Origin of the sequence: Deinococcus sp. AB2017081 (genome assembly GCF_034440735.1) — a bacterium.
Classification (GTDB): domain Bacteria; phylum Deinococcota; class Deinococci; order Deinococcales; family Deinococcaceae; genus Deinococcus; species Deinococcus rufus.
This window is the reverse complement of sequence record NZ_CP140098.1, coordinates 2,956,218-3,068,683: the sequence shown is the minus strand read 5'-3', so window position 1 is coordinate 3,068,683 and position 112,466 is coordinate 2,956,218. Positions and strand designations below refer to the sequence as shown.

General features: G+C 68.0%; 110 protein-coding genes and 2 tRNA genes (2 of these 112 cut by a window edge). 64 read left to right on the top strand and 48 right to left on the bottom strand.

All coding sequences use genetic code 11. From position 1 onward, the window contains the following. The 6 genes from U2P90_RS14935 to rplT form a co-directional block, all read left to right on the top strand. Window positions 1-754 carry the 3' portion of an alpha/beta fold hydrolase gene (locus tag U2P90_RS14935; RefSeq protein ID WP_322472762.1) on the top strand. Its footprint begins 83 nt before the window's first position, so only the last 754 of its 837 coding nucleotides appear in the window; its start codon lies off the left edge, out of view; the stop codon is at window positions 752-754. Window positions 755-857: 103 nt separating this feature from the next. Further along, on the top strand, window positions 858-2,786 hold the full coding sequence (locus U2P90_RS14930; protein WP_322472761.1) for an alpha-amylase family protein: 1,929 nt from the start codon (window positions 858-860) through the stop codon (window positions 2,784-2,786). Continuing rightward, entirely contained in the window at window positions 2,783-2,968 is a 186-nt protein-coding gene (locus tag U2P90_RS14925; RefSeq protein WP_295814683.1) for a hypothetical protein, read from the top strand. Before U2P90_RS14930 ends, U2P90_RS14925 begins: the two co-directional genes overlap by 4 nt. 205 nt (window positions 2,969-3,173) lie before the next feature. After that, window positions 3,174-3,989: a GNAT family N-acetyltransferase gene (locus U2P90_RS14920; RefSeq protein WP_322472760.1), complete on the top strand. Its 816-nt coding sequence runs from the start codon at window positions 3,174-3,176 to the stop codon at window positions 3,987-3,989. A gap of 138 nt (window positions 3,990-4,127) precedes the next feature. Beyond that, a complete protein-coding gene (gene rpmI / locus U2P90_RS14915) occupies window positions 4,128-4,328 on the top strand; it encodes a 50S ribosomal protein L35 (protein ID WP_184112681.1) in 201 nt (66 codons plus the stop codon). A gap of 5 nt (window positions 4,329-4,333) precedes the next feature. Continuing rightward, window positions 4,334-4,687, top strand: a complete 354-nt coding sequence (gene rplT, locus U2P90_RS14910; protein WP_295814672.1) for a 50S ribosomal protein L20 — start codon at window positions 4,334-4,336, stop codon at window positions 4,685-4,687. 72 nt (window positions 4,688-4,759) lie between these two features. Here rplT and U2P90_RS14905 read toward each other — a convergent pair whose 3' ends face one another. Continuing rightward, window positions 4,760-5,452: a GntR family transcriptional regulator gene (locus U2P90_RS14905; protein WP_295814669.1), complete on the bottom strand. Its 693-nt coding sequence runs from the start codon at window positions 5,450-5,452 to the stop codon at window positions 4,760-4,762. Between the two features lie 129 nt (window positions 5,453-5,581). Next, window positions 5,582-6,598, bottom strand: coding sequence for a GTP 3',8-cyclase MoaA (moaA, locus tag U2P90_RS14900; RefSeq protein WP_380101893.1), 1,017 nt, complete (start codon window positions 6,596-6,598; stop codon window positions 5,582-5,584). 531 nt (window positions 6,599-7,129) lie between these two features. Between moaA and U2P90_RS14895 the strand changes: the two genes are divergently transcribed. The 19 genes from U2P90_RS14895 (at window position 7,130) to U2P90_RS14805 (ending at window position 28,075) form a co-directional block, all read left to right on the top strand. Then, window positions 7,130-7,429, top strand: a complete 300-nt coding sequence (locus U2P90_RS14895) for a DUF485 domain-containing protein (RefSeq protein ID WP_322472758.1) — start codon at window positions 7,130-7,132, stop codon at window positions 7,427-7,429. Further along, entirely contained in the window at window positions 7,426-9,021 is a 1,596-nt protein-coding gene (locus tag U2P90_RS14890) for a cation acetate symporter (protein WP_322472757.1), read from the top strand. Before U2P90_RS14895 ends, U2P90_RS14890 begins: the two co-directional genes overlap by 4 nt. Window positions 9,022-9,220: 199 nt before the next feature. Then, window positions 9,221-11,170, top strand: coding sequence for an acetate--CoA ligase (gene acs / locus U2P90_RS14885; protein WP_322472756.1), 1,950 nt, complete (start codon window positions 9,221-9,223; stop codon window positions 11,168-11,170). A 498-nt stretch (window positions 11,171-11,668) separates the two neighbouring features. Beyond that, the gene (locus U2P90_RS14880) at window positions 11,669-12,910 is read left to right on the top strand and encodes a delta-60 repeat domain-containing protein (protein ID WP_322472755.1); all 1,242 of its coding nucleotides are present in this window, start codon (window positions 11,669-11,671) and stop codon (window positions 12,908-12,910) included. A 656-nt stretch (window positions 12,911-13,566) separates the two neighbouring features. After that, entirely contained in the window at window positions 13,567-14,010 is a 444-nt protein-coding gene (locus U2P90_RS14875) for a hypothetical protein (RefSeq protein WP_322472754.1), read from the top strand. A gap of 112 nt (window positions 14,011-14,122) precedes the next feature. After that, window positions 14,123-14,329, top strand: a complete 207-nt coding sequence (locus U2P90_RS14870; protein ID WP_322472753.1) for a helix-turn-helix domain-containing protein — start codon at window positions 14,123-14,125, stop codon at window positions 14,327-14,329. Further along, entirely contained in the window at window positions 14,326-17,514 is a 3,189-nt protein-coding gene (locus U2P90_RS14865) for a hypothetical protein (protein WP_322472752.1), read from the top strand. The genes U2P90_RS14870 and U2P90_RS14865 overlap by 4 nt, the downstream gene beginning before the upstream one ends. Further along, window positions 17,511-17,960, top strand: a complete 450-nt coding sequence (locus U2P90_RS14860; RefSeq protein WP_322472751.1) for a hypothetical protein — start codon at window positions 17,511-17,513, stop codon at window positions 17,958-17,960. The genes U2P90_RS14865 and U2P90_RS14860 overlap by 4 nt, the downstream gene beginning before the upstream one ends. A gap of 360 nt (window positions 17,961-18,320) precedes the next feature. Continuing rightward, entirely contained in the window at window positions 18,321-19,652 is a 1,332-nt protein-coding gene (locus U2P90_RS14855) for a S8/S53 family peptidase (protein ID WP_322472750.1), read from the top strand. Window positions 19,653-19,844: 192 nt separating this feature from the next. Further along, entirely contained in the window at window positions 19,845-20,420 is a 576-nt protein-coding gene (locus U2P90_RS14850; protein ID WP_322472749.1) for a hypothetical protein, read from the top strand. Window positions 20,421-20,473: 53 nt separating this feature from the next. After that, complete coding sequence (locus U2P90_RS14845) at window positions 20,474-21,061, top strand: hypothetical protein (protein WP_322472748.1); 588 nt, start codon at window positions 20,474-20,476, stop codon at window positions 21,059-21,061. Between the two features lie 173 nt (window positions 21,062-21,234). After that, complete coding sequence (locus tag U2P90_RS14840; protein ID WP_322472747.1) at window positions 21,235-21,675, top strand: hypothetical protein; 441 nt, start codon at window positions 21,235-21,237, stop codon at window positions 21,673-21,675. Beyond that, a complete protein-coding gene (locus U2P90_RS14835; protein ID WP_322472746.1) occupies window positions 21,672-22,799 on the top strand; it encodes a zinc ribbon domain-containing protein in 1,128 nt (375 codons plus the stop codon). Before U2P90_RS14840 ends, U2P90_RS14835 begins: the two co-directional genes overlap by 4 nt. Window positions 22,800-22,887: 88 nt before the next feature. Next, on the top strand, window positions 22,888-23,718 hold the full coding sequence (locus U2P90_RS14830) for a hypothetical protein (RefSeq protein WP_322472745.1): 831 nt from the start codon (window positions 22,888-22,890) through the stop codon (window positions 23,716-23,718). Further along, window positions 23,718-24,203: a hypothetical protein gene (locus U2P90_RS14825; RefSeq protein ID WP_322472744.1), complete on the top strand. Its 486-nt coding sequence runs from the start codon at window positions 23,718-23,720 to the stop codon at window positions 24,201-24,203. The genes U2P90_RS14830 and U2P90_RS14825 overlap by 1 nt, the downstream gene beginning before the upstream one ends. A gap of 50 nt (window positions 24,204-24,253) precedes the next feature. Beyond that, on the top strand, window positions 24,254-24,904 hold the full coding sequence (locus U2P90_RS14820; protein WP_322472743.1) for a hypothetical protein: 651 nt from the start codon (window positions 24,254-24,256) through the stop codon (window positions 24,902-24,904). Then, a complete protein-coding gene (locus tag U2P90_RS14815) occupies window positions 24,904-26,298 on the top strand; it encodes a hypothetical protein (protein WP_322472742.1) in 1,395 nt (464 codons plus the stop codon). Before U2P90_RS14820 ends, U2P90_RS14815 begins: the two co-directional genes overlap by 1 nt. A 20-nt stretch (window positions 26,299-26,318) precedes the next feature. Next, window positions 26,319-27,545: a helix-turn-helix domain-containing protein gene (locus tag U2P90_RS14810; protein WP_322472741.1), complete on the top strand. Its 1,227-nt coding sequence runs from the start codon at window positions 26,319-26,321 to the stop codon at window positions 27,543-27,545. Beyond that, complete coding sequence (locus tag U2P90_RS14805) at window positions 27,542-28,075, top strand: hypothetical protein (RefSeq protein WP_322472740.1); 534 nt, start codon at window positions 27,542-27,544, stop codon at window positions 28,073-28,075. Before U2P90_RS14810 ends, U2P90_RS14805 begins: the two co-directional genes overlap by 4 nt. Window positions 28,076-28,194: 119 nt before the next feature. On the opposite strand, the gene U2P90_RS14800 is transcribed toward U2P90_RS14805, so the two are convergent. The 10 genes from U2P90_RS14800 to U2P90_RS14755 form a co-directional block, all read right to left on the bottom strand. Further along, complete coding sequence (locus U2P90_RS14800; RefSeq protein WP_322472739.1) at window positions 28,195-28,794, bottom strand: hypothetical protein; 600 nt, start codon at window positions 28,792-28,794, stop codon at window positions 28,195-28,197. A 7-nt stretch (window positions 28,795-28,801) separates the two neighbouring features. Continuing rightward, window positions 28,802-29,473: a hypothetical protein gene (locus U2P90_RS14795; protein WP_322472738.1), complete on the bottom strand. Its 672-nt coding sequence runs from the start codon at window positions 29,471-29,473 to the stop codon at window positions 28,802-28,804. Between the two features lie 49 nt (window positions 29,474-29,522). After that, entirely contained in the window at window positions 29,523-30,251 is a 729-nt protein-coding gene (locus U2P90_RS14790; protein WP_322472737.1) for a M48 family metallopeptidase, read from the bottom strand. Beyond that, complete coding sequence (locus U2P90_RS14785) at window positions 30,248-33,451, bottom strand: type I restriction endonuclease subunit R (protein WP_322472736.1); 3,204 nt, start codon at window positions 33,449-33,451, stop codon at window positions 30,248-30,250. The genes U2P90_RS14790 and U2P90_RS14785 overlap by 4 nt, the downstream gene beginning before the upstream one ends. Beyond that, complete coding sequence (locus U2P90_RS14780; protein WP_322472735.1) at window positions 33,448-34,110, bottom strand: hypothetical protein; 663 nt, start codon at window positions 34,108-34,110, stop codon at window positions 33,448-33,450. Before U2P90_RS14780 ends, U2P90_RS14785 begins: the two co-directional genes overlap by 4 nt. A 204-nt stretch (window positions 34,111-34,314) precedes the next feature. Next, window positions 34,315-35,148 carry a restriction endonuclease gene (locus U2P90_RS14775; protein WP_322472734.1) on the bottom strand — a complete coding sequence of 278 codons (834 nt, stop codon included), beginning with the start codon at window positions 35,146-35,148 and terminating at the stop codon, window positions 34,315-34,317. Next, complete coding sequence (locus U2P90_RS14770) at window positions 35,148-36,365, bottom strand: restriction endonuclease subunit S (protein WP_322472733.1); 1,218 nt, start codon at window positions 36,363-36,365, stop codon at window positions 35,148-35,150. Before U2P90_RS14770 ends, U2P90_RS14775 begins: the two co-directional genes overlap by 1 nt. Window positions 36,366-36,433: 68 nt before the next feature. Continuing rightward, entirely contained in the window at window positions 36,434-37,948 is a 1,515-nt protein-coding gene (locus tag U2P90_RS14765) for a type I restriction-modification system subunit M (protein WP_322472732.1), read from the bottom strand. Between the two features lie 21 nt (window positions 37,949-37,969). Beyond that, window positions 37,970-39,340: an HsdM family class I SAM-dependent methyltransferase gene (locus U2P90_RS14760; protein WP_322472731.1), complete on the bottom strand. Its 1,371-nt coding sequence runs from the start codon at window positions 39,338-39,340 to the stop codon at window positions 37,970-37,972. 1 nt (window position 39,341) lies between these two features. Then, window positions 39,342-39,932 carry a hypothetical protein gene (locus U2P90_RS14755; RefSeq protein WP_322472730.1) on the bottom strand — a complete coding sequence of 197 codons (591 nt, stop codon included), beginning with the start codon at window positions 39,930-39,932 and terminating at the stop codon, window positions 39,342-39,344. A 119-nt stretch (window positions 39,933-40,051) separates the two neighbouring features. Between U2P90_RS14755 and U2P90_RS14750 the strand changes: the two genes are divergently transcribed. The 4 genes from U2P90_RS14750 (at window position 40,052) to U2P90_RS14735 (ending at window position 43,502) form a co-directional block, all read left to right on the top strand. Beyond that, entirely contained in the window at window positions 40,052-40,285 is a 234-nt protein-coding gene (locus U2P90_RS14750) for a hypothetical protein (protein ID WP_322472729.1), read from the top strand. A gap of 13 nt (window positions 40,286-40,298) precedes the next feature. Beyond that, on the top strand, window positions 40,299-40,544 hold the full coding sequence (locus U2P90_RS14745) for a helix-turn-helix domain-containing protein (protein WP_322472728.1): 246 nt from the start codon (window positions 40,299-40,301) through the stop codon (window positions 40,542-40,544). A 177-nt stretch (window positions 40,545-40,721) separates the two neighbouring features. Then, window positions 40,722-42,053 carry a hypothetical protein gene (locus U2P90_RS14740; protein ID WP_322472727.1) on the top strand — a complete coding sequence of 444 codons (1,332 nt, stop codon included), beginning with the start codon at window positions 40,722-40,724 and terminating at the stop codon, window positions 42,051-42,053. A gap of 204 nt (window positions 42,054-42,257) precedes the next feature. Then, window positions 42,258-43,502 carry a tyrosine-type recombinase/integrase gene (locus tag U2P90_RS14735; protein WP_322472726.1) on the top strand — a complete coding sequence of 415 codons (1,245 nt, stop codon included), beginning with the start codon at window positions 42,258-42,260 and terminating at the stop codon, window positions 43,500-43,502. A 107-nt stretch (window positions 43,503-43,609) separates the two neighbouring features. Here U2P90_RS14735 and U2P90_RS14730 read toward each other — a convergent pair. After that, window positions 43,610-43,684: transfer RNA gene (locus U2P90_RS14730), tRNA-Val, on the bottom strand. Window positions 43,685-43,710: 26 nt separating this feature from the next. Beyond that, window positions 43,711-43,786: transfer RNA gene (locus tag U2P90_RS14725), tRNA-Ile, on the bottom strand. 109 nt (window positions 43,787-43,895) lie between these two features. On the opposite strand from U2P90_RS14725, the gene U2P90_RS14720 reads away from it, so the two are divergent. The 3 genes from U2P90_RS14720 to U2P90_RS14710 are packed head-to-tail and all read left to right on the top strand — an operon-like array spanning window position 43,896 to window position 46,848. Beyond that, complete coding sequence (locus tag U2P90_RS14720; protein ID WP_322472725.1) at window positions 43,896-45,254, top strand: glycogen synthase; 1,359 nt, start codon at window positions 43,896-43,898, stop codon at window positions 45,252-45,254. Beyond that, entirely contained in the window at window positions 45,247-46,086 is an 840-nt protein-coding gene (locus U2P90_RS14715) for a hypothetical protein (RefSeq protein ID WP_322472724.1), read from the top strand. Before U2P90_RS14720 ends, U2P90_RS14715 begins: the two co-directional genes overlap by 8 nt. Window positions 46,087-46,116: 30 nt before the next feature. Next, window positions 46,117-46,848 (top strand): RNA methyltransferase, encoded by a 732-nt coding sequence (locus tag U2P90_RS14710; RefSeq protein ID WP_295814651.1) that lies wholly within the window; start codon window positions 46,117-46,119, stop codon window positions 46,846-46,848. A 43-nt stretch (window positions 46,849-46,891) separates the two neighbouring features. Here U2P90_RS14710 and U2P90_RS14705 read toward each other — a convergent pair whose 3' ends face one another. Beyond that, complete coding sequence (locus U2P90_RS14705) at window positions 46,892-50,383, bottom strand: MSCRAMM family protein (RefSeq protein WP_322472723.1); 3,492 nt, start codon at window positions 50,381-50,383, stop codon at window positions 46,892-46,894. Window positions 50,384-50,791: 408 nt separating this feature from the next. On the opposite strand from U2P90_RS14705, the gene U2P90_RS14700 reads away from it, so the two are divergent. Continuing rightward, window positions 50,792-52,519 carry a GAF domain-containing sensor histidine kinase gene (locus tag U2P90_RS14700; RefSeq protein ID WP_295814643.1) on the top strand — a complete coding sequence of 576 codons (1,728 nt, stop codon included), beginning with the start codon at window positions 50,792-50,794 and terminating at the stop codon, window positions 52,517-52,519. Between the two features lie 23 nt (window positions 52,520-52,542). Here the strand turns inward: U2P90_RS14700 and apaG are convergent, their stop codons facing one another. Next, window positions 52,543-52,941 (bottom strand): Co2+/Mg2+ efflux protein ApaG, encoded by a 399-nt coding sequence (gene apaG, locus U2P90_RS14695; RefSeq protein WP_295814641.1) that lies wholly within the window; start codon window positions 52,939-52,941, stop codon window positions 52,543-52,545. Window positions 52,942-52,967: 26 nt separating this feature from the next. On the opposite strand from apaG, the gene U2P90_RS14690 reads away from it, so the two are divergent. Beyond that, complete coding sequence (locus U2P90_RS14690; protein WP_380101862.1) at window positions 52,968-54,047, top strand: M20/M25/M40 family metallo-hydrolase; 1,080 nt, start codon at window positions 52,968-52,970, stop codon at window positions 54,045-54,047. 3 nt (window positions 54,048-54,050) lie between these two features. On the opposite strand, the gene dusA is transcribed toward U2P90_RS14690, so the two are convergent. The 12 genes from dusA to U2P90_RS14630 all read right to left on the bottom strand — a co-directional run bounded on the left by dusA (window position 54,051) and on the right by U2P90_RS14630 (window position 65,988). After that, a complete protein-coding gene (gene dusA / locus U2P90_RS14685; RefSeq protein ID WP_322472721.1) occupies window positions 54,051-55,073 on the bottom strand; it encodes a tRNA dihydrouridine(20/20a) synthase DusA in 1,023 nt (340 codons plus the stop codon). 60 nt (window positions 55,074-55,133) lie between these two features. Next, window positions 55,134-55,367: a hypothetical protein gene (locus tag U2P90_RS14680; RefSeq protein WP_322472720.1), complete on the bottom strand. Its 234-nt coding sequence runs from the start codon at window positions 55,365-55,367 to the stop codon at window positions 55,134-55,136. 185 nt (window positions 55,368-55,552) lie between these two features. After that, window positions 55,553-56,614, bottom strand: a complete 1,062-nt coding sequence (locus tag U2P90_RS14675; RefSeq protein ID WP_322472719.1) for an SDR family oxidoreductase — start codon at window positions 56,612-56,614, stop codon at window positions 55,553-55,555. A 293-nt stretch (window positions 56,615-56,907) separates the two neighbouring features. Continuing rightward, window positions 56,908-58,692, bottom strand: a complete 1,785-nt coding sequence (locus U2P90_RS14670; protein ID WP_322472718.1) for a hypothetical protein — start codon at window positions 58,690-58,692, stop codon at window positions 56,908-56,910. Between the two features lie 253 nt (window positions 58,693-58,945). Next, a complete protein-coding gene (locus U2P90_RS14665; RefSeq protein WP_322472717.1) occupies window positions 58,946-59,908 on the bottom strand; it encodes an RluA family pseudouridine synthase in 963 nt (320 codons plus the stop codon). Then, window positions 59,905-60,384: a DUF6194 family protein gene (locus U2P90_RS14660; RefSeq protein WP_322472716.1), complete on the bottom strand. Its 480-nt coding sequence runs from the start codon at window positions 60,382-60,384 to the stop codon at window positions 59,905-59,907. Before U2P90_RS14660 ends, U2P90_RS14665 begins: the two co-directional genes overlap by 4 nt. Before the next feature lie 125 nt (window positions 60,385-60,509). Then, entirely contained in the window at window positions 60,510-60,989 is a 480-nt protein-coding gene (locus tag U2P90_RS14655; protein ID WP_322472715.1) for a shikimate kinase, read from the bottom strand. Then, window positions 60,986-62,785: an ATP-binding protein gene (locus U2P90_RS14650; protein WP_322474710.1), complete on the bottom strand. Its 1,800-nt coding sequence runs from the start codon at window positions 62,783-62,785 to the stop codon at window positions 60,986-60,988. The genes U2P90_RS14655 and U2P90_RS14650 overlap by 4 nt, the downstream gene beginning before the upstream one ends. Window positions 62,786-62,891: 106 nt before the next feature. Continuing rightward, window positions 62,892-63,956 (bottom strand): DNA double-strand break repair nuclease NurA, encoded by a 1,065-nt coding sequence (locus U2P90_RS14645; protein WP_322472714.1) that lies wholly within the window; start codon window positions 63,954-63,956, stop codon window positions 62,892-62,894. A 92-nt stretch (window positions 63,957-64,048) separates the two neighbouring features. After that, a complete protein-coding gene (locus U2P90_RS14640; protein WP_295814614.1) occupies window positions 64,049-64,681 on the bottom strand; it encodes a Crp/Fnr family transcriptional regulator in 633 nt (210 codons plus the stop codon). A gap of 144 nt (window positions 64,682-64,825) precedes the next feature. Further along, window positions 64,826-65,740 carry a histone deacetylase gene (locus tag U2P90_RS14635; protein ID WP_295814612.1) on the bottom strand — a complete coding sequence of 305 codons (915 nt, stop codon included), beginning with the start codon at window positions 65,738-65,740 and terminating at the stop codon, window positions 64,826-64,828. Window positions 65,741-65,811: 71 nt separating this feature from the next. Next, complete coding sequence (locus tag U2P90_RS14630; protein WP_295814608.1) at window positions 65,812-65,988, bottom strand: hypothetical protein; 177 nt, start codon at window positions 65,986-65,988, stop codon at window positions 65,812-65,814. A 128-nt stretch (window positions 65,989-66,116) separates the two neighbouring features. On the opposite strand from U2P90_RS14630, the gene purB reads away from it, so the two are divergent. Then, a complete protein-coding gene (gene purB, locus U2P90_RS14625; protein WP_322472713.1) occupies window positions 66,117-67,424 on the top strand; it encodes an adenylosuccinate lyase in 1,308 nt (435 codons plus the stop codon). Between the two features lie 69 nt (window positions 67,425-67,493). Here the strand turns inward: purB and U2P90_RS14620 are convergent, their stop codons facing one another. Continuing rightward, window positions 67,494-67,898 carry a hypothetical protein gene (locus U2P90_RS14620; RefSeq protein WP_322472712.1) on the bottom strand — a complete coding sequence of 135 codons (405 nt, stop codon included), beginning with the start codon at window positions 67,896-67,898 and terminating at the stop codon, window positions 67,494-67,496. Between the two features lie 67 nt (window positions 67,899-67,965). On the opposite strand from U2P90_RS14620, the gene U2P90_RS14615 reads away from it, so the two are divergent. From U2P90_RS14615 to U2P90_RS14590, 6 genes are all read left to right on the top strand, one after another. Further along, window positions 67,966-68,334: a phage holin family protein gene (locus U2P90_RS14615; protein ID WP_322472711.1), complete on the top strand. Its 369-nt coding sequence runs from the start codon at window positions 67,966-67,968 to the stop codon at window positions 68,332-68,334. A 110-nt stretch (window positions 68,335-68,444) separates the two neighbouring features. Then, window positions 68,445-69,245 carry a pantoate--beta-alanine ligase gene (gene panC / locus U2P90_RS14610; protein WP_380101891.1) on the top strand — a complete coding sequence of 267 codons (801 nt, stop codon included), beginning with the start codon at window positions 68,445-68,447 and terminating at the stop codon, window positions 69,243-69,245. Then, window positions 69,242-70,318, top strand: a complete 1,077-nt coding sequence (locus U2P90_RS14605) for a type IV pilus twitching motility protein PilT (protein WP_295814598.1) — start codon at window positions 69,242-69,244, stop codon at window positions 70,316-70,318. The genes panC and U2P90_RS14605 overlap by 4 nt, the downstream gene beginning before the upstream one ends. A 197-nt stretch (window positions 70,319-70,515) precedes the next feature. Beyond that, a complete protein-coding gene (locus tag U2P90_RS14600) occupies window positions 70,516-71,688 on the top strand; it encodes an ABC transporter ATP-binding protein (RefSeq protein ID WP_322472710.1) in 1,173 nt (390 codons plus the stop codon). A 140-nt stretch (window positions 71,689-71,828) separates the two neighbouring features. Further along, the gene (locus tag U2P90_RS14595) at window positions 71,829-72,584 is read left to right on the top strand and encodes an ABC transporter substrate-binding protein (RefSeq protein WP_322472709.1); all 756 of its coding nucleotides are present in this window, start codon (window positions 71,829-71,831) and stop codon (window positions 72,582-72,584) included. A gap of 144 nt (window positions 72,585-72,728) precedes the next feature. Next, window positions 72,729-73,517 carry an amino acid ABC transporter permease gene (locus U2P90_RS14590; RefSeq protein ID WP_322472708.1) on the top strand — a complete coding sequence of 263 codons (789 nt, stop codon included), beginning with the start codon at window positions 72,729-72,731 and terminating at the stop codon, window positions 73,515-73,517. Between the two features lie 7 nt (window positions 73,518-73,524). Here U2P90_RS14590 and U2P90_RS14585 read toward each other — a convergent pair whose 3' ends face one another. Beyond that, window positions 73,525-74,205, bottom strand: a complete 681-nt coding sequence (locus U2P90_RS14585; protein ID WP_295823280.1) for a hypothetical protein — start codon at window positions 74,203-74,205, stop codon at window positions 73,525-73,527. 139 nt (window positions 74,206-74,344) lie between these two features. On the opposite strand from U2P90_RS14585, the gene malQ reads away from it, so the two are divergent. Further along, window positions 74,345-75,856, top strand: a complete 1,512-nt coding sequence (gene malQ / locus U2P90_RS14580; protein WP_322472707.1) for a 4-alpha-glucanotransferase — start codon at window positions 74,345-74,347, stop codon at window positions 75,854-75,856. 82 nt (window positions 75,857-75,938) lie between these two features. After that, a complete protein-coding gene (locus U2P90_RS14575) occupies window positions 75,939-76,511 on the top strand; it encodes a cob(I)yrinic acid a,c-diamide adenosyltransferase (RefSeq protein WP_322472706.1) in 573 nt (190 codons plus the stop codon). A 189-nt stretch (window positions 76,512-76,700) separates the two neighbouring features. On the opposite strand, the gene U2P90_RS14570 is transcribed toward U2P90_RS14575, so the two are convergent. From U2P90_RS14570 to U2P90_RS14560, 3 genes are read right to left on the bottom strand one after another with little or no spacing between them, the layout of a single operon-like run. Next, window positions 76,701-77,867, bottom strand: a complete 1,167-nt coding sequence (locus U2P90_RS14570) for a glutathionylspermidine synthase family protein (RefSeq protein ID WP_322472705.1) — start codon at window positions 77,865-77,867, stop codon at window positions 76,701-76,703. Beyond that, window positions 77,864-78,241: a hypothetical protein gene (locus U2P90_RS14565; protein WP_322472704.1), complete on the bottom strand. Its 378-nt coding sequence runs from the start codon at window positions 78,239-78,241 to the stop codon at window positions 77,864-77,866. Before U2P90_RS14565 ends, U2P90_RS14570 begins: the two co-directional genes overlap by 4 nt. 43 nt (window positions 78,242-78,284) lie before the next feature. Next, window positions 78,285-79,763, bottom strand: a complete 1,479-nt coding sequence (locus U2P90_RS14560) for a PLP-dependent aminotransferase family protein (protein WP_322472703.1) — start codon at window positions 79,761-79,763, stop codon at window positions 78,285-78,287. Window positions 79,764-79,780: 17 nt separating this feature from the next. On the opposite strand from U2P90_RS14560, the gene U2P90_RS14555 reads away from it, so the two are divergent. The 5 genes from U2P90_RS14555 to U2P90_RS14535 all read left to right on the top strand — a co-directional run bounded on the left by U2P90_RS14555 (window position 79,781) and on the right by U2P90_RS14535 (window position 84,915). Continuing rightward, window positions 79,781-80,245: a GNAT family N-acetyltransferase gene (locus U2P90_RS14555; RefSeq protein ID WP_322472702.1), complete on the top strand. Its 465-nt coding sequence runs from the start codon at window positions 79,781-79,783 to the stop codon at window positions 80,243-80,245. Then, window positions 80,242-81,117, top strand: coding sequence for a DMT family transporter (locus U2P90_RS14550; protein ID WP_322472701.1), 876 nt, complete (start codon window positions 80,242-80,244; stop codon window positions 81,115-81,117). The genes U2P90_RS14555 and U2P90_RS14550 overlap by 4 nt, the downstream gene beginning before the upstream one ends. A gap of 114 nt (window positions 81,118-81,231) precedes the next feature. Continuing rightward, on the top strand, window positions 81,232-82,491 hold the full coding sequence (locus tag U2P90_RS14545; protein WP_322472700.1) for an aspartate aminotransferase family protein: 1,260 nt from the start codon (window positions 81,232-81,234) through the stop codon (window positions 82,489-82,491). 139 nt (window positions 82,492-82,630) lie between these two features. After that, window positions 82,631-84,328 carry a VanW family protein gene (locus U2P90_RS14540; protein ID WP_322472699.1) on the top strand — a complete coding sequence of 566 codons (1,698 nt, stop codon included), beginning with the start codon at window positions 82,631-82,633 and terminating at the stop codon, window positions 84,326-84,328. A 77-nt stretch (window positions 84,329-84,405) separates the two neighbouring features. Continuing rightward, window positions 84,406-84,915, top strand: coding sequence for a hypothetical protein (locus tag U2P90_RS14535; RefSeq protein WP_322472698.1), 510 nt, complete (start codon window positions 84,406-84,408; stop codon window positions 84,913-84,915). 16 nt (window positions 84,916-84,931) lie between these two features. On the opposite strand, the gene U2P90_RS14530 is transcribed toward U2P90_RS14535, so the two are convergent. After that, entirely contained in the window at window positions 84,932-85,447 is a 516-nt protein-coding gene (locus U2P90_RS14530; RefSeq protein ID WP_322472697.1) for an HD domain-containing protein, read from the bottom strand. Between the two features lie 108 nt (window positions 85,448-85,555). Here U2P90_RS14530 and glpX point away from each other — a divergent pair, with 108 nt between their 5' ends. Next, window positions 85,556-86,560, top strand: coding sequence for a class II fructose-bisphosphatase (gene glpX / locus U2P90_RS14525; protein ID WP_322472696.1), 1,005 nt, complete (start codon window positions 85,556-85,558; stop codon window positions 86,558-86,560). Window positions 86,561-86,596: 36 nt separating this feature from the next. Next, entirely contained in the window at window positions 86,597-87,325 is a 729-nt protein-coding gene (locus U2P90_RS14520; protein WP_322472695.1) for an SDR family oxidoreductase, read from the top strand. 72 nt (window positions 87,326-87,397) lie between these two features. Here U2P90_RS14520 and U2P90_RS14515 read toward each other — a convergent pair whose 3' ends face one another. From U2P90_RS14515 to U2P90_RS14500, 4 genes are all read right to left on the bottom strand, one after another. Next, window positions 87,398-88,327: a ferritin-like domain-containing protein gene (locus tag U2P90_RS14515; protein WP_322472694.1), complete on the bottom strand. Its 930-nt coding sequence runs from the start codon at window positions 88,325-88,327 to the stop codon at window positions 87,398-87,400. Window positions 88,328-88,736: 409 nt separating this feature from the next. Beyond that, the gene (locus U2P90_RS14510; RefSeq protein ID WP_322472693.1) at window positions 88,737-89,453 is read right to left on the bottom strand and encodes an anti-sigma factor domain-containing protein; all 717 of its coding nucleotides are present in this window, start codon (window positions 89,451-89,453) and stop codon (window positions 88,737-88,739) included. After that, window positions 89,440-90,006 carry an RNA polymerase sigma factor gene (locus U2P90_RS14505; RefSeq protein WP_295819480.1) on the bottom strand — a complete coding sequence of 189 codons (567 nt, stop codon included), beginning with the start codon at window positions 90,004-90,006 and terminating at the stop codon, window positions 89,440-89,442. The genes U2P90_RS14510 and U2P90_RS14505 overlap by 14 nt, the downstream gene beginning before the upstream one ends. 128 nt (window positions 90,007-90,134) lie before the next feature. Then, complete coding sequence (locus tag U2P90_RS14500) at window positions 90,135-90,377, bottom strand: twin-arginine translocase TatA/TatE family subunit (RefSeq protein WP_295819482.1); 243 nt, start codon at window positions 90,375-90,377, stop codon at window positions 90,135-90,137. A 380-nt stretch (window positions 90,378-90,757) separates the two neighbouring features. On the opposite strand from U2P90_RS14500, the gene U2P90_RS14495 reads away from it, so the two are divergent. After that, a complete protein-coding gene (locus U2P90_RS14495; RefSeq protein ID WP_295819485.1) occupies window positions 90,758-91,006 on the top strand; it encodes a twin-arginine translocase TatA/TatE family subunit in 249 nt (82 codons plus the stop codon). An 8-nt stretch (window positions 91,007-91,014) separates the two neighbouring features. Continuing rightward, window positions 91,015-91,803 (top strand): twin-arginine translocase subunit TatC, encoded by a 789-nt coding sequence (tatC, locus tag U2P90_RS14490; RefSeq protein ID WP_295819488.1) that lies wholly within the window; start codon window positions 91,015-91,017, stop codon window positions 91,801-91,803. Window positions 91,804-91,971: 168 nt separating this feature from the next. Here the strand turns inward: tatC and U2P90_RS14485 are convergent, their stop codons facing one another. Together U2P90_RS14485 and U2P90_RS14480 are read right to left on the bottom strand one after the other, a co-directional pair. After that, complete coding sequence (locus U2P90_RS14485) at window positions 91,972-92,415, bottom strand: hypothetical protein (RefSeq protein ID WP_322472692.1); 444 nt, start codon at window positions 92,413-92,415, stop codon at window positions 91,972-91,974. A gap of 75 nt (window positions 92,416-92,490) precedes the next feature. Then, window positions 92,491-94,425: a hypothetical protein gene (locus tag U2P90_RS14480; protein WP_295819493.1), complete on the bottom strand. Its 1,935-nt coding sequence runs from the start codon at window positions 94,423-94,425 to the stop codon at window positions 92,491-92,493. Between the two features lie 61 nt (window positions 94,426-94,486). On the opposite strand from U2P90_RS14480, the gene alr reads away from it, so the two are divergent. Then, entirely contained in the window at window positions 94,487-95,590 is a 1,104-nt protein-coding gene (gene alr / locus U2P90_RS14475; protein ID WP_322472691.1) for an alanine racemase, read from the top strand. Between the two features lie 121 nt (window positions 95,591-95,711). Here the strand turns inward: alr and U2P90_RS14470 are convergent, their stop codons facing one another. The 3 genes from U2P90_RS14470 to U2P90_RS14460 form a co-directional block, all read right to left on the bottom strand. Further along, window positions 95,712-96,293: a YcjF family protein gene (locus U2P90_RS14470; RefSeq protein ID WP_295819499.1), complete on the bottom strand. Its 582-nt coding sequence runs from the start codon at window positions 96,291-96,293 to the stop codon at window positions 95,712-95,714. A 278-nt stretch (window positions 96,294-96,571) separates the two neighbouring features. Next, window positions 96,572-98,044 carry a cysteine--tRNA ligase gene (cysS, locus tag U2P90_RS14465; RefSeq protein ID WP_322472690.1) on the bottom strand — a complete coding sequence of 491 codons (1,473 nt, stop codon included), beginning with the start codon at window positions 98,042-98,044 and terminating at the stop codon, window positions 96,572-96,574. Between the two features lie 142 nt (window positions 98,045-98,186). Then, complete coding sequence (locus tag U2P90_RS14460) at window positions 98,187-99,137, bottom strand: LysR family transcriptional regulator (RefSeq protein ID WP_322472689.1); 951 nt, start codon at window positions 99,135-99,137, stop codon at window positions 98,187-98,189. Between the two features lie 127 nt (window positions 99,138-99,264). Between U2P90_RS14460 and U2P90_RS14455 the strand changes: the two genes are divergently transcribed. Then, window positions 99,265-99,558 carry a hypothetical protein gene (locus tag U2P90_RS14455; RefSeq protein ID WP_322472688.1) on the top strand — a complete coding sequence of 98 codons (294 nt, stop codon included), beginning with the start codon at window positions 99,265-99,267 and terminating at the stop codon, window positions 99,556-99,558. A 121-nt stretch (window positions 99,559-99,679) separates the two neighbouring features. Here the strand turns inward: U2P90_RS14455 and U2P90_RS14450 are convergent, their stop codons facing one another. From U2P90_RS14450 to U2P90_RS14440, 3 genes are read right to left on the bottom strand one after another with little or no spacing between them, the layout of a single operon-like run. Beyond that, window positions 99,680-100,333 carry an HD-GYP domain-containing protein gene (locus U2P90_RS14450; protein ID WP_295814760.1) on the bottom strand — a complete coding sequence of 218 codons (654 nt, stop codon included), beginning with the start codon at window positions 100,331-100,333 and terminating at the stop codon, window positions 99,680-99,682. 2 nt (window positions 100,334-100,335) lie between these two features. After that, entirely contained in the window at window positions 100,336-100,533 is a 198-nt protein-coding gene (locus U2P90_RS14445) for a hypothetical protein (protein ID WP_295814765.1), read from the bottom strand. A 16-nt stretch (window positions 100,534-100,549) separates the two neighbouring features. Beyond that, complete coding sequence (locus tag U2P90_RS14440; RefSeq protein WP_322472687.1) at window positions 100,550-100,684, bottom strand: hypothetical protein; 135 nt, start codon at window positions 100,682-100,684, stop codon at window positions 100,550-100,552. Window positions 100,685-101,661: 977 nt separating this feature from the next. Here U2P90_RS14440 and U2P90_RS14435 point away from each other — a divergent pair. Next, window positions 101,662-102,618 (top strand): AfsR/SARP family transcriptional regulator, encoded by a 957-nt coding sequence (locus tag U2P90_RS14435; RefSeq protein ID WP_322472686.1) that lies wholly within the window; start codon window positions 101,662-101,664, stop codon window positions 102,616-102,618. Window positions 102,619-102,655: 37 nt separating this feature from the next. Here U2P90_RS14435 and U2P90_RS14430 read toward each other — a convergent pair whose 3' ends face one another. Further along, the gene (locus tag U2P90_RS14430; protein WP_322472685.1) at window positions 102,656-103,495 is read right to left on the bottom strand and encodes a metallophosphoesterase; all 840 of its coding nucleotides are present in this window, start codon (window positions 103,493-103,495) and stop codon (window positions 102,656-102,658) included. After that, the gene (hspR, locus tag U2P90_RS14425; protein WP_295814771.1) at window positions 103,492-104,196 is read right to left on the bottom strand and encodes a heat shock protein transcriptional repressor HspR, fused homodimer type; all 705 of its coding nucleotides are present in this window, start codon (window positions 104,194-104,196) and stop codon (window positions 103,492-103,494) included. The genes U2P90_RS14430 and hspR overlap by 4 nt, the downstream gene beginning before the upstream one ends. Before the next feature lie 125 nt (window positions 104,197-104,321). Here hspR and U2P90_RS14420 point away from each other — a divergent pair, with 125 nt between their 5' ends. From U2P90_RS14420 to U2P90_RS14380, 9 genes are all read left to right on the top strand, one after another. After that, window positions 104,322-105,695: a dipeptidase gene (locus tag U2P90_RS14420; RefSeq protein WP_322472684.1), complete on the top strand. Its 1,374-nt coding sequence runs from the start codon at window positions 104,322-104,324 to the stop codon at window positions 105,693-105,695. Further along, complete coding sequence (locus tag U2P90_RS14415; protein ID WP_322472683.1) at window positions 105,692-106,282, top strand: phosphoribosylglycinamide formyltransferase; 591 nt, start codon at window positions 105,692-105,694, stop codon at window positions 106,280-106,282. The genes U2P90_RS14420 and U2P90_RS14415 overlap by 4 nt, the downstream gene beginning before the upstream one ends. Further along, the gene (locus U2P90_RS14410) at window positions 106,279-106,854 is read left to right on the top strand and encodes a DUF402 domain-containing protein (protein ID WP_322472682.1); all 576 of its coding nucleotides are present in this window, start codon (window positions 106,279-106,281) and stop codon (window positions 106,852-106,854) included. The genes U2P90_RS14415 and U2P90_RS14410 overlap by 4 nt, the downstream gene beginning before the upstream one ends. A 113-nt stretch (window positions 106,855-106,967) precedes the next feature. Further along, window positions 106,968-107,480, top strand: a complete 513-nt coding sequence (locus tag U2P90_RS14405; protein WP_322472681.1) for a DUF4442 domain-containing protein — start codon at window positions 106,968-106,970, stop codon at window positions 107,478-107,480. A gap of 35 nt (window positions 107,481-107,515) precedes the next feature. Further along, a complete protein-coding gene (mce, locus tag U2P90_RS14400; protein ID WP_322472680.1) occupies window positions 107,516-107,950 on the top strand; it encodes a methylmalonyl-CoA epimerase in 435 nt (144 codons plus the stop codon). Then, a complete protein-coding gene (locus tag U2P90_RS14395) occupies window positions 107,947-108,321 on the top strand; it encodes a hypothetical protein (protein WP_322472679.1) in 375 nt (124 codons plus the stop codon). The genes mce and U2P90_RS14395 overlap by 4 nt, the downstream gene beginning before the upstream one ends. 10 nt (window positions 108,322-108,331) lie before the next feature. Beyond that, window positions 108,332-109,285, top strand: coding sequence for an AAA family ATPase (locus U2P90_RS14390; protein ID WP_295814793.1), 954 nt, complete (start codon window positions 108,332-108,334; stop codon window positions 109,283-109,285). 8 nt (window positions 109,286-109,293) lie between these two features. Continuing rightward, window positions 109,294-112,203, top strand: coding sequence for a transglutaminaseTgpA domain-containing protein (locus tag U2P90_RS14385; RefSeq protein WP_322472678.1), 2,910 nt, complete (start codon window positions 109,294-109,296; stop codon window positions 112,201-112,203). A gap of 55 nt (window positions 112,204-112,258) precedes the next feature. Then, window positions 112,259-112,466 carry the 5' portion of a hypothetical protein gene (locus U2P90_RS14380; RefSeq protein WP_322472677.1) on the top strand. It continues 287 nt past the right edge of the window, so only the first 208 of its 495 coding nucleotides appear in the window; the start codon lies at window positions 112,259-112,261; its stop codon lies beyond the right edge, outside the window.

The window sequence follows — 112,466 nt, the reverse complement described above, 5'->3', positions numbered from 1 at the left end:
CCTGATCCACGGCTGGCCCCTGTCGGGCCGGATGTGGGAGGCGCAGATCGACGCGCTGCGCCACGCCGGGTATCAGGTCGTCGCCTACGACCGCCGGGGCTTCGGCCAGTCGGGCAAGACAGCGACCGGGTATGACTACGACACCTTCGCGAGCGACCTGAAGGATCTGCTGGACACCCTGAACCTCGACGACGTGACCCTCGTGGGCTTCTCCATGGGCGGTGGCGAGGTGGCCCGCTACGCCGGCCTGTACGGCAACCAGCGTGTCCGCAGCGCCATGCTGGTGGCCTCGGTGGCCCCGTATCTCCTCAAGACCGCCGACAACCCGGATGGCGGCCTGACCGAGGCAGATGTCGAGGGCATGGTGCAGCAGGTCGCGCAGAACCGCCCACAGTTCCTGGCCGGGTTCACGAAGAAGTTCCTGAACTGGGACACACACGCCGCGACGCTCGGCGACGAGTTCCTCGACTTTGCGGCCTCGCTGTATCTGCAGGCCTCGCCGGTCGCCACGCAGGAGTGCGTCCGGGCCTTCGGCATGACCGACTTCCGTCAGGATCTGGCGAAGCTGACGGTGCCGACCCTGGTCGTGCACGGCGATCAGGATCAGATCGTGCCGCTCGAGGCCAGCGGGGCGCGGGTGCCGCAGTACCAGCCGCAGGCGCAGCTGCATGTCATGACCGGTGCGCCGCACGGCCTGAATGCCACGCACGCCCAGGAGTTCAACCAGCTGCTGCTGGACTTCGTCAAGCGCTGAGTTCACGCGTCCGTGGGCGGCCAACCGGCGTGCCCGGCGGGCCGCCCACCCGTGTCCGGTCAGGATTGGAACCCCTTCCAGTATCCGCCGTATGCTGGGAGTCATGCTGAATTCAGAGCTGGGCGCAACGCTCCGTCTGGCCTTCGACGACGACCGCGACGCCGACACCTTTCTGCTGCGCCTCGACCGCTACGGCCCTGAACTGGTCGCCAGCCTGCGGGCCGTGTACGGCGAGCGCACCGACGGGCTGCTGGATACCCTGATTCCCGTCCTGCTGCACGCCTTCCACACCCGACCTGCCGACCTGAGACGGCTCGACGAGGCGCGGCTGCTGCGCCCGGACTGGCTGCAGGGGCCGGATGTGGTCGGCTATGTGGCGTATACCGACCGGTTCGCCGGCACCCTGAAGGGCGTGGGCGAGCATCTGGACTATCTGTCGGGCCTGGGTGTGACCTACCTGCACCTGATGCCCCTCCTGAAGCCCCGCGACGGCGAGAACGACGGTGGCTACGCGGTGCAGGACTACCGCGCCGTGCGGCCCGACCTGGGCACCATGGACGACCTGTCCACCCTGGCCCGCGATCTGCGCGCGCGCGGCATCAGTCTGGTGCTGGATCTGGTGCTCAACCACGTGGCGCAGGAGCACGAGTGGGCCGTCAGGGCCCGCGCCGGCGACCCCGCGTACCGCGACTACTTCTACCTGTACCCGGACCGTATCCAGCCCGACGCCTTCGAGCAGACGCTCCCCGAGGTCTTCCCGGACTTCGCGCCCGGCAACTTCACGTGGAACGAGGACGCGCAGGGCTGGGTGTGGACGACCTTCAACACCTACCAGTGGGACGTGAACTGGGGCAATCCGGCGGTCTTCCGCGAGTTCGTGGACATCATCCTGCACCTCGCCAACCGGGGGGTGGAGGTCTTCCGGCTGGACGCCATCGCGTTCATCTGGAAGCGTCTGGGCACGGACAGCCAGAACCAGCCCGAGGTGCATCACCTGACCCGCGCCCTGCGGGCGTGTGCGCGGATCGTGGCCCCTGCCGTGGCCTTCAAGGCCGAGGCCATCGTGGCCCCCGCCGACCTGATCCACTACCTGGGTACCGGCGACCACCACGGCCGCGTGAGCGACATGGCGTACCACAACAGCCTCATGGTGCAGCTCTGGAGTGCGCTGGCCTCGCGCGACGTGCGCCTGATGACGGCGGCGCTGCGGGCCTTCCCGCCCAAACCGACGAACACGACCTGGGGCCTGTACGTCCGCTGCCACGACGACATCGGCTGGGCCATCAGCGACGCCGACGCCGCGCGGGTGGGACTGGACGGCGCCGGGCACCGGCACTTTCTCAGCGACTTCTACAGCGGCGAGCATCCCGGCTCCTTCGCACGGGGCCTGGTGTTCCAGTACAACCCGCAGACCGGCGACCGGCGCATCAGCGGCAGCGCGGCCTCCCTGGCAGGGCTGGAAGCCGGACTGGAGGCCGGGAGCGACCTGTGGATCGAGCACGCGGTGCAGCGGCTCCTGCTGTCGCATGCCGTCATCCTGGGCTTCGGCGGCGTGCCCCTGCTGTACATGGGCGACGAAGTGGCTGAACTGAACGACTACACCTTCGAGACCACCCCCGAGCACGCCCTGGACAACCGCTGGGTTCACCGGCCCCGCATGGACTGGGAACGGGCCGGCCGCGTGAGCGCCGATCCCTCGACCCCGGCCGCGCAGGTGAACGCGGGCCTGCGTCACCTGATCCATGTCCGCAAGTCCATGCCACAACTCCATGCCAGTGTGGAATCGGTGGTGCTGGACAGTCCCGATCCCTGTGTCCTGCTGCTGCGCCGTGACCACCCGTCCGGGCGCGTCCTGGGCGTCTACAACTTCAGCGAGCACCGGATCCAGTTCCCGGCCTACGCCCTGCGCGACGTGGTGGGCGAATTCGCGCTCGATCACCTGAGCGGCAGCGGCTTCAGCCTGTACCGCCCGACCATCACCCTGGAACCCTTCCGGGCGCTGTGGCTCACGCCCACGCAGCTTGATCTATGAGCCGTCCGAAGCGCTCCTACGTGCCCACCGAGGCCCTGTTCGATGCCGCCAGACGGGCCGCCGACCGGCTGGGTCACCTGTCCCGCGACCCGGATGTGCGACGCGAGGCTGGCAACGTCGCGCAGGCAGTCGGGAAACTTCTCGACGCCATCAGGAAGGCCGGTCAGACGCCGAAACAGTAGGGGCATGAGGCGTGGAGCGGGTAGGTCAAGTGGCCTACCCGCTCCATCTGCGTCCCGGACGGCCCCGCGACCTCGGTACAGTCAGCACATTCCCGGAGGTGCCCCATGAACCAACCCGACCAGTCCTGCGCCCGGCCCGTCGCCTGCTCCACGGTCACCGCCTGCTGAACCCGCCTCGGTGACCGGCCCACCCGAGGTCACCCCCTTGAACAGCGTCACGATCCTGCCCGCCACCCCTGACACCCTGACCGACCTGTACGCCCTGCATCCAGATCCACTGGAGACGGCAAGGCTCCTGGAGACCTACAGAGGCCGGGTGCAGCGCGGCGAGGCCCACCTGTCGGACACGCTGATCCTTCGCACGCCACGCGGCGTCGAGGGTGCGGTCACGTTTGGCCCGGCCCCCCATCCTTACGTCTTTCCGCACGTGCGGGCCGATGCACCGGCCGGAGCGGTGACGGCGTTCCTGACTGCACTGCGGCATGCCCTCTCCCCGGAGCGGCAGCTCGTGCTCGACAGCGCCCGGGCCGATGTCCCGTCTGCCCCGGTACTGGAGGCCGGCTGGGCGCTGGACGACACGACGGTGTACTACGAGACGGATCTGACCCGTGGCACCTTCTCTCCCGATCCACACGCCAGCGAGGGGGATGCCACCTGGCTGGAGCGGGCCGATATCCAAGACCTCCTGACGGTGCTGGGCCGGTCTGATCTCGGCCTCACGCACGGAGTTCAGGCGGGGTGGACAGTGGTCGCCCTGGAGGACGATGGGATGCCGGTGGCGCTGGGAGCCTACGGCCCGGCGAAACCCGGCTACGGCGGCGTGGACATGATCGGCGTCCGGCCAGAACGGCGCAGTCACGGCCTGGGCACCCGGCTGCACCGGCATCTGCTGGCCCGGCTGGGTGCCGATCATGTCCGGCACGGGGGCATGACCTCGGCCGACAACCATGCCATGCGGCGCATCTTCGACAAAGACGGCTCCGTCCACGTCGGAACGCAGTGGTACTTCCGCCAGCCTTGACCCGTTCCCCCGTGCTCGTGTAGAGTTCTCTCTTGGTCAAGTGGGGCAGGGCGACCAACGGCTCCCAGCGCGGAGCGGCCCGCACCCCAGACAGAAGCCTCCAGACCGGAGTGCGACTGGACTAGCAAGGAGGGCGACATGCCCAAGATGAAGACGCACAAGATGGCCAAGCGCCGCGTGAAGATCACCGGCACCGGCAAGGTCATGGCGTTCAAGAGTGGCAAACGCCACCAGAACACCGGCAAGAGCGGCGACGAGATCCGCGGCAAGGGCAAGGGCTTCGTCCTGGCCAAGAGCGAATGGGCGCGCATGAAACTCATGCTGCCGAAGGGGAAGTGAGTTAGATGCCACGCGCCAAGACCGGGATCGTCCGCCGCCGCCGCCACAAGAAAGTCCTGAAGCGGGCCAAGGGCTTCTGGGGCAGCCGCTCCAAGCAGTACCGCAACGCCTTCCAGACGCTGCTGAACGCCGCGACCTACGAGTACCGGGATCGCCGCAACAAGAAGCGCGACTTCCGCCGCCTGTGGATCCAGCGCATCAACGCCGGCGCCCGCCTGCACGGCATGAACTACTCCACCTTCATCGGTGGCCTCAAGCGTGCCGGCATCGACCTGAACCGCAAGGTGCTGGCCGACATCGCCGCCCGTGAACCGGAAGCCTTCAAGGCCCTGGTGGACGCCGCCAAAGCTGGCAAGTAAGGTTCCGCTCCACCCGGATCGCCGCCTCCAGTGATGGGGGCGGCGGTCTTGTGCGGTCGGGCCCCTCGGTGTTTACGGCTCGAAGGTATCCTGGAACGCGTAGCGGTCGCCGCGCACCCAGTAGTTCACGTAGCTGGCCCGCCGCTGGCCACTGTAGGTGGTGCGGCGCAGCAGGAAGGCGGCGGTTCCCAGGGGTACGCGCAGCAGTTCCGCTTCCTCCTGGCGCAGGTTCACCGCCTCCAGATTCTGCTCGACGCGTTGCAGCGGCACGCCGAGGGACACCATGGTCTCGTGGATGCTCTCCACGCCCAGGTTGTGCTCCAGCAGGCCCGGCACCAGCGCCGCATTGATGTACCGCTTCTCGATAACCAGCGCCTCGTCGCCGGCATTCCGCAGGCGGTGGACGAAGATCACCGGGTCGCCGGGCTGGATCTGGAGCACGATGGCAATTTCCGGGGTGGCCTCGATCTGCATGGCCCGCAGCACCGTGGTGCGGTGATCCGGGTGACGCGCCCACTCCTTGAAGGGCCGCACCCGGAACATGCCCTGGCGGAATCTCTTGCCGGTGGGAAAGGTACCGGCCCCCTGCACCCGGTACACGTAGCCCTCGCGCTCGAGTTCGTCGATGGCCCGGCGGGCCGTCATCCGGGAGACCTCGAACTCGCGGGCGAGCTGAGGCTCGCTGGGCAGCGGCAGCCCCTCGGTGTAATGACCCCCAAGCAGGCGGTCTTTCAGAGTCGATTTGATGAGCGGGTACTTCGCCATGCATCCCTCCGGTGGCTTCCGCTCGCGAGCGGCGCTTCATCTCATCTTAAAGTTAGTGTCATGCGGACACAAGGTTGTCTGATCTGTTCCCGGACTGGGGACAACACTGATCGCCGTGACGCGGGACGCTCACCCGCCGATGTGTGACATCTCGATCTTCCCGCGGCGCTCCAGGGTCGCTTCGCCCCGCTCCTCGCTGTACCGGTCGCGGCGGTTCGACCATGTGCCGGCGATGAGTTCACGCAGCCCGTCATCGTCGGCGCCGGCCCGCATCGGCCCCCGCAGATCCACGCCACTGCCGGCGAACAGGCAGGTGTACAGCACGCCCACGGCCGACAGCCGCGCCCGCGTGCAGTCCCCGCAGAACGGCGCACTGACGGACGAGATCAGCCCGATCTCGTGTCCAGCGTCGTCCACGTGCCGCGCCGCGACCTCGCCCACGTAGTTGGGGTCGAGCGGCCGGAACTCGGCCCCCGACCCGTCCGCGCTCAGGCGGGCCAGCACCTCGCGGGACGGCACGACGCTGTCCAGGTTCCAGCCGTTGTGGTTCCCGACATCCATGAACTCGATGAACCGCACCGCGCCCTTCTCGCGCAGGGCCAGCCACAGGTTGCGCAGGCCCGCCTCGTTGACGCCGCGCTGCACCACGGTGTTGATCTTGACACCCAGGCCCACGTGCAGGGCGGCCTCGATTCCGTCCAGAACCTTCTGGGGGTGCGTGCCCAGGCCGTTCATGCGGCCGAACACCTCTGGATCCACGCTGTCGATACTCACCGTGACGCGGTGGAGGCCCGCCGCTTTCAGGTCGGCCGCCATGCGGGGCAGCAGCAGGCCGTTGGTGGTCAGGGCCACATCGTCCACGCCGGGCAGGCGGGTCAGGCGGGCGATCAGCTCCGGCAGATCGCGGCGCAGCGTGGGCTCACCGCCCGTGATCCGCAGCTTGCGAACGCCGAGGGCCACGAAGGCCCGGGCCAGACGCTCGATCTCCTCGAAACTCAGCAGATCGGTGCGGGGCAAGAAGGCGTAGTCCGGGCCGAACACCTCGGCGGGCATGCAGTAGGTGCAGCGCAGGTTGCAGCGATCCGTCACGCTGATCCGCAGATCGCGAAGGGGCCTGGCCAGCTGGTCACGGAGCATTGTGCCCACCATACGCGCTGAGACGTTGGAATTCAGAGGGTGAACCACCATTGCAGCGACCCTGGAGCGCAGGATCACGCCGGCTGCCCTGGCGCGACGCGCCGTGCAGCGCGGTCGCCAGTACGGACGGGGCGGCGCCGCACACGCGATGAGGCTCCGGCCATCAATCGGGCATCCGCCGCAGCCGTCCTTCCGTCCAGACGCCCGGATCGCCGGCCGCCGCTCTTCCCCTTGCCCGTCCGGCAGGCGGGTCTGCTGGCTCCTGCACCGGGCACGCCGGACAGATACATCTAGACATCTCTGTCCCTCAGCCGGGAAATCACAGGTGTTGTCCAGACAGATCATGTCGAGGGCCGTGGCACGGTGAACACGGGATGTCCATCCTGGGCGTGAAATTTTCGGACATCCTCCGCAGCGCTCCTGCGAGGCGATGCACTCTCCATTGATTTTAGGGCCGGTGCCCCCTACGCTGACGGCAGCTCAGACAATTCGGCCCAGGCAACCAGTGCTCGACGTCCGTCTGCACCACAGGAGGCACCCATGACCGTATCCCAGGCACGCCCCGGCCCCGCTCCCACCCGCAACGCGGCGTACCAGCAGCTGGTCGCGCAGCGGAATTCCTTCACCATCACCATGACGGTCACGTTCCTGGTGCTGTACTTCCTGCTGCCGGTGCTGGCCGGATACAACAAGCCGCTGATGGCCACCAAGATCTTCGGCAACGTGACCTTCGGCTACGTGCTGGCCTTCGCGGAGTTCGCCATGGGCTGGATCATGGCCTACATCTACATCGTCAAGGCCCGCACCTTCGACCGTCTGGCGGCCGAGGCCAAGCAGTGACCTTCCTTCTCGCTGCGATCATCGTCGCCATCACCCTGGGCATCACGTTCTGGGCCTCCAGACGCAATACCAGCACGGCGGACTTCTACGTGGCCGGCGGCAAGATCAGCGCCACCCAGAACGGCATCGCCATTGCCGGGGACTACATGTCCGCGGCCTCGTTCCTGGGCATCACCGGCCTGATCTCGCTGAACGGCTACGACGGCTTCATGTACTCGGTGGGCTGGTTCATCGCCTACCTGACCGTGCTGTTCATCGTGGCCGAGCCGCTGCGGAACCTGGGCAAATACACGCTGGCCGACATGCTGGTGTACCGACTGAAAGATCCCAAGGTGCGGATGTACGCGGCGATCTCGACCATCGTGGTCAGCACCTTCTACATGATCGCGCAGGTCGTGGGGGCCGGTAGCCTGATCTCGCTGCTGTCGGGCGGCGTGCTCAAGGCCAATGTCGCGATCCCGCTGGTCGGCGTCCTGATGATCATCTATGTCGTGGTGGGCGGGATGCTGGCGACCACCTGGGTGCAGATCGTCAAGGCCGTCCTGCTGATGTTCGCCACCATCGTCATGACGGTGCTGATCCTGAGCCGCTTCGGCTGGAGCTTCTCGAGCCTGCTGGGGCTGGCCGAGCAGCGCAACGGTGCGGAATTCCTGGGCGCTGGCGTGCTCTACAAGAACCCCGTCGACCTGATCTCGCTGTGTCTGGCGCTGGTGCTGGGCACTGCCGGCCTGCCGCACATCCTGGTGCGCTTCTACACCGTACCCACCGCACAGGATGCCCGCAAGAGCGTCGTGTGGGCCATGGTGCTGATCGGGGCCTTCTACGTCATGACCGCCTTCATGGGCAACGCCGCCAACGTGCTGGTCGGCAAGGACGTGATCGCCCAGGCGAACGCCGCCGGCAACATGGCCGCGCCGCTGCTCGCCCAGGCGCTGTTCGGCGGCGCCGGAACCGTGGGCGGCGAGTTCGGGCTGGCCTTCGTGACCGCCGTGGCCTTCGCCACCATCCTGGCGGTCGTCGCGGGCCTGACCATCAGCGCCAGCACCAGCTTCACGCACGACATCTACAACGGCGTCATGCGCGGCGGGCAGGCGACCGACAAGGAAGAGTTCCGGGTCGCGCGGCTGGCGACCATCGGGGTCGGGGTCGCGGCGATCATCCTGGGACTGCTGGCCCAGACGCAGAACGTGGCCTTCCTGGTGGCTCTGGCCTTCGCGATCGCGGCCAGCAGCAACCTGCCGGTGATCCTGTTCACGCTGTTCTGGAAGAAGTTCAACGCCACCGGCGCGGTGTGGGGCATCACCGGGGGCATCCTGACCTGCCTGCTGCTCATTGCCGTCAGCCCCAACATCATGGGCATCGACCCGCCCGAGAAGACCACCGGCCGCAAGCCGATCCAGGCCGCGCCCCTGATCCCGCTGTCGAACCCCGGCATCATCAGCATTCCCGCCGGCTTCGCCTTCGCGGTCATCGGCACCATGCTGGGGGCCGCGCGCCGCAACGAGGGCGAGGACGAGCGTGCCTTCGAGGAGATGCAGTTCCGCGCGTACACCGGGGCCGGCACCGACGGCACCGTCGCCGCGCACGACTGAGGCTGCTGCCGCCGCCGCGCCTGGAGGTGATCCAGGCGCGGTTTGTCCTGCCCACGGGCCCGGTGTACCGGGTGCAGTACTGCGTCGGTACCATCCGGCCCGAATCCCACCTTACGGGCGATACAGTTCACCCAACGCGAAGGTACAGCCCACGTCAGCCGCTCCAGACGGCGTATTCCGTTCCTGCCCGGAGGTTCACATGACGACCCACCCGTCCGATCACATCGATGCCATGCTGCACGAGAGCCGCGTCATCCCTGCCAGCGACACCTTTGCAGCCCAGGCCCGCGTGACCCGCGAGACCTACGACGCCATGTACCGCCAGAGCATCGACGATCCCGATACCTTCTGGGCCGACGTGGCCGGCGAACTGGACTGGATGGCTCCCTGGACCCAGGTGCTCGACTGGCAGGAACCCCACGCGAAGTGGTTCGTGGGCGCCCAGACGAACATCGCGTACAACGCGCTCGACCGCAACGTCGCGCGGGGCCTGGGCACCAAACGGGCCATCGTGTGGGAGGGCGAGGACGGCGAGGTGCGCACCTACACCTACAGTGAACTGCTGACCGAGGTGAAGAAGGCGGCCAACGCCCTGCTTGGACTGGGCGTACAGGCCGGCGACCGCGTGACCCTGTACCTGCCCATGATCCCGGAGGCGGCGATCTCCATGCTCGCGTGTGCCCGCATCGGTGCCGCCCACAGCGTGGTCTTCGGCGGGTTCAGCGTCTCGGCGCTGTCCGACCGGATCAACGACGCGCAGAGCAAGGTGCTCATCACGGCCGACGGCGGCCTGCGGCGCGGCAACCTCGTGCCGCTCAAGGCGAATGCCGACGCCGCTGCACAGAACGCGCCGGGTCTGGAGCACATCGTGGTGGTGAACCGGGGGGGCAGCAACCCGCCCATGCAGGCGGGCCGCGACGTGTGGTGGCATGACGTGGTCGGGGCCGCCAGCGACGCGCACGAGGCCCTGGCCGTGGACAGTGAGCACCCGCTGTTCATCCTGTACACCTCGGGCAGCACCGGCAAGCCCAAGGGCGTGCTGCACACCACCGGCGGGTACATGGTCGGCACCTACCTGACCACCCGCACCGTGTTCGACCTGCGGGACGACGACCTGTACTGGTGCACCGCCGACGTGGGCTGGGTCACCGGGCACAGCTACATCGTGTACGGCCCACTGCTGAACGGCGCCACGGTCCTGATGTACGAGGGGGCCCCCAACCAGCCCGACTGGGGCCGATTCTGGGACATCGTGCAGAAGCACGGCGTGACCATCCTGTACACGGCGCCCACAGCGATCCGCGCCATCATGCGCCAGGGGGACGAGTACCCGAACCGCTACGACCTGAGTTCGCTGCGGCTGCTCGGCTCGGTGGGGGAGCCGATCAACCCGGAAGCGTGGATGTGGTACTACCGCGTGATCGGCGGCGAGCGCTGCCCCGTGGTGGACACGTGGTGGCAGACCGAGACCGGCTCGATCATGCTGACCACCCTGCCCGGCGCGTACCCCAGCAAGCCCGGCAGTGCCGGCCTGCCCATGTTCGGCGTCGACGCCGCCATCATGACCCGTGAGGGCGAGGAACTCGGCCCGGACGACGGCGGCCTGCTGGTGATCAAGCGGCCGTGGCCCAGCATGCTGCGCACCGTCTATGGCGACGACGCCCGGTATCAAAAGGCCTACTGGGGCGAGATCCCGCACGTGTACTTCGCCGGTGACGGTGCCCGCCGCGATGGCGACGGCTATTACACCGTCATGGGCCGCGTGGACGATGTCCTGAACGTCTCCGGGCACCGGCTGGGCACCATGGAGATCGAGTCTGCGCTGGTCGCCCACCCCAGCGTCTCGGAGGCGGCGGTGGTCGGCAAGCCCGATGACGTGAAGGGTGAGTGCGTGGTCGCCTTCGTCACGCCGCAGGGCGGGCAGACCGTCGATCCGGCCGCCCTGCGCGCCCACGTCAGCAAGGAGATCGGTGCCCTGGCCCGGCCCGACGCGATCATCATCGCCGACGCGCTCCCCAAGACCCGCTCGGGCAAGATCATGCGGCGCTTCCTGCGCCAGATCGCCGCCGGCCGCACCATCGAGGGGGACACCAGCACCCTGGAAGACCCGGCGGTGCTGGAGCGGCTGGCCGCGACCGAGCCAGTCTGACGGGGCCACTCCGGGGCGGTACCGGCTGGCGAAGCCCGGTGCCGCCCCGCTGGATCTGGGGGGCGGCGGGTTCAGAACCTGAGGTCAGTGCCCGACGACGGTCTAGGGTTCCGGCTTCACCACTGTGGAGGCCACCGTTCCATGGCAGCTCCAGGGTCGCGGCCGTCCGCCGCACCACGGTGCTGGCCAGCCCACACCGGTTGCCCACCACATGAAAAGACCCCGACTGAGTCGAGGTCTTGTGTTGGTGGGCGGTATAGAACTTGAACTTACGACCCTTCGGGTGTGAAACGGGCCCTGATAACGGCACTACATTCAGGATGAGCAAGAAATATACCTACGTCTTGACGCTAAATGGATTGAATCTGACCGATAATTAATGAAACAAGCGTAAAAGGGGGCGTGATCAACTTCGCTCGCGCGTCGCCGTTCATCTGGTCATGCTGCGTCTGACAGGTCGGTCATTCACGCGGTCTCCCGACTGCAGCCTGTGGCGTCATGAGGAGAATCATGTACCACTACCAGCGTACGGCCCTGATCATCTGTAGTTCCCTGCTCCTGTTCTCGTGTGGCCGCTCCACCCCACCGGTCGCCGGGATCTCGTCGTCTGCACCCCTGGGTGCTCTGGGGGTCAAGCAGCCGACCAGCATTCCGTTTGACACCACCTTCGACGGGGACGGTATTGCCGTCACGCCCCTGGGGAGCGACCCGGCCGTCAACAGTTCATCGGTCAAGGCGGTGCAGCAGGCCGACGGCCGGATCGTGGCGGCAACGAATCTCGGACAGGATGATGTACAGATCGCCGTCGTGCGCTACAACGCGAATGGCAGCCTGGACACCTCGTTCGGCACCGGCGGTCAGGTCATCTTCAACCCGACCCTTCCGGTACCGGACGGCACACCAGGGGCAGACACTGTCAACGATCTGCTTGTACAACCCGACGGTCGAATTGTCCTGGTCGGTGTGGAAACCTCCACGGGTCGCAATGCCGTGGTGTACCGCCTGCTGCCGACTGGCCAACTCGACCCGACCTTCGGCGCGGGCGGCGTGGCCCGTCTTGAAGACGGCATCGCCGTTCAGGTGCTCCGCCTGTTGGACGGCAGCCTGCTGGTCAGGACAGGCACGGCCCTGACGAAGCTCACGGCGGCCGGCACACCCGACCTCACCTTCGGGACGTCCGGCACGGTGACCGTGTCCAGCAATACCCAGGATCTCGCCGTTCAGTCGTCTGGGCGCATCCTGCTTGGCACCGAAACGGCCATCCTGGGCTTGACGCCGGCTGGCACGCCAGACCCATCATTCGGGACGAACGGCGAGGCCGGCTTCGGCAGCGCCGCCGTCCCCTACTTCCGCTTCCTCGTGCTGCCGGGAGACGGGATCTTCGTCGCGGCCGATGTGTACACCGGAGAGGCGAATCAGGGCACGTTCTTCCGGTTCACCCCACAGGGAACACTCGACACTACGTTTGGTCAGGGCGGCACCGTGGCCTTCGACAGCAGCCTGGGCTTCAGCACCCTGGTTCTGACGCCCAAGAATGACGTGCTGATCTACCCGGCGATCTACGACAAGAACGGGAAGCTGAAGGAATTGTTGCCGTCCAGCACGACCTTCAGGGATACGGGCTTCAGTCGCGGGAGTGCGGTGACGTATCAGCGGGACGGCAAGCTGCTCCTACCGGGGAACTTCACCGCGCCGGGCAGCACCACCTTCACCTTTGCCGTGGCCCGCCTGCGGCCCTGACGCCTGGAGCAGGACACGACCCACAGACACCGCTGCGGGGGCTGACCCTGAGGTGCCCCTCGGCGTCCCTGCCACAGAGGGCGGGAGGTGAGTGACCGCCAGGCGTTCGTGGAGATCCACGAACGCCTGAACTGCCTTGGCAGGGTTATCCGGAGGAACCATGGAGAGCGCCCCGTCTACCTGCAGAACACCCAATCGGTTGCACAGGCGGTTGTACAGCCAGAAATGCAACTCCAAACAAGGACGAGTAAAATGAAAAAACTCCGACTGTATCGGAGTTTCGTTGGTGGGCGGTATAGGACTTGAACCTACGACCCTTCGCGTGTGAAGCGAATGTGGTTATGTTATTGACGAAGTTCGGCTGTTCCTGGGGATGCGAAAACACGCGTATTACAGCGGGAATCTCGACACAGTTGATTCCGGATAACCTCTGAAAAATCCTGTGGGATCGTGTCGGTATTGTGGTTGCCATTGTGGTGATGCGTGTGGGTCGTAGTGAAGGTAAAAGCACAGACTCGTTGTCTTCGATCCCCAATACTGTTGGGGACGTAATGACCCCAGACCCTACCGCGACTAAGACGACAGGTGACGACGTGCAGATGCCGGACAGCGCTGCACGTGGGTCGTCAGTGACCTCACCGCGGAGGGAGGAGGACGTGATCCTCAAGGTGGGTCTGGTACTGCAGCGTCACGCGAGCGTGCTGGCCTGCCTGCGCCTTGAGGCGTGCGATGAGCGGTGGTACCAAAGGGCTGACTTCGCGGATCTGGTCGCCGCTGCCGAGGACGAGATCTGCGACAACGCGAGTCTGTTCGGCTCGGATCCCTCCAGCCTCTCCGGGCTGAGCAACCACGAGCTCCTCATCCACCTGCTGTACTACTCGGCAGCCGGCGTTCGACCGCTCGTGACGGCCGTCCTGCAGGTGATGCGCAGCCGCCGTAGATCGCTGGAAGTGCTGCTGCGGCGGCTTGTGGCCGACGGCTACCGTGATTACCTCGACCGCCTGGTCGAGCCGGTAAGGTTCGAACCCCCTCTGCCGCGCAAATACCACCACCGGCCGCATCCACCGTGCGCACCGATGGCTCCACCGCTCCAGGCCTGATCTGTCGAGCGCCACAGGGCGCTCCATTTCGCAGACCGTCACACAGATACCCCGGTATCTGCTGCCGGCCTGAGCCTGGATCGATTGCTGCTATCGCAGCGGAGCCACCCACATGCCCGACAAGAAACAGCCCGACAGCACCAAGCACACCTACCTCACGCCCGCCGAAGTGTGCGCCGAACTGCGCGTCAGCCGCGCGGTGTACGACGCGGCAGCGCGCTCAGGAGAGCTGGACGTCAAGCGCTTCTCGCGGCGGATCCACCGGATCCACCGCGACGAAATGACGCGGTGGTTCAATGGCCTCGGCGGAAACGAGTGAAGCCCGCCGCGGGAACGGCGAGCTTTGCCAAGGCCCTCGACATCGCAAAACGCACCGTCAGTATGCCGGAAATGCTCCGCGAGCTGTGCCCCGCTGCCAACTTCAACGGGCTCTACGAGGACGGAACGCGCGGGGGCAACATGTACGACCCGCGCCCCGGCCTCGAAGAGGCCACGCCGTCGTTCACTGTGCGACAACTGAAAGACGGCACGTGGGTCTACAACCGCCACGACGGCGAGACGAAAGGGGGCACCTGCGTCGATCTGCTCATGCTTTGCAAAGGACTCACACTCAGGGATGCAATCACCGAACTCATTGACCGCGCTGGCCTGCCCACTGACAACCAGCCGACCAGCCTGAAGAGGCCCCGGAACCCGAGTCGAACGGCGATGGGGCTGTTGGGGGCCCAGCTCTACCGGACCAGCGCTATCGATGTGACGACGCTCCCGGACGGATGGAAGCTGATCACGGCGGATACCCCGGCAGACGCTCCTGAGTGTCAGGAACTGAAGTCCCGTGGCCTCCTGGGCGAGGCCAGCAGCGGTTCCTTGAAGGCATACCAATTCACTGGGCGACGCCCGATCAACCACGCCATCCTGCCTGGGGCTGTTGCGTTCGTGGTCAACGGAGTTGATGGTCAGCCGGTTGCCCTAAAAGTCCGAAATCCCGGCACCAAGGAGGAGCTGAGCAAGGCCAAGAAAGACCGCTACCGCTACGCCAGCAAGGGGAGTGGCGCGCCGGCCCATTACTGCCCAGCACCTGAACCCACCGGCGACGAAATCTGGCTGGAAGGTGAGCTCAACGCGGTCGCTGTTGCTAACGCCCTCCGCGTGGCGGGCATTAAGGGTGTGGCCGTCCAGGGCATCGCTGGAGTGCGTAACAAGCCGTGGCTGAGCCCCAGCCTGCGGGGACACCGCGTGTACATCTCTGGCGACGCAGACACTGCCGGCGAAGAGGGGCGGGTTAGGTGGGCGGCCATGGCGCAAGACGCTGGAGCGATCGTCCACCAGCTGCGCATCCCGGAAATGACCGCTGCGGACGCCTGCGATCTCCTGGCCAGCCTCGGTGCTCCGTCGCTCGGGGCACTCCTGCAGGCGGCCATCGTCGCGGCGGAGCCCGACGTCGTGGACAACGATGCAGCCGTCTCCAAACGACCAAGCAACTACGGTCTCCACAACGGCGTGCTGTGCCGGTATACGACCAACCGGGCCGGCGAGGAGATCATCGAGCCCCTGGCCAGTTTTTCGGCCCGCATCGTCACGGACGCCGCGAGGGTGACCGGCAACGCCACTGAACATCACTACACCATCGTCGGTGCGGACGCCTCGGGAGACCCGCTGCGGCCCATCGTTGTCTCGGCGGCCGACTACGATGCCATGACCTGGATGGCCAAGTGGGGATCAAGGGCCTACGTCGTTGCTGGCCGGGGTGTCCGCGATCATCTCAGGGTTGCGATCATGCAGCAGTCCAACGCGGCGGGCATCGCGCGCGAGGTGATCTACACGCAGACGGGCTGGGTTGACGGCATGTTCCTGCACGCCGGAGAGGCCGGGGCAATCACATCGGGTGAGTCCTTCCAGGGCGCCCGGGTCGAACTGCTCGGCAACCTCACCAGCTTCAACCTGCCGGCGCAGCCAGACCCACACACCGCCCGGTCGGCCATCCGGGCCTCACTGGCCCTGCTCGAGCTCGCCCCGGATCGAGTCGCCGTCCCCATGCTGGCCGCCACGTACCGTGCGCCCCTGGGCCGCGCGAGGTACGTCGTCTGGGTTGCCGGGCAGACGGGCAGCGGCAAGACCACCCTGGCGGTTCTGTGTCAGGCGCACTACGGCGCAGAGTGGCGCGACGACCACCTGCCGGCGACATTCACGTCGACCGGGTTTTCGATCACCCTGTCGGCGTTTTCAGCAGCCGACGTCCTCTTTGTGATCGACGACTATAAGCCCGCCGGCAGCGGGCTGGCCATGGCGAAAGCTCAGGGGGAGGTCGGGCGCATCATCGCCGCTGTCGGCGAGGGTGGCGGCCGCATGCGAGGCGCCACCGACGGCAGCGTCCGGGGAGGCGAGTACCCCCGTGGAGTCGTGATGATCACCGGCGAGCTGTCCGTGGCCCGCCTCTCTGATGTGGCCCGGACGGTCACCGTGGAGATCGACGAGCCCCTCATCACGCCGCGTACTTCTGCGGCCTACCGTGAGGCGCAACGCCTAGCGGCCAACGGGCTGTACGCGGCTGCAATGTCCGCGTACATCGCATGGATTGCCCGCCACAAGGAGGCGCTGTACGGGCGTGCATACATTCGCGACATACGGGATCCGCTGAGGTGGCTGTTTGAGGCGTCACGCGCGCACAACCGGACGCCGGACAACATCGCTGACCTCGCAGGCGCGTGGCGGGTCTACCTGACGTTTGCGTGCGAGGCCGGTGCTGTCAGTGCGACGGAAGCACAGGCGTACTGGCGACGCGTCGTTGCGGCGCTGCGAGAGATGAGTACCGACCAGGCCACCCACCTGTCGGAATCCGACCCGGTGCGGTCGACCCTGCGGATCATCCAGACCCTCCTGTTGACGCAGCGCATCTACCTCGCTGACGCCGATACAGGTCAGGCTCCGACTGACCCTGGGAAATATGGGTGGCAACCATCTGCGGATGGGAGCGACTCACAGCCAAACCCACGGGCTTCGCTGGCCGGTTACGTCGAGGTCATCGATGGTGTCGAGTGGTTGATGTTCCTCCCAGCGGCGCTGTACACGGAGATCGAGCGTTACACGGCCGGTGAGGACGTGGCCCTGCCACCCGCCCGGACGCTCTGGCGGCGCATCAAGGAGGCGCTGCGGCCCCTGGGCTACCTGATCAGCGAGGGAGACCGGACGACCCATCGCCGCAGCGTCTTCGGCAGCGCAGACGGGGCGAGGGTCGAGTTGCTGCACCTGCGCGCCGACTATGGCGATTACCTCCAGGCGACCGGGACGAAAAAAGATTACGGCGAGGAAAGTGTGTCTGGGTGCGGCTTAACATTCGTCCCGATTACCTTCTCTTCACTGGGACAGAGAGGGATGAGCGTGACGCAGTTCAGAGAAGCGGCGGTGGAGACAGTGTCGGAGCCTGTCCCGGTCGAGCACGCAGCCGTCCCGGTCACGGACGATGAGGAGGTGCCCGGCACGGCCATGATGACGGTGACCCTGTGACGATCCCGCGCCTGATGCTTGAAAGGTTGGCGGCGCTGGGCGTCACCCTCCATGTCACCGAGGAGGCCAGGCTCGAACTCACAGGACCGACGATCAGGATCGGCGAGGCGGTCGCGGTGGTGGAGCCGTACCGGGACGCCCTGATCGCCTACCTCATGCGCAGTGCCGCCGTGTACGGGCCGGACGCGGCAGAGCGTCGGCACGCCCTGCCGGGCGCCGACCGGCCCCTCGACCGGCCGCACGTGCGGCCAGATCAATTGTGCGGCGGGTGCGCCAGATGGGTACCGCACCGCGTCGGCTCCGAGTCGGGCCACTGTCTCCTGGGCTTCCAAAATCACCGCCTGCCGGTCAGTGCGGGCATGGATCACCCTGAGACCTCCAGAGGATCCCGGTGCTGGGCTGACCGTGGCGCGGCATGGCGCCGCAGGCTGCCGGATCTCGAGTAGACCGTCCACCATTCAAAGGGCTTACGGGCGTACGTTCGTAGGCCCATCCGCTGTTGTCGCAAGTGAGGCAACACCGTACTCCCAGTGCTTCTAGAATGGCCTGTGCCCCGACAATTTGATCGCATCAGCCAGATCGCCCTCCTGACCCTGGCGCTGACTGCCTGTGGCTCGACGACGTCGGGTTCAGATTCGACGCCTGGTACCATCACGCCGGCACCTGGCCCTGTCCCATCCCCGGCTCCTTCACCTGTGCCGGTTCCACAACCTGCGCCATCCCCTGCACCCATCCCGGCTGCTTACACCCCCGCGCCCGGCTTCTGGAACGGTCAACCGCAGACCGGCCCGTGGTGCGCCGGCAAGGTGAACGGCCAGTCGCTCGGCGCGCTCGCTGTGGCACGCACCGAGACGCCCAGCGACCGTGAGCGGACCCTGCGCGGCGTCAGCGCGTCCCTGCAGACCATGGGGGCCCTGAGCGTGAAGCCCGCCGCGGGCGCGGCCGTCGCCGTCCTGCTCCCCACCGGCCAGTCCGCCGAGGCCGGGCTCGCGGCCCTCAAGGCGTCCGGCGTGAGCGTCACCAGCAACACCGGCTACTGGGCGACCCTGAAGGCCAGCGACGCGGCCGCCGCGCGCGCCCTGGTGGCGGACGGCACCGTGCAGTACGCCGAGTACCTCAGCCCCCTGAAGACCCACGGCCTGCCGACCCCCAGCGACACGCTGATGGTCAACCAGAACAAGTACCTGCCGATGACCAACCAGTACGGCGCGTGGTCGCAGGTGGACCAGGGCTGCAAGAACATCGTCGTCGCCGTGATCGACACCGGCTGGACGGGCAGCACTGCGCACGCCGAGGCGAACCTCGTGCCGAAATCCGCGTGGTTCGACGCGTTCGGCCACCAGAAGGGCGTCGCTGCGCCGTCCGGTGAAGTCGACCCGCACGGCACGGCCGTGGCGAGCATCATCGCCATGACCACCAACGGCGGCGGGGTCGGCGTGAGCACGTCGTACAACCTCGTCAAGGTGCTCCCCATCAACGTCGCGTCGGGCGCCCGCAACCTGGACTTCCCGTCGGTCGCGGTCGCCATGGACTACGCGATGGGCAGCGTCACCGTGGACGGCGTGACGTACACCAACCCCTACCCGGCGCGGGTGCTGAACATGAGCTTCGGCGGGGACTCCGCCACCGAGTACTTCACGGGCCTGTTCCGCCGGGCCGCGGACCGCGGCGTCGTGGTCGTCGCGTCGGTGGGCAACACGCTCACCACGAACAAGACGACCGACACGTCCAGCGCGCAGTTCTCCATCGGTGCGGGCGGCGTGATGTTCGACGGCAGCCACTGGAAGGATCCCTACACCGCCGGTCAGGGCAGCAGCTCCGGCCCCGGCGTGGACGCCGCCGCGCCCTCGATGGCCGTGCCGTCCATCGTGAACGGGCAGGAGCAGTACTGGAGCGGGACGAGCTTCGCCGCGCCGTGGATGTCCTCGCAGATCGCGCTGTGGATGTACGCCAACGAGCAGTACCGCGCGGACGGCAGCCCCACGAACGGCCTGAAGGGCCAGGCGCTGTACGACCACCTGATCGGCTGCTTCAAGGTGGCCGGTTCGCAGAAGGGTGCCCGCAACGACGACGTGGGTTACGGCCGCCTGGACACCGGGCTGATGGTCGCGGCGAACACCACCGCGTGCCGCCGCTGACGTGAGAAGGCACCGGACACCAATCTGGCGACGGTGATGTCAACTGGATGGTCATGCAGTCCCGCCTTCATGGTTCGGGGGTCGCTGCGGGTGTGGTGATCAACCGGCCAACACGGACGTGTCTGGTGGCGCCACGATGCCTCCATGACCATCGATTTCGCAGCTGCCAGACAGTGTTTGCATGTGGACCGGATGGTGCCCCTGCACGTCGCTGTGAGTGACGGGTGGCTGCCGGACACGCTGCCCGCGACGCTGGACGACCTCCGGGCGGCTGGGTACATCATCACCGAGGTCGAGGGCAGACGCACCGCCCGGAGCCGTGGAGTGGTGACCGTGCCGGTCGTGGCGCTCAACGCTGCTGTTGCCCGTGCTCCTTGGCACAGCAACGTCCAGGTGCTGGGCCTGGCCATGGGGCGCCGGCGTCTGCGCATCCCGGCCGACCGGGTGGCCTGGTTCGTGGAGGCCCACGTTACCGTCCGCCGTACGAATGATCGCCAGACCATCCCCGGCGTGGTCGCCGACGCCCGGTGGCACGAAAAACGGCCAGACGCGATCACGCGCAGCTGGTATGTGGAGTACTCCTCCGGGTCGTACTCCAGGGCGCGGCTGAAGACGAAAATCCTGGCATACGGCCCCAACCCACAGGTTTGGCTGACGGGTTCGGACGCGCACGCCGACGTCATCCGCGACCTCATAGCCGACCTGTACCCCGGGCTCCGCGAGGTGCGTGTCAGGACGGTCGACTGGACGGCCGGGTGGGCCGCGTGAGTGCAGGGACTATAGGGGGTGCCGACTTCCTCGCGGGGGGCGACCCTGTCCAGTTGCCCGTCATCATCGCGTCGCTGTCGCTCAGCCGGGCGCGCGTCAACGAACTCATGCAGCTGCTGGAGCGGGTGCTTGGCGAGCGGATCGTCCGGACGGCGACCGGCCGTCAGTACACATCGAACATCCACGACCTGCTGATCGAGGCAGCCGCGGAGGGGCTGACTGAAGACTCGATGCGGGCGGCGCTCGAGCGGCGTGGCGTGGCGGTGACCGAACGCGTTCCGGAGTACACGCCGGCCACGCTGTACGCCAATTTCACCTTTCTGCACGCTGCCCTGGACGACGCCAGTACGGCCCACCGCGCGGTCGTCGACGCCCTCATCTCACAGCACGAGCTCCATGAGGCGGGAGTGGCGACGTTGACCCAACGCATCGAAGAGCTCACCGAAGCGGTGCGCGGCCACCAGGTGGATCTGGAGGAGGCTCACGCGCAGCTGACCGACCTGAGGGGTGTGACCGAGCGGTTGTCGTGGCGCTGGTGGCAGGTGCCCGTGCAGGCGGTCGCTCACGCGGCCGTGACCGTGTGGGAGGTCATCTGCACGGTGCCGTACTACGTCCAGCGGACACTCAGACGCGGCGACTGATCGGCCAAAAAACACGTGAGGGACGGCCGGGCATGCGCCCGGCCGTCCCTTTTCGTGGACACAGGGGGGGTGGGAACCCCGAAACACACCCTGCGTTACAGGAGACGATCATCCGATACATCACGTTCGTTGTTGCCAAGATTCACTTCAGAACCATCATCATCGGGTCGCACGTGTGGGAGAGCGCGCTCGGCGAGGCGCGCCGTCACCTCCGCCAGGGGGCCGGGCGCGGGCTCGTGGACGCGCCGGTGGAGGGGGGCTACGATCCGCAGGACACCGCCATCGTCCGGGCGGCGCGCTGGCACGCCCTGGTGGGACGGTCGCCGGACGTCCGGCAGCTCTACAGGATGCCCAGCATCCCGAAGTACGCGGTGATGCCCGTCCGGAGGCGTGGGGCGGGGCACATCACCGTCGCCGAGATCCTCCAGGCTGCGCTGCTGCCCGTCACCGCGGGAGACCTCCAGTGCGTGTCGGACAGCGGGGCAGGCCGGCCGATCGAGGTCGGCCAGGTGGTGTACGTGCGCGCCGTGGTGCGTCCGGACATGGATCTCGTGACGTTGCACGTCCCGGGAGGACGGGTCTCGGGCTCCCTGCCGTCCCGGCGGTGGTCGTGAGGGGCGACCGGATCCTGGTTGATCTGAGCACCCGCGCCTACCCGACTCCCATGCAGGCAGCGCGGCTCGACACGTGGCTGGACGCCACCTCGTCGATCAGTGCTGCGCTCACGGCGCTGCCAGTTGCCCTGCGGGCGGACGCGGTGGCGGGTCTCCCGGACGCCTGGCCGGAGGTTCCGATCTCGATCCTCCGTCAGATTGTCCGGTGGGCGGATCGGGGCACCACGATCCGCAGGGACTGCGTGCCGCTGGACGACGAGGTGATGGCCGTGACCCCCTACCTCGTCCACGTGGTGGGCCTCGACGATCTGCTGCTCAGTGACGTGACCCGTCTGCCGCTCGGCCTGTCCGGGGCTCTCCTCGCGGACGGCGCGAGGCGGCTGGACGAGGTTGACGCCAGCCTGCAGACGCAGCTCCGCTCCGGACGGGCCGGCCCGGTGGGTGCCGCCGACGTCCAGCAGATGGTACGGCGGTACGGCACACTGCTGGGCACCACGTACCGGACGGCCGGAGTTCCGGGGGCCGAGCGGGCCCGGTACGCGACCCTCCGCGCGTACCGCGCGCCAGATGGAGGCCGGCAGTGGTCGATCACCTGGTCGATCCGGATCGCCCCGCGCTGGCTGCCGGCCGCGTCGGTGGACGACTGTGTGGGCGTCGATGTGGGGGTCAGGCGGCTGCTCACCTGGGCGTCGAGGGATCACGCGGGATCAGTCACCGGGTGGCGCCTTACGGCCGGCGAGTGGCAGGAGGACTCGACCATGGAGGCGGCCGTGCGCCGGCGGGCCCTGTTCGCGCGGAGCGCCGCGGAACTCGACGCGGCGCTCCGCGGGATCCTGGCGTTCAGGCGGGTGGCGATCGAGGCGACCAACTGGCGGGGGCTTGCCGGCACGCCGCAGATCGACGCGATGACGGCCTCGGCCGTGGTCGATGTGCGCCACTGGCTCACCGCGCTGGCCCGCGTGACGGGGAGCGCCGTGGTGCCGGTGTCGGCGTGGTCGTCCAGCCGGCACTGCGGCCACTGTGGGCAGCCGGGGGTGCGGCAGGGGAGCCACTTCACGTGTGCAATCTGCGGCGACGCGGACGCTGACGACAACGCTGCGAGGTACCTCCGTGCCTGCGCCTGACCTGAGCTCCTCTCTGTGCGAGGTGCCGGCGGAGATGCGCGCGTGGCCTGCGGTGCCGTACCGGGAGGCGCGGCGGGCCGGCGGGCGGGTGGCCAAGATCCCCCTCTCGCTGACCCCGGTCGTCCGGCCCGCGAACCACCGCGACCCTCGCACTCAGCTGTCGTTCGCCGCGGCGGTGAGCGCCTGCGCCCGGGGTCTCGCCGATGGGGTCGGCGTGGTGTTGCCTCCAGGGATCGTCATGCTGGATTTCGATGACTGCCTCCTGGGGGAGGGTGGAGTGACCGCGTGGGTTGCCGACACCGTCGGTCGGCTGGTCAGCTACACGGAGATCAGCACGAGCGGGCGTGGCCTCAAGACGTTCGTCCGGGCAGCCAAACCGGGGCCGAGATGCCGGGGGGCGGGCTGCGAGATGTACGGCCCGGGCTCCTACGCAGCGCTAACGGGACGCCGCTACACGGAGGTCAGGGTCATTTCGCCTGCCGGGGATGCAGTGGTCCGCCTCTACGAGGAGCTCTTCCGGGGCGGCATGACAGATCCGTTGCCACACCACCAGCAGGCCATGGCGACTCCCCAAATGGAGGAGGTCGTGGCTGCGGCCCTGCGCGCCCGGAACGGTGAGCGGTTCCGGAAGCTGTACGTGGACGGGGTAACGACCGGATACAACAGCCCGTCGGAGGCTGATTTTGCGCTGCTACGCATGCTGAGGTTCTGGTCGCATGCAGATCCCCTGGTCATGGACGCCCTGATGCGCCGGAGTGCTCTGTACCGAAGCAAATGGGATTTGCCTGAGGGGAGGAGTTACGGCGCGCGCAGCATCGAACGGGCCCTGGCCCTGGGGGGTGAGGTGCGGAGGCAGCGACACCCTACGGGGTCTGCCTGTAAGGCGCAGGCAGTACGGGCTGCGCGTAATATGGATTAGTGAAACGCGACAGGACAGAGGGACTCGCAGGTGGGCACGCCGACCCACCGGAGCTCCCGGATGAGCTCTACGCCCTGACGCTGCATCAACCGTGGGCGACAGCCGTGGCTGTCCTCGGAAAACGCATCGAGAACCGGAGTTGGGCTCCGCCTCGCCGCGCGGTCGGCCAGTGGATCGCCATCCACGCGGGCCGTGCCTTCGATGACGGCGCGGCGGACTGGGTGGCGTCGCGCACCGGGCGCATGACGACGGACGGCTCGGTTCCCAGAGGTGCGATCGTGGCGCTGGCGCGGGTGGCTGGAAGCGTCACCGATAGTGACGACATGTGGTTCAGGGGGCCGTGTGGATGGCTTCTCGAGGACGTCGTGCCCGTCGAACCTGTCGCGTGTCGTGGACGACAGCGGCTGTGGAAGGTGTCGCCGGACGTCCGCATGGCTCTGGAAGAGGCGCTCAAAAGTCAGACAAAAACTGTAATTGTGGACTGAAACCCTGACAATGTCAGAATCATCCGGCATGCTGTCCGTAGGAGGGCAGCATGCCGGATCTCGACAACATGGCGAAGAAGGTGAAAGGCCTCTGGAAGCGCTATGGCGTCCGGGCGGCTATTGCTGATGCAGAGCAACCCGCCGCGGACGGAACCTCGAGGCTTGCGGAGATGCTCAAACACATCCTGTCGCGCGTCGCGGCCACCTACGCGGGTGTAGAGCACCTCCCGGCGTTCAGGGAGCAGCTTCAGCGGCTCGCCGCCCTTCCCCTGCAGGAGCGCGGCGCCGCCTTCGCGGCCATGAGGTTCCCAATCATCCCCGAGGGCAAGGAGAGCGTGGTGCGCGCCGCCCGTCAGGTCGGGATCCTCATCTGCGAGGGGCAGGTCACGCCTGCACAAGTTCCTGTGGAACTCGCGCGCCGCTTCCTCGTCGCCATCCCAGACGCCGAGTTCTTCGGAAGGCTCGTCAGCGAGGACTACCCGGCGCTGTTCCGGACGGAGGCGGAGGCGCGCGTGAGTCTCCAGCGTGCCCAGAGTGACGTGGCCGAGTTCGCCGCCGGTGCCGCACCCGAGTTCGCCGCCAGCATGTTCCAAACCGTGCCCGCCGTACCGCGTCCCGAGGTGCCCCGGCGGGATACGGCAGAGCAGATGGAGGGCAGCGTCAATATCAACTTCGACCTGCTGGACGATGAGGACGACTGATGCACGTGCGCGCCTTTGACTTCAGCGAGCGTCTGAAAGGCCGGGAAAGCCGCATGGATCTGGCCCGCATCCAGGTGGGGCCGCTCTGGAAGCTGCGCCCGGATCTGAGCGAGGTTGTCGATGATCTCCTCGACGTCATCGCGGCCGTACACGTGGTCGACCGGCTGGTCAGGCGGTCGCGTGCTGGCGGCTACACCTGCCCACGACACCTCACCCTGACGGTTCCGGTGGCCTTCCCGGAGCGCTGCTCAGCGCAGCGCCAGCCCCTCACTGCTCTCCTCGAGTGGCTGACGGGGGATCACTGGGAGATCGAGTTCAATGGCCGCCTCGGGCGCAGGCGCACCCGTGTGCCGGCCCTGCTCAGCACCGGTGCCCCGGAGATGTCAAGACCCTTCGTTGGCCTCTACTCCGGCGGTCTCGACTCCCTCGCGGGCGCGGTAGCGCAGGCCCTGGATCCGCAGTTCGACACCGGACTCCTGGTCGGCGGCCAGACCGGGGGCGGCCTGAAGAGCCTCCAGTCTGGGCAGTTTGCGGCGCTGCGGGAGCGCCTCCCCCAGGTACAGTGGCGGCCGTTTCAGGGGTTCTGGCATCAGGCGGGGAAGAAGGAACTCGCCGATTGGTTCGTCCAGGAGCAGTCGCAGGAGAAAAGTCAGCGGTCGCGCGCGCTGCTCTTCCTGACGATCGGGGTGATCACCGCCCTCGCCCATGACGTGGACACCCTGCACGTCTACGAGAACGGGGTGGGAGCGATCAACCTCCCCTACACGGCAGCCTTCGCCGGGGCCGACCAGACCCGAGCCATGCATCCGCGCACGCTGCTCCTGATGGAGCGCTGGCTGACGGGTCTGCTCGAACGCCCTGTGCGCATCCTCAACCCATCCCTGTGGCGCACGAAGGGCGAGATGTGCGCTCAGGTGGCCGCGGCTGGCCTGGGCGACCTGACCGTCCTGACAGCGTCGTGTGACAGCTATCCCCTGCGTCACGCCACGCACAAGCAGTGCGGGAGCTGCACCTCCTGCGTGATGCGCCGCGTGTCGCTCCACGCGGCCGGGCTGTATGCCGGGGACGCCGCGGCTGATCAGTACCGGGATGACCTCTTTCGCCTCACACTGCAGGGCGGCGCGGATCGCCGACACGCTCTGCACTACATGCAGGAACAGGCACAGCAGTTTGCATGCCTGTCCGGCCCGGGCAGGATGGTGGACTTCCGCTTGGCCTTTGATGGCTTGGAGGACGCCCGCCAGGCCATCCACCAGCACTCCGGGCTGTCCTTGCCGGAGGTGGACACCCGGCTGGGCCGCCTGTTCGGTCAGTACGCCCGTGAGGTCGCCGGCTTCAGCCGTGACCTCACGTCCCCGACGCCCCCCGTGGCGTCGTCACCGCTCGTCGCCTGACCCCGGGAGGCTCCTGAACCATGACGCTAGGACTCGACTCCCATGACCCCACCGCCCTCGGCCTGCGCCTGCAGGTCGCGCGGAAGGCCGCCCGCCTGACCCAGCAGGAGGCCGCGGATCACCTCGGCGTGGCCCGCACGACCATCGTGGCCATCGAGAAGGGTGAGCGCCGCATCCAGCCCGCTGAACTCATCGCCCTGGCGGAGCGGTACGCCGCCAGCGTGCATGACCTCCTGCGGAACCGGCCGCCCACCGGTGGCCTGGACGTGCAGTTCAAGGCCTACTTCAAGAAGCGGGGCGCAGCCGATCCCACCATCGGTGACCATATGGAGCAGGCGGCGGCACTCCTCCAACAGAGCGCCGAGAACTACCTCGAGCTGGAGGAGGCCATGCAGTCCCCCCTCCCGCGGAACTACCCGGTGGAGTACGACATTGGCGGCCTGGCCCCTGAGGCCGCCGCCGACGAGGTCGCGGACGCCGAGCGCCGTCGTCTGGGCCTGGGCGACGCGCCGCTGGGGAACCTCCGGGAGACCCTAGAGGCGGAGGTCGGCCTGCGCATCTTCTCGTTGGAGTTGGACTCCCGCGTGTCTGGGCTGTTCGGCTACACCGACGAACTGGGCGGCTGCATCGCCCTGAACAGCAAGCACCCCCCGGAGCGGCAGCGGATGTCCCTCGCGCACGAGTACGCTCACTTCCTCACCGCAAGGTTGCGCCCGGACGTCCAGGTCTTCCGTCATGCTGGGCGGGTGCCTGACACCGAACGCTTCGCGGAGGCCTTCGCCCGGCGGCTCCTGATGCCCTCGCGGACGGTCACGCGGCACCTCCGGAACCACATTAAGAATCACGGCACCCCGAAGGTCGCAGACCTCGTGCACCTTTCCTCGTACTTCCGGGTGTCCTTTGAGGCCTATGTCCGGCGACTGGAGGAGTTGCAGGTCATCGGTGCCGGCACTTACGACCGCCTCCAGTTCGAAAACTTCAAGCCCCGGGAAGCGCAGAAGCTGGCGGGCATCACCCAGGAACTGTCCGAGCCGCGCTTCCCGAAGCGGTACATCCTGCTCGCCCTCGAGGCCCTTGACCGAGGGCTGATCACCGAGGGTCAGGCGGCGGCGTACCTTGCGACCGACCGACTCTCTGTGCGTGACCTGAGCGCACAGTACAAACGCCAGGCCGCGCTGACGGAGGACGGTGAGCCTGGCTGGTCGAGCTGGCAGATGGATGTCGATGTGTCGGTGAAAGCGCGTTGACGCCCTGGTTCCTCGACGCGTGCTCGCTCATCAACCTGTATGCCAGCGGCCGACTCGCCGACGTCGCCAGGCATGTCCAGGGCCCTCTGTTGATTGTCCCAAAGGTGGTGGAGGAGGCGGGATGGGTATTCGAGAGGGTGGGTCTCGAACGGGGGGAGCGGCGACCGATTGACCTCAGGCCCCACAGTGATGCCGGGGTGGTGCAGGTGGTTCGCCTGACGCACACCGCTCACCTGGCGTTTCTCGACCTCGCCCACCGCATTGATGATGGTGAGGCGATGACCATCGCGGCCGCACTGGCCTGGGAAGGCGCGGGGGTCGTGACTGACGACGAAGCGGCGCGTCGCCTGTTGGATGGCCTGGACATGCCCGTATCGACCACAAGCCTGTCCTTGCTGCGTACGGCGCTCATAGGGTGTGTTCGAAACGATCTGAGGGAAACGCTGATCAACGTGACGGTGTGCGGGCGCTACCTTCCTAGCCCTCGACACCCAGAATGGGAATGGTGGAATGATGTCAGTAGTGGTTAAAGTGTCCGAAAACATTCTTCTGCATATGCGGTTGTATGAAATTGGCTTGAAATGAATTATTTAATTCAGGAACTATGAATGATAACGACATAATCTAAAAGTTTACCATTTTCAGTTTTTCATTCTCTCTGTCTCAACAAATCCGCAAGATAAAGAAATAGGTAATTGTAGGAGAAGTATGATTGTAGGGCAGTATCTACGCTGCCTGTTAGTAGATTGGCCCTCATTATGTTGTCTTGTGGCGACTTTTCTGTTAATTCTATCATTCTATGATATGCATTAATTACGTCTTTATATTCGCTTGGCAATATTTTCGGAGTGATGCAAGCTTCCATGTCTGTAGCTCCATCTATACTGAAGATATACACTTGATGAGTAAATGATAGCGCGTTCCTGTCATCTTGGGCGAAGTCAATCTGTAATTGTTCAGCGTGATGAGAAATCATTGAACGACGCTGTGTGCGGCTGCCGCAGGCATAAATGGGGAGTTCACTCTTCTTTAGTCGCTCATCAACAATTTTTGCTCGGTAAAGGCGTTCCTCGCGAGTGAATACCGGCTCGCGAAATTTTGGCTTATTTATAGTGAACACGCTTCTCCAATCAAGATCTACATTTACCTCTTGGCCTCTATGCTTGGAAAATTCAATGATTAAGCACATATAAGGGTCAATATTTTCATAGAAACGTTGTGACGCTTCGATATTTTCATCTAGAGTCATTTAACCATCACCTTGTCGTTCCCGTGTTTCCTCTCATCTCTCGGGCCTTCTTCCTATTTTTAGCTTCTTCTATTCGACTCTGCAGTACTTTTCTATATGTATCTAGAAAATCATCTAGATCTGTAGTGCAATCACACGGCTGAAAGTCTGAATGACAATCCACATCATCCCACATGTCTAACAGCTGATTATGGAAATATTCTGTAAAGGTATCAATTCTTGTAAGCACTTCGTGGCTTTTAAAAGAATTTTTAGTTGCATTTGCCGATCCAATCCACATAATTCCTTCATCTTTGCGCTTTAACTTAACACCGTATATCTTCGTATGTAGTGAGCATTTTAGTCTAACATCGGAACCGTTCTTCCTCATCTGATCCAGAATTTCTACGTTTATCGATGGAACCTTACAATTCTTAAAGTCTGCTTTTTTGCCAGTATGCTCCTCTTTGCCGCTCGTCGCAACTCTAATTCTTCTTTCGAGGGTTTTTGGATTGCTAGAGCCATTCAGAATTGTATAAAGCTGTTCGGCAAGTTCAGCATAACCAATAGGGCCATGCTCATCTAAGTAGGTAACATAAGGACTGATCAACCAGATAGCCTCTATGTCCCTCTCCTTACCCTTGCAGTATTTGAATATATCGTCAAATACGCTACCCATATCCACCGTCTTCCATCCCATCATTAATCTCATTGATGCCCCCAGGGAAATGTCGTGAGTTTCATTAAGATTAGGTACTGTTGTCAACCAGTTCAACCGAATAGTTCAATTTCCTCCGTAGCTTTTTCCAGCAAGGTTCTACAGTCTTTAAAAATAAGTAATATTTTTGAGAATGATTGAATTCCTTAATATGACATAGCTCATGTACTATTGCGTAATCTATGCATTCAGTGGGAGCCTGTATCAAAATCGGGTTGAATACGATCTGTCCATTGCGAGTACAACTACCCCAGCGGGTCGTCATGCGCCGCAATTGGAAGGTGCCGTCATGTTGAATGCCGAACGGGGCCACCCGCTCCAAGCAGACCTGCATGCGCTCGGTCAGTATGGCCTGTGCGCGCTCCCGGAACCACCGGGTCACCACAGCCTCTGTCCGCTCCTGCTTCCGAACGGTGACGAGCAACTCCCCGCGGGTCACGCGGACGCCCTCCACCTCGCCGATCACGACGCGCAGGCGGTGCTGGCGACCCAGGTACCGCCAGGATTCCCCGCTCACGTACCGCCGGGCGGGCAGCGGGGGGGGCAGCACGGCCAGTTCCCGCTGCTGGCGCAGGATCCACGCGCCGCGCTTCTCGACGCGCCGGCGGATCTCCCCGTCCGGCGCATCCAGGGGCGCCACCGCGAGGACGCTCCCGTCGGCCTTCACCTCGATGCTCAGGGTTGTCCGGGGGCGGCGCTCCACCGAGTACGCCAGTGGCGTCGTGCCGTACTGGGCGACCAGGGGGGTTGTCCGCGTCACGCGCTCGCCTGGTGCCCATCGCGGTGCCGGGCGACCGACAGGACTTTTTCGAACAGCGCGTCGCGCACCGAGTGCGGGATGCGCGTTGCGGTCTGCTTCTCGAGGGCGTACAGGTGGTCGTCCATCGCGTCCATCATGCGGTTCCGGACGCCCGTGTTGTGGTGCCAATCGCGGATCTTCTGGCGTTCGATCTCCTGCTCGAAGACCAGCGCCGCCACCGTGAGGTGCTCCTCCAGCTCCGGCACGGCCGCGAGCGTCTCCCCCAGGCTGTCCTGCAGCAGGCCTCGGTACGCGCGGGCCCCCTCCCGGCCGCGCAGCCGGGGATCCCCCTCGGTCTCGCCGCGGTCGCGGGCGAGGCGGGTGAGTTCCTCGGCGCGGCGCAGGTATTCCAGGTCGCTCAGGCGCTGCGCGCGGTGGTCGGCGATCGCCTCATCGACGAGTTCCGAGAGCCGCTTGTAGAAGGTGGGATCCTGCTCCATCCGCTCGGTCACGGCCCGGCGGATACGGCTAGCCATGGTGTCCGCGCGGGCCGCCTCGCCCTCGGTGGTGAGGAGTTCTTCCTCGGACGCCTGCAGGTCGAACAGGCTGACCGGCTCGCTGAGCTGCACGACGCTGTCCGCGCCGACATGCTCCTGCACGAGTTTGCGCAGCTGATCCTCGAGTGGGCCGAAGTCCACGCTCTCCCCGTACCGGCGCTTCACGGTCGTGCGGAGGTTCAGGAAGAACCGCAGGTCACGCACGTACACGTGCTGCTGCGCCTCCGGGGTTGCGTCCAGGAAGCTGGGCGTGCTCAGTGCCAGCTGCAGGGTCTTCGCGAAGGCCGCCAGCGCCTCGTAGAACGCGTCCCGGCGATCCTGGGGTTCCAGGTGGCGCTGCAGGGCCTCCAGATCGCCGCGGTCGACGCCGGCGAAGACGTCCCACACGTGCCCGTGCCGAGTGGGTAACAGGCCGATCTCGACGTCCACGCCCTCCAGCGTGCCCGCGACGTCCGCCGGGTCGAAGCCCTCCGCCTCCAGGGCCGCGTAGATGTCCAGCGCGCCCTGGAGCTCGTTGAAGATGCCGCGGTAGTCGACGATCAGGCCGAAGTCCTTGCCGGCGTACAGGCGGTTCACGCGGGCGATGGCCTGCAGGATGTTGTGCTCCCTCAGGCGCTTGTCGAGGTACAGCACCGCGTTGCTGGGCGCATCGAAGCCGGTCAGCAGTTTGTCGACCACGATCAGCAACTCGGGTTCGCCGTCGCCCTTGAAGGCACCGATGACGCTCTCCTGGTAGCGCTGCTCGGTGCCGTACCGGTTCATCATGTCCCGCCAGAAGGCCTGCACTTCCGGCACGTCCGCCTCGTCGACGGTGTCGCGGCCCTCACGGGTGTCCGGGGGGCTCATGATCAGCGCGGTACGGACGCGCCCCCAGCGGTCGAAGATCTTCTTGTACCGCACCGCGTCGAGCTTGTTGCTCACCGCGAACTGCGCCTTCAGGCCGCGGCCCTGGTACGTGCGGGCGTAGTGCTCGCCGATGTCGTACGCGATTTCCTCCAGGCGGGACGTCGCCCCGAGCACCGCGTGGGACGTCTGGAACTGCCGCTTGACGTCCGCGCGCTGCGCCTCGGTCAGGGTGCGCGTCACCCGCTCGAACCAGCGGTCGATCTGCTCCTGTGCGCCGCGCAGTTCCGCGTGCCGCGCCTCGTACTTCAGCGGCGTGACCGCCTCGTCTTGCACCGCGCGGGCCATGGAGTACGCGTGAATGATCCCGCCGAACTTCTCGGCCGTGCTCTTCTCCTTCTTCAGCAGGGGCGTGCCCGTGAAGCCGATCATGCAGGCGTTTGGCAGCACGGCGCGCATCAGGGCATTCGCCTTCCCGTACTGACTGCGGTGCGATTCATCGACCAGGACGAAAACGTCGGCGCTGTCCACCTTGAGGCCCTCACGCTGGCAGGTTTCGAACTTGTCGAGCACGGTCGTGATGACCTGCGTGCGCTCCGAGGACAGCAGGCCGATCAGGTGCCGGCCGTCGCGGGCCTGCACGACCGCCGCGCCGGTGTTCTTGAAGGTGTCCTTGATCTGCTGGTCGAGATCGACCCGGTCTGTGACCAGCACCACGCGCGGCGCGAGGATGCCCGGCACATACGTGAGGGCCCGGGCGAGCATCACCATGGTCAGGCTCTTCCCGCTGCCCGTCGTGTGCCACACGACCCCGCCGCGCCGGCTGCCGGAGGGCGTGCGCTCCTGCACGCGCGCCACGACCTCCTTCACCGCGTAATACTGCTGGTAGCGCGCCGCCTTCTTCACGCCCGCGTCGAACACGATGAACCCGCGGATGAACTCCAGCAGCCGCGCCGGGGCCAGCAGCGACGCGATCAGGTCGTCCTGGGTGCTGGCGAGGCGCGGGCCCTCCGACCACGCGCCGCCAAGTCGCGAGCGCAGCGGTTCCTCGCGCCACCCGAGGATCCTCCGCCGGATCGCGGCCGGGAGGGGCGTGCCGACCACGGTGGGCAGGTGCGCGGTGACGCCGGGATCCTCCTCCCGCCACGTCGCCCAGAACCGCGCGTCCGCGCCGGTCGTGCCGTACTTCGCCTCGTTCTGCGCGGCGGCCATGAGCACCTGCGAGAAGGCGTAGAGCAGCGGGATCTCCTCGCGGGCGTGGTTGCGCAGCATCTGGGAGATCGCCTCTTCCACGGGGCCGTTATTGTCCGGGCGCTTGCACTCGATCACGGCCAGCGGGATGCCGTTGCAGAACACCACGATGTCCGGCCGGCGGGTGCGGGTCGAGCCGCTGCGCTCCACCTCGAACTCCTCGGTGACGTGCCAGGTGTTGTTCGCCGGTACCGCCCAGTCGATGTACCGCACGCTGAAGGCCTTGCGGTCGCCGTCCACGACCTGCTCCACGCTGGTACCCAGCGTCAGGAGGTCGTACGCCACCTGCGCGGTGCTGTACTGCGACTCGAACGGCAGCGTGAGCAGCTGATCCGCGGCCTTCTGTAGGCCCTCCGGCGTGAAGGGCAACTCGCGATCCAGGTACCGCACCCGGTTGAGCCGGGAGAGGCTCTCCAGCAGCACGTCCGTGAGGATCACCTGTCCGCGCCGGCCGCGGCGGCGCGCCAGGGCCTCCTCCGGGGTCAGGTACGTGTACCCGAGGTTGATCAGTTCCGCCAGGGCGGGAAGCTGACTGGAGACGATCTCACGGAAATCGGCGGTGCGCGTCATGGAGACCTCGGTGAGGTGGCGGACGGCAGGGCGGGCAGCAGACCTTTGCCGAGGATCCACAGGAACTGATCGATGTCCCGCAGGGAGAAGGCCGTGAGGCCGTAGTGCGCGCGGAACTGCAGCACCACCTCCTTGAATTTCACGTAGTCGCGCAGGTCGGCGTACTTGAGCCGGTAGGAATTGAAGTTGTCCCTCTGGTCGTAGGCCAGCAGTTTCGTGGAGACGATCCCGTCGTAGATGGGGTAGTGCTCGGGCTGATGGTGGGCGCAGTACTTCGTGGCGAATGAGTAGATGCTTCGGTCGATCTCCTTCCCCTTGGCCGTGACGAACTGCAAGCGATCGATACGGTGAACCACACCGGGGTCGCCCGCCCTCAAGTCCGCGTCGATGACGGCTGCCTGGATCCGCTCGGCCACGGGCTGCACAGCCAGGATGCCGGTGCCGTAGATCTGGTTGATGGCCACGACCTTCAGGTAGATCTCCGCCGTGACCGTGTTGTCCGGGAAGGTGTGCAGCAGCTTATGAAGGGCCGCTTCCGTGACCTGCCCCTGTGCTGCGAAGGCCTGCTTGCCCAGGAGGATGTGTTCGCGGGTTGGACGCGGCAGTTCGGAAGGATCGAGGTTGTTCATGCGTTCGCCCCTCAGGTGATCGGAAGTCATTCAGGGTAGCGTGCAGGTTCGCGCTGCGCGGCCGCACCTGCGGTTTTGAGACCGCCTGCTCCGCTCCAGCACCATCCCCTGGTTCGTGTGGTGCGCCGGACTGTCCGGCCGAATCCCATCTCCTCTACACGCACCAGGGGCGATGCCCACCTGCATTCACCCTCCTCGGCGCTGAGGGGCGAGGCTGAGTTCGGACGCTGTCACCTACGCCGGCCCTTCGCTCAGTGCCACACCGTACTTGATCAGCAGTTCCGCGACCTCCAGCCCAGCGATCAGGGAGATCGGCTGGCGGTCGTGTGCCTGGGCTTCCGCCCTGGCCCCATCGCTGTACCCGCCAGTGGTGAAGAACCAGCCCACCTCACCGTGCGACAGACTGCCCCGCAACTTCTGAACGTCCGGTCTGGACACGTTGCCCGCATACCGCTTCACCTGCACGGCCACCCGCACCCGCATGAGCTCCTCGATCACCAGAACGCCGCGTACATCCACGCCGGCATCGTTGGTGGGCGGTGTCCGCACGACCTCCTGAACGCCGAGGGCGACCAGCAGGCGCTCGATGACGCCCTCAAACGCCGTCGGTGAGAGCTTGAGCAGATGTTTGACCATGGTGGTGTGTTGCGATTTCGGCGTGGATCTCTGCCTCTCCGGCGACGGGAGCTTCTTCTCGCTGGAGGGTGTGGGGGCACGCTCCGGCGTTGCTGGCGTCTTCCTGAGGACACGCCCTTCCACGGGCGAGAGTGCGGCGACTCCATCCGCCCTGGAAATCAGCACCTCCTGCAACCGTCTGTTCCTGGTGACCTTCAGTGTGAACCGCTGTGGTACTCCCTCTCCAGCCCGCTGTTCTCTGTCTGCCTGGATGGCCGAGACGACCTCGGAGGCCATGGCCTCGACGCTGTGGGCGTGCAGGCGACGCAGCACATCCACCATCCGTTGCGGCCCCTCCGTTCCCTGGAGCGCAAGCTCGAGTGCCGCGAGAATCCTTTCCTTGAGAAGACGAGAGGGATCGGCAGTTGCACTGGACCGCCTCGTCGCCCGCATCAGACTTCCTCGACCTTCACCCGCACCCGCCCGGTCAGCAGGGCGTCCATCAGTCCCCGCTTCTGCTCGGCCACCTTGGCCTTGAGGGCGTCGAGGGAGGCTATTTCCGTGTCCAGGGTGGAAAGAACGGAAGCGATGGCCTGTTGTTCCGACGGAGGTGGAAACGGAAGCGGCAGTTCAAAGAAGTCGACGACGGACACGTTCAGGAGTCCGTGGTTGCGCGCCCCCTCCTGAGCGATGCCGGCGATGCCCTCGTTGAGCAGATTCGCTTCGAAGTAGTGCTCGTAGAAGTCGCTCACCGCGTCTTCCCGCTTCAGGGCAAAGCAGATGTACAGCGTGGAGACGACGCCAGCGTCATACCGGTTGAGGCGCTTGATGGCCCCGTAGTCGTAGCCGGTCGAGTAGCTCTTGTTGTAGGCAAACTCGCCGCGTCTGAGAAGGTAGTACCCGGAGAGGTCGTTTGCCGCGACGCGCTTGTTGAAGAATTCCCGCTGGTCGATCAGGCCGTGAATGCCGGAGATGGTCAGGGCATGGTCATTGCCCTCAGTGTTCTTGCGTGTGACGCGGGCAAAGACCGATCCCATCGTCATTTCGGCCCACTCATCTGCGAAGCCCGGCAGCCTCCGCTTTCCCGTCAGCAGCAGCTCGGCCAACCCGCGCTTCTGCTGCCGCTTCGCCTCGATCAACTGCGAAAGAATGGAGAGAGAATCATCCCACTGGGAGAGGATGGAGGCGATGCGGCGCTGCTCAGGGAGGGGAGGGAAGTAGAGTTCAAGATCGCCAAATCGGGTTGATCCAAGATGGGCTATCGAATTGGTTTTGGTGGCTATTTTGGCAAATACACCAGATGCCTGGCACCATCTAAACAATTGATATGCATAATCAACATCACATTCGTGGCCCGCTTGAAATCGCACTAATGTATTCTGAAAGCAACAGTTTTTTGGAACGCCTTCGTACTTAGCGCATCTCCCAACGAGTTCAAGACTCTGACCCTCGTTCAGCAGCAAATCGCCGATTTTTAATTCGTAACGCTGATATTCTGCACTCGTAAAAGGCATTTCTAAAACGTCAGACGTGTTGATGTAGCCGTCAAAGACGTTCGCAACACGAAGGTAAGGTGTCATATCGCCACTTGTCAGGTGAGGAGACCGCTGTCTTCCGCCTTGGACGGTACCCATCTCGGAGACCCGACGTGTTGTTGAATATTCTCTCATTGTGCATTCCGGGTTATCTCGGTCGATAAATCAAGACTAAGACGATTTTCTATAAGGAGAACAATCATTTATTTGCCCTCTTGTAAACCTAAGGCAAGTATATGCCCCTGCATCTGCGCCTTCGCTTTCTGCCATTTCACATCAAGGTCGTCTATTTCGTTCTGCAGAGCTGCTACGTCAATCTGCTGAGCATCCTCGGCGGTCTCGACATACCGCGGTATATTTAGGTTGTAATCATTGGCAGTCAGTTCGGTCAATGGAACATTGCGGGCATACTTAAGAACGTCGGCGCGGGCAAGATAAGTCTCCACGATTCTCTGTATGTCGCTATCCCTAAGATTGTTCTGATTCTTTCCGGCGGTAAAGTCCCGGCTGGCGTCGATGAACAGCACATCGTCGCGCTTCTCACCCTTCCGGAAGACCAGCAGCGCGGCCGGGATGCCCGTGCCGAAGAAGAGGTTGGTCGGCAGGCCGATCACAGCGTCCAGCAAACCGTCCTCAATCATCGTGGCGCGGATCTTGCCCTCCGCCCCGCCGCGGAACAGGACGCCGTGTGGCACAACGACGACCATGCGGCTGTTCACCTCGGTGAGGCTGCTGACCATGTGCGAGATGAACGCGTAGTCGCCCTTGCTCTTCGGTGGGAGGCCCCGCGTGAAGCGCCCGTGCGGATCCTTGCCCACGTCGTCCGCGCCCCACTTGTCGAGGCTGAAGGGCGGGTTGGCGACGACGACCTCGAACTTCATCAGCCGGTCGTTCTCGAGGTGCAGGGGGTTGCGGATGGTGTCGCCCCATTCGATCCGGGCGTCGTCAACGTCGTGCAGGAACATGTTCATCCGCGCGAGGGCGAAAGTCGAGCCGTTCTGCTCCTGGCCGTAGATGGCGTAGTCGCGGCTGCCCTGACGCTGTACCCACTGGGCGCACTTGATGAGCAGCGAGGCACTCCCGCACGTCGGGTCATAGATGCGTTCCCCGGGCTTCGGATCGACCAGGCGGGCCATCAGCTCACTGACCTCGGGCGGCGTGTAGAACTCCCCGGCCTTCTTGCCGGCCCCGGCGGCGAAGCGGGAGATCAGGTACTCGTAGGCGTTCCCGATGATGTCCTTGTTCCCGATGCGGCTGGGACGCAGGTCGAGTTTCGGGTGGTTGAAGTCCTCGAGGAGGTGCTTGAGGCGCACGTTGCGCTGCTTGGTCTGCCCGAGGGCGGATTCGCTGTTGAAGCTGATGTTGCGGAACACGCCGGCGAGCTTGGCCTTGTTGGCGTCCTCGATGGCGAGCAGCGCCTGGTCGATGATCTCCCCGATGTTGTCGGCCGTGCGCTGTGCGTAGAGCTCCCTGAAGAGCGAGCCGGGCGGCATCACGAAGCGCTCGCGCTCCAGGCGGCGGCGGATGCGTTCCTCGTCGTCGCCGTACTCGGTCTTGAGGGTGTCGTAGTGATCCTGCCACACGTCGCTGATGTACTTCACGAACAGCATGGTCAGCAGGTAGTTCTTGTACTCGGAGGGGTCGACGGTGCCGCGGAAGGTGTCGCAGGCGGCCCAGAGGATGCCGTTGATTTCAGCTTGCTCGATGTGCTGGGTCATGTCAGTGGTCTCCTGGTCAGGCTATCTGGGAAGGGCGGCGAGGGCCGTCATGGCGCGTTGTTCGGCGAGGGCGACGTCCGCGATGGCCCGCTCGAGATCCCGCGTGATGTCTTCAAGGGGCCGGCCCTGTTCCACGGTGCGCTCGAAGTACTGGTTGGGTTGCCAGTTGTTGGCGTTGGCATGGACGTCCAGACGGGGGACGATGGTAGCAAGCTGAGCCCGTTCCGTCCGTTCGTTGATCAGCCCGGCGAGAAGATCGACGGTGGCGGCGGGCAGGGTCTGCTGACGTCCCTCGCGGACTCCCAGCGGACTGACATCGATGAACTGGATGTCGGTGAAGGCGGGTTTGGCGGTGCTGGGGCGCTCGAAGATGGTGAGCGCGAAGGGCACGCTGGTGTAGGCGAACAGACCGCTGGGCAGGGCCGTCACGCTGCGTAGCCACCCGGCCGCCGCGATGTCCTGGCGGGTTTCGGCCTCCGCGCCCATCCGGAAGAGGGGCCCGTAGGGGGTCAGGAACGCGGCCCGACCGCCTGCTTTCAGGTAGCTCATCCCGACCAGCATGTAATGCCACTCGGCAGCCCTGGGCCATTTCCTCGGCGAGAACAACATGCCGTAGTCATCGTCCGGCCACGAAATGGCGTGCTGAACGCGAAGTCCTGCGGGCGGCGTCGCCAGGACACGGTCAGCGCTGCAGAAGATCATGTCGGGGTTGGTGAGCACATTGACGGCCTGGGACTCGAAGTTCGTGACACCGTTGAGGAGAAGGTGGAGGGCGGTGATTCTCGCCGCTTCGCCTTGGGCGACGTAGGTGAACTTCACCCGGTTCGGGTCACGATGATCGTCGCGCATGTGGTGGGTCAGGCTGACCAGGGTCATGCCGAACTCGGGGGTGAGATCCAGCACGGTCATGTCCTCTTCGATGGCGAGGACTTCGGCGAGGAGCCGGTTGATGCTTCTGGGTTGCGTCCGAATCCCCAATTTGCCGTGGTCGCGGTCAACGACCTCGGAGTACGCCTGACCGAGGCGTAAAAGCCCAGGAAGCCCAGGGGTCTGACGGGCGAGGGTTTCGACCAGAGTGTTGACGCTGCGCAGCAGGCGTGACAGTTCCTGTGGACTGACCCGGTCTACCGGAGAGGACAGGGCGGTCAGCCCCCAGCGACTGAAGACGGAGTCGATCTTGCCTCGGATGTCGGCTGGACTCGCGTGCGTGCTCCGCAGGATGGCCATTTCGGCAGCGTCGATGGTGACTTCGAGGGCCCCGTAGACGTCAGGGAAGGATTCGACAGCCTGCAGGAGCAGCACTTCGCCCAGGAGGAGCAGCCGATCCGCCGTGTTGGTCATACCCCGGTACGAGAACAGTTCAACCATCAGCGGCATCAGATCAGGTGTCATGTCAGCGAACCTCCTTGGTCACGAGTGGCTGGAGCGTCGCGTCGATCCGCTCACGCATGAGCGCCGCGACCTTGTCTGTCTGCTCCCGGTAGGCGTCCTGCGCGGCGATCGCCTCGGCGATGGCGTTCTGCGCGGCGAGGTCGGGGAGTGTGATTTCGATGGTTTTGAATTTTGCCAGTGGGATGCCCTGGATGGCGGTACCCGTGAACATGGGCGCGACGGTGCGCTGCATGCCTTCGGAACGGAGCAGACCGGCTACGAAGTAGGGGTTGGCGACCGCTTCATCGACGTCAAGGATGGTCAGGCTGTTGCTGATGACCGCGCCCTGCAGGCTGGCGGGAACCACCGAGGCCTTCAGGGAGCTGGTGCGGAGTGCAATGAGGACTTGCCCTGTCCGCGAGAGGAAGTCTCCGATGCGCGCCTCGTCGAGTGTCTCGAAGCGGTCTCCGTCTTTGGGTTCGACGTGGATGCCGGCGAGATTGGTCACCTGGAGCACCCGTCGCTCCTGACCATCGTCCGACGTGTACCGGGTCAGGGTCAGACCCTGACTCAGGGTTCCGAGCTTGCCGACGGGAATTCGCTTGCTCTTCATGTCCGACACTTTTGCATCTGGCCCACTGCATGTCAAGAGTTTACCAAACGGAAATTTGCATTTGACAAAAAATGCATCTGCTCCTACCATCGATACAGAAGATTGGTCAGGAGGGCACCATGTACGTACCCAGCGATCACGCCATCCGCCGCTACATCGAACGCTTCGCCGGGAACGTCTCCCACAGCCGGGCCCGCCAGTGCCTGACCCGGATCGCCCGCAGCGCCCGCTTCCGCCGGACGCTCCCCGGCGGTGCCCGCCTGTACGCCACTGGCCCGATCAACCTCGTCGTTCAGGACGGCACCATCCTCACCGTCTACCGCCTCACGTACGACGCCCCGGCTGCGGCGTGAAGGGGGACGACCTATGCCCAGGTACATCGAGGGTCAGATCGACTGGGGGCGCTTCCGCGGCGACCTGCGCGCCTATCAGCGACGTGAAGCGCTGAGCGGAAAGGAGATGGCCCGCCGCCTGCACATCAGTGGCGCGGCGTACACGCGCTATTGCAGTGGAGACCGCACGCCCACCAGCGAGGTGTTCGTGTATGCCCTCCTGATGCTGGGCCAGGATCTTCGTACCTACGTCCCCAGCATGCCCGACTGGGCGACCTGACCTCCGGGTGCCGAAGAACCGTTCCGCTGCGGACACACGCCTCGGTGAGCAGCAGGTATCCGTTCGGGAGGAATGGGCGTGTGGCAGGCAGTCACGTGACGGTCATGAGGCAGTCACGGCAGTGGTGTCAACGTCGTCCTGGCACAGGAAAACTTCAATCCGTGCCAGGAGGGAACCATGATGCTCCAGCGGATGTCCATGATCGTCACGCTCGTCCTCGCCAGTTCCGCGGCCGCCCAGACGGCGCTGGCGGACAGTCCGGTCGGGGACGCGGTCGAGCAGATTCGGTCTGGGTTGGAATCGACCATCAACACGGGGTCGGCCCGCCTGAACGGGAACGTGATCTTCGCCCAGGGGGCCGCGACTGCGCTGCTCAACCAGCTGGATCTGATCGCCGCGGCGCGGCAGGGTCAGCTGGTGCGCGACCTCAGTCTTGCCGAGCGCAACCTGTTTGCGGAGGCGGACAGTCTGATGCGGAGTGGTCAGGCCTGGACAGCCACCACCGCCGACCAGATGAACACCCTCGTGCGGAACGCGTCCAATCTCATCACCCTGCTCCCAGGGGGCAAGAGCACGCCCATCCTCCAGGGCATCAGCCCCACGTTCGTCGCCCGAACCAGCACGGACGCCGAGTCGTTCGACGTGACGTTCAAAGGGATCAACATCGGCCTCTCGACGCCCCTCATGGCGCTGGACAGCCGATCCTGCCGCCCCAAGACCGTGACGAACAACGAGGTCACCTTCGACTGTCCTCTGGAAGGCACCGTTGACAAGCCCACGGTGCTCGAAGGCGAGGTGTCGTTCTTCAAGACGGTCTCCCTGTGGGACAAGCTCAAGGACTTTGTCTTCCGCTCGCCCCCGAAGCTCCAGAATTACGTGACCCGGATCACCGTGTTGCCGGCGGCGCTCGGCACGGTGGACGCGGTGATGGTGGTACCCGAGAGCCGCACGGAGCGCCAGGTGATCGCCGATTCGCGCTCCGACCAGAACGGGCACTGCGCCGGCGAGCGGCGCACGGACTTCCTCTTCGTTGCCCCGACCGGCTGGAAACTCGACCCGTCAATGACGCCTGAGGTGTCCCCAGATACACGGGAAGCCTCAACTTACATCGGCCTGACGGGCCGCACGGACACCCAGTTCACCCTGAGTGGCACGGTCAAGAACAGCGGGCAGTGCGTGAAGGTCAAAATACCGTTTGCCGGTCCCCAGACCATCGCCTACGACGCACGCGGCCGGGTGAGTGTGGGCGTGCGGTATACGGTCATCAAAGACGTGGTCGAGGACAAGGAAGTGAGTCTGCCCGGACAGCCGTTGCAGTGGGGTAAGGACGTCACCATCAAGTTCCCCGCCGACAGCAAGCAGATGCGCGTGACCGTGACACAGCTCAACGGGATCAGCAAGACCACCGACCGCAGCGAGACCATCGGCTGGGTCGAGGTGCTCATGGACAACGCCAGCCACACGGCCATCCTGCGCCCCCTGACGCCTGACAAAGCATTACGCCAGTAGGGTATACGCAGGCGGGGTGACCATCGGAGCGGCCAGCGTGAACCGAATCAAGACACCGTCCCGTTGCCTTCCGGGCCAGCCGGGTTGGGTTTCGGGACGGTCAGACAGCTGTTCAGCACGCACTTCAGGGCTGTTGTCCCGCTCGTCCCGGTCAATGTAGAGGGTTTGCACGGTGCATGAGTCTTCTCGACGAGATACTTCCGCATGGCCCGTAAACGCAGGACGGAAGGAGCCGGCAGTGGCGAGGCCCCGGAACGGGATGTCCTTCCTGCAGGGTACAGATGGCTCGCCTCAGGCAAGATCGAGGGCTCGCGCCACATCACGTTGCCGAGCGGCCAGGGCAAGCGGATCTACGCCACCGGAACCACGAAAAAGAAGGTCAAGGAACTCCTCGAGGCCCGCGTCGCCCTGGCCAGGGCCGGTCAGCTCGCCCCAAAATCCACGCTGACCTTCGGTGCCTACGCGACCAAGGTGATCAGCGAGCGTGAGGGCCTCGGCGACCGGACGCGCGACCTGTACACCACCAACCTGCGGCTCTACCTCGCACCGCTCCACGCGATGCGGCTGGGCGCAATCACCCCGTCAACACTCCGCACGCTGTATGCCGGCCTCCGCCGATCTGAGAAGGGGTTCGTGGTACGGGGCCATGCCCATACCCTGGTGCGGTTGGTGCTGGAGACCGCCCGCCAGGACGGCCTGATCATCACCAATCCCGCCGACGTCAAGGGAATACGTCCAAAACGCGAAAGGGGAGATGCCGAGACGCCACCGGCCTACAACAAGGCGGAGGCGCGGCGGTTCCGTCAGGCGTGCTCTCACGTGACGTACGGCGATGTGCTGGCCTTTATCTTGCTCACCGGCATGCGCCGTGGGGAGGCTCTGGGCCTCCGGTGGTCGAACGTGCGTATCGATGGCGAGGGGCGGAAGGTGGCCAGGGTCGAGACCACCCGCTCGACGTCCAGTGGGAGGGTGTACGAGACGTCCCCCAAAACCTCGCAGTCCATCCGGGATGTTCCCCTCAGCCGCGACGCTGTGGCGCTCGTCAGGAAGGTGCGGGAAGCGGCTGCGCTCCAACATGCGGCGGTCTACCCCGACAGGCCGGGTTCGCCTTACGTGTTTTCTGGCCTCAGAGGCAGGCCCCTGCGGCCGGACAACATGCGCCGCGTCTACCTGGAAGTTGTGGGTCAGGCGGATCGCCTGGAACGGGAGGCGCTGGCCGCCGCCGGCAGGGATCCCGACGATGCACAGCCCCTGCGGGTGCTGGACATCCACGCCCTGCGCCATACCTTTGTCACGCTTGCCGCCGAGGGAGGCATGACGATCGGGGAGATCGCTGGGATCATCGGAGACAGTGTGGCCACCGTCCTCAAGGTCTACCTGCACATTTTCAAGGACGAGCTCGTCGCACCCGAGCTCGGGTTTGAGGATGACGAGGATGGTGCGCTTTGAGCGGTTTCAGAACGGAATTGTGGTTGGGTTGTGGTGAATGAGAAAAAACGGGGAATGCAGGCCGCCAGCCAAAATGAAAAAACCCCGACTGAGTCGAGGTCTTGTGTTGGTGGGCGGTATAGGACTTGAACCTACGACCCTTCGCGTGTGAAGCGAATGCTCTACCACTGAGCTAACCGCCCGGCTGCGCCGCTGTGCCTGGAAAACTTGGTGGGCCCTGCCGGATTTGAACCGGCAACCAATCGGTTATGAGCCGACTGCTCTGACCGTTGAGCTAAGAGCCCGGACTGCCGGAGTACCCGCCATCAAGGCGAGGGGAAGTGTAGCGAGTGGGTACGCGGCTTGTCAAACGCACCCGGGCGACCGGGCGTGGCGGGCGGGTAGAGTGCGGGCATGCAAGTTGTACACGTGGGCTCGGAGGTCTTTCCCTACTCGCGGTCCGGGGGGCTCGGGGACGTGCTGGGAGCGCTGCCGACCGAGCAGGCGCGGCTGGGTGCACAGGTGACGGTGGTCTCGCCGTGGTACGCGGATCTGGCCGGCACGCCGGTGCTGGTGTGGGAAGGCGCGCTGCCGGAAGTCTCGGGAGCACTGGGCAGCCCCGTGGTGCGCGTGGGAGAGCTGATGGAGGCCGGTGTCCGGTACGTGTTCATCGGCATGGATCTCTTCGAGCGGCCGGGGCTGTACCACCCGGACGACGTGTGGCGCTACTCGCTGTTCAGCCGGGCGGTGCTGCCGGTGCTGCGGCGGCTGGACGTGCTGCCAGACATCCTGCACGGGCACGACTGGCAGGCGGGGCTGGTCGTGGCCCACGCACATCTGGCCGGCCAGCGGACGGTGTTCTCGGTGCACAACCTCCAGTACCAGGGCCGCTGGAACCTGCCGGAGGCCGCGCGCTGGACCGGGCTGCCCGAATGGACCCTGGGGCAGGACGGTCTGGAGTTCCACGGGGATCTCAGCCTGATGAAGGGCGGACTGACCTTCGCGGATCACGTGACCACCGTGAGCCCCACATATGCGCTGGAGATCACCACGCCGCAGTACGGCGAGGGGCTCGACGGTCTGCTGGTGCGCCTGACCCGCGAGGGCCGTCTGAGTGGGATCATCAACGGGCTCGATCAGGAGCGCTGGGATCCGCGCACCGATCCGGACATTCCGGCCTTCGCGGACGCGTCCGGCAAGGCGGCGGCCCGTACCGCCCTGCAGCAGGAGTTCGGCCTGGACGGTGCCCCCGTGCTGGCGACCGTGAGCCGCCTGGCCGACCAGAAGGGCATCGATCTGCTGGTCGAGGCGCTGCCGGAACTCGTGAAGGACTGGAATGTGGTGGTGCTGGGCGGCGGCGATCCCCTGCTGACCGGTGCCCTGATGGGCTGGTCGCAGCACGCGCGGGTCGAGTTCCGACAGGGGCTCAACGAACCGCTCGCACACCGGATCTATGCCGGGGCCGACGCCTTCGCCATGCCCAGCCGGTTCGAGCCGTGCGGGCTGTCCCAGATGATCTCCATGCGCTACGGCACGCTGCCCGTGGTGCGCGAGACCGGCGGCCTGGTGGACACCGTTCCGCACGACATCGGGTTCCGCTTTCAGGACGCCACGCCGGACGCGCTGCTGGAGGCGTGCCGCGACGCCCTGGCCGAGTATGGCCGCCCGCAGGCGTGGGCGGCGCGCATCGAGCGGGGCATGGCGCTGGATTTCAGCTGGGCGGGGCCGGCCGGGCAGTATCTCGGCCTGTACGGGCGGCTGGCCCGTGCGTGACGGATCGCACGCCGACGTGACCGTCCGCGCCGTCACGCCGGACGCGCTGCTGCCGGCCCTGGCCGCTCTGTATGGCCTGCCGGAGGTGGACGTGGCGTGGATGGCCGAGAGCTGCACGGCCGGGTGGGTCGCGCTGGATGCCCACGGCGAGTTCGTGGCGGCCGTGGGCGCACGCCCCAGCCCGCAGCACGGCGCGGAGCTGCTGGGCGGAGCGTTTCCAGGAGCAGCGCAGGTGCCGGCCGCGCTGGCGGTCGCCCGGGCCGCGCAGGCCGATGTGGGCCGCGTGTACGTGTTCGCGGACGGCACGCTGTTCCCGCCGGTGGATCTGCTGGCCGCCGGCTGGCGCGAGATCGGCTCGTACCGCCGCCTGGAGGGCCGCGTGCCGTACCGCCACGTGCCGACCCCGGACGGCGTGACGCTGCACGTGCTCGCGGACGTGCCGGACGTATCGGTGCGGCTGGAGGCGCTGGGGGCCTACGAGGACCGCGTCGGACACCACGCCGTGGCGGCAGAGGCGGCGCGGGACGGCGCGGGCGGCTTCGACTCGCACCTGAGTGCCATTGCGCTGGACGGACAGGGGCGCGGCGTGGGCATCTGCCGCGTGGCGCTGGACGGCGCCCTCGGGCGGCTCGACTCGCCGGGCGTGCATCCCGACTGGCGCCACACCGGTGTACGCCCGGCGCTGCTGAACGCCGTGAATGCCCGGCTGCGCCACCAGGGCATCACGCGGATCAGCGTGGACTCGTGGGGGGACACGCCGGCCGAGCTCGCACACGACCTGGCGCTGGGGCTGGGCGTGGTGGACGAGACGCCGATCCTGGCCCCGCTGTGACGGCCGGCGCGGCGCGGTAGCATCCGGCGCGTGAACCTCGCGGTCGTCCTCGTCTCCCCCAAGACTCCCGGCAACATCGGCTCGGCGGCCCGCGCCATGCTGAACATGGGTGCCCGTGACCTGCGGCTGGTGGCCCCGCGCTGCGACCACCTGGATTCGCAGTCGGTCGCCATGGCCGTGCATGCCGAGGATCTGCTGCGCTCGGCCCGCGTGTATCCCACGCTTCGGGACGCGCTGGCCGACCGCGACCTGAGCGTGGGCACCAGCGCCCGCGTGCGGGCCGACCTGCCGCCCGGTCGCCATCCGGCCACGCTGCGTCCCCTGGTGCGCGCCGCCGCCGCGCCCGCCCTGGTGTTCGGCCCCGAGGAGACCGGCCTGATCAACAGCGATCTGGAGCAGTGTCAGGTCACGGTGCGGATTCCCACCGGGGACTACGCCAGCCTGAATCTCGCGCAGGCGGTGCTGCTGGTGTGCTACGAGTTCCTCCAGGGCGGCGATGAGGTCACGGCCGCCGAGCGCAAGACTGCCACCCGCGAGGACATGGAGGCCATGTACGGCCACCTGCGCGAGACCATGCAGCTGATCGGCTACACCGACGCCGTCCGCGCCCGGCACACGCTGCGCCTGTGGCGCGCCATGCTCGACCGCGCCCTGATGAGCCCGGCCGAGAGCCGGCTGTTCCGGGGCTTCCTGCGGCAGGTGAAGTGGAAGGTGGACAGCGCGGCGCGGGCGGGCGACCCGGCGGACGCCGAGCAGCCATAAGGAAGCCCCCCGTGAGGGAGGCTCCCTGACGGGGGGCGCAAGACTAGGGCAGCACGTTCCAGCGCGCCACATTGGCGATGCTGCGCGCCAGCTTGCTGCTGGCCGAGGTACCCGGTGTGAAGGTGCCGCTGTCGCCGCTGGTGTTGAAGGAGGCGGCCTGCTGCTGCGCCGTGCTGATCGCCGCGGCGTTTGTACCGCAGTACGCGGCTTCCCACGCCGCGAACGAGCCGCTGCCCGGCACGCTGCCGAAGGCCGAGGCGTTCAGTTCCGCCGCGATGAGCTGCTGGAGGAGCTGCATCCGGGCCTGATCCAGGCTCGACCGCGCCTTGCCGAGCGTCGTCTTGGAAATTCCGCTCCAGAACGCGCCCATCACGTCGGAGGACAGGGCGGCGCCCAGGCTGCCGGCGGTGACGGTTCTGCCGCACAGCAGCTGGTCACCGATGCCCGGAGTTCCCGCGACGCCGGGGAAGGTGTGGCTGAAGCCCGTGCCACCGGCCCACGCCATCAGCGCCAGATTCGGGTGCGTGGCCCAGAAGCCCTGGGTGCGTGTCACGCCGTTGCCGGTGTTCTCGAAGGTGCAGGTCACGGTGTCGCCCATCCTGAGGGTGATCGACGCGGTGGCGGTGTTCAGGTCGCCCACGCCGCTGCTGCCGCCGCTGCCCGTCACCACGCAGTTGTACGGGGTACTCGGGTCGGCCGAGCCACCGATGCCGGTCAGGAGCCAGCCGAGCTGGGTGGTTTCCCTGACGGTATAGGTGCCCGCGCCGAGGCCGGAGGTGGTCTTTACGTTGCCGCCGCCGGTGGTCGCGCCGGACAGGGTGAAGCCGCTGAAGCCGCTGCCGGTGGTCGTGAAGGCGAAGCTGCCGCTGGCGGGCTTGGCGTTCTTGATGACCACGATGCTGGCGGGCGAGTCGCTGTTGGTGATCGTGCAGGTCTTGTCGTCGCCGGCGGCCAGGGTGATCTTGCCGCTCGCGTCACAGTCGCCGCCGATGCTGTCCTGGGTGTAGCCGTAGGGCAGCGGCGTGACCTCACTGACGGTGTGCGTGCCGATGGTCTGCTGGGTGGCCGTGCCGCTGGTGACGGTGCTGCCGTCGACCTTCAGGGTGAAGTCCGCCACGGCCTTCGTGCCGCCGTACTCGTTCACCACGGTCTTGATCACGGTCAGCCTGGGCTGCTTGGTGTTCGTGAAGGTGCACGTCACGGTCTCGCCGGCGCCCAGGGCGATGGCGGTCACGGGGCTGCCGTCGTCACAGGTCGCGCTGGTTTGCAGCCAGCCCGCCGGCACGGCCTCCGACACGCGGTAGGTGCCGGGCACCAGCAGGCCGCTGTCGCTGGACTCGCCGTGCTTCAGGGTGAATGGGGTGGCGCCGCCATAGCTGGGCGTGAACTCGAAGCCCTGCGTGCTGGAGGTGGGGTTCGTGACCTTGCGGATCACGATGTGGCCGCGCCGGGTATTCGTGGCCGCGCAGGTGAAGGTCTTGCCGGCGTCGGCCGGGTAGTTCACGCTGAAGGTGCAGCCGGTGGAGGCCGTCAGGTCATACCCGGTCTGCGCGGTCTCCACGACCGCGTAGTTCCCCTCGGCCAGATCGCCCTGGAAGGCGATGGTGCCGCTGGCGTCGGTGGTGCCGGTCGTCACCACGGCGTTCGTGTCGGCGTTCAGCAGCCTGAATTCCCAGCCCTGCTGCCCGCCGGCGGGTACGGTGGTCTTCGCAACCGTGGCCTGGGCCGGCACGATGGCGTTGTTGAAGGTCACGCTGCCGCTGCACGAGGGCAGGGCGATCGTGGTGGACTGGTCGGGGTGCGTGGCCCAGCCGGATTCGGCCTGTTCGCTGACCGTGTACGCGCCGGGGTCGAGGTTGCTCACCGTGACGCTCCGGGTGGTCTGCCCAGCCGCGAAGGTGACCGAGGGCGTGGCCACGGTCGCGCCGGCGTTGTTCTTGACTGCGAAGGTGAACGTCTGGCTCTCGCCGGCCTGGAGGATGTCCGGGATGGTCTTGCGGATGGTCAGGCTGACGCTGGCTGCCGAACTGATGTCGATGCTGGCCGACGCGCTGTCGCTGAAGCCGTCCGAGCCGGTCAGGATCGCGGTGTCGCTCAGGGCGCCGCTGGTCACGACCCGGCTGCCCAGGCGCACGGTCTTGTCGAAGGTCACGCTGCCGGCGGCGGTCTGGCCGGCCACGCTCCAGTTCACGGGGCCGGTCACGAAGGTGCCGGGCGTGTAGCCGCTGAAGCTGCCCAGCGTGGTCGGGGCGACCGCGAAGGTCAGCGCCGAGCCGGAGATGGACTCGCTGTCGGCGATGGCTGCGCTGGCGTTGGTCACGGTGCCGGCACTGACGGTGGTGCTCGCGGTGGCGGTGGTCGAGCCGGGAACGGGAATCCCGGTGACCTTGTCGGTGTAGGTGGCGGTCGCCACGTCGTTGAAGGCGGAACCGACCAGAAGGTCGGTCGTGACCAGTGAATACGTATGGCTCAGGATCAGGACGTTCGCGGTGTTGGCCGGAACGTCCTTCGGGCCGGAGGACGCGCTGTCCAGGACGCCCTGGCTCTGATCCGTCCCGCGGTACATCCGGTCGGTCACGTCCACGGTGATCACACGGGCCGCCGGATTGGTGGCATAGATGCGGGTCAGCAGCGTGACGTTGCCCGGCACGACGTTCACGATCTCCCACGCGACCCGGATCTGCACGGCCTTCTCGGTCACGGCGCCGGGAGCACACACGTCACCGAAGTTCAGGGTGGCGGGTGTGGGCTGCTTGATCACGTCCCACACCTGATCGCGGCCCTGCGACGCGCTCATCTCCTTGGCGATGGTCTGCGGCTGGATCTCCCGCACGGGCAGCGGGATGGTGCGCTTGCCGGTGCTGAAGTCGCTCTTCTCGAACATGTAGGCCTGGAGCGACGACCCGGAGTACTGCGCGGCCCCGAGTGCGAGGCGGTTGGCGTAGTCGATCACGCAGGTCTTGCCCCGGTTCAGCGTGATGTTGACCGTGCGATACACCACCGTGTCTGCGCCGCCGGTCACGCTGCCGCCGGTCTGCTGATCCTGCACCGTGATCTGGCACGACACATCGGACTTCGCGGCGTTGATCTCCGGCACGGTCACGACGTCGTAGCCGGTCTTGGTGCCCAACTGGTAATCCGCAGCGAGAATCACGCTGAAGGTCGTTGTGGCGTTCGCCTGGTTGCCGACCGATGCGGTCAGCCGGTGCGGCACGAGATCCAGCTCGTTCCAGCCCTTGCCCAGGTTGCCCGAAGTGTACGCGGCATCCGGACAGATGAATTTGCCGCCCGAATTGGGCAGCGTGATGACTGGCGAGCCGTCGTTGCGGCAGCCCTCCAGGGAAAAGCTCACCTGGGCCGACGGCGGGGCGGGGGTGAAGGCGACCAGCGCGCGCAGCGGCGCGTTCGGGGCCGGTGCCGTGGCGGTGGGTGCAGGTGCCTGGGTGTGCGGAGTCTGGTTGCACGCTGCCAGCAGGGTCACGGCGGCGCACATCGCGGCGACCGCCCTGGTCAGTCCAGGGCGTGGACGGGTCATTCGCATGGTTTCCCCCAGAAGGTGGCGGGTGGTGGGCGGGCTCGAACCCGCGATCCGGTCACTGCTGCGTCATCTGGCCATACATCCTCGACGGGCACGCCCCCCGACGTGCCGGTGCGGGGCCTGTCCAGAACGGACAGGGGAGGAGGAGACCTGTGTGGTGGTGGGCCACCGGGCGGCGCCCATTGTGGGCGCAGGATGTGAACTTCTTCAATATAGTCGCCGGGTCAGCTGAACGTGCAGTGAATCTGCATCGAATGTCCTGACATCCGGTAACAGAGGTTCACACCACCTGTCGGATCATGCCGGGCGGGTCGTGCCGCGCCGGGCCTGCTGCCGGTGCGGTGTCCTGGCCCGAGTGGCTGCGCTCCCACCGACACCGCCGGACAGGCCGCCTACACTGGGGGGATGCAGGCGCCCCGGACACTGCCCACACCCTCGGCCCCGCCCACGCTGCGCCGGGGCCGGCTGTCCGACCGGGTGCGGCTGGTGCGCAATGTCCTGCCGCCGCTGATCGTGCTGGTGGTGGGGCTGGTGGAATTCCTGATCTCGCGGCTGCCGAGTGCCCAGGGCGAGATCTGGGCACACCTGCTGTTCTACGGCCTGGTCGGCCCGGCCGTGACCTTCTACAGCGTCGAGTGGATCGCCGAGGGCACCCGTGCCCGTGAACGGGCTGAACGTGAACTGCGCGACCTCTATCAGCAGCTCAGCGTGTCGCATGCGCGGCTCCAGGCGGTGCAGGAACTCATGCGCGATCTGGGCGGCGCCCCCGACATGGGCGCGGTGCTGGAGGTGGCCGCCCGCGGCGCGGTGCGGGTCACCGGCGCGACCCACGCCACCCTGAGTGTGCCCGGAGGCCTGAGCGGCAGCGCCCGTGGCGATACGCTGCTCTCGGGGCCGAGTGCCGCCCTGCACCCGCTGACGGTTCGGCTGCCCGGCGGCGGCGACCTCGCGCTGCACTTCGACACGCCCCCCAGCCCCGACACCCGCGAACTGGCCCTGGCCCTGGCGTCCGAGGTCACGACCGGGATCGAGGCCGCCCGGCAGCGCACGCTGGATCTCATGACGCTGTATTCGGTGGATCAGAGCATCCGCGCCGAGCGCAACATGCGCCGCCTGCTGTCGCGCGTGACCCGAACGATGGCGGAGCGCGTGGGGGCCGATGCCCGTGCCGCGTACCTGAGCGATCAGGACGGCGTGCTGCGCCTGGAGTACGCGCAGGATCGCCTGGGCGAGGCTCCGGGCGGCATGCCCGCGCCCCCCTTCGCCGCCGAGGTCGCCGCGTCCACGCTGCCGCTGATCACCGACGGCGTCGCGGCCGGCGAGGTCTTCCCGGAGGTCAGCAGCGTCCTGGGTCTGTCCATGCGCGACGAGGAGGGGCTGGTCGGCGTCCTCGTCTTCGGCCACCGCGACACCGGGGCCTTCGACGACGCCCGCCTGCCCCTGCTGGCGCTGATGGCCGGGCAGGCCACCCTGGCGGTGCGCAACGCCCGCGCGTACCTGTACTCCGAGGAGCTCGCCATCGGAGACGAGCGGGCCCGGATCGCCCGCGAGATCCACGACGGCGTGGCGCAGTCGCTGGCCTTCGCCGCCCTGAAGCTGGATGTGGTCGCCCGCCAGCTCCACACCGACCCCGTCCGCGCCGAGTCGGAGGTCAAGGACGCCAGCGCCCTGCTGCGCGAGCAGATCCGCGAGGTGCGCCGGAGCATCTTCGCGCTGCGGCCCATCGATCTGGAGCGCTACGGCCTGCTGGAGACCGCCCGGCGCTACGTGATGGACTTCGGCGAGCAGAACGGCGTGCGGGCCGCCCTGGACGTCAGCGGCGAGATCCACTTGTCGCCCGGCGACGAGGCCGTGATCTTCCGGATCCTGCAGGAGAGCCTGAACAACGTCGCCAAGCACGCCCGTGCCCGTGAGGTGAACGTCACCCTGCACGGCGGCGCCCGCGTCACGCTGCGGGTGCAGGACGACGGTGTGGGGTTCGACCCGGAACAGATCAGCGGGCGGGTCAGTTCAGCCGGCGGTCTGGGACTCATGCAGATGCGCGAGCGCATCGATGCCCGCGGTGGCCAGTACCGTGTGCTGTCGGCCCCCGGCCACGGCACGGTGATCGAGGCCGAGATGCCGCAGGCATAGGAACGCCCGCCTGCTGTGAGGCCTCAGTTCAGTACCCGCGCTCCCGGCACGTCCAGCACGAAGGCCGGGATGGGCACGTGGGCGTGCACGCCCCAGGCGTCCTGCATGACGTAGTGCCCGCCCATGCGGCCCGGCGTGGCCTCGACGGTCACGAAGGAGTCGTACGTGAACGACCCGCCGGGCGGCAGCACCGGCTGCTCGCCAACCACGCCCTCGCCGTCCACGATGGTCTCGCGGCCGGTGGCGTCCACGATCTCCCAGTGGCGGGCGATCAGCTGCCACGTCTGGTCGCTGCGGTTGTGCACGGTGATCACGTAGGTGAACAACTGCCGCTCCGGGCTGCTGTGGGCGGGCAGGTGCTGAACCTCCACCACGACATCGATCTCCGGCGTGAAATCGTCCGGCGGGGTGGGACGGGTCATACACTCAGCATAGCCGGGGCCGGCGTATGCTCGCCCGCGTGAGCGCTGAATCAACCGTCATCAACGAGGCCTTCCTGACTGCCCTGCTCGCTCCGGCCGCGCCCAGCGGCTTCGAGCGCCGGGCCGCCGACGTGTGGCTGCGCGAGGCCCAGACCTTTGCCCAAACGGACGAGGATCACTACGGCAACGTGTATGCCGAACTCGGCCCAGAGGGCGCGCCCGCCATCCTCCTGACCGGGCACCTCGACGAGATCGGGCTGATGGTCAGTCACATCAACGATCAGGGGTTCCTGCACGTCCTGAATATCGGTGGCTGGGATCCGCAGGTGCTGGTCGGGCAGCGCATCCGGCTGCTCGCCCCGGACGGCGACGTGATCGGCGTGATCGGCAAGAAGGCCATCCACGTGATGGACGAGGAGGATCGGCGCAAGGCCAGCAAGCTGGAAGACCTGTGGATCGACCTGGGCCTGGACGCGGCCGACGTGAAGGCCCGCATTCCCATCGGCACCGTTGGCGTGATCGAGCAGCCCACCGTGATGGTCGGGACGAAGATCGTCAGCCGGGCCCTGGACAACCGCGTGGGCGCATTCATCGTGCTGGAGGCGCTGCGGGCGCTGCAACACACGGATCTGAAGCACCGCGTCGTGGCGGTGGGCACCAGCCAGGAGGAGATCGGCTCATACGGCAGCAAGACCGCCACGTACCGCGTGCGGCCGGTGGCCGGGGTCGCGGTGGACGTCACTCACGAGACGGATCAGCCTGGCGTGAAGCCCGAGAAGTACGGTGTGGCTCCCTTCGGCAGCGGCGCGAACCTGAGTGTGGGGGCCATGACCAGCCCCGTGATCTTCCGGCAGATGCAGGCCGCCGCCCAGCAGCACGGCATTCCCTACACGGTGAGCGCCAACCCCCGCCTGACCTACACCGATGCCGACACGATGGTGCTGTCGGGTGCGGGCGTCCCCAGCGCCGTGGTCAGCGTGCCCAACCGCTACATGCACAGCCCCAACGAGATGGTCGACGCCCGCGACGTGAAGGCCTGCATCGACATCATCGCCGCGTGGATCAGAAATCTGGACGCGCAGCCCGACTTCACCCGCCGGGGCTGAGGCTCACGCGGGCTGAACCAGGGCACCGGGCTGGGCGTCCAGCACCACGTCCGGCACGCCGTCCAGCGCGGCCCGGACGACTTCCAGCCCCGCGCCGGGCCGGTGCCCCTGCTCGCTGATCGTGCGCTTCCAGTGCCGCGCGCCCGGCTGGCCGGCGAACAGGCCCAGCGTGTGCTTCATCATGCGGTTCAGCGGCTGCCCCACTTCCAGTTGTGCGGCGACGTACGGCAGATAGGCCTCGATGGCCTCGCGCCGCGTCACGGGCGGCGTGTCCTCTCCGAACACGTCCTGATCGACCTGCGCCAGGATGAAGGGGTCGGAATACGCGGCCCGGCCGATCATCACTCCGTCGGCCCAGGCCAGCGCGTCCTGTGCGGCGTCCAGAGTCAGGATGCCCCCGTTCAGCACGACCGTCAGGTGCGGGAAGTCGGCCTTCAGTTGCTGCACCAGCTCGTGCCGCAGCGGGGGAATCTCGCGGTTTTCCTTGGGCGACAGGCCGCTCAGCCACGCCTTGCGGGCATGGACGATGAAGGTTCCGCAGCCGGCGGCCTCGACGGTTCGCACGAATGCGGTCAGGTGCTCGTAACTGTCCAGATCGTCAATGCCGATGCGGTGCTTGACCGTCACCGGCAGGCGGGTCGCGCCGCGCATGGCCTCGACGGCGCGGGCCACCACGTCCGGGGTGCCCATCAGGCACGCGCCGAAGGAGCCGCTGCTCACGCGGTCGCTGGGACAGCCGCAGTTCAGGTTGACCTCGTCGTAGCCCCGATCCTCCGAGATCCGGGCACACTCGGCCAGGGCCGCCGCGTCGCTGCCGCCCAGTTGCAGCGCCACCGGATGTTCGGCGGCATCGAAGCCCAGGTGACGCTCGCGGTCACCGTGGATGATCGCGCCGGTCGTGACCATCTCGGTGTACAGCAGTGTCCGGCGCGTCAGGGTGCGGTGGAAGACGCGGCAGTGCCGATCCGTCCAGTCCATCATCGGCGCGACCGAGAGCGTGTGCGGGGGCAGGGGAGACGCGGCCATCAGCCGCACAGTGTAGGGCACGCTCCCCGGAAGGAACGTGCCCTGGCCCGGCCGCAGGGCTCAGCCGCCCTGACGCTCGTCGTCGTTGGGATCGACTCCAAAGCTCGTCCCCGTGTCCATCGCTGGCCGCTCACCGTCCACACCCGGCACCGCGTTCCCGTCGCCAGCGGTCGAGGTGCCCGTGGGCGTGTCCGTCATGCCCGTCTCGGACTCGTCGTAGTTCCCGGCGCGGTCACTCATGCCGTTGCCGGCGTCACTGGGCAGCCCGCCCTGCTCGTCGTCTCGTTTCGTCATGCCCCGAGGCTAGGAGGTCGCGCTGGCCAGGGGGCAAGCCGGACTTGAGCGAAGGTGAATGGTCACCGGCATCAGGCCGTTCTGTCTGCCGGGTGCCAGTGGCTGGCCGTCTGGTTCTCCCGCGTTGAGGTCATGAATCCCGCAACCGGCACCGCACGGCCCGTCCTCTTCCGCCGTTCCCAGGCTCAGGGAATCAGGCGGTCTCGGCGCAGCCGCGCGAACAGGTCGAAGAAGGCGTCGTCGGTGGGCTGGTAGGCCGTGAACCCCAGCCGCCGGCTCTTCGACATGTCGGTCACGACTTCCACGGGCCGTCCCAGATCGGCGTCGGTGTGCCACGGCGAGGCCAGCCGCCACAGGTCGGGCTCGGCGAGTCCGTCCCGCACCGCGAGCTGCTCCCACCGGGCCGCGTCGCCGGCCATCTGCTCTTCCAGGGGGCGCACCGTGCCGTCGAAGGGGACGGCCTCGAGCCCGAACCAACTGGCGATCCGGCCCCACATCCACTGCCAGCGGAAGACGTCGCCGTTCACGACGTTGAAGGCCTCGTTGTGCGCCGCGCCCGTCTCGGCGGCCCACAGCAGGTGGCGGGCGAGCTGCCGGGCGTCGGTCATATCCGTCAGGCCGTGCCACTGCGCGGCCGAGCCGGGAAAGCGCATGGGGCGGCCCGTCTCGCGGCACAGCGTGGCGTAGACCGCAAGCGTGGTGCCCATATTCATGGCGTTGCCGACCGCCTGGCCGATGACCGTGTGTGGCCGGTGGACACTCCATGTGAAGCCGTCGCGCTCTGCCGCCGCAAAGAGGGCGTCCTCCTGCGCGTAGTAGAAGTTGGGCACGTCCAGCCGGCCCTGTTCCTCGCGGAAGGGGGTCTGCGGCAGCGTGCCCTGGCCGTACGACTCGAACGGGCCCAGGTAGTGCTTGAGGCCGGTGACCAGCGCGACGTGGCGGGGGCCGGTCGCAGCAGGCAGGCCGTCGAGCAGATGGCGCACCATGGCCGAATTGACCCGGATGTTCTCGGCCTCGCTGTCCTGCCGCGCCCAGGTGGTGATGAACACCGTGTCGGGGTGGACATTGGACAGGGCGGCGGCCGTTGCGGCGGCGTCCTGAAGATCGGCCACCACCGGCAGGATCGCTCCGGTCTGATCCGGGCGTCGGGCGAGCCCGTGAACCGTCCACCCGTGTTCCAGCAGCAGCGTCGCCACCGCGCTGCCGGCGATTCCACTTGCGCCCACCACCAGTGCTGTTCTTGCCATGTCGCTCCTCCTGTTGGTGCGGTCAGCGCCGACCGGTACCATAGGCCGCCCGATCCCTTCCAGTGCTGCGGGTGGGCCTGGGCAGACATTCACGTTTCGGAGGACGACTGGGCGTGGGGAACAGCGGGAGCGGAGGGGCGGCACCGCTGGTACGAGGAAAGCAGGCGCAGGGGCCTCGGATCAGGCATCTTCGAGGCCCCACTGTTCCTGACCGGGTCAGGTGCTCTGACGCTGGTGAGACGAGAACGAGACTGGCGCAGGCACAGCTATCCCTTCAGCAGGAGACCGGCCGCTTACGGAGCGCACCCCGGTGCCCGGAACGAGCCGATGCGGGTCTGCCAGCCGGCGACGCTGGCGGCCTGTCCGGCGGCGGTGTAGTACTCGTTCACGTACCAGAACGTGCAGTCGTCCGTGGGATCGACGTTCATGGAGGTGTAGTCGCCCCAGCGGGAGTTGACAGTGCGCTGCACGCCGCTGCCCGCGATCAGGGTCTGTTCACCCAGGGTCATGGTGCCAGGAGCGTCGGTCGCCAGTCGGCCGGTGTAGCGGATGCCGGGGAAGACGTCCACGCCGTTCACGACACTGTAGCCCAGGCCCATGTTGCCCCTGCCGTCCATGGCAACGCTGCCCATCCAGCGCTGGATGCCGTCGCCCGGCGCGTAGGTGCCCTGCTGGTGCACCGAGTACGCGCCGTCCACGCGCCGCACCTCGTACCAGCGCATCCCGGCCACTCCGGGGCTGGCCTCGACGGTCTGGGTGGTCACGAAGGACTCGTGTCTGCCGAAATTCCGGTACGCCAGGCGGTACAGCGGACGCTGCCGGTACGACAGGACATCCAGGAACTGATCGCGGTTCGTGATGCCCGGCTGCGGCAGGCAGTCGCGCGAGGTCGGGCCGCACGGGAAGATCGAGTCGAACGGCGCGACCGGCAGCTTGGCCGCCAGAGTCAGCGAGGCGTCGGGCCTGGAGTTCCACTGCACCAGCAGCTCATACACGTTCAGGGCGTCCGTGGTCGCGCCGTACCCCGCGCCGTCGTCCTCGGTGCCGATGATCGGTGCGGCGATCCGGGCCTGCGGGCGGCGCGTGCCGTCGATATCCGGCGGGAGCAGGCCGTCCCCGATCTCGTTCAGGGGCACCACGCCGTCCTGTAGCAGGAAGCGCACGGCGCGGGCCTTGGGATCGCCGGCGATCATCTTGTTCTTCTCCAGCGCATACACGCCGATGCCGTATTCGCCGCTGCCCCCGAACTCGCGGGTGGTCAGGATGTACGAGTCCGTCCACACGCCCAGTTTCGGGTAATCCGGGAAGAACGTGCCGGACGTGAAGGCGTAGCGGTAGTACGACCCGGTGGGGTCGCCCGTGGTCGAGACGGCCACACACTCGTAGAACGGCAGCGCCGGGTTGTTCAGGCCGCGCGTGGTGAACTGCGTCAGGATCCAGCGGTCCACAAGTTGGTCGTACACGACGATGGGATCACCCGAGTTGTCCGTGCAGTCCGGCACCGGGAAGCCCGCCCACAGATCACCGAGCTTCGACGGCCCCAGCAGCCGGTTGCCCTGTTTGTCGTACACGGCGAACGCCAGGTTGGTCATCTCGACGTAGTGGTTCGGGCCGACGTCCCCGACCGGATCCGGCGGGTTCACGCGGCCACCGTACAGGGTGAAGTTGTCCTGGCTGCTGAGGCCCTCGAAGTTCGCGACCGGGGCCGAGACCTGCGGGCCGATGGCGGCCGTGCCCAGCGTACCGGTCGGCTGCAACGCGGCATCGCGGGTGTGGCCCCGATCCATCGTCACGCGGCCACGATCCGGGCGGATGTCCAGAGGTTCAGCCGTGGCGTCGGCCGCTGTCGGGACACGGGGTGGCAGGGTTCGGGCCAGGGCACGGAAACTGGGCGAGCGGTCGAAGGCGCTGGCCTCGCGGTACTGCGGGACGGCCCCCAGCGTGGTCGCCTGTGGCTGAGCAGTGCGGTCGCCACAGCCGCTCAGGAGTGCCAGACCCAGCAGCGTGGGGCTGGTCAGCCAGCCGGTCGGGCGGCGGCCGATGACGTGGGGCGAGGGCCGGAACGGCGATCTCTTCATGCGTCCCCCTCTGTCCCCGGGCAGACGCGGGCCGGCCATCCGGCGACGTGGGCGGCAGTCAGGCCAGATCCTGACCTGCACCACTGGGCGCAGAAAAGCTGGAATTCACGGAACCCGGAGCTGTATTGATGTGGCCTTCTCCAGGAGCAGGCGCGTCATTCGAGTGTGAAGAAGGTCACCTCCGGTTATACGCCCCGGAGAATCTGAGCACAAGATGAAGCCTCGTTCGCCTGCTTCATGAGGCCTTCATTTTTTACAGCTCTTCCAGATTTCCCGGTACCGAGCCTCCCAGGGCCACCCATGCCTGGAGCAGGTCGTCCGGGGCGGGGGCATGCAGGTGCAGCATGTCGCGCGTGACCGGGTGTGGGATGTCCAGGAACTGCGCGTGCAGCGCGTGCCGGGGCATGATCTCGCTGAGTCGGCCGTACACCGGGTCGCCCAGCAGCGGCGAGCCCAGGTGCAGCAGGTGCACGCGGATCTGGTGTGTGCGGCCCGTGCGCGGCTGGGCCCGCACCAGCGCCAGCGTTCGCCCGTGCCCGTCGCGGTGTGCGGCCAGTGGCGTCACGAGCGTCTGCGCGTCCCGGAACTGGGCACCGCCTACGGTCATGCGCTGCCGCTGGATGGGGTGGCGACCGATGGGCGCATCGACCTGCACCGGCGCGTCGGCCTTCCACGTGCCCGCGGCGATCGCGAGGTACGTCTTGCGGGTATCACGGTTCTTGAAGGCTGCGGCCAGTTTCGCGTGGGCCTGCACGGTCTTGGCCACCACGATCACGCCACTCGTGTCCTTGTCGAGCCGGTGGACAATGCCGGGGCGGAAGCCGTCCGGGCCGTCGAAGCCCTCCTGCTCGGGCAGGGTCGTGCGGCCCAGCAGGGCGTTCACCAGCGTGCCGGTCGTCACGCCCGGCGCGGGGTGCGTGACCATGCCCGGCGGTTTGTTCACGGCGATCAGGTGCTCGTCCTCGAACAGGATGTCCAGCGGCACATCCTCCGGGGCCACGTGTGAGTCGGGCGGGCGCGGCACGGCCACACTGACGGTCTCGCCGCCGCGCAGCTTCACGCTGGCCTTCAGGGCGGGCACGCCGTCTACGAGCACGAAGCCCCCGGCGATCCACCCAGCCACCTGCGAGCGGCTCTGCCCGCTCAGCGCCGACAGCACGGCGTCCAGGCGGCCGGGCGTGGCGCTGAAGCTCAGGGTGGGGGAGGGCACGGTCATCCGGGCAGTGTACCCGCTGGGCCACGAGGCCTTCCCGCCTGCGCGTGGTTCTGCACGGCCCGCGCGTACGCCTCGTCCAGCAGGGGCCGCAGCGCCGCCACGGTGGCCGCGCAGGGGCTCAGGACGCACACCCACGACATCGGCGCGTACACCGGGTGCGGCAGCAGCGTGTCTAGCATGGTGAAATCATGCCCGGTGCTCACCAGCCCGTCCGTTCCCGTCCGGGGGGGTGGCCCGAAGTGCGCCCGATACGTGTCCGGCGACACGCCGATGTTCACGCGGTACACGCCCGGCCGCGCCAGGTCGGACGCCGTGTCGTGCGCGTCGTCCGGCACCACTGTCACGAACGGCCGTGTGCGTTCGGGCAGCAGGCGGCCGTCCGGGTCGTACATCACGAACACCGTACCGCCGTGCTCCAGGAACTCCGCGTCGGGGTAGAGGCCGCGCAGGTGCTGCAGAAATTCGGTGTGATCCATGCCTCCCCCTGGACACCGGGTGCCGGCGTCCTGAACGGTGTATCGGTGCTCGACCGTGCGTCCTGACCCGTCCATCGTCGATGAGTGCCGTGAGAGAATGCCGGGCCGAGGGCTTCACCGCACCTTCACCCCACGAGGGCCAGCACCGCGTCCGCAGTCTCGGCTACGGTCATCCCCGACGTGTCGAACTCCATGTCCGCACCCCGCCGCAGCAGCGGTTCCACGTCGCGCAGATTCGCCAGGATCTCGGCCTGATCCTCCGGTGTCTTGCCGTACGGGTTGTCCGTCCGCGCCTGTACACGCGCCAGGATCACGTCCGCCGGGGCGCTGAGCAGCACGACCTTCCCGAACAGCCGGTAGAACTGCCCCTGGTTCGCCACACACCCGGCCACGACCAGCGGCACGGAGCGGGGCCTACCGAGCAGTTCACGCATCCAATCCTCGCGCCACAGCCAGCCGGCATTGTCCGATCCCGGCAACGCGCCCCACACGCACCAGCCGCCCACGTCCGTCTCCACGACCTCGCACCCACGCCGTGCGAGCTCTGCCAGCACCGACGACTTCCCGGTGCCGGACATGCCGGTGAGGAGGACGCGCCCGCTCACCTCAGCCAGTCCTCGCCGACCTCGGCGACAGGGCGGCCGTCCAGGTCGTCGACCTCGTCCTTTCTCGTGGCCCACGCGGGAAACGGGTAGTTGATCAGCACGGGGTTGGGCACGTCGGGCTGGCTGACCAGCATGGTGCCGGGCTGCAGGATGCCGGCGCGTGCGCGGAAGCTCTGAGGCAGGAAGCGGTACTCGGGCCGCTCGGCCTCGGCCAGGTCGAGGCGCCCGACCACGCGGATCGCGGCGTTCGAGACGATGCGCCGCTCGACCTCGCTGGCCGTCTGTTGCGCGCCGATCAGGATGATGCCCAGGGATCGGCCCCGCTCGGCGATCTCCAGCAGGATGTCCTTGATCGGGCTGCTGTCGTCGCGCGGCGCGTACTTGTTCAGCTCGTCGAGCACCACGAACACCGTGTCCTGGCGGCCAAAGCGTTCCTTGTGCTCGAAGACCTCGCGCAGCAGCACGCCCACCACGAACATCTGCGCGGGACCGGACAGGTTGTGGATGTCCACGACCGACAGCTGCGCGCCCCGCAGCAGGTTCGGTCGGAAGCGCTCGGCCTCGGCGGCCGTGATGTCGCCGCGGATCAGGGGGTTCAGGTGCTTCTGCACGCCGCGCAGCCGGCGCGTGAAGGCGCGCAGCGTGCCGGGCGACTGCTTCAGCACCCACTTGGGGTCGCCCTCGCCCTCGCGGTCTTCGAGCAGCTTGAATTCCAGGTAGGAGATCAGCTGCTCGAAGGTGCGGATGGTGATGCCGCCGACCTCCGTGAAGCTCAGCTCCTCCAGCGCCACGTCCGCCTCGTCAGGCGTCCAGTCCTCGACGGTCACGCCGGGCCCCGTCTGTCCCTGCGCGAGCCGCGCGAGTTTCTCCTCGACGTTGCCGATGACAAACCCCAGGTTCAGGCTGCTGCCGGCGTCGCTGAACACGAAGGGCAGCATGCGCTTCTCGCAGAACTCGCGCAGCGTGAACACGAAGGGCGTCACGCCCTCGCCCCGCTGATCCGTGTGCGGCGTGATCGCCCCGCTGACCGACCCCGGGCGCGGCGGCGCGAGGAACTGCGCGTCCCGGAACGGCGTGCGCGGCAGGCCCATGATCGTGTAGCGGTCGCTGCTCAGGCCCTTCTCGGCGCTGGCCTGGGCCTCGCGCTTTTCGACCTTGCTGTTCGGTTTGTCCAGAAACAGCAGATCCTCGCCCTTGACGTTGAAGATGATCGCCCGGCCGCCCGCCGACCCCGCCATCTGGCCGCCGCTGGCCGCCGACACGCGATCCATGACGCCGCTGCGGAAGATCGAGTGCAGCAGGAACAGCGCGTAACTGGTCTTCGTCGCCACGCCGGAGATGCCCGAGATGTTGATGTGCCCGCCGCTCTCGCCGTTCACGAAGCGGAAGTTCAGTGGCAGCGCCTGCCCGTCAGCCAGGAGTCCGGCGGGGAAGGCGGCCTCCTGCATCTTGTCAGCGCTCAGGGCCATCTTCAGATCGTCACCCCGCGCGTGCCGCACGAGGTCGCCCGGCTGCGGCGGGATGAAGTGCTCGGGATCGACCCGCGTGACCAGCACCCGCGCCGCGTAGCTCACGCTGGCCGGCAGCACGCCCGCCACCACGTCCTCCACGTCCGACTCGAAGGTCACGCCCTCGTGCCGCTTGCGGACGTTGTCCACCAGCCCGTAGAACGTCACGACCCGCCCGTCCGGCCGCGTCGTCTGCACCGTGATCAGGTCGTCGAGCTGCACGCTCGCCCCCTTCGTGACCGCGAACCAGAACACGGTGGGCGTGACGTCCTCGGTGCCGAGGATCATGCCGATCATGCCGGCCTCCGGCCGGCGCGGAGAGCCGAGCGCAGAGGGCAGAGGGCTAAACCCGCTGTCGGCGCTCCGCTCTCTGCCCTCTGCCCTCTGCGTCCCATCATGCCACCGCCTCCGGCCCGTACATCTGCGCGATATGGGCGCGGATGCGGCGCGTCACGAGTTCGGGGCTGCCCATGGCGCGGCCCATGGCGTGTTCCAGGGCGGCGGTCGGGATCAGGTTCTGGGGGGCGCGGGGATCCTTGTGCGGTGCACTGGCGAGCCGGCACAGCAGGGTGCCCGACAGATTGGCAATGTCCAGCACGCCGCGCGGCACAAAGTCGCTGTCGTCGGGGGCGTGCATCTCCAGGCGCATCACACCGGCCAGCGGGTGTTGATAGAACGGCGGATCGCACAGCCGCACATACCACGTGAAGCGCTGCTCACGACCTTCACTGTCCGCGCCGCCGCCCTGGTCGCCCACCCGGAACCGCAGGACGGGCGTGCGCTCGCCGGGCTTCAGCGTTCCCAGCAACCCGATCCGGTCAGCGCCCAGATAGTCGGTGTGCAGCGTCTTCACATAGCCCAGGACAGCCCGTCCGGCCCCGCCGATCCTGACGGGGCCGTCTTGCAACACCAGCGTGTCGGGCAGGGCGTTGGGATCGTGCTCGTCCAGCGGCAGGGCTGAGGCGAGGTCACTGCTCAGGGTGGCCTCGGCGTCCAGCATCAGACGCTGCACCTTGCCCCGAGCGCCCTCCAGCTGGGCACCGTTGAAGCGGTGCGGATGGTAGTCCAGCTGTCCGGTATGCGGATTGCGTGGGCTCAGTCGCGCAGGTTCCAGCATGGTGCCCGGCGTGTCGGAGCTGTAAGCCAGGATGCGCTGAGCGGCCACGCCGTACAGCTCGGCCTGACGCGAGCCGTGTGGGCAGAGGTTCACCGCGCCCACCACATACGCCCCGAAGCCAGCCAGGCTCAGGCCGCCCGCCTCGTCGTCCAGTAGCAGTCGGGCCTCCATGCGTGGCTTGCCGTCCACCACGAGTACCTGTTCCAGTCGTCTCGGGACGTCTCGGGGAGCAACGGCGGCCCAGGTATCGGTTTCGGCGTTGAAGACCAGCCCGGCGAAGGGTTTGAGCGTGAGTTGTCCATCCTGGGTATCCACGGGCCAGGGGTCGAGGCGGATCTTCATTGGCGGCATTCTAGGACGCGCCGACCGGGCGGCACCGGGCAGGCCACACGAAAAACGCCCGCCGGGGTGGCGGGCGCTCCGGGGGGCAGACGTCAGCCGTGGTAACCGCTGAGCATCCGCAGCCGTTCCTCGTCGGTCAGGGTCAGGCAGCGGTACGCAGGGGTCAGCAGACCGTCGTCGCGCATCTCGCCGATGAGCTTGCTCACGCTCTCGCGGGTGGCGCCGGTGCCCTCGGCAATGAGCTCGTGCGTGGCGCGGACGTACCGCACGCCGTCGGCGTGCTGGCCGCCCAGGGTGGAATCGGCCAGATTCAGCAGGTACCGTGCGATGCGCTCGCGCAGGTCGCCGTCCTGGATGTGAACGCCGTCGGTCATCATGCGCTGGAGCTGAGCGGACAGGCTGCGGGTCAGATCCCACACGTCGGTCGGGGTCAGGTGCTGCGGGTGGATGGGCGTGAGTACCGCGTCGGTCAGGGCCACGACCTGATGGGCCCGGCCGGTGCCGTGCAGCGTCTCCTCGCCGAAGATGTCGCCGGGGCGGATGTGCCGCACGGTCAGGTTCCGGCCCTGCGGCGTCAGGCGCACGGCGCGCATCAGGCCGGATTCCAGGCGGTACAGGCTCGGCGCACTGTCGCCGGCGTAGTACAGGGTCTGGCCCCGTCGGACGGTGCGGGTGGACTCGGGGTGGTGGGTGTACGCGGGGGCCGTGGGGCTGATGTACGTCATGTCCACTCCTGTGCCGAAAGCCACAGGTGCGGCGTCCGGTCAGCGGCTGCGGTGCTCGTCGCCTGTTGACGGTGACTGTATAACCTTTGTACAACCCTGGTCAAACCATGAGAGCATTCCTGAATGACGGCTCAAGGCAGGTTGCTACCACCCGTGCGCAAACACGTCGAGGCCGTCCAGCACGACGCTGGCGTGGGCCTCGACGGTCAGCGCATGATCGCGGTTGTAGCCCCCGGCCGTCACCGTGACCACGGGAACACCCGCTGTCCTGGCCCACGTCAGCACAGTCCGGTTGCGCTCCTGCACGCCGTCCAGCGTCAGGGCAAAGCGTCCGAAACGGTCACCCGCCAGCACATCTACCCCCGCCAGGTAGATCAGCAGGTCGGGCCGGAAGGTATCCAGTGCGGGCAGGGCGTGGTGGCGCAGCACCTCCAGGTACTCGTGATCCGTCACCCCGTCGCCCAGGCCCAGATCCAGCGAGCTGGCCTCCTTGCGGAAGGGATAGTTGCGCTCGCCGTGAATGCTCAGTGTGAAGGCGCGGGACTCGGCCGCCAGCAGTGAGGCCGTTCCATTGCCCTGGTGGACGTCCAGATCGATCACCGCGACCCGGCTCGCCAGACCGTCGTCCAGCGCGATGCGCGTCAGGATCGCGGCGTCGTTCACCAGACAGAAACCCTCGGCGCGGTCGCGGAAGGCGTGGTGGGTGCCGCCCGCCAGATTCGCGCCCCAGCCCACCCGCAGGGCGTCGTGCAGGGCGGCCAGTGATCCCCCCGCCGCCCGCCGGGCCCGTTCCACCACGCCCGGCGACCACGGCAGCCCGAAGGCCCGCTCCTCCTGGGCCGTGACCTCGCCCCGTCGCCAGCGCCGCAGCCACAGCGGATCGTGCACCCGCCCCGCGTCGGCCCAGGGCAGCGCCGGGGTGTCTAGCACCGGCAGCACCCCCGACAGTCGGTCGCGCACGCCCGCGTACTTGTACGCCGGGAAGCGGTGTCCCTCCGGCAACGGAAAGGTGTAGGCGGCCGGCGTATAGGCGCGGAAGGGGTGGCCGGATGAACTCACGCGCCGATTGTGGCCCGGCCACGCCCCTCACACGGCAAGCCAGCACACGGGCACGGGAACCGGGTGCCGGATCAGCCCTCCTCGCGCAGCGCCCGTACGATCCAGAAGCCCGCCACGTCCAGTACGGCCAGGAGCAGCAACGAGCCCAGGCCCGCCAGCCAGTCCCCTCGCCCCACCTGCATGACCATGCTGAAGATCCCGCCCAGGTTCACGCTGATCAGGATCAGCAGCAGCAGGCCCAGGATCATGTGTGGTGGGGTGGCCGGCGGCGCAGCGGTGTCATGGCGGTCGGTGTCATGCCGTCAGTGTAGGAACTCCGGACCCGGCCTATCCGTGATGTCCGGGGGCCGTGGTGGGCGGTGCTACGCTCCGGGGCGTGATCGACCGTTACCTGACCCCCGAGATGAAGGCCCTGTGGAGCGAGGCCAGCAAGTACCGCGCGTGGCTGAAGGTGGAACTCGCCGCCATGGACGCCCAGGCCAATCACGGCGAGGTGCCCCGTGAGGCCCACACCGCCCTGACCGCGCAGAGCGCCGCCGATCCCCTGGACGACGCCTTTGCCGACAAGGTCGCCGAGATCGAGGCCGTCACCCGTCACGACATCGTGGCCTTCACACGCGCCCTGACCGACCGGTACGGCGAACACGCCCGCTTCATCCACCACGGCCTGACCAGCACCGATGTCGTGGACACCGCCCAGAACCTGCTGCTGGACGAGGCACTGGGCCTGATCATCACGGATGTCGAGGCGCTGCACGCGGTCTGCCGGATCCAGGCGGTGGCCTACAAGCACACGCCCACGGTCGGCCGCACGCACGGCATCCACGCCGAACCCATGACCTTCGGCCTGAAGTTCCTGAACTGGATGGCGACCCTGGAACGCGATCTGGAGCGCCTGAATGCCGCCAGAAAGCGCGTGCAGGTCGTGATGCTGTCGGGCAGCGTGGGCACCTACGCGCACGTGTCCCCGAAGGTCGAGGTCGAGGTCGCCGCCGCGTGGGGCTGGCAGGCCGCGCCCGTCACCAACCAGACCCTGGCCCGCGACCGCCACGCCGAGGTGCTGTCCGCCCTGGCGATCCTGGGCACCACCCTGGAGCGCATCGCCGTCGAGATCCGCCACCTCCAGCGCAGCGAGGTGCGCGAGGCGATGGAGCCCTTTGGCAAGGGGCAGACCGGCAGCAGCAGCATGCCGCACAAGAAGAACCCCATCCTGACCGAGAACGTCACCGGCTTTGCCCGCCTGCTGCGCGGCTTCCTGACCACCGGCCTGGAAAACGTCGCCCTGTGGCACGAGCGCGACATCTCCCACTCCAGCGCCGAGCGCGTCATCCTGCCGGACGCCACCGCCGCCGCCAGCTACGCCACGCGCCGCCTGACCGGCGTGCTGCGCGATCTGGTCGTGTTCCCGGACCGCATGCTGAAGAACCTGAACGACCTGGGCGGTCTGGTCTTCAGCCAGCGCGTGTTGCACGCGCTGATCGACGAACAGGGCATGAGCCGCGAGGCCGCGTACGGCCTGGTGCAGCGCAATGCCCTGCGGAGCTGGGAAACCGGCGAGGGCCTGCGCGACCTGCTGAAGGCCGACCCGGAAAACCCGCTGGACGACGCCCATCTGGACGCCGCCTTCGATCTGCAGTGGTACCTGAGGCACGTGGACGACATCTACGCGCGGTTCGGGCTGTAAGTTGATCGGTCATCGGGTTGAGGGCGTGGAGTGATCGGGGCACCGGAGCCTCTGACCGTCACCGCGTCCTCACTTCAGTCGTTTCAGCGAGCAGGTGCCCAGGATGTTTTTGGTGGGCGCCATGTACGCGTAGTCGGCGCTGAAGTCGCTCTGATACCCGTCGATGGTATTGAAGGTGCATCCGGTGATCGTTCCGCCAGGGCCGGCATATGGGTTCAGGAGCAATTGCTTCTTGTTCGCGGAACAAAAGAGGATCGCGTCGTGCGGATAGCGCAGATCGTCGCTGACGATGCCGTTCAGTCGAGGCTCGTTCGGGCTGTTGACCCTGATCGTGCCGGTTCTCGGTGCTTTGCCTGATTCCGTGACGGTGTACTGCCACACCTGCCCCGGATGCAAGGGCAGAGACGCCGATTGTGACGCGATGCCGGGGGCACAGGCGACGGCAAGGAGTGGTAGGAACAGGAGTCTCTTCACAATTCCATGCCAGTGGATGCCGGTTTCCTGCCATGCCGCACACTGACCCATCCCGTATCCTGTCCCCATGGGATTCATCATCCGGCTGCTGGTCAATGCCCTGGCGCTGTACCTGCTCACGCAGGTGTACGGGGGCGTGAGTTTCGCGCCCGGCGCGGACGTGGTCGGGGTGCTGATCGCGGCGCTGGTCATGGGGATCGTGAACGCGCTGATCCGGCCGGTGCTGCTGCTGCTGTCGCTGCCGGTGAACGTGCTCACGCTGGGGCTGTTCACGCTGGTGGTGAACGGCGTGGTGCTGTACCTCGTGGCAGCGGTGACGGCGCTGAATGTGAACGGCTTCGGCGCGGCGATCATCGGGGCGCTGATTCTGACCGTGATCTCGTGGGTGCTCGATGCCGTGGTGGGAGCGCTGGGCCTGGACGGGAAGAGCGAGTGACCACGCCGCCTGCCCCGCCGCATGACGTGGCGACCCCGGCCGTGTACCGCGATCCTCTGCTGCTGCGGGCAGCGCTGGGCGGACAGGGCGTGGTGGGCTTCGTGCCCACCATGGGCTACCTGCACGAGGGACACGCGACCCTGATCCGGCAGGCGCGGCAGGCCTGCGACGTGGTGGTGCTCAGCATCTTCGTCAATCCCCTTCAGTTCGGCCCGAAGGAGGATCTGGCGAAGTACCCGCGTGACCTGGAGCGCGACCTGCGCGTGGCGGCCGGGGCGGGTGTGGATGCGGTCTTCTTTCCGGAAGTGGAGACCATGTACCCGCCGGGATTCGACACGCGGGTGGTGGTGTCGGGCGTCAGCGAGCCGCTGGACGGCGCGGCGCGGCCCGGGCATTTCGTGGGCGTGGCGACCGTGGTGCTCAAACTCCTGAACCTCGTGCAGCCCGGGCGGGTGTTCCTGGGCGAGAAGGACTGGCAGCAGCTGGCCGTGCTGCGGCGCATGGTCACCGACCTGAATGTGCCGGTCGAGGTCGTGGGGGTGCCCACGGTGCGCGAGACGTCGGGTCTCGCCATGAGCAGCCGCAACTCGTATCTGACGGCGCCGCAGAAGGAGCGGGCCACGGTGCTGCACCGGGCGTTGCGCTCGGTGCAGGCGGCCTACGCGGGGGGCGAACGCCGAACACTGGCGCTGCGACAGGCAGGCCTGGACGTGCTCGCCCACGAGCCGGACGCAGAGGTGGAATATCTGGAGGTCGTGGGGGCTGACCTGCTGTCCAGTGACATGCTGGAAAGAGAACGTGAGGACAATGACCCCATGACCCGCGTGCTCGTGGCCGCCCGGATGTACGGCGTTCGCCTGATCGACAACCTGCCCCTGGATCCCGGAGCGACCATCGGGGCCGGCGCGTGACCCTGGACGAACTGCTGCGCGAGATGGTCACGCGCCGCGCGTCGGACGTGCACCTGCAGGCCGGCAGTCCGCCGATGGGCCGCGTGGACGGGCAACTGGTGCCCTTCGGGTCGCAGGCGCTGATGCCGCCGGACACCCAGATGCTCGCGCAGGCACTGATGCCCGCCGAGCAGTGGGAGGACTTCGAATACCGCCACGAGCTGGACATCGCGTATTCGGTGTCGGGGCTGGGCCGCTTCCGCTGCAACGTGTTCCGGCAGCGCGGCGCGGTGGGGATCGTCATGCGGATCGTGTCGGACGCGATTCCGGGCTTCGAGTCGCTGGGTCTCCCGGCCGACCTGATGCGCGGTCTGGCCGACTCGCCGCGTGGCCTGATCCTGGTGACCGGCCCCACCGGCAGCGGCAAGAGCACGACCCTGGCCAGCCTGATCGACCACATCAACCGGACGTTCGCGTACAACGTGATCACGGTTGAGGATCCGGTCGAGATCCTGCACAAGAACAAGAAGAGCATCGTGGTGCAGCGCGAGGTCGGCAGCGACACCCGCGACTTCCGCACCGCCCTGAAATACGCCATGCGCCAGGATCCCGACGTGATCATGATCGGCGAGATGCGCGACAAGGAGACCGTCGAGGCCGCCCTCTCGGCCGCGCAGACGGGCCATCTGGTGCTCAGCACGCTGCATACCCAGGACGCCGTGCGCTCGGTGAACCGCATCATCGACTTCTTCCCGCCCTTCGAGCGCGACCAGATCCGGATTCACCTGGCCGAGTCCCTGGTCGGCATCGTCAGCCAGCGGCTGCTCCGGCGCTCGGACGGAGTCGGGCGGGTGCTGGGGCTGGAGATCATGCTGAACACGCCCCTGATCCAGGACTACATCAAGGACGAGGAGAAGACGCCCCTGATCAAGGATGCCCTGATCGAGGACAACATCCGGGGGATGCACACCTTCGACCAGCACCTCGTGCAGCTGTACCGCAACCACCTGATCACCATGGACGAGGCCCTGGCGTCGGCCACCAGCCCGCATGAACTCAAGCTGATGGTGACCAAGACCGGCACGGCGTACTGACGGGCGGCGCGGCTCCCGACCCGATTGTCCAGCGTGGTGCCAACCGTGCAGCCGGGGCGTGGTAAACTTCGCCCTGTCAGCAAGGCGTCAGTGGAAGTCCGGGTTTCTCGTACACGTACCCCGGTTGCCCGACCCGCTTCCCGCCGGGGAAGCACATTCACGGGCAAGAGTAGGGGCGACAGAGGCAGGCGTAGAGCATGGCAGAAGTCATCCTGGAGCACATCAACAAGCGGTACGGCACCAAGCACCACGCGGTGAAGGACTTCAATCTCCACATCGCCGACCGCGAACTCATGGTGTTCGTCGGGCCGTCGGGCTGTGGCAAGTCCACGACCCTGCGCATGATCGCCGGCCTCGAGGACATCAGCGACGGCATCCTGAAGATCGGTGACCGCGTCGTGAACGACGTGCCGCCCAAGGATCGCGACATCGCCATGGTCTTCCAGAACTACGCGCTGTACCCGCACATGAACGTCTACGACAACATGGCCTTCGGCCTGAAGCTCCGCAAGACGCCCAAGGACGAGATCGACCGCCGCGTCCGTGACGCGGCCAAGATCCTCCAGATCGAGCACCTGCTGGGCCGCAAGCCCAAGGAGCTGTCCGGTGGTCAGCGCCAGCGTGTCGCCATGGGCCGCGCGATCGTGCGTGAGCCGAAGGTCTTCCTGATGGACGAGCCGCTCTCGAACCTGGACGCCAAGCTGCGCGTCGAGATGCGCTCCCAGATCTCCCAGCTGCACCGCCGCCTGGGTGCCACCATCGTGTACGTGACCCACGACCAGGTCGAGGCCATGACGCTCGGCAACCGCATCGTGGTCATGCGCGACGGCGTGATCATGCAGGTCGACACGCCCATGAACCTCTACGACTTCCCGCAGAACAAGTTCGTGGCCGGCTTCATCGGCAGCCCCAGCATGAACTTCCTGACGGGCCGCGTGCAGAACGGCAACTTCGTGATCGGCAACGATCAGGTCGCGCCGATGGGCCGCCTGGGCCAGAGCCTGCGGGCCTACGAGGGCAAGGAAGTCGTCATGGGCATCCGCCCCGAGCACGTGTCGCTGCCGGAAGTGGGCGACATCCCGCAGGGCGTGAACAAGCTGAGCGGCACGGTCGTCGTGGTCGAGCCGCTGGGTGCCCAGACCGACCTGATCATCAGTGTGGCCGGGCAGGACATGACCGTCAAGGTCGAGGGTCAGGCCCTCGTGCAGCCCGGTGACAGCATCAACATCGTGGTCGACCAGACCCGTCTGCACGCCTTCGATCCCGCGACCGAACTGGCCATCGACCGGGGAACGCCTGCCGGCACGCGCGGTCAGGCCGACACGCCCGGCCTGGGCTACGAGTACGCGAGCGCCGTCAGCGCCGACTGAACCCGCTCTGCATGCACAGCGCCGCTCCCACGGGGGCGGCGTTTTCCACGCCCCGCTGTGGGGGCAACTTTACGCTGTGCGCGTCGCCCGCTATGCTTCCCGGCAACCACCTCACCGACCTCGGTACCCAAGGAGTTCCCATGAAGAAGACTCTGCTCGCCCTGACCGCCCTCGCCCTGCTCGCGTCGACCGCCCAGGCCCGCTCCTGGGACGACATCAAGAAGTCCGGCACGATCAAGATCGCCACCGAGGGCGCGTTCCCGCCCTTCAACGTCCTGAAGGGCAAGGTGCTCACCGGCTTCGAGGTCGATCTCGCCAACCAGCTCGCCGCGCAGCTGGGCCTGAAGGTGCAGTGGGTCACGCAGCCCTTCGACAACCTGCTGATCGGCCTGAACCAGGATCGCTACGACTTCGTGATCGCCAGCCACGGCATCACGCCCGAGCGTCAGAAGGCGGTGGACTTCTCCAGCCCCCACTACTGCACGGGCGGCGCGATCGTCACCAAGCCCGGCGGCCCCACCACGGCGGCGGCCCTGAGCGGCAAGTCGGTGGCGGTGCAGGTCGGCACCACGTACCTGGAGAACGTCCGCAAGGTGCCCGGCGTGGGCGACGTGAAGACCTTCCCCAAGGACACCGACGCCCAGGCCGCCCTGATGGCGGGCCGCGTGGACGCCTGGGTGGGCGACAAGTTCACGGGCCTGGATCTCGTGAAGGCGCAGAAGGGCAAGGTCGTGCAGGGCGCGCTGCTGTTCAACGAGCGCATCGGCATGGCCGTCAAGAAGGGCAACTCCGGCCTGCTGAAGGAACTCAACGCCGCCCTGACCAAGAGTCTCAGCGACGGCAGCTACGCCAAGCTGAGCGGCCAGTACTTCGGCACGGACGTCCGCTGCCGCTGAGTCCGGCGTGACGTGGCGGGACGGCTCCGGTTGGGGTCGTCCCGCCGCCCTGTGTACCGTGTCTACGCGCCGGTATGCCATCATTCCCCAAATGTCCTCACGCTCACTGTCTGGAACCGGTCTCCGCAGTCCGTGGAGCCCCGCGTGACTGCCGCGAAACCTGTGCGCCCCGGCCCGCCCGGTGGCGGCCTGCTGCTGTGGGTGGCGGGCGCGGTGCTGGCCTTCCTGGCGCTGTTCTTCGTGATCACGCTGATCCTGCGCCAGATGCCCGATCCCATCGGGCCGCGTGCCGACCTGTTTGTCGAGGGGGCACGGATGACCCTGCAGCTCACGGTGGTCAGCGGCCTGATCGGGCTGGTGATCGGCATGATCGCGGGCATCCAGAAGACCAGTGCCAGCGCGTGGGTGCGTGCCCCGGCGAACTTCTTCGTGTGGATCATCCGGGGCACGCCGCTGCTGGTGCAGATCCTGTTCGTGTACAACGCGCTGCCGCCGCTGCTCCAGGGCATCGGCATCAACGTGCAGCTCAACGAGTTCTGGTCGGCGGTGATCGCCCTGGCGCTGAACGTCGGCGCGTACAACGCCGAGGTCATCCGGGCGGGCATCCTCGCCATACCACGTGGGCAGACCGAGGCCGCCCGCTCGCTGGGCCTGAGCGGGGCGCAGACCATGGGCACGGTGGTGCTCCCGCAGGCGCTGCGGATCGTGGTGCCGCCGCTGGTGAACAATCTCGTGGCGCTGCTCAAGGACTCGTCGCTGGCGTCCAGCATTGCGCTGCTGGAACTCACGCTGGCCGGCTCCCGCGTGAGCAGCGAGAGCTTCCAGCCGATCCCGGTGCTGACCACCGTGGCCGTGGTGTATCTGGCCCTGACCAGCGTGATGACCCTGTTCACCGATCAGCTGGAAAGGCGCGTGAAGATCGCCACGCGCTGAGGGCCGTCTACCACGCCTTCCGGAACTTCCCCACGCCGGGTGTCCAGTTCAAATTCAGGGGGCGGGTGACGGCCTCGGGGGTGATTCCTGCCTTCGCGCAAGCCTGCTGCGCGGCGCGCGGCGCGACCGCCATGGCGCTCAGGGTGCCGCCAGTGCGGGCGGGAACGTAGGTCACGCTGAGGGTCACTCCTTTCAGACACGCGGGCACCGAACCGGGGTAGAAGTCCACGTCGCGGAGCAGGGGGATCACGGTGGTGTCCTTCACGACCTCCAGGCCGCCCGGTTCCAGCCACCCGAAGGCGGTACGGGTCTGGCAGCTGCCCGCCGAGCACCATTCACGGTTCACCACGAGCAGCGTGCGCGCTCCGGCAGCGTAGGTGGCGGCCCGCAGGGTGGTGAACACGCTGGCAGTGGTGGTGGCGGTGTGGCCACGCCAGTCCAGATACGCTGCCCCCGTCACCTGGGTGGTGAAGAGGTTCTGGAAGGCCGTCCAGTCCAGGGCCTCCTGTCGCGCCACGGCCAGCAGCGACGTCTCGCCGGACACGGGCGTGAATGTGGCGAGGTGGCCGCGCAGGCCGTCCAGCACGGCGGACGATGGACTGGCCGGAGCCGGCGCAGACGCCTGGACGACACCAAGCAGACCACACAGGGCCACGGCCGCCTTGAAGGCGAGATGGATCACAGTCACCGTCGTAGCACGCCGGGTCTCACGGAATTCTGATCGTCCGCTGAGGCCGGGCCGCGTGGGGAGTACGGTGCATTATCCTCGGTCTGTCTGGAATCACTTCCACCCTGCGATCCCGTCCATGTCCCTGGAGGTTCCTCCCATGTCCATCCCACGTTCCAGCGGCGTCCTGCTGCACCCCACCAGCCTTCCCGGCCCGTACGGTATCGGCGAACTGGGTATTCAGGTTCGCACCTTTATCGACTGGCTCGCGGCCGCCGGCCAGAAGTACTGGCAGGTCATGCCCCTGGGCCCGACCGGCTACGGCGACAGTCCGTACCAGGCGTTCAGTGCCTTTGCCGGGAATCCCTACCTGATCGACCTGACCGAGCTGCGCGCCGAGGGTCTGCTGCTCGATACGGACTTCCAGGCCGTGCCGGACTTCCACCCGCAGAAGGTGGACTTCGGGCAGCAGTTCATCTGGCGCAACCAGATGCTGGAACGGGCCTACGCGCATTTCGCGTTCGGCGATGGCCAGGCCCCGGAACTTGCCGCGCAGTTCGAGGCTTTCAAGGCCGCCGAGGCGTCGTGGCTGGACGACTACGCCCTGTTCATGGCCCTGAAGCGCACGTACGGCGGCCTGCCGTGGAACGCGTGGGAGCCGGCCGTACGCGACCGTGATCCCCAGGCCCTGAAGGCTGCCACCGAGTCCCTCGGGCAGGCGCTCGACCGCGTGAAGTTCACGCAGTTCCTGTTCTTCCGGCAGTGGAACGCCGCCCGTGCGTACGCGCACGAGCGCGGCATCCAGATCATCGGGGACATCCCGATCTTCGTGGCGATGGACTCCAGCGATGCGTGGGCGAACCGCGCGCAGTTCTACTTCGACGACGCCGGCCAGCCGACCGTCGTGGCGGGCGTGCCGCCGGACTACTTCTCCGAGACGGGGCAGCTGTGGGGCAACCCCCTGTACAACTGGGACGCCATGCGGGCTGACGGCTACGCGTGGTGGATCGAGCGCTTCCAGGGCAGCCTGAAGCTGTACGACGTGATCCGTATCGACCACTTCCGCGGCTTCGCGGCGTACTGGGAGATTCCCTTCCCCGCCGAGACCGCCATCCACGGCCGCTGGGTGCCCGCCCCCGGCCACGAGATGTTCGAGGCGGTGCGCGAGGCCCTGGGTGTCCTGCCGATCATCGCGGAGGATCTGGGCGTGATCACGCCGGACGTCGAGGCATTGCGCGACGACTTCGAGTTCCCCGGCATGGCCGTGCTGCAGTTCGCGTTCGGTGGCGGAGACTTCAGCGTGAACGACTTCCTGCCGCACAACCTGCGCGAGAACCAGGTCGTGTACACCGGCACCCATGACAACGACACCACGCGGGGCTGGTGGGTGCATGCCGACGAGCTGGAGAAGCACAATTTCCGCACCTACACCAGCAGTGATCCCTCCGAGGAGAGCTTTGCGCCCCAGCTGATGCGCATCGCCTTCGAGACGCGCGCGAACCTCGCCGTCGTGCCCCTCCAGGACATCTTCAACCTGGGTACCGAGGCCCGCATGAACCTGCCGGGCACCACCGGCGACCACAACTGGACGTGGCGCTACAACGCCGCCGACCTGCGCCCCGACCTCGCCGCCAGCCTGCGCAAGCTGACGGAGGAGACGAACCGGGCCTGACGAAGCAGTGGGCCAGGGGGGCAGGGCAGAGGGCGAAGGATGTTGCTCTCTGCCCTGCCCCCTCTGCTCTAGGCTGTCCTCCATGAAGCTCTACACGAAGACCGGCGACGGCGGCACCACGGGCCTGTACGGGGCCGACCGGGTCAGCAAGGCGAACATCCGCGTGGAGGCGTACGGCACGGTCGACGAGCTGAACAGCGCCATCGGCCTCGCGCGGGCGCACAACACGCGCAGCCACAAGCCCGACCCGGCGCTGGATGCCGACCTGGAGTACCTCCAGAACGCCCTGTTCGACGTGGGGGCCGACCTCGCCACGCGCAGCGGCACCACCTACGAGGCGAAGATCACCCGCATGGACGAGCAGGACGTCACGTTCGTCGAGGCGATGATCGACCGCTACCAGGACGCCGCGCCGCCCTTCACGGGCTTCGTGCACCCGGGCGGCACGCCCGCCGCCGCCGCCCTGCACGTGGCCCGCACCGTCGCCCGCCGCGCCGAGCGCGAGGTGATCCGCCTGCTGCACGAGGAGGACGCCAACGCGCACGTGCAGGTGTACCTCAACCGCCTCTCCGACCTGCTGTTCGTCATGGCCCGCGCCGCGAACCAGGCCGCCGGCGTGGGGGAGCACGCGTGGCTGGTGAAGGGGCGGCGGTAAGCGGTCGGAGGGTCTGAAGGTCGTACCGTCCGCACGTCAGACGTTCGGCCCTTCACAGCGCTGGTCAGTTCCGCCCCGGGGCTGAGAAGATGCCTCAGGGCTCCACTTCCAACCGCTGCCCTGTCCGGGACTCGCTCCGCTCGTTTCAGAGGCACCCAGGGCAACCCTCAATGCCTCTGAACTCTGCTGTCAGACTCCTTCTGGCAGGATCACGTGCGGCACGAAGGTCGCGCGGTTGTCCGTGACGCGGCCGCGGCCCTCGCGGATGCCCATTCCGCAGACCTCGTCGCCGGCGATCCAGATGCCCAGCACGGGGTAACGGGGGCCGTCCGGGGCGTGGAAGGTGGACAGATCGGTATACGCCTGCTCGACCACTGGCAGGTCGGCGTAATCGCCGGGGGTGGTCGGCTCGCCGGGAAGCTGGACGTTCTGCCCCTCGCGGGAGTACAGGGGCTTGCGCACCACGGCCGGGCCGAGCGCGCCGGGGGTCAGGGTGGCGGGGAGCAGGTGCGGGTGGCCGGGGTGGCGCTCGTGCAGCAGCGCCAGCAGGCCCTTGCTGCCCGTCACGGTCTTCCACAGCGGCTCGATGAAGCGCGTGTGCGTGGTCGCCAGGAACGCGGCGTCGGGGGACTCCCACGCGAACTCGAAGGGCCACAGCCACAGCAGGTGCCGGATGGGCAGCGTCAGGGTGTCGAGCAGCGTGTCCGACTCGGGACTGGTGCCGATCTGGGCCACGGACGAGTAGCTGCTGCTGGCCCCGGCCTGCTCCGCCAGGTCGCGCAGGTACGTGACGGTGGCGATGTCCTCGTCCACGTCCGCGGCGCTGAAGTGCACGTGCCCCACGCCCCGTGCGCGGATCAGGTGCGCCCACTGTGCACCCAGCGCCTCGTGGACGCTGTTCCACTGGTCGGCGGTGCCCGGGAGCTCGCCCGCCGCGCGGCGATCCTCCAGCCACTGCCACTGGGCCACAGCCGCCTCGATCAGGCTGGTGGGCGTCTGGGCGTTCACCTCCAGCAGCTTCACGTCCTGCCCGTCGTACGCGACGTCCAGGCGCATGTAGACGGTCGGGTCGTCCCGCTCCCACGACGCGCGCACCGCGGCGTGCAGGAACGCGGGAATGCCGAGCTCCGCGAGCCGGCCGGTCTCGATGGCGTGCCCGGTGGCGTCCAGCACCAGCCGCGTGAGCTCCTGAGACGCCGCTGCGACGCGCTCGATCTCGGCAGGTGTGAAGGCGTACGCGGCGTCCTCGCCCCAGTAGGGGACAGGGTGCTCGGGCGTCGGCGCGTACCACGTGAAGCCCACGGCACGCAGGCGTTCCTCCCAGCCTGGGCGGGGGGCGAAGGTCAGCCGCCTCATCCGCCGAAGGAGCCGCTGCGCGCCGACCCCAGGAAGCCGCCGCGCGTGACGGGCGCGCGGAACGTGCCGTAGCTGCCACGCGCCGGGTCGTAGGTCACGCCGCCGGCCAGGGTCTTGCCGCGGCCGTCGTAGCCCAGGTACTGCCGGGTGCCATTGAAGACCCGGATATACGGCCCGAAGTACGTGCCGCCGCTGCGCTGGCAGGGGTTGGACAGGCCCTGCGTCAGGAGCGCGCGGTTGGCGTCCAGGCACTGCTGGGAGCTGCCGTACGACCAGCGGGTGTAGCCGGCCGTGTCCACCCCGGCCGGCCCGCACGCGGCGAGCACGGCGGGCAGCGCGGCCAGGAGCGGCAGGTGGAAGGTCTTCGTCCTCATGCTTCTCAGTACGGCCGATTCCGCTCCGCGGTTGCCGTTCCCGTCAGGGGGCCAACACCGCCCGGATGATCCGCGCGCCGCGCCGGGCCTCGTCCACGGTCAGGCCGCCGAAGCCCAGCACCAGCGTCTGGGACGTGACCGGCCGCAGGGTGTACAGGTCGAGCGTGACCACGTGCACGCCCCGCGCCGCGAGCCGTGCGGCGACGTCCCGCGCCTCCAGGCCGCCGTGCAGGTGCAGGCACACGTGCAGCCCCGCCTCGATGCCGCCCAGCGTGGCGTGCGGGGCGAGGGGCGCGAGTTCCTCGGTCAGGGCTGCGCGCACCTGGGCGTGCCAGCGCCGGGCGCGGCGGACGTGCCGGTCGACGTGCCCGCCCGCAAGAAGCCACGTCAGCGCCCGCTGCACCGGCAGGGGGTGCCCGAAGTCCAGCAGCGTCCGGGCCCGCACCAGTGCCGGGATCAGTGCAGGCGGCGCGGTCAGAAAGCCCGTGCGCAGGCCCGGGGCGAGCACCTTGCTCAGGGTGCCCAGGTACAGCACCCGTCCGCCGCCCGCGTCGAGGCTCGCCAGGGTGGGCAGGGGCGGGGCGTCGTAGCGGAACTCGCCGTCGTAGTCGTCCTCGACGATCAATGCGTCGTGCCGCCGCGCCCACTCCAGCAGGGCCAGCCGCCGCGGCAGGCTCATGCGGCCGCCCAGCGGGAACTGGTGGCTGGGCGTCACGTACGCCAGCCGCGCGGGGGGCGAGTCCGGGCCGATCGTCAGGCCGCCGTCGTCCACCGGCACGGGGATCACCTCGTGCCCGTCGTCGAGGAGCACCTGCCGCGCGGCGCGGTAGCCGGGTTCCTCGAACAGCACCCGCGAACCCGGCGGCAGCAGGCCCCGCGAGATCACGTTCAGGGCGTGCAGCGACCCGGCCGTGACGACCACCTCCTCCGCACCCGCCGCGAGGCCCCGCTGCCGGCCCACGAAGGCCGCCAGCGCGGCGCGCAGTTCCGGCTCGCCCGCCGGGTCGCCGTACCCGCCGGGCAGGGGTGCGCGGGCCGCCGCCGCCCACGCCTGCCGCCACGCGCGCACGTCCAGCATGCGCGTCTCGGTGACCCCGGTCTGGAACACGATGCCCGCCGGCGGGAGGGGGTCGTCGACGGGCGGCGGCCGGAACGCGAGCAGCCATGCGGGCCCGCGGGCGGCGGGGGCGGCCGTGCTGCGCGCCGCGCCCACGGGCACCACGGTGCCGCGCCCCACGGTGGCCTCCAGCGTGCCGTCCGCGACGAGCGCCGCGTACGCGTCGGCGACCACGCCGCGCGTGACGCCCAGGGTGGCGGCCAGCGTGCGGGTGCCGGGCAGCGCCGACCCGCCCGGCAGCGCGCCCGACAGCACCGCCGCCCTCAGCCGCGCCGCCAGCTGCGCGTGCAGGGGCTCGCGCCCGCCCCGCTCCAGCGTCACGGGGAACGGCAGGCCGTCCGTCCGCGTGCTCCGGAGTGGACTGCCGGAACTCGCCGGAAGTGGAGCTGTGCGGGGGGCCACCATGCCCGTAGTCTACGACCATGTCCGACCCCCGCGCCCTCCGTCCCATTCCGCCCGGGGACGCCGCCCTGGCCCTGCCCGCGCTGCGCGAGCTGCGGCCGGACTCCCCCGCGACCGACCGCGTGGAGGCCCTCCAGGCCCACCTGCACGCGGTCGGGCCCGAGGGCTACCGCCTGACCGGGGCCTTCGAACCGGGACGCGCCGAGGCCGTCGCCGTCGCCGGGTGGCGCGTCGTCACGACCCTGTGGGAGGGCCGCACGCTGTACGTGGACGACCTGAGCACCCTGCCGGGCGCGCGGGGGCGCGGGCACGCCGGCGCGCTCCTGACCTGGCTGGCCGACGAGGCCCGCCACCTGGGCTGCGTGGCCCTGCACCTTGACTCCGGCACGGGCGAGGCCCGCCACGCCGCGCACCGCCTGTACCACGCCCACGGCCTGAGCATCAGCGCGCACCACTTCAGCCGGGCGCTGGGGGAGCCGGCATGACCCGCCGGGACGTCTTTCAGATGTTCCTGCTCTCCGCGGTCTGGGGCGTGTCGTTCCTGCTGATCCGCTACTCGGGCGAGGTGTTCCCGCCGGTGTGGGTGGCGCTGCTGCGCTCGGTGTTCGGGGTGCTGGTGCTGGTCGCCGCCCTGCGGCTGGGCCGGCACGCGCTGCCGCCGCTGCGGCTGTGGCGGCCGCTGCTGCTCGTGGCGCTGTTCAACAACGCCATCCCGTGGACGTTCTTCGCGTGGGGCGAACAGACGGTGAGCAGCAACATCGCCGCGATCATCAACGCGACCACGCCGCTGTTCGCCCTGCTGATCGGGCTGGGCCTGCACGAGTCGCGGCTGCGCGGCCCGGTGGTCGCCGGGGTGCTGCTCGGCCTGGGCGGCGTGGCCCTGACCGTGTCGGGCGGGCTGGGCGGCGGGCACGCGACCGCGCAGGGCGTGACCGTGCTGCTGCTCGCCAGCGCCGGGTACGCCGTCGCCACGACCATCGCCAAGCGCACGCTGTCGGGCCTCGACCCGGTGGGGCTGGCGACCACGCAGCTGGGCCTGTGCGCGCTCATGCTCCTGCCGGTGGCGCTGCTCGGCCCGCAGCCGGGGCCGCTGGAGGCGCGGGGCGTGGCGTCGGTCGTCGTGCTCGGCGTGCTGGGCAGTGGGCTGGCGTACCTGCTGTACTACGGCCTGCTGGCGCGCGTGTCGCCCACCCAGGTCACGGCGGTCACGTACGCGCTGCCGGTATGGGGCCTGGGCTGGGCGGCGCTGTCGGGCGAGCCGGTGGGACTGCTGTCCGCGCTGGGCGTGCTCGTGGTGCTCGCCGGCCTGGGCCTGATCAACGCGCCGCCGCGCCGGGCCCGCCCGGCCCCCGCATGACCGCCCCCGCATGACCGCGCCGGCCACCGTCCGGGCCCGCCGGGCTGGACACCGACCGTGAATCCCCGCCGCCCAGCGCCTACACTGGGCGGACGACCCCAGGAGGGCAACCCTATGACCACGACCCCCGAGAGCACCCAGAGCAAGTGGCTGGACGCCGAACTCAAGTACGACAGCGGCGTGTACAACAAGCACCACGTCGTCATGACGCGCGGCCAGGCCGCGACCGTGTGGGACGAGACCGGCCGCTCGTACATCGACTGCGTCGCCGGCTACGGCGTGGCGAACATCGGGCACAGCCACCCCGACGTCGTCAGGGCGATCAAGGAGCAGGCCGAGCGCCTGACCGTCATGCCGCAGACCCTCCCGAACGACAAGCGCGCCGAGTTCCTGCAGGAACTGGTCGCCGCGTTGCCGCAGGGCCTCGACCGGGTGTTCCTGTGCAATTCCGGCACCGAGGCGATGGAGGCCGCGAAGAAATTCGCGATCACCGGCACGGGCCGGAAGCGCTTCGTGTCGTTCCGGCGGGGCTTCTCGGGCCGCTCGCTGGGCGCGCTGGCGTTCACGTGGGAACCCAAGTACCGCGAGCCCTTCGGCGACGCCGTGGATAACCGCAACGTGGACTTCGTGCCGTACGGCGACATCGAGGCGCTGCGCGCCGCCGTGACCGACGAGACGGCCGCCGTGATCATGGAACCCATCCAGGGCGAGGGCGGCGTGCGCCCCGCGACCGTGGAGTTCATGCAGGAGGCCCGCCGCATCACGCAGGAGAAGGGCGCGCTGCTGATCCTCGACGAGATCCAGACCGGCTTCTGCCGCACCGGCAAGATGTTCGCGTGCGAGCACTCGGGCGTGGTGCCCGACGCCATGACGCTCGCCAAGGCCATCGCCGGCGGCGTCCCGGCGGGCGCGCTCGCCATGACCGCCGCGGTCGCCGACCGCATGCCGGCCGGCGGGCACGGCACGACCTTCGGCGGCAACCCGCTGGCCATGGCGGCGGGCGTGGCGTCGCTGCGCGTCATGCGCCGCGAGGGCATGGCCGAGCAGGCGCGCGAGAAGGGCGAGTACTTCATGGAGAAGCTGCGCGCCATTCAGAGCCCCAAGATCCGCGAGGTGCGCGGCCTGGGCCTGATGATCGGCGTGGAACTCAAGGAGAAGAGCGCCCCGTACATCCACGCGCTGGAGCACGACGAGGGCATCCTGACCCTCCAGGCCACGCCGCTGGTTGTGCGCTTCCTGCCGCCCATCCCGATCACGAAGGAGCAGATCGACACTGTGGTGGCGGCCTTCGAGCGCGTCCTGAACACCGTCAACCCCCGCGCCGAGCGGCAGGCGGAGCTCGCGCAGGGCCGCGAGGACAAGCAGACCGAGTAGGGCAGACGAGGGTGAGGTGCTGGACGGCCGGATGCGGAGACGCGTATCCGGCCGCCTCGTCTCCCTGGATGGGGGAAGGATCCGTCGAGTGTGACGATCTGACGCGCATTTCCGCTTCCTTTTTCCTACACTGATGGCGATGAAGGCCTGGATCGGGGGAACACTGGGGATCGCGCTGCTGGGCGGAGCGCTGGCGGTCGACGCGGCGTCGCAGCCGGGCGGGACGCTGGCACCGGGCCTGCGCGTGGGCGGCGTGGACGTGGGCGGCCTGACGCGCGAACAGGCCCTCGCGGCCGTGGCGGCCCGTGCGCCCGCCGCGCCGCAGGTCACGGTGACCGCCGGCACGAATGCGTGGACGGTCGGGGCCGGGCAGCTCGGCTGGCACGTCGACGCGGCAGCCAGCGTGAAACCCGCCGAGCAGGCCACCGCCGAACGCGGCCTGATCGACCGCCTTCAGGCCCTCCTGGGGCAGGCGAAGGTGCAGGAGTTCCCGCTCGTGACCGCAGTCGACGCTCAGCGGGCCACCTCGACCCTGACCACGCTGGCACGCGGTCTGGAACAGTCGCCCAGAAACGCCAGCGTGATCTTCGAGCGAACCACGAAGCGGTATGCGGTGAAGCCCGATACGGCCGGCCGGCGCCCCGACGTCGCCGCCGCCGTGAAGGGCTATGTCGCCGCGCCCGCCAGCACCACGGTGACCATTCCACTGAACGTGTGGGCCGCCGACCGTACGGCCGCGCAGGTGCAGCCGCTGGTCGATCAGGGCAACGCCCTGGTGCGCCCCTTCAAGGTGCAGCTCGCGGGCACCACGCGCAGCGGCATTCTCAGTGAGCTTCAGGTCGCCAACCTGTACTGGGTTCGCCCCGACGGTATCGAGCCCGACGAGCCTGCCATGAAGGTCGCGTTTGGTCAGCTGACCGGTTACATCGACCAGCCCGCACAGGATGCCCGCTACGCCCTGAAGGGCACGCAACTGGTCAAGGTCAAGGAGAAGGCCGGAATCGTCACGGATCGTCCGGCGGCGTATGCGGCCTTCAGGACGGCCGTGCTTGACCGGACGAAGGCGCTGCTGGTGCTGCCCAGCCGGCCCAGTGTGCCCGCGCTGACGCTGGCCCAGCTGCCCGATCCGGGGAAGCTGGAGCTGATCACGGTCGGCCGCAGCACGTACTACCATTCCAGCGCCGCGCGGCGCACCAATGTCGCCAATGCTGCCGCGAAGATCAACGGCGCGGTCGTCGCCCCCGGCGAGGTCTTCAGCTTCCTGAACACCCTGGGCGGCATCAGCGCCAGCAACGGCTTTGTCAGCGGCCTGATCATCAGCGGGGGCCGGACGGTCGATGGCCTGGGCGGCGGTGTGTGCCAGGTCAGCACCACCACCTTCCGGGCGCTGTATCAGGCGGGCCTGCCGGTCGTCGAGCGCAACCAGCACTCGTACCGCGTGGGCTACTACGAGCCGCAGGTGGGCTACGAGGCCGCCGTGTACGACCCGGGTGTGGATCTGAAGTTCAAGAACGACACCGGTGCGCCGCTGCTGATCAAGACCGTGAACGACAATGCGAAGAGCACCCTGACGGTCGAGGTCTGGGGCGTGAAACCGGCCCGTACCGTCGCGGTCAGCCCGGCCGTGATCCTGGCGCGCACGCCGCACCCGCCTGCCCAGTACATCGTGAACCCGAAGCTCCGGCCCGGCGCGGTGCGGCAGGTCGACTGGGCACAGGACGGCTACAACCTCTACATCACCCGCACCATCAAGGACGCGGCCGGCGTGCGCAAGGACGTCACCAAGACCATCTACAAGCCGTGGCGGGCGGTGTACGAGGTCGGGCCGAAGAGTTGAGGGAACCGCGCTGACAGCAGAGGGGCCAGAGCACAGGGCTGGGTGACCGCTCATGTGGCGCTGGTACCCTCGCGGACATGAGTGCTTGTTCCCGTCTGTTGACCATCGCCGTGCTTGCCCTGGGAAGTGCCGGGGCGCAGTCCCTGGTGGCGGTCGATGATCCCAAACTGCCCTTCCGGGTGTCGCTGCCGGGCGGCTGGCTGGGGGCGGACTTCGGAGACAAGGCCGCCGGACTGACTGTGGTGTCGGCCAAGGCTCCGCCTGCCACCCTGATCCGCCTGCTGTACACCGCCAAGAATGGCGCGGCCATCGATCTGAACAGCGAATTCAAGAAATTTGAGTCAGGGGTTGCCACGGGCGGCGTCACTCTGAAACAGCAGTCCAGCAAGGTGGCCGCGTATGGCGGTGTCCGCGGGCAGGAGCGCCAGTATGTGCTGACCCACCCCGGTGGACAGCTGCGGATGCGGGTGTGGTACGGCAACGGCGCGAAGAACCTGTACTCCTTCCAGCTGACCGACTCGCCCACGCGCTACGCCCAGGCTGACGCGACCTTCACCAAGGTGCTCGCCTCACTGCGTTTCCGCTGAACGAAGAGAGGGAATCTCACTCCCGGTCGTCGTACTCATGGAGCAGCGTGGCGTCCGGGTCGCCGCCGGGGTGGTGGTGGCGGGCGACCAGGCGACACACGCGGGGCCGCGCTCCAGCGTGTGCCAGGAGCCGTGCGCCCAGTTCCGGGTGGTGGGCACGGATGCCGATTGCCCCTACGGGCGGGAGCAGTCGCGCCAGCCGGTTGGGAATCAGACCGACCAGAACCCGCTCGGCCACGCGGTAGGGGCGCACGCTCTTGCCGCAGTCGTGCAGCAGGGCGGCGGCCACGACCTCGGCCCCCACGTCCGGGTGCCCGCGCAGCAGCGCCTGGGCAACCCGGCAGGCGTGCTCGCGGTCGCGGGGATCCATGGCGGCGTACACGCGCTCCTCGGCCGGGGTGAGCCGGGCGTGGGCCCAGGCGTCGTCCGGGTGGGCATCCTCCACGCGCACGCTGCGCAGCAGGCGCCGGATCTTGGCGACGTAGCCCCGCGCCTTTCGCCCGAGGCGCTGGAGCAGGGTGCGGTGCCGCATGTGCCGAGCATACGACCAGTGCGGGCGGTGGCGGGGTTCCCCCAGCGGGTGACAGCCCTGGAACCACTTCCAGTCGGTGCGGTTCGGGGGGCGTGTTAGGTTCCTTGCATGACGAGCAAGCGGCAGGGCGGCGGACAGGACTCGCAGAGTTTCGAGCACGCGCTGGTGCTGGAGACCGCACGTGTCACCGAGGGCGCGGCGCTGGCCGCCAGCCGCTTCATGGGTCTGGGCGACAAGAACGCCGTGGACGGCGCGGGCACCGAGGCCATGCGCGAACTCCTGAACTCGCTGGACATCCGGGGAACCGTCGTGATCGGCGAGGGAGAGATGGACGAGGCCCCCATGCTGTACATCGGCGAGCAGGTCGGCAGCGGCCAGTATGAGGTCGACATCGCCGTCGACCCCGTCGAGGGCACCAGCGTGACCGCCAAGGGCCTGCCGAACGGGCTCGCGGTGATCGCCCTGTCCGAACGCGGCGGCCTGATGCACGCGCCGGACTGCTACATGGAGAAACTGATCGTGCCGCCCCCCGCCGCCGGACGCGTGCACCTGGACTGGCCGGTCGAGGCGAACCTGAACGTGATCGCCCAGAGCCTGGAGCGGGACGTGGACGACCTGATGATCACGATCCTCGACCGTGACCGGCACGCCGAGCTGATCCGCCGGGTGCGGGCCACCGGGGCCCGCGTGAAACTGATCGGCGACGGCGACGTCGTGGCCGGGCTGGCTGTCGGTGTGCGTGGCACCGGTGTCCATGCCCTGATGGGCTCCGGCGGTGCCCCCGAGGGCGTGCTCTCGGCCGCGGCCTGCAAGTGCCTGGGCGCCGAGATCCAGGGCCGATTCATCGCCGAGGACGACGTCATGCGCGAGCGCTTCCGCGAGATGGGCGTGGACGAGCACCGGGTCTACAAGACGGGTGACCTCGCGCCCGGCGCACAGATGGTCTTCAGCGCGACCGGCATCACGTATGGCGAGCTGCTCAATGGCGTCCGTCGCTTCGCCGGCGGGGCCCGCACCCACACCCTGGTCATGGGCTACGCCACCAAGGTCGTGCGCTTCATCGACTCGGTGCATCTGGAGAACGACAAGGCCCGCGTGACCATCCGGATCTGACGTGCCGCGGCCGGTGCGGGGCGCTACCCTGCGGGCATGGCACTCTTCAGACTGGACGGAAAACGCGCCCTGGTCACCGGTGGCAGCCGGGGCATCGGCCTGGCCGCCGCCGCGCACCTGCGGGAACTGGGGGCCGAGGTCACCATCGCGGCCCGCGACGAGGCCACGCTCCGGGCGGCCGCGCAGGACATCGGGGTTCGCTGGGCCGTGGCGGATGTCAGTACCCCCGAGGGCGTGCGCGCCGCCGTGGACGCCGCCGGTTCGGTCGATATCCTGGTCAGCAATGCCGGTGGCCCCCCGCCCAGCCTGCCCAGCCAGGTCAGCGGCGAGGCGTGGCAGCGCGGTTTCGAGACGACCTTCCTGAGCACCGCCCGCCTGATCGACGGTGTGCTGCCCGGCATGCGTGAGCGCCGCTGGGGCCGGATCATCGCCGTCACCAGCCTGACGGTGGGGCGACCGGCCCTGACCCTGCCCGTCAGCAACGCCATGCGCGCCGCCGTCACGAACCACCTCAAGACCCTGTCGCTGGAGGTCGCCGCCGACGGCGTGACCTGCAACACCGTCGCGCCGGGCTACACCGCCACCGACCGGCTGAAGGCCCTGCACGCCGACCCGGCGCAGGCCGACGCCCTGCGTGCGCGTATTCCCGCCCGCCGCTTCGGGGAACCCGGCGAGGTCGCCGCCGCGATCACCTTCCTGGCGACCGAGGAAGCTGCCTACATCACCGGGCAGGAGGTGCTGGTGGACGGCGGCTGGGGGATCTAGGCGGAGTCACAGACGACGGCCCGGATGTCGGTCACCACGACATCCGGGCCGTATGGCGGCCGTGAAGCTCTATTACAGGATCTTGCTGAAGTCCCCGCTCAGGCCGTTCGGGTAGAAGCCGCCCTTGGTCGCGGTACCGGTCGTGTCCAGGAACACGATGTTGGCGACGTTGCGGGGGCTGCGGCTGAAGGCGATCGAGTTGCTGTCGGCCAGGACGATGTTCGACTCGGTCGCCACGGGTCCCGTGATGCCCTGGTCGTCGTCGGAGCTGCCGTCCACGGCGTCGCGCAGGTTGCTAATCGCAGCCACGACCTGCTCGACGGTCAGGCCGGCGGCGGCCGTCTCGGTGCGCCGCTGGTACAGCAGGGTGCGGATCATCCCGGCGTGGTAGGCCTCGACCGCCAGGATGCCGGCCGCGTTCTCCAGGTTGCCGCCCTCGCTGTCGTCCACCAGCAGACGGGCCGCGCCCTTGTAGGCACTGACGCCCACGTCCTCGAAGATGAACGCGCCATGCAGGAAGAACAGCTCATTGGCGAAGGGATTGAAGCCCGTGATTGCGCCGTTCGATGCCGCCGATCCTGCCGCCTTGAAGGAATCGCGCAGGTCAATGACGGGCTGCGGGATGGCCGACGCGCCCAGCACCTTCCGGATGATGATGACGTGGTTCTTCTCGTCAGTGGCGGTCTCGTTGGCGTAGGCCCGCACAGCGGCCGACATGCCGGGGACACCCACGCCGTCCTTGCCCGTGAAGCCGTCGGGCAGCAGCACCTTGCTGCTGTCGCCGCCGGCGGCATCGAGTTCGCCCAGGCGACCGGTCGCCGCAAGGTAGAACGCGGCTTCCAGGTATTCCAGGTTCAGCGCGAAGTTGAAGATGATCGCGTCCAGGTTGGCCTTGACCGGGTTGGCGGCGATCACGCTGGTGCAGCCCGAAAGGACGGCTCCGGCGCCCATCAGGCCGGTCATACCGAGGAACTTGCGGCGGGTCGAGATGTGCTGGGTCATGGTGGAACCTCCAGGGAGTGTGGGCGACAGACGGACGGATGGAGGGCAGGCCGTGATTCCGATCCCGCCACAGGGCCGAAGATCAGGAGGACATCAGGTGCGCCTTCACTGAGCTTCTAAGCGGCGGCGGGCTGGCTGGATCACGGCCCTCGCAAGCGTGAAGGTGGACTAAAGATCCGGTGCCGGTTCCGGGAGCTGCTGCACGGTGTCTGGGCAGTGGGTCGCCCGGATGCGCGGCGATCCCGCCGGCCCACACGGGGCGGGTCCGGTGGCAAGCCCACCGGTGGGTTGGTGGGGGTGGGCCGGTTCCCGGGACGCGCCGGTGAGCGCTCCGCCGGCTCCGCAGCTGAACGGGGAAGGCCACCCGCAGCCCGGGATCGGTGGGCGGGTGGCCAGGTGGCGGGTGGAATCAGATCTGCTGGGCGAACAGGGGCGTCGTGGTCGGCTGGGAACTGCCGCCGGGGGGCTCCACGCTGACGGCCAGGGTCGCGCCCGCCGGCAGAACCCGCGTCAGGACGCCCTCCCGGCCGAACACTCCCAGCGACACGGGCGTTCCGGCCTGGATGTGCCACAGCTGGTAGGTTCGGTCGTCTGTCGGCGGCGTGTCCAGGTGCACGTACACCCGCCCATCCGGGAGGCGTACCGCCGTGCCCAGCGACTGACCGCCGGCGACAATCGCCGCCGTGACTGCGCCGGGTGTCCGGGCATACCGCTGGAGTGGATCTGCGGGCTGAAGTGCGAACACGAGGGCCACGGCCGCCGCGAGGGCCAGGGGCAACGCGGGCCACCACAGGGGCCGGCGGGGGGCACTGGAGCTGGACACCGGGTTCCCGGGTGACGGCGCGTCCACCGGGGCCGGCTCCGGCACGGTGGGGGGGGCCAGATCGGACGCCTCCAGAGCACGCTGTTCACGGTGCAGGCGGGCGATCAGACGCTCCTCGGCACCCGCGGGCACGGGCACCGCCTCCAGATCGAGGTCATCGAGCAGGGTGGTCAGGGACGCGAGCAACTCCTGGTACTGGCGATCCAGGGCAGGGTCGGCCCTGAGGGCTGCCTCGAGCTCCGCCTCCTCGGCCGGGGAGAGCTGGTGCAGTGCGCCGGCAAGCAGGCGTTCAGTGTGATCCATGGTCTTTCCCCCCCTTTCCGGTCGGCGCGAGCGACGTCCGCATGTGTTCGAGCGCGATCCGCAACCGGGATTTTACTGTGCCCAGCGGCAGCCCGGTCATCGTGGCAAGCTCCGAGTGGGTGTAGCCCCGGTAGTACATCAGCTCGACCAGATGACGCTGCGTGCTGTCCAGGGCGTTCATTGCCTGCTGGGCCAGGATGGTGTCGGTCGGGTCGGTGGCGGCCGTCGGGGTGTCCCAGTCCTCGAGTTCCAGGGCCACGTCCGGACGGTCGCGCAGCTGTTGCAGGAAGCGGTGGTGGGCGATGCTGACCAGCCACGTCTTGACCTTCGCCCGCGACGGGTCGAAGCGCCCGGCATGCTTCCAAGCGTTCATGAACGCATCCTGCACGCAGGTCTCCACGTCGTCGGGCTGCCGGAGCATGCGCCCGCCCAGTCCATAGAGCAGCCGGGCATACCGGCGGTGGAGTTCGCGCAGCGCGTCCTCCTGACTGCCGGCCATCATGACCATCAGCGTCTCGTCTGGGGTGTCCTGGAGGTAGCTGAGGTTCGTCATGGGTGCCCACGTAGCCTAACAAAGGCCCCGGCGCCCACGTGGACCCCGGCCTCACGGCACCTTACTGTTCCGGAGGCGCTGATCCGCAGACCGTGCCCGGCACCACCGGCCGGGCCGGCGTGTGGGACTCAGGACGCGCGGGTGGCGCTGTCGTCCTGAACCGGTGTGGCGGTCCGGGCCGGCACGGGCGCAGTCTGCGCCGGCACGTCGATACCAGCCCGGAATTCCTCAGTCACGCCGCTGGTGACCTTGCGGAACTCGCGGAGCCCGGCTCCCAGGGACTTGCCGAGTTCAGGCAGTTTGCGTGGCCCGAAGACCACCAGAGCCACGAGCAGGATCATGATCAGTTCCGGTGCGCCGATGTTGGGCATGCTGCACTCCTTCGGTAGAGCTGCCACGCCGTCCACTCCGGATCACCGCGCAGCTACCTGACGAGGCATATGCGCGCAGGCGGTCTCTGGATCATCCGGGCCTGCGTGAGTGCCCCATGACGGGTGTGCGGTGCCGGCCTGCGGCGGTTCGGAGGACGCCACCGTCGTGATCCGGCGGCGGCCGTGCCCCCGCCGCGCCCCGGCGTGTGTTAACCACGGCTGAACCCCGGCGGTCTAGCTTAAGGTTGGGTCATGATCCGCCCGGCCCTCAGGGGCATATTGCTGAGAGGACGTGCCGATGATGTGGGCACGCGACCCTGCGATTCCGCCGTTTCCATCTGATCCGTTCCGCCGGCCCGTTCCGGCACTGGAGGCCCACCATGTCCCTAGGCCCACTCGAAATCATCCTGCTGCTGGTCGTCGTCGCCCTGATCTTCGGAGCGCGCAAACTCCCTGAACTGGGCAAGGGCCTGGGTCAGGGCATCCGCGAATTCAAGAAGGAGACCAAGGACGGCACCGACAGGCCGCATGCCGCCGTCACGGACGTGCCCAGCCGTCAGCTCGACCCGGTGACGGGCGCTCCGATGCCCGAGGTTCACACGACCCCGGTCAGCGACCGCCGTAGCTGAGCGCCGCCATGACGCGCGACGCTGACCTCAAGAGCGCGCCGCTCTTCGATCACCTGGACGAGCTGCGCAAGCGGCTGGTGATCTCGGTGGTGTTCCTGGTCATCGCCATGGCCTTCACGTTCCAGTACCGCGTGCAGCTCATTGAGCTGATCAAGGCCCCCCTGAGCAACTCCGTGCTGTACCAGCAAGACCGGGTGCAGGTGGTCACGCTGAACCTCACGGATCAGTTCATGATCAGCCTGAACCTGTCGTTCTGGGCCGGTCTGGCGCTGGCGCTGCCCTTCATCCTGGGGCAGGTGTGGGGGTTCGTGGCACCGGGCCTGTACCCCACGGAGCGGCGCTGGGCGCTGCCCTTCATCCTGGGTGCCGGCGTGTCGTTCCTGGCCGGGGCCCTCTTCGGCTACGAACTGGTGCTGCCGGCCATGGTCAAATTCCTGCTGGACTTCCTGGGCGGGGCCGTGACTCCGATCCTGTCGCTCGGGACGTATATCGGTCAGGTGACCACCTTCCTCGTCGCCTTCGGGCTCGCCTTCGAGCTGCCCATCCTGGCGGTGATCCTCACGCGGATCGGGATCGTGAACCACGTTATGCTGCGCCGGGGCTGGCGGTTTGCGCTGGTGATCGTGATGGTCGCGGCGGCCGTGATCACGCCCACGCCGGATCCGGCCAACATGATGCTCGTGGCCGTGCCCCTGTACGTGCTCTACGAGCTGGGCGTCCTGCTGTCGCGCGTGTTCCGCCTGCCTCCGGTCGAGGACGTGGTGGAAGAGGTGGAGAAGACCATCCTGGGTACGTGATCCCTGCTCGGTGAGGCGCGGCGGCTTCAGCCTGGTGGAGGGCCGAGGCCGCCGGCCGTTGCCCAGCAGTCGCCTCGGGAATTCCCAGAGCAGCGAGCGTGACCGACAGTTCGGTTCCAGCCGGGTATTACGGCCACTCCGGCGCGGATCCGGGGTGACTGCCTGGGGTCACGGGGTGGCCCGGATCGCCACGTCGGCGTCGCGGAGCCACATGGACTGTCCGGTCGCGTCCTGCAGCCGCGTCACGACCTGGACGCGCTGCCCGACACGCAGCCCGGCGGCGCGGCCCGATGTGGTCGCCTGCTGGCATGCACCCGAGGCACACCCCCGGCGCTGGCTGGAGGTAACAGCCCGCTTCCACACCCCGCCGTCCGTGACGACATACACCCCGGTGACGGTCAGGGCCGGCAACGGAGGGCGCTCGGTGCCGACCTGCACCCGGACGGTGAGGTCGCTGTCCACCAGGATCGGCTGCGCGGCCGCCGACAGCACCCGGCCACCGATGACCACGGAGGTCGGGGCCGCCAGCAGCTGCAAGGTCGGCGTGGGCACCTCCGGGGCAGCGCAGCCGACCAGCCCGAGGGCCGTCAGCAGTGGCAGCGCGCATCTCATGGACTCAGGATAGGGCGCCCGCGTGAGGTGGGCATGCACGTGACCTGAGGGCCGGAGATCGCCGGTGTGTGCCGCCTACCAGTCCAGATCGGGCACACTGCTCACGCGATCTGCCGGAAGATCCGAGACCAGCGTGTAGGTGATCACGTAGGTGCCCGGGACGACCTGGGCCAGGATCACGGCGTCGCCCTCGAAGCGGGCCCTGGGGGTGGTGCCCGCCGGCCCCTGCACGTTCAGTGCGCTGCGGCTGCCTCCACTCGGCAGCGGATCGATCAGTTTCACATTGTTCAGGGTGCTGTCCACAGCCAGGCGCAGGGTGACGGTGTAGCCGCTGCCCACGGCTTCCAGCGTCTTGGCGAGGCTGGCGCGGGCACCGCCCTGCACGTTGCGCGTCACGTTGGATCCGCCGGGGCTGCGCACGCGGGCCATGCTGGTCGTCCGCAGGTCGATGGGATCGAGGATCGCCTCGGCCATGTCGCTGCGGCACACGCGCACCGGCACCTTGAGGCGCAGCGGCAGGCCGGCGCTGAACTCGCCCGGCACCTCCAGCGGGTAGTCGGTGCTCCAGCCGCTGGGCAGCGTGAGTTTCAGGCGGCCCGGCAGGCGCTGCGCGAAGTCTGTGCGGGCGGTGGCCGTCACCTGCGTGACGTCGCAGGCGTTCACGATGTCCGGACTGGTGGTCAGGGTGATGTCGGTCAGCACCCGGTACTCAACCGTCACGCGGGAGGTCGCGCTGTCGGTCACCTGGCCCGGCAGCGGTGGGCTGACGGTGGCGCCGGGTACCGCACCGGGCCTGACGAGGTAGTCGCCGGGCGCGAGCGGCACGGTGGCTGGCGTGCTCAGGGTGCGCCCGGCCACCTCGAAGGGGGTGCCGCTCAGGGGAATGCGCTGCGTGCCGTAGATCGCCACCGCGTCCACGACCAGCCGGCCGGACGGCGGCCGGGCCACGAAGCGCACCTTGGTGAAGCCTGGCTGGAAGCGCACCTCGGCGGGCGAGGTGATGTTGCCGGTGCCCTGCACGATGCTCGCGCTGACCGGCACGTAGCCGGCGGGCAACTGCGGACGCACGACCGCGTCCCCGACGAGCGCATACGACGACCCCGGAATCGGCTGACCCTGCGGATCGACGACCTCCACCAGCAGCTGGTTGCTGATCTTCAGGCCGTCAGGTGGGGCGAAGCCGCCCACCTGGGCCCGCACCGGCTGACCGTCGAGCCGGAAGGAGTACCGGATCGCGTTACTGAACTGTTTGGTGGAGGGCAGCACGCGGATATACACCTGCCACGGCCCCACCTGCGCGGCCGTGATGGTGAACGGATCCGTGACGGTCTCACCGTTGCCGCTGGGCTTCAGGTTCACGCGCGTTCCGCCGGGCTGGATCACCCAGGTCTCGGCCTCGGTCGCTCCGTCGATGTCGTAGTTCACCAGCCCCACGGTCTTGCCGACCCAGTCCGGCGTGACGTTCAGGGTGGCGGCCAGCACCGCCGCCTTCTCGCTGGCGCGGGCATTCACGCTGAAGTCGCTGGTCTCCAGCACGAAGGGCGCGGCCACCCGCAGGGCAAACGAGTTCTTGCCGTCGCCGCTGCTCACGACCTTCAGCGTGTAGGTGCCGGCCGCCAGCCCCCCGGCGAACAGACTGTCCCAGGTGTGCTCGCGGTTCATGCCGTAGCGCCGTTCCACGACCGGCCCGCCCGGCCCGCTGAGCGTGAAGGTGCTCTGAAACACCTCGTTCTTGCGGTACAGCTCGTCCCCGAAATACCCGGCGCTGCGGCGGCCGTCCACATAGTCCGCGAGATTGAACGTCGGACTGTAGACCTCGAGATTCACGGGCTTCCCCGCGTCCTGGGCCGACACCCGGATTACGTAGGATTCCTGCGCCTGCGGCCACTTCTGACCCACCGAGACGAATGGCAGCACCCCGACCACCTGTCCCTGAACCCGGCCTGCTCCCCACAGGGCACCCAACACGAACAACACGGACATCACGGAACGGAACAGGGGCGTCGGCATGGCTACGAGGAGAATACACGGGCCATCTGGCGCTGCTTCCGGTCACGCTACAGTGGCGTCCATGCCCGCGTCTGTCCCGAAGGGCGAGGAGGGCGCGGCACCGCCCTTCGCCGCCCGTGCCCGCGCCCTCACCTCGCGTTCTGCCCTGCTCGACAATCTGGCGGCCCTGTCGGGCCGCGCCGGGGTGCCCCTGCTGCTGCCCGTCAAGGCGGATGCGTATGGTCACGGTCTGGACGTCGTGGCCCGCGCCGCCGCCGCGTCGCCGCACGTGTGGGGGCTCGCGGTCGCGGTGCCGCGAGAGGCCCAGGCCGTGGCAGCCCTGGAACTGGGCAGACCGGTTGTCCTGCTCACGCCGCCCACGCCGCAGGAGGTGCCGGTGCTGGCCGATCTGGGCGTGCGCATCCCGGTCGCCACGCTGGCCGAGGCTGAAGCGCTGCCCCCGCACGCCCGCGCCCATCTGAAGGTGGACACCGGCATGAACCGGCTGGGAGCCCGCCCGGCCGAGGCCGTCGCGGTGGGCCGGCGCCTTGCGGAACGCGGCGTGCTGGAGGGGGCCTACACCCATTTCGCCACCAGTGATGAAGTGGATCTGAGGTTCACCCACGAGCAGTTCCGCCGCTTCCAGGCAGTGCTGGCGGAGCTGCCACCGCTGCTCGCCCATGCATCGAACGGGGGTGGTGTCCTCAGCCTGGGGGCGTTGCCCGGCATGGGACTGGCCCGGCCCGGTCTGGCGTCATACGGCTTCGTGCCGTCCCATCTCCACGGGGTGCTGCCCCTGCGGCCGGTCATGACCCTCCAGGCCCAGGTGACCTTCGTCCACGACGTCCACGCTGGCGAGACCATCAGTTACGGCGGGCTGTACACCGCTCCGCGCGACCTGAGGGTCGCCACGGTCGGGCTGGGCTACGCCGACGGATACCCCCGGAACGCCACGCTGCGCGCCCACGTCACGGTGCGTGGTGAGCGGCGCCCGGTGCTGGGCCGCATCTGCATGGATCAGTTCATGGTCGACGTGAGCGGCCTGGACGTGCACCCGGGCGAGTGGATCGAAGTGTGGGGGCCGGCAGACATCAACGTCTCGGAGGTGGCCGCGTGGGGCGATACCATCGAGTACGAGGTGCTGACCGGCCTGGGTGCGCGGATTGACCGCGCCGCCGTGCCCTGACGCTTGGCTGCTGCGCCGGCCACTGTTTCGGTGCAACCCGGTGACGGCGTGTCGAAGACACCGCCCGGGAAACGGGTTCCGGGAATAGGGCCGCAGGCTGCGGCTCAGTCAGGGTGCCGAATCAGTTGGGGCCGTGCGGGCCGCTGCCCGGCCCCTTTTGTTCCGCGCGGCGCCGCAGCTCACTGGCCAGATCCGTGAAGTCCTGGGCGCTCGGCAGCACCCGGCGGGACTGCTGTTTGGCCTCCTGCACGACCACCGCCCGCTGCCGTTCCGAGTCCGGCAGGCCCAGGCGGCGGCGCTCGAAGTAGTTCTGTGCCACGCGTCCCAGCGCGAACGTCCAGCCATACACGGCGGGGGCCGTGATCAGCCCCCCGATCACCGGCAGGGCCAGCTTCGCCAGACCGCGCATGACCTGCCGCGCGGCCATGCCGTATGCCACCGTCACGCCCAGTTCCCGCGCGATCTCCAGCGAGCGCTCCGTCGAGATGTCGAAGCCGTAGATCTTCCCGATGTGCAGCACCATCTTGGCCTGTACCGGTGTGATCAGCAGGATGTCCGCGAAGGGAATGGGCTCGACCGCAATCGCTCCCGCCAGCAACGCGGCACTCTTGATGACCTCGTCGACGTTCTCGTCCTGCGATTTCGCGGGATCGACATCGAGGTTGAAGTTGTCCAGCACCTGTTTGACCAGTGGCGGCAGCATGAGTGGAGTGTACCCCCACGTCATCCCCCCGCATGAGGCCGGGCTGACCGGGCGTTTATGCCGGTCAGGGCCACGTGCCTGACCGGCTTGTTGCGGAGTGACACCAACGAAATAGGGCACGCCCAAGGGGGGGTGGCGTGCCCTGAGGAGGGAAGGATGAGGGTGTCACCACCTCTCGAACCACAGTGTACGGGTTCCACATTTCAGGTTCCTGACAGGACTGCCAGCATCCCTTCATGGACTCCGGGCACGTTCATCACGGTTGGGGGAGGACGCGGTCAGCGCCGCCAGCGCGGGCCGTCCTTGGTGTCCTCCACGGTCACACCCACCCCGGCCAGCGTGTCGCGCAGGGTGTCGGCCTCGGCGTACTGCTTGGTCAGGCGGTAGTTCTGCCGTGCCTTGAGCACCAGTGCCATCAGGGCGTCCACGACCGGTGCGTCGTCCTGGGCCTGCACACCCGGCAGTCCGTCCGCGAACAGGCCCAGCACGCCGCCGCCCAGCGAGCGGTAGGCGTCCCGCACGCGCTCCAGGGTGTCCTGTCCCGGTGTGCCCGCGTTCAGGGCAGCGTTCACATCGGTCGTCAGGCCGAAGAGCGCGGCGACCGCCCGGGGCGTGTTGAAGTCGTCGCGCATGGCGTCCTCGAAGGCCTGCACGTGCGTGGCGACCTGCGCGTCCAGCGCGGCGTCTGCTCCGGGCGGGGCGGCGGGCACGCGGCGCTCGACCTCACCCAGCGCCTCCGAGAGCCGGCGGTAGCCGTTCCGTGCGCCCTCGAAGGCCTCCTGGCTGAACTCGGTCACCGAGCGGTAGTGGCTGCCGACCAGCAGGAAGCGCACGACCATCGCGTCGTGCTGTGCAAGCACGTCCTGGATGGTGGTGAAATTGCCCTTGCTCTTGCTCATCTTCTCGCCGCCGATGGTCAGCATGTTGTTGTGCATCCAGTACCGGGCAAACGGGTGCCCGGCGGCCTCGGCCTGCGCGATCTCGGCCTCGTGGTGCGGGAACTGGAGGTCCAGGCCGCCGCCGTGGATGTCGAAGCCCTCGCCCAGGTACTTCAGGCTCATGGCCGAGCACTCGATGTGCCAGCCCGGAAAGCCCATGCCCCACGGCGAGTCCCAGCGCATCAGGTGTTCGGGGCCCGCGTGCTTCCACAGCGCGAAGTCGCGGGGGTCGCGCTTCTCGTCGCGCACGGCCTCGCGCGTGCCTTCCTCCTGATCGTCGAGCTTGCGGCCCGAGAGCTTGCCATACTCCGGCCAGCTGCGCACATCGAAATACACGCTGCCCGCCGATGCGTAGGCGTGCCCGCGCTCGATCAGTTCCTCGATCAGCTTGATCTGCTCCCCGATGTGCCCCGTGGCGCGGGGATTGATGCTGGGCTTCAGCACGTTCAGGGCGTCCATGTCCTTGACGAATGACCAGAAGTACTTGTCCGCGACCTCCATGGGCTCGAGCTGCTCCAGCACGGCGCGGCGGGCGATCTTGTCCTCGCCGTCGTCGCTGTCGTCAAGCAGGTGGCCCACGTCGGTGATGTTCGCCACGTAGCGCACCGTGTACCCGAAGTGCATCAGGGCACGCCGGATCACGTCGAAGGCCACCTCCTTCTTCGCGTGCCCCAGATGAGCATCGCTGTACACGGTCGGCCCGCACAGGTACATGCCCACCCGCCCCGGCGTGGAGGGCACGAAGGGCACCTTCCTGCGCTGCATGGTGTCGTACAGGACGATGTTCGGATCGGGTTCACGCACTCGGGTCATGGGGGGCTCCTCGGCACAGGGACAGGCAGGGCAGGGTTACGCACGGGACGAACAACAGAAACGGCCGCGCCACAGAGTCAGGGCGCGGCCGGCAGTCGGTGCTGCTTACCGCAGGCAGGGGCAACACAGGACGGTCATGTCCTCAATGTAGCAGAGCCTGACCCGGTCGCCATCCGTCCCCTGGCCGGGTGTCCGCCCGGCCCAGCGAGTCGAGCAGCGCGGCTGTGAACGTCCGGATGACCGGCAGGTGTGACCGGTGCGGCAGGGTCGCCACCGCCAGCGGACGGGTCAGGGACTGCGGCAGCGGCAGGGCCACCAGCCCATCTGGAAGGGGAAGCAGCGCCAGACGTGGCATGACCGTCACGCCCAGGCCGTGGCGCACCATGCCCAGGATCACGCTGTCCTGATCGATCTCGGTCACGGCCGCGGGGCTGATCCCCAGGGGCCGCAGGTACGACTGCACCCGCACATGGCACGAGTTCAGGCCGGGTGGCAACAGCAGCGCCGAGGCCGTCAGCTCCTCGAAGGTCACCGGCTGCGTCCCCCGCGATTCGGGCGCGACGAACAGATACTCGTCGTCCAGCAGGGGAGTCAGGCGCAACCCCGGCATGGCCTCGCCGACCACCAGGGCGATGTCCGCCTGGCCGTCCCGCACCTGGGCCTCGCCGCCGCCGTCCGCCTCGCCGTCCAGCAGGCGCACGGTCACCGCGGGGTGGTCGCGCCGGAACGCCGCCAGCACCGGCGGGAGCAGGTGGGTGGCCGTCGACCGGAACGAGGCCACCCGCAACACCCCCGCCAGTTCCCGGTCGTCCTGCGCGGCCAGCAGGACGTCCCCGGCCGCCTGCACCGCCGTCCGGGCGTGGGCCAGCACCCGCGCTCCAGCCGGCGTGACCACCGTGCCGGCGGGCGAGCGCCGCAGCAGGGGGCGGCCCACCACGTCTTCCAGCTTGGCCACCGCCTCGCTCAGCGACGACTGCGACACGCCGAGCTCCGCCGCGGCCTCGCTGAAGCCGCCGGCATCGGCCACGGCGATCAGCGAGCGCAGCTGCGCCAGGGTCGGGAAGCTGGATGTGGTGGGCCTGCCCGGAGCCATGCTCCACTGTAATCCCCGTGGCCAACCGGCCCCATCGGGAAAGCCGATGCCCCGTGCCGAGCGTCCCTGCCGCACCCGATGTCCTGAGGGCCAGGTGCAGATGCACCCTGGAGCCAGGAGGTTCACCATGACCCTGCACACGCCCGCTCCCCGGCATCACCTGCCACTCCAGACCACCCCGGACGACACGGTTGCCCCCACCTTCATCCTTGAGGCCATCCTGAGCGGGCCGGTCAGCCAGCCCATCGACCTCCCCGGCTGGACGATCCGGGTGTGGCCCGTGGCCCGGCTGGGCGATGTCACCCTGGAGGCCCGGGCCAGTGATCCCAGTCAGCGTGCCGCCGACCTCGGCATGGCCCTGAACCGGGCCGGCATCGTCCCGCTCGGCCCGATCCGTGCCCGGTCTACGGGTCTCGGGTGAATCGAAGACGACTCCGAACGCAGCGAGTATGAGCGGACTTCTGCCGCACGGCACCGAAAACGGGCACCCTCCACACAGGAAGGTGCCCGACTCTGTTGTTGTTCAACCCATCAAATGATACTCAGTTGCCATACACCTGAAGCACCTGGTGAACGAAAATCCGCACCAGTCTGGGATCGAAATCTGAGCCTGAGTGTTCCAGCAGGTAGTCCACGGCCTCGTCTGCCGACCACGCCGGCCGGTAGGGGCGGTTGGTCACGAGCGCGTCGTAGACGTCTGCGACCTTCAGAATCCGTGCCAGCATCGGAATCGATTCGCCGATCAGGCCCGCCGGGTAGCCCATGCCGTCCCAGCGTTCATGGTGGTGCTGTACCGCGTTCAGAATCTCCGAATCCACATCGGGAGCCATGGCTGCCAGCCGACGACCCAGCGCCGGGTGTTGCCGCATGATGTCCTGTTCCTGTGCCGACAGTCCGCCGGGCTTGTTGGTGATGCGCGGATCGATTGCCGACTTGCCGATGTCGTGCAGCATACCTGCCCAGATCACCTGACGGATCCCCAGGGTCGTCCGTACCTCGCCCGCTTCCAGGGCCAGCCGCAGGGCCAGCATCGTCACCTGTCGTTCGTGTCCCTCGGCGGGGCGGCCCAGCAACGTGCGAATCCAGTTGCAAGCCTCATCGAAGGTGTCCTGTACCACCGCATCCGGCGCCTGTGACAGCAGCGTGAACGTCTCCGGGAGACGGTCGTCGTATTGTCGGAGCACCGAATCATTCATGGTTATTCCAGTCCGTAGCAGGCCAGGCGACCGACCTGAAGCGAGAGCGCGTCCATGCGGGTGGCGAGCAGGCCGCTGGTGGCAGGGCGGACGTTCGAGGTGTGCACCTCGGTGATGCTGCGGGCGAGCGGGGCCGTGCCCTTGCTGTCGGTGGTGTTCTGGCGGTTGCGGGCCGTGTAGGTTGAGTAAGCTATGCTCATGATCGTCCCTGTGTCCTTACTTCGCGATGCTGAGCGAGGTCGTGGCTTTGGCGCTCTTTTCGAGCGAGGTGGTACCGCCGGGGGCGGCAACAGCGACTGTGAGCATGAATGCTATACCGACAGCGGCAGCCGAGCGCAGGTTTTTCTTCATGGATGTATCTTAGGTGAGGGGATGTGAAAGAGCGAATTGTGCCTCCAGAACGCATCCGGTCTTCATTTGAGGACGGCGCATACGAGGCAGTGTTAACAGCTCTTAACGGCCGGAGTGATCTCTCTACTGAAGAGCTTGCACTTCTTGGCATTGCTCATCTGAGACTCGCGCATTTCGCGGCCTGCGAGGAACCGCTTGAGCTCGCAATGGCACGAGGTCACCAAGAGGCGGCTGTGGAATTTGGTAACTATCTACGTGCGTCTGGGAGAGGACGAAAGGCGGTCGAGCATTTCCGAGATCTACTCCCCAGGCTGGATGGAGAACTGAAGTTTCGTGCGCTTCGATGGTTGGGTGTCAGCCTTGAGTCGGTAGGGGAACCGGATGCGGTCAAAACGCTCGAAGAGGCTAGGCGAGGCTACCTCTCACTTGGCGATCGCCGGATTGCAGCCAGAATTACTCAGGCGCTGGCAGCGAGCCATACTTTAAACGGCGAATATGCGACTGCGATAAAATTACTGGATTCGGCCTTGCCTGTACTGGCACAGGAGAGCAATCAAAGACCACTCCTTGCCGCTCTGATCACACTAATAGACGTTCAAAGTGAATGCGGCCAATACGATGTCGCTGACGAAACGCTTGGACGAGCTCAAGCTATCGCACAGCGCTTACAGGACACTTACACGTTACTGCACCTTGACTGTCGGCGGATAATTCTCATGCTCATGATTGGCGACTACGGAGAGTACCAATCCCTTCTCGAAAACCTCTTGGAGAGGAGTGAGCAGATGGGTGAGCTTCGAGTTGCGGAGTACGCGCTGAGTCGGCTTGCGGATCATCACAGCCGCGTCGGAGAACATGCCCTCGCTATCCGAGCCATGGGACGCCTTCGTACCATGAACCCTTCTCTGACTCTTCCAAGCCGGACAATCCTGGCGATGCTCACACTGCGTCGTGGGGACAGCGTAGGGGCTCTGAGAATGCTTCTCGAAATCAGAAATGAGAGCCTGAATCGCGGCGCACTTGTCGACGCCACCCGTGCCCTGCTCCTCGCTGCCTACGCGGCCTACGGGATGAACGATCTCCAGCGTTGTTCCGACCTGCTCTCTGAAGCGCTGCTGGAACTGGCCGGTCAGCCCCGCGCCCAGTCGCGCGCCACCATTGCGCCGGAGCTGCGGGAGGTCGAGGAAATGCTGGCCTTCGCCCGCCTGAATCCGAACCTCGCGCCGCTGCTCGAGGCCGCGCTGGAGGACGCGTCACACCTGAGCGGCAACATGCGCGACGACCTGTTCACCAGCGGCATGCGCCTGGAGGTCATGACGCTGGGGCAGGAACTGGTGCTGCGTGACGGCGTGCCGTGCAGCATGCGCGTGCGGGGCAGCGTGGCCGTCCTGACCTATCTGGCGATGCACCCGCGCAGCACGCGCCAGACGGTGATTACGGATCTGTGGCCGGATCGCGACCCCAAGAAGTCGGCCACGTATTTCCGGCAGTGCATCTCGGATATCCGCGAGTCGATCGGCTCCGACGTGATCCTGGTCGAGGGGGCGCACCAGTCGCCGGAATACCGCCTGAGCAGCAAGGCGACGGTGATCCTGGACAGCCAGCGGGTGTTGCAGCTGGTGTCCAACGGGCAGCTTCCAGCGGCGGTGGCGGCGTACAAGGGAGAATTCCTGCCGGGCCTGGAGGGCAGCGAGTGGGCCGATGAGCAGCGCGTGCACATCCGCGAGGCGCTGCTGAGATCACTGCACGGCGAGATGCGGGCAGCGCGGCTGGGCCGGGAGCACCGGCGGGTGGTGCTGCTGGCGACTGCCATCCTGGACATTGATCCATCCGATATGGAGACCGAGGAACTGAGGCTGGACACGGCGCGGGAGGTCTCCAGCGCCGCCGAGGTCGCCCGCTTCGAGGCCGAGCGTCACCGGCGCATGAACTGAACACCGCTGTGAATCGCCACCACACGGCTGGAGAGGTTCAGAAGTCGCCCAGATCGTCGTCCAGGGTCACGACCTGCGCGACGCCGCTGTCGTCCAGCCGCACGATGAAGCCGGCTCCGTCGAGGTAGGCCATGCCGCTGTCCACCGCGACGCACTGGCCGCCGACATACGTGATGGGCTGCGGGACGGGCATGCTCCCGGGTCGCTGCAGTTCGTCGTGGAGGACGTAGACGGGAGTATGGCCGTGCACCAGCCGGGTACCGCCGTAGGACTGCAGGAGGTCGGCGGCGACGGCCGGGGCATCGGGATCCACGAACGCCAGCCGATCGGCGAAGTGGTTGAGGAACCGCGTCCAGAGCTTCGGATTGTCCTCGTGCAGGAGGGCGGTGATCGAGCGGTTGACGGCGTCTGGCGTGCGGCCCAGCCGGCGGTAGAAGGTGCTGTCGGCGTGCATGAGCAGCCAGTCGCCGGCCAGGGAGAGGGCCGGGCGGGCGCGCAGCCAGTCCAGATCCGTGATCTGGAGCTGGGCGGCGTCGCTGTCCTGGCCGCCGTTGCTGCGCCAGTACTCGCGGAACCCGAGTGAGTCGGCGGGATCGGTGGCGCGGAAGTGCTGCGCGGCGAGGAACATGACCTCGTGGTTGCCGAGCAGTGCGGTCACGTGCCCCCCACTCTCGTGGGCCTGGGCGGTGAGCCGCCGGATCAGGTGGATGACCTCCATCCCGCGCGGCCCCCGGTCGACGTAGTCACCGAGAAACGCGAGGTGGGCCGTGCCACCCTGCCACGACCCGTCGTGGTCGATCAGGCCGGCCGTTCTGAGCAGGCCGATCAGCGGCTCGTAGGCACCGTGGATGTCCCCGACGACCCACAGGGGGGTCACGGGTCGCCGTCCGGTTCGCCCGGCGCGGGGGGCAGGGTACGCAGGCGGGTCATACGCTCGCTCAGGTCGTCCTGGATGCGGCGCACGTTCCCCTCCAGGCTGGAGCGGGCCCCGTCCAGTTCGTGCCGCAGGCGCATGATCTCCTCGACCCCGGCGAGATTCACGCCGAGTTCCTGGGTCAGGCGGCGGATCTCGCGCAGGTGCTCGATGTCGCGCTCGCTGTACAGGCGCGTCTTGCCGCTGCTGCGGCCGGGGCGGATGAGCTGCTTGCGCTCGTAGAGCCGCAGCGTCTGGGGATGCATGTCCACCAGTTCCGCCGCGATGGAGATGACATACACCGGCCGATCCCGGGGGTCGGTGCGGGCGCCGCTCTCGGGGAGCGCCTGGGCCTGGCCGCGCAGTTCGTCCTCCAGGCGTTCGATCTCGGCCTCGAACTCACCCTGGAGGTCGTCGAGTTCGTGCTGGAGGCGCATGACCTCCTCGACGCCGGCGAGGTTCACGCCGAGTTCCTGGGTCAGGCGGCGGATCTCGCGCAGGTGGTCGATGTCGCGCTCGCTGTACAGGCGCGTCTTGCCGCTGGAGCGGCCGGGACGGATCAGGCCCTTGCGTTCGTACAGCCGCAGCGTCTGGGGGTGCATATCCACCAGTTCTGCGGCCACGGAAATCACGTACACCGGGCGATGTTTGGAGTCCGAGGCCATAACCTGACGTGAGTATACGGGAGGCAGGATTGATGAGACGGCCGGTATGAACGGCTGGCCTGTCCGTGGGCGCGGCGTTCTGGCCGCCGGGACGCCGCTGTTCCGGGAGCACTATCATCCGGACCATGACCAACCCGCCCATGACAGGTGATCTGGCCTCCCGGCTCGACCGCGACGCCGCCCGTTCGGAACTCTTCGACCTGCTGAGGATTCCGTCGGTGAGTGCAGATCCGGCGTATGCGGCGGACGTCGTGCGGGCCGCACAGTGGCTCCAGAGCAAACTGTCGTCGCTGGGGTTCATGGCCCGTGTGGACGCCACGGCCAAGCACCCGGTCGTGTACGCCGAGCGCCTCGACGCGCCGGGGAAGCCCACCGTGCTGATCTACGGCCACTACGACGTGCAGCCGGAGGCCCCGCTCTCGGAGTGGGTGTCGCCGCCCTTCGAGCCGGAGGTGCGGGACGGCCGCATCTACGCGCGCGGCAGCACCGACGACAAGGGGCAGGCCTTCGCGCACGTGCGCGGGGTGGAACTGCTGCTGTCGCAGGGGACGCTGCCCGTGAACGTGAAGTTCCTGCTGGAGGGCGAGGAGGAGATCGGCAGCCCCAGCATCATCCCGTACCTGCAGGCGCACGCCGACGAGCTGAAGGCGGACGTCATCCTGATCAGCGACGGCAGCCGCTTCGCGGCGGACGTGCCGACCATCACGTACGGCATCCGGGGCCTGAGTTACGTGGAGATCCACGTGCAGGGAGCCAACCGTGACCTGCACAGCGGCAGCTACGGCGGGGCCGCGCCCAACCCGATCAATGCGCTGTGCGAGATCATTGCAAAGCTCAAGGACGACCACGGCCGCGTGACGATTCCCGGCTTCTACGACGGCATCGAGCCCCTGACCGAGCAGGAGCGCGGCATGTGGGCCTCGCTGCCCCACGACGACGCGGAATTCGCCGCGAGCATCGGCGCGTCCGCGCTGCCGGGCGAGGCCGGGTACAGCGTGCTGGAGCGCATCTGGGGCCGGCCCACGCTGGACGTGAACGGCATCTGGGGCGGCTACCAGGGCGAGGGCAGCAAGACGGTGATCGCGGCGAAGGCCGGCGCGAAGGTCAGCATGCGGCTGGTGCCGGGCCAGGATCCCGAACGCGTCACCCGACTGATCCAGGAGTACGTGCCGCAGATCGCGCCCGAGGGCGTGCAGGTCGAGGTGGTCAACCACCATGGCGGCCAGCCCATGAAGTTCCGCACCGACAGCCCGTATATCCACGCCGCGAACCGTGCCCTGAAGCGCGTGTATGGCCGTGAGGCGGTCTTTGCCCGTACCGGCGGCAGCATTCCGATCGTGGCCGCCTTCGCGGACATCCTGAAGACCGAGGTGCTGTTCGTGGACCTCGGCCTGAACGAGGACGCCCCGCACAGCCCGAACGAGAGTTTCGCCGTACAGGACTTCGAGAACGGCATCCTGACCAGCGCGTACGTCCTCGAGGAACTGGGCCGCTCTTGAGGCTCGGATTCCTCGCCTCGCACGGGGGGAGCGCCGCGCGGCACCTCACGGCCGCGTGCCGCGCCGGGGAACTGGCCGCCATGCCCGCCGTGCTCATCAGCAACAACAGCCGTTCGCCGGCCCTGGCGTGGGCACGGGACGCGGGCCTGAGCACGGCCCACCTGAGCAGCGCGGGGTATCCGGCTCCGGATGACCTCGACCGCGCCATTCTGGAGGCCCTGACGGCCGCCGGGGCCGACACGCTGGTGCTCAGCGGATACATGCGCGAACTCGGGCCGCGTGTGCTGGGCCACTACGCGGGCCGGGTCGTGAACATCCACCCCAGCCTGCTGCCGCGCCACGGTGGGCGCGGCATGTATGGCGACCGGGTGCACGAGGCCGTGCTCGCCAGCGGCGACGACGAGAGCGGCGCGACCGTCCACCTCGTCACGCAGGGTATCGACGAGGGGCCGGTGCTGGCGCAGGCGCGGGTGCCGGTGCTGCCCGGCGACACGCTAGACACGCTGAAGGCCCGCGTGCAGGCCGTCGAGGGCGACCTGATGCTGCGGGCCGTGCGGGGGCTGGCCACGTCCGTGACTGCGACATGAAACGCAAGGTCTTCGATCTGCGCCCGTGGGCACGGGTGGCGCGGCACTCGCAGTCGGTGCTGAACCTGCCCGGCTACGTGATCGTGGACTACGTGGCCCACGAGGTCACGCGCCCGCTGGACGTGGAGTTCGGGGGCCGCACGATCCGGGTGCTGGACAGCGGCTTCCGCTGGGTGCGGGTGCATCCGACCGGGGAGAGCGGCGTGACCGGCAGTGCCCTGAGCGCGATGCTGGACGCGGGTGGCGTGCCGGTACAGGTGTACGTGGACATCCACGTGGGCGAGGGGGTGGGCGAGGATGGCCTGCCGTGGACGGACGACGCCTACCTGGACGTGATCGGGGACTGGCACGTGGGCAACAGGGGAGATGGTGACGGTCAGGCCGGGCGCGTGACCGAGGCGCACATCATCGACGCCGAGGATCTGGAGGCGGCCGTGCAGGGCGGTCTGGTCACGCCCCAGGAGGCGCAGGCCGTGTGGGCACGGGCACAGGACGTGCGGGCGGCGCTGCTGGAAGGCACCTATGCCCCTCTGGCAGTGCTGCGGCGGTATCTGAGCGATCCGTATACCTGACGGACGGGGGCGGTGGGCTCCGGGGAAACCAACGCGGGGGTGACCGGAGCCCACCGCCGGACGGTCTCACCTCCGCTACACTTGGACTCAGTTCAAAAACCCGGAGGTCATCCATGTCCGAGCCCCTGTCCGCTGCCCAGACTGAAGCCCGTCGCCTGCCCGTGCCCGCTGTGGCGGCCATCCAGCACGCGCTGCACGCCATTCCCATGAACGCGACCGTGGGGGTGCGCATCACCGATGTCGGCGTGGGCTGGGCCACCGGAGAGTGTGCAGACACGCCGCCGTTCCGCAACCACCTGGGCACCATCCACGCCGGGGCACAGTTCCTGCTGGCCGAGGCCGTGAGCGGCGCGGCCTTCGCCGGGGTCTTCGCGGCGCAGCTGGGACAGGCGGTGCCGCTGATCGAGAAGCTGGACACCCACTATGTCGGCCGCGCTGTGGGCAACGTCACTGCCCGCGCTGAGATCGATCCCGGCACCCTTGCAGACGCTCACACCGCCTTCGCGGCCGAGGGCCGGGCACGCCTGACCGTGACCGTTGTCGTGCTGGACGGCGAACACAAGGACGTGATGCGGGCGACTGCGCAGTGGTATCTACGTTTGATGCCGTCCACGCGCGGAAATTAAGGACAAACCCGGCGGAAATGCCGTACTGTGCGCGTATGCCGGTCACGCAACTCGACCACGTCGCCATCGCCACTCCGGATCTCGACGTGGGCAGCGCTCCGTACACGGCGCTGGGACTGCACCCCGAGGGGCCGGACGAGGACGTGGCGTCGCAGGGCGTGCGGGTGCGGGCGTTCCACGTGGGCGACACGCTGATCGAGCTGCTGATGCCCACCCGTGACGACAGCCCCATTGCCGCCTTCCTGGAGAAGCGCGGCCCCGGCCTGCACCACACCGCGTACCGCGTGACCGATCTGGACGCCGAGATGACGCGCCTGATGGCGGAGGGGGGGCGGTTCCTGGGGAGCGCCCCCACGCCGGGCCGCGCCGGGACGCGCGTGGCCTTCCTGCACCCGAAGTGGGGCCAGGGCACCCTGATCGAGCTGGTGGAGCACCCCCGGGGCGAGCACCCGGCCGGAGCCGCGCAGTGAGGCGCAACGGTGGCCGCTGGGTGCTGGCGGCGCTGCTGCTGCTGGCACTGGACTGGCAGCTGCTCCACGGGGGCGGGGCCGCCGGCGGAGCCGAGCGGGTGATGCACCTGCTGCTGCTTGGTCTGGTGGGCTTCTCGCTGGCGTGTGCGACCGGCCGCCGGGGGGTGGCGGTGGCGGTGTGCGCGTGGTGGAGTGCGGCGTGGCAGTGGCATCTGGCCTTCGTGCCCGGCCACGAGATCGGGCTGCACGTGTGGTTGCCCGAGGTGCTGGCGGCCGTGCCCGGCGCGTGGTGGGGGGCCCGCCCCGTTCCGCTGACCACGCCCGCGAAGCCGGTCAGCACCGTCGCAGTTTTGTCAGACTTCTCCCGCTAGGCTGCGGGCGATGACCGCCGTGACCTCTGCCCCTCCTCTGGCCGGTCACCACCCGGGCCTGCTGGCGGCCGTACTGGCCCAGCTCGATCACGTGATCCTGGGCAAATCCGGGCAGGTGCGGCTCGCGCTGGCGTGCCTGCTCGCACGGGGACACCTGCTGATCGAGGATCAGCCCGGCGTCGGCAAGACGACCCTGGCGCATGCCCTGGCCCGCACCGCCGGCCTGCACTTCCGGCGCGTGCAGTTCACGGCCGATCTGCTGCCGGCCGACCTGACCGGCGTGAGCGTGTGGGACGCTGCTGCTTCTACCTTCCGCTTCCATGAGGGGCCGGTCTTCAGTGAGGTGCTGCTGGCCGACGAGATCAACCGCGCCACGCCCCGCACCCAGGGAGCGCTGCTGGAGGCCATGGAGGAGGGGCAGGTCTCCGAGGGCGGCGTGACGAGACCGCTGCCGCAGCCCTTCTTCGTGATCGCCACCCAGAATCCGGCCGCCTTCGTGGGCACCAGTCCCCTGCCCGAGGCGCAGCTCGACCGCTTCCTGATGACCGTCACGCTGGGGTACCCGGAACCGGCGGCCGAGCGGCAGCTGCTGGAGGGCGGGGGGCGCAGCCTGACCGTGCGCGACCTGCCGGCCGTACTCGACGCGCCCACCCTGCTCGCCATGCAGGCCGAGGCCGCCCGTGTCCACGCGGCTGCGCCGCTGCTGGACTACCTGCAGCTGCTGGCCCGCGCGACCCGCACGCACCCGGCCCTGGCGGCGGGCCTGAGCCCCCGGGCGCTGCTGGCCCTGCTGGCGGCGTCGCGGGCGTGGGCGTACCTGCACGGCCGGCAGATGGTGCTCCCGGAGGATGTGCAGGCCGTGTTCCCTGCGCTGGCGGCCCACCGCCTGCCGCTGCGGGATGCACACGCGGCGGACATCCACGCGGTGCTGCGCGGCGTGTTGCACGGCACGCCGATTCCCTGAACCGCGCCGTGGCTCCCCGCCCCACCGTCCCGGACGCCGCCCTGTCCCCCCGTCCACGGCTGCGGCTCGGCCTCACGCAGTTCGGGATGTCCTACCTGCTGCTGATCCTGCTGACGCTGATCGGCTGCGTGAACTACGATCTGAGCCTGGGGTATGGCCTGACCTTCCTGCTGGCCGGCGTGTGGGTGGTCACCGCCGGCCAGGCCGTCCGCGCTGCCCGCAGCCTGAGCGCGCGCGTGGTTGCCCCCCGCAGCGCCGTCGCCGGCGGCGAGGCGCGGTACACGGTCTACGTGACCGCGCCGGCCCGCAGCACGGCACTGGCCGTGATCGTGAAGACCAGCCAGGGCGACACGCGCTACGTGAATGCCCGCGTGCCGGCAGGCACGATGCATCCGGTGTCGGTCGCCGTGCCGGCCCGGCTCCGGGGGGCGCTGACCCTGACCTCGGTGCGCGTCGGGGCCCTGGACGCGCTGGCGATCTGGCAGGCCAGTCTCCGCCTCCGGCCCGAGTCCGCCGACGGCTGGCAGGTGCCGGTTCACCCCGCTCCGGAACCGTCGGCCCCTCCGCCGCCGGCCCGTCCACACGCCGCCACCGGCCCCGGTGCCCGGCGGGTTCCCGGAGATGAGGACTTCGCGGGGCTGCGGCCCTATGCGCCGGGCGACTCGCCCAGACAGGTGTCGTGGCGGCACGTGGCGCGCACCGGCACGCTGCTCACGCGCGAGACCGATGCGGCTGGCGGGGAGGCCACCGTGCTGGACTGGCACGACACCGGTGGCGCCGGTGCCCCCGACGCGCGCGTGTCGCGGCTGGCCGCGTGGATCGCCACGCTGCGGGCGTCCGGGACACCGTATGCGCTGCGCGTCCCGGGGCTGACCGTGCCCGCAGGAGCCGGCGATGCCCACGCCGAGCGTGCCCTCGACGCCCTGGCCGGGGTGACTCCGCTGCCTCCGCCGTTCACGTCCAGGGTGGGGCGTACCTCGGCCCCGGTGGGCCTGAACGCCGCTGCGATGCGTTCCACCGTGATCGCCCTGGCGTTCGCCCTGGCCCCCGCCGCGCTGCGTGCTCCGTGGTGGGTGACGGCCCTGATCGCGGGCCTGCTCCTTCACACGGACTGGCGGATGCAGCGGGGGCGTGCCGCCATCCCCACGTGGGTGCTGGGCGTGGTTGCCGGTGTGAGTGCCGCGCTGCTGGCGGGCACCTACGGCACGCTGCTCGGTCGGGATGCCGGCACCGCGCTGCTGGCGTTGCTGGCGGCCCTGAAGACGGCCGAGACCCGCACCCGCCGGGACGCCAACCTGCTGATCCTGCTGGCGCTGTTCGTGGCGAGTACCCACTACTTCTTCGGCCAGGGCCCGCTGACCGCACTGCACAGTGTCCTGGCGGCGTGGGTGCTGCTGACCGCCGCCGCCCGCTGGACCGTGACCGCCCCCAATGAGACGGTGCTCCCGGAGGGCCGCGCGGCCCGGCACGCCGGCGTCCTGATGGCGCTGGCCATGCCGCTGGCCCTGACGCTGTTCGTGCTGTTTCCCCGCCCGTCCGGCCCGCTGTGGCACCTGTCGGTGCAGGGCCGGGCGACGACCGGACTGGCCAACGAGATCACCGCCGGGGAGTACAGCGACCTCGCGCAGAGCCGGGCCGTGGCGTTCCGGGCAGACTTCCAGGGACCGGTGCCGCCCGTCGCAGACCGCTACTGGCGCGGCCCGGTCTACGAGGCCTACGACGGCCAGCGCTGGCGGCAGGTGCGGCAGGGCGGCACGTCGGCCAGTGTGGATGTCAGCGGGCCACAGTGGATCTATACCCTGACCATGGAACCGAGCAGCAGTCCGTGGCTGCCCGTGCTGGACGCGCCGGTGACCCTCCCGACCGGCACCTTCCTGACCACCAATTTCCAGGTGATCATGCTGCGTCCCCCCGCGACCCGGCAGCGCCTGACCGTGCAGAGCCGGCAGGCCCGCCTGGGCGTGCGCGAGTCCGGCGAGCGCCTGCGCTATGACCTGACGTTGCCCGCCGGCGAGAGCCCACGGGCCGTGGCCCTGGCCGCCACGTGGCGCACCCTGGAGCCCGAAGACCGGGTGCAGGCGGCCCTGACCTACCTGCAGCAGGGCGGGTTCACGTATACCCTGTCGCCCCCCGCCCTGCCCCAGCGCGACCGGGTGGACGCCTTCCTGTGGGGCGCCAAGCAGGGCTTCTGCGAGCACTACGCCAGCGCCTTCACGTTCCTGATGCGGGCGGCCGGGATTCCGGCACGGATCGTGGGCGGCTACCTGGGCGGCGAGTTCAACCCGGACGGCGGCTACCTGATCGTCCGGCAGCAGGACGCACATGCGTGGAGCGAGGTGTGGCTGGCGGGCCAGGGCTGGGTACGCGTCGATCCGACCGCCCTGATCGCGCCGGCCCGCGTGAACGCCGACGTGCAGACCGCGCTGGACAGCCCCCTGGCGACCACTGCGCCGGCCCCAGGCGCGCTGGCCCGCCTGCAACTGCGCCTGGACGCCGTGCAGAACCGCTGGGACGATCTGGTCATCGGCTACGGCGGCGAGCGGCAGCAGTCCCTGCTGGCCCGCGTCGGGCTGGGCGACGTGGGCGGTGCCCGCTACAGCGTGGCGCTGCTGGCGCTGCTGGCGCTGGCGCTGCTGCCCGCTGCCCTGTGGCGGCGCCGCGCGTCCAGGCCCCGCGATCCGGCGGCCCGCGCCCTGCACGACCTGACCGTGCGCCTGCGGGTACCACGCGATCCCGGCGAGACCCCCACCGCCTATGCCGCCCGGGTGCGTGGGGTGTGGCCCACGACCGGCCCAGCACTCGAGGACGTGCTGCACGCCTACCACGCGGCCCGCTACGCGCCGGGCGACCCGGCGGCGGCCCTGCGGGATCTGCGGGCGGCGGTGCGGCGCGTTCGGCGGCCGTCCCGCACGGCGTGACGGGGGAGCAGCCCTGATCGCAGTTGCCCCGCTGCCCATCCCGTAGCATGGTCGGGTGAACGCGCCGCGTACCTTCCTGTCCGTGATCGCCGGATGTTCGGCGGCCCTGATCGCGTATGCCGCCGCCTTCGTGCGTGGCGACCTGGGGGGCGTCATGACCTACCTGCGGGCCCGTGGAGCGCTGCGCCGCCTGACCGAGTCCGGGGCCGACAGCGCCGCCGTGCAGGCCGCCCGCGACTACCTGACGGCAGTGGGCACCCAGG

Coding starts and splice junctions, on each gene's coding strand:
- hspR (WP_295814771.1), bottom strand. CDS start 104,196: ATGGCCTCGGACTCCAAACATCGCCCGGTGTACGTGATTTCCGTGGCC.
- U2P90_RS14680 (WP_322472720.1), bottom strand. CDS start 55,367: ATGACGAAACGAGACGACGAGCAGGGCGGGCTGCCCAGTGACGCCGGC.
- alr (WP_322472691.1), top strand. CDS start 94,487: ATGCCCGCGTCTGTCCCGAAGGGCGAGGAGGGCGCGGCACCGCCCTTC.
- U2P90_RS14630 (WP_295814608.1), bottom strand. CDS start 65,988: ATGATCCTGGGCCTGCTGCTGCTGATCCTGATCAGCGTGAACCTGGGC.
- U2P90_RS14545 (WP_322472700.1), top strand. CDS start 81,232: ATGACCACGACCCCCGAGAGCACCCAGAGCAAGTGGCTGGACGCCGAA.
- U2P90_RS14665 (WP_322472717.1), bottom strand. CDS start 59,908: ATGACCGTGCCCTCCCCCACCCTGAGCTTCAGCGCCACGCCCGGCCGC.
- U2P90_RS14540 (WP_322472699.1), top strand. CDS start 82,631: ATGAAGGCCTGGATCGGGGGAACACTGGGGATCGCGCTGCTGGGCGGA.
- U2P90_RS14870 (WP_322472753.1), top strand. CDS start 14,123: ATGCCCGACAAGAAACAGCCCGACAGCACCAAGCACACCTACCTCACG.
- U2P90_RS14530 (WP_322472697.1), bottom strand. CDS start 85,447: ATGCGGCACCGCACCCTGCTCCAGCGCCTCGGGCGAAAGGCGCGGGGC.
- U2P90_RS14455 (WP_322472688.1), top strand. CDS start 99,265: ATGACCCTGCACACGCCCGCTCCCCGGCATCACCTGCCACTCCAGACC.
- U2P90_RS14735 (WP_322472726.1), top strand. CDS start 42,258: ATGGCCCGTAAACGCAGGACGGAAGGAGCCGGCAGTGGCGAGGCCCCG.
- U2P90_RS14880 (WP_322472755.1), top strand. CDS start 11,669: ATGAGGAGAATCATGTACCACTACCAGCGTACGGCCCTGATCATCTGT.
- U2P90_RS14650 (WP_322474710.1), bottom strand. CDS start 62,785: ATGATCCTCGGCACCGAGGACGTCACGCCCACCGTGTTCTGGTTCGCG.
- U2P90_RS14575 (WP_322472706.1), top strand. CDS start 75,939: ATGAAGCTCTACACGAAGACCGGCGACGGCGGCACCACGGGCCTGTAC.
- U2P90_RS14595 (WP_322472709.1), top strand. CDS start 71,829: ATGAAGAAGACTCTGCTCGCCCTGACCGCCCTCGCCCTGCTCGCGTCG.
- U2P90_RS14815 (WP_322472742.1), top strand. CDS start 24,904: ATGCACGTGCGCGCCTTTGACTTCAGCGAGCGTCTGAAAGGCCGGGAA.
- U2P90_RS14850 (WP_322472749.1), top strand. CDS start 19,845: ATGGTGCCCCTGCACGTCGCTGTGAGTGACGGGTGGCTGCCGGACACG.
- U2P90_RS14705 (WP_322472723.1), bottom strand. CDS start 50,383: ATGACCCGTCCACGCCCTGGACTGACCAGGGCGGTCGCCGCGATGTGC.
- U2P90_RS14560 (WP_322472703.1), bottom strand. CDS start 79,763: ATGGTGGCCCCCCGCACAGCTCCACTTCCGGCGAGTTCCGGCAGTCCA.
- tatC (WP_295819488.1), top strand. CDS start 91,015: ATGACGCGCGACGCTGACCTCAAGAGCGCGCCGCTCTTCGATCACCTG.
- U2P90_RS14785 (WP_322472736.1), bottom strand. CDS start 33,451: ATGACGCGCACCGCCGATTTCCGTGAGATCGTCTCCAGTCAGCTTCCC.
- U2P90_RS14495 (WP_295819485.1), top strand. CDS start 90,758: ATGTCCCTAGGCCCACTCGAAATCATCCTGCTGCTGGTCGTCGTCGCC.
- glpX (WP_322472696.1), top strand. CDS start 85,556: ATGACGAGCAAGCGGCAGGGCGGCGGACAGGACTCGCAGAGTTTCGAG.
- U2P90_RS14930 (WP_322472761.1), top strand. CDS start 858: ATGCTGAATTCAGAGCTGGGCGCAACGCTCCGTCTGGCCTTCGACGAC.
- U2P90_RS14470 (WP_295819499.1), bottom strand. CDS start 96,293: ATGCTGCCGCCACTGGTCAAACAGGTGCTGGACAACTTCAACCTCGAT.
- U2P90_RS14755 (WP_322472730.1), bottom strand. CDS start 39,932: ATGAAGAGCAAGCGAATTCCCGTCGGCAAGCTCGGAACCCTGAGTCAG.
- U2P90_RS14550 (WP_322472701.1), top strand. CDS start 80,242: ATGACCCGCCGGGACGTCTTTCAGATGTTCCTGCTCTCCGCGGTCTGG.
- U2P90_RS14670 (WP_322472718.1), bottom strand. CDS start 58,692: ATGAAGAGATCGCCGTTCCGGCCCTCGCCCCACGTCATCGGCCGCCGC.
- U2P90_RS14565 (WP_322472704.1), bottom strand. CDS start 78,241: ATGAGGACGAAGACCTTCCACCTGCCGCTCCTGGCCGCGCTGCCCGCC.
- U2P90_RS14640 (WP_295814614.1), bottom strand. CDS start 64,681: ATGACGTACATCAGCCCCACGGCCCCCGCGTACACCCACCACCCCGAG.
- U2P90_RS14450 (WP_295814760.1), bottom strand. CDS start 100,333: ATGAATGATTCGGTGCTCCGACAATACGACGACCGTCTCCCGGAGACG.
- U2P90_RS14800 (WP_322472739.1), bottom strand. CDS start 28,794: ATGACTCTAGATGAAAATATCGAAGCGTCACAACGTTTCTATGAAAAT.
- U2P90_RS14405 (WP_322472681.1), top strand. CDS start 106,968: ATGTCCGAGCCCCTGTCCGCTGCCCAGACTGAAGCCCGTCGCCTGCCC.
- U2P90_RS14745 (WP_322472728.1), top strand. CDS start 40,299: ATGCCCAGGTACATCGAGGGTCAGATCGACTGGGGGCGCTTCCGCGGC.
- U2P90_RS14555 (WP_322472702.1), top strand. CDS start 79,781: ATGTCCGACCCCCGCGCCCTCCGTCCCATTCCGCCCGGGGACGCCGCC.
- U2P90_RS14780 (WP_322472735.1), bottom strand. CDS start 34,110: ATGACTTCCGATCACCTGAGGGGCGAACGCATGAACAACCTCGATCCT.
- U2P90_RS14435 (WP_322472686.1), top strand. CDS start 101,662: ATGCTTCTCGAAATCAGAAATGAGAGCCTGAATCGCGGCGCACTTGTC.
- acs (WP_322472756.1), top strand. CDS start 9,221: ATGACGACCCACCCGTCCGATCACATCGATGCCATGCTGCACGAGAGC.
- U2P90_RS14460 (WP_322472689.1), bottom strand. CDS start 99,137: ATGGCTCCGGGCAGGCCCACCACATCCAGCTTCCCGACCCTGGCGCAG.
- U2P90_RS14480 (WP_295819493.1), bottom strand. CDS start 94,425: ATGCCGACGCCCCTGTTCCGTTCCGTGATGTCCGTGTTGTTCGTGTTG.
- U2P90_RS14420 (WP_322472684.1), top strand. CDS start 104,322: ATGACCAACCCGCCCATGACAGGTGATCTGGCCTCCCGGCTCGACCGC.
- U2P90_RS14795 (WP_322472738.1), bottom strand. CDS start 29,473: ATGGGATGGAAGACGGTGGATATGGGTAGCGTATTTGACGATATATTC.
- U2P90_RS14690 (WP_380101862.1), top strand. CDS start 52,968: ATGCTCGCCCGCGTGAGCGCTGAATCAACCGTCATCAACGAGGCCTTC.
- U2P90_RS14515 (WP_322472694.1), bottom strand. CDS start 88,327: ATGACCCAGCACATCTCGACCCGCCGCAAGTTCCTCGGTATGACCGGC.
- U2P90_RS14775 (WP_322472734.1), bottom strand. CDS start 35,148: ATGCGGGCGACGAGGCGGTCCAGTGCAACTGCCGATCCCTCTCGTCTT.
- apaG (WP_295814641.1), bottom strand. CDS start 52,941: ATGACCCGTCCCACCCCGCCGGACGATTTCACGCCGGAGATCGATGTC.
- mce (WP_322472680.1), top strand. CDS start 107,516: ATGCCGGTCACGCAACTCGACCACGTCGCCATCGCCACTCCGGATCTC.
- U2P90_RS14445 (WP_295814765.1), bottom strand. CDS start 100,533: ATGAGCATAGCTTACTCAACCTACACGGCCCGCAACCGCCAGAACACC.
- U2P90_RS14390 (WP_295814793.1), top strand. CDS start 108,332: ATGACCGCCGTGACCTCTGCCCCTCCTCTGGCCGGTCACCACCCGGGC.
- U2P90_RS14645 (WP_322472714.1), bottom strand. CDS start 63,956: ATGAAGATCCGCCTCGACCCCTGGCCCGTGGATACCCAGGATGGACAA.
- rpmI (WP_184112681.1), top strand. CDS start 4,128: ATGCCCAAGATGAAGACGCACAAGATGGCCAAGCGCCGCGTGAAGATC.
- U2P90_RS14895 (WP_322472758.1), top strand. CDS start 7,130: ATGACCGTATCCCAGGCACGCCCCGGCCCCGCTCCCACCCGCAACGCG.
- U2P90_RS14510 (WP_322472693.1), bottom strand. CDS start 89,453: ATGGATCACACTGAACGCCTGCTTGCCGGCGCACTGCACCAGCTCTCC.
- U2P90_RS14500 (WP_295819482.1), bottom strand. CDS start 90,377: ATGCCCAACATCGGCGCACCGGAACTGATCATGATCCTGCTCGTGGCT.
- U2P90_RS14750 (WP_322472729.1), top strand. CDS start 40,052: ATGTACGTACCCAGCGATCACGCCATCCGCCGCTACATCGAACGCTTC.
- U2P90_RS14410 (WP_322472682.1), top strand. CDS start 106,279: ATGAAACGCAAGGTCTTCGATCTGCGCCCGTGGGCACGGGTGGCGCGG.
- U2P90_RS14765 (WP_322472732.1), bottom strand. CDS start 37,948: ATGACCCAGCACATCGAGCAAGCTGAAATCAACGGCATCCTCTGGGCC.
- U2P90_RS14660 (WP_322472716.1), bottom strand. CDS start 60,384: ATGGATCACACCGAATTTCTGCAGCACCTGCGCGGCCTCTACCCCGAC.
- cysS (WP_322472690.1), bottom strand. CDS start 98,044: ATGACCCGAGTGCGTGAACCCGATCCGAACATCGTCCTGTACGACACC.
- U2P90_RS14440 (WP_322472687.1), bottom strand. CDS start 100,684: ATGAAGAAAAACCTGCGCTCGGCTGCCGCTGTCGGTATAGCATTCATG.
- U2P90_RS14770 (WP_322472733.1), bottom strand. CDS start 36,365: ATGAGAGAATATTCAACAACACGTCGGGTCTCCGAGATGGGTACCGTC.
- U2P90_RS14615 (WP_322472711.1), top strand. CDS start 67,966: ATGGGATTCATCATCCGGCTGCTGGTCAATGCCCTGGCGCTGTACCTG.
- malQ (WP_322472707.1), top strand. CDS start 74,345: ATGTCCATCCCACGTTCCAGCGGCGTCCTGCTGCACCCCACCAGCCTT.
- U2P90_RS14535 (WP_322472698.1), top strand. CDS start 84,406: ATGAGTGCTTGTTCCCGTCTGTTGACCATCGCCGTGCTTGCCCTGGGA.
- panC (WP_380101891.1), top strand. CDS start 68,445: ATGGGCTACCTGCACGAGGGACACGCGACCCTGATCCGGCAGGCGCGG.
- U2P90_RS14675 (WP_322472719.1), bottom strand. CDS start 56,614: ATGGCAAGAACAGCACTGGTGGTGGGCGCAAGTGGAATCGCCGGCAGC.
- rplT (WP_295814672.1), top strand. CDS start 4,334: ATGCCACGCGCCAAGACCGGGATCGTCCGCCGCCGCCGCCACAAGAAA.
- U2P90_RS14925 (WP_295814683.1), top strand. CDS start 2,783: ATGAGCCGTCCGAAGCGCTCCTACGTGCCCACCGAGGCCCTGTTCGAT.
- U2P90_RS14700 (WP_295814643.1), top strand. CDS start 50,792: ATGCAGGCGCCCCGGACACTGCCCACACCCTCGGCCCCGCCCACGCTG.
- U2P90_RS14720 (WP_322472725.1), top strand. CDS start 43,896: ATGCAAGTTGTACACGTGGGCTCGGAGGTCTTTCCCTACTCGCGGTCC.
- U2P90_RS14520 (WP_322472695.1), top strand. CDS start 86,597: ATGGCACTCTTCAGACTGGACGGAAAACGCGCCCTGGTCACCGGTGGC.
- U2P90_RS14485 (WP_322472692.1), bottom strand. CDS start 92,415: ATGAGATGCGCGCTGCCACTGCTGACGGCCCTCGGGCTGGTCGGCTGC.
- U2P90_RS14505 (WP_295819480.1), bottom strand. CDS start 90,006: ATGACGAACCTCAGCTACCTCCAGGACACCCCAGACGAGACGCTGATG.
- U2P90_RS14810 (WP_322472741.1), top strand. CDS start 26,319: ATGACGCTAGGACTCGACTCCCATGACCCCACCGCCCTCGGCCTGCGC.
- U2P90_RS14760 (WP_322472731.1), bottom strand. CDS start 39,340: ATGACACCTGATCTGATGCCGCTGATGGTTGAACTGTTCTCGTACCGG.
- U2P90_RS14740 (WP_322472727.1), top strand. CDS start 40,722: ATGATGCTCCAGCGGATGTCCATGATCGTCACGCTCGTCCTCGCCAGT.
- U2P90_RS14820 (WP_322472743.1), top strand. CDS start 24,254: ATGCCGGATCTCGACAACATGGCGAAGAAGGTGAAAGGCCTCTGGAAG.
- U2P90_RS14600 (WP_322472710.1), top strand. CDS start 70,516: ATGGCAGAAGTCATCCTGGAGCACATCAACAAGCGGTACGGCACCAAG.
- U2P90_RS14905 (WP_295814669.1), bottom strand. CDS start 5,452: ATGGCGAAGTACCCGCTCATCAAATCGACTCTGAAAGACCGCCTGCTT.
- U2P90_RS14570 (WP_322472705.1), bottom strand. CDS start 77,867: ATGAGGCGGCTGACCTTCGCCCCCCGCCCAGGCTGGGAGGAACGCCTG.
- dusA (WP_322472721.1), bottom strand. CDS start 55,073: ATGGCCGCGTCTCCCCTGCCCCCGCACACGCTCTCGGTCGCGCCGATG.